The sequence below is a fragment of the Streptomyces sp. NPDC050842 genome, from assembly GCF_044456565.1.
In the GTDB taxonomy this organism is placed as follows: Bacteria; Actinomycetota; Actinomycetes; order Streptomycetales; family Streptomycetaceae; genus Streptomyces.
The window spans coordinates 688509-802410 of the sequence record NZ_JBITGA010000002.1 but is presented as its reverse complement, the minus strand read 5'-3'; the positions used below and the strand labels follow the sequence as shown (position 1 = coordinate 802410).

The following is a 113902-nucleotide window of genomic DNA, read 5'->3' as shown; positions in this document are numbered from 1 at the left end:
TCCGTTCGGCGCCCGCCACCCCTACGGGGCCGCGGGGCCCGTCGAGGCGCGGATGACGAGCTCCGGGTCGAAGAGGAGCTCGCCCGTGGGGACCTCGCGGTTGCTGACCAGGGCCAGGACGCTGCGCCCCACCTCCAGGGCGAGACGGTCGGCGGGCTGGCGGACCGTGGTCAGGGCCGGATCGGTGAACTCGGTGACCGTCGACCCGTCGTAACCCACCACCGACACGTCACCCGGCACGGACAGACCCTGGCGGCGGATCCCGCGCACGGCGCCCAGGGCCATGAAGTCGCTGGCCGCGACGATCCCGGTGGCGCCGAGGCCGACGAGGGCCGAGGCCGCGGCCTGCCCGCCCTCCACGCTGTAGGACTGGCGGACGACCCAGTCCTCCGCGCCGTCGATGCCGCGCCGGCCCATGGCCTCGACGAAGCCCCGCACCCGCCGGTCGGCGGGCCGGTTCCCCGCCGGGCCCGATGCCATGCCGATGCGCCGGTGGCCCAGGCGGTGGAGGTGGTCCACGGCCAGTTCGGCGGCGAGCGCGTCGTCGGTGGAGAAGACCGGGGCCGGCACGCCGTCCGCGAACTCGCCGTTGATCCCGACGTACGGGACGCGGCGCTGCCGCAGCAGTTCGTAGCCGTCCGTGTCCGCGCCTTCCACCGTGTTGGACGCGGAGAGGAAGACGACGGCCGCGACGCCCTTGTCGACGAGCGAGGTGAGGAAGTCCAACTCCTGCACTCCGCCGGGGAAGACGGGGCAGAGCACCGTCTTGAGGCCGTGCGGGGCGAGCGCCGATTCGATCCGCTCGGCGACGTCGGCGAAGAACGGGTTGGAGACGAACTCCGTCACCACCGCGACCAGTTGCCCCTGCGTGACCCGCTCGTAGCCGAGCTCGGCCATCGCCTGCTCGACCGCCTCCCGGGTCTTCTTCGACACGCCCTGCCGCCGGTTGATCACCCGGCTGACGGTGGCCTCGCTGACCTGTGCGTGGGCTGCGACGTCGGTGATGCCGACCTTCATCGCGGTCCTTCCGTGAGTACGAGCGAAACCAGACCGCCACGCGGGACGGCCAGGGAGCGGGGCCCCTCCGGCAGGTGCGACAGCGGATCATTCATCATACGGCCGTCCGGCCCGTGGACCCGGGCGGCCACCCGGCCGCCGCCGCCGGTGACCTCCACCATCAGCCGGTCCCGGTCCGAGCCGTTGACGAGGTGGAAGCCGCGGTACGCGGCGAAGTCGAGCTCCACCACCCGGTCGCCGTGCACGCTCACCAGGCACTCCTCGCCGCGCGCCGCCACCACCAGCGGGTACAGCTCGTCCGGCCGGCCGGGCTCCACGTCCCCGTCGAGCAGCAGCTCCCGGTGCAGGAGCCAGCGCCCGAGCCAGAACCGTACGGTCGCCAGGTGCTCCGGCGGCACCTCGTCCAGGCGTACGGAGAGCTGCGGGACCGCGTGCAGCGCTCCGATCAGCTGGCGGGCCACCGTCTCGACCGGCGCGGAGCGGGACCACATCACCATGTCGGAGTGGACGGCTCCGCCCACCGCGAGCAGCGACGTGTCGAGGGTCCGCACCCGGTTGGCGGTCGCGTCCGCCGGGCAGTCGTAGGAGCGCAGCATGTTCCCGAACGGCGTCATGCCCGGCCCGACGTACGGCTGGCGCAGTTCGAGCAGCAGCTCGGGCCGTACGGCCTCCAGGGCCCGGCGCACCTCGGTGAGCAGCACGGTCATCGCCCGGCCGACGTCCCCGGCGCCGTCGCCCGCGTAGACCGCCGCCTCGTCGAGGAAGTCCAGCTTGAGGCCGTCGACGCCGTACTCGCGCACGAGGGAGACGCACAGATCGACGACGTGCCGGCGCACGTCGGGGCGGCGCGGGTCGAGCACGGAGGCGCCCGGCACGGTGGCCGGGACGGGCGCCGCGGACGCCCAGTGGTCGTGGCAGTCGGCCTCCGGACCGAGCAGCAGCGGCGCCACCCAGAGCAGATAGCGCAGCCCTCGGTCGCGCACCCGGGCCACATGGCCGGCGAGGTCGGGGAACTTGGCGGGGTCCGGTTCCCAGTCCCCGCAGCCGGCGTAGCCCCGGCCGTTGCCGAACCGCTGCCAGCCGTCGTCCAGGATGAGGACCCCGCAGCCCAGCGCGGCGGCCGGTCCCGCCTGCGCCTCGACGGCCTCGGCGGTGACGTCCTGGTTGAAGGCGTACCAGGTGGAGTACACCGGGAGGCGGGCCGTGTCCGGCAACGGCATCGGCGGGTGGGCGGCGGCGAACCAGGTACGCAGCGGTCGCAGGGCGGCGGCGACGGACGGCGCGCGCGGGGCGAGCAGCAGTCGGTGCGGCTCCGCGGCGGCCGGGAGGCTCAGATGGACGACGTGGGTGTCGTTCTCCTCCGAGACGCCGAAGCGGACCGTGGCCTCGGGGACCGGGTCGGCCGCGGCGAAGGCGAGCAGGGTGGCGCCGGAGTGCTCGTACAGACAGCCGACGGCGGGGCCGGAGATCAGGCTGACCCGGCTGAGCCCCTCCCAGTCGGCCACGAGCGTGCGCCGCCAGCCGCCCTCCGGCTGCCAGTACCCGGCCGCGTCGCCGAGCGGCACCGAGAGACGGATCTCCACGGGCACCCCGTCGGCCCGGACGGACAGCATCCGCAGCCCGTCCGGGAGGGATGCCAGTTCCCATGCGGGACGCACGCCGGGGTGGCCGGGGGAGAGGACGGCGATCGACACGTCGTCGAGCAACGGCTCGACGGGGGCGGGGGCCGCGTGCGCGGTGGTCACCACGGCGGGGGCGCGTTCAGGCTGCCGTGTCTGTGCGGTCTGCTGCTGTTGCGTCATCGGGGTGCTCATTCCTTCACCGCGCCCGCGAGGAGCCCGGACACGAAGTGGCGCTGGAGTGCGAGGAAGACGATCGCCATCGGTACGGCGGCGATGGCGGTGCCGGCGAGGATGGCGCCGTAGTCGGTCTCGTCCAGTCCCTGGAGGGAGGCGAGCGCGACCGGGATGGTGAACGTGCTGTCGTCGCGCAGCACGATCAGCGGCCAGATGAAGTCGTTCCACTGGTACAGGAAGAGGAACAGGGCGAGGGCCGCGAGGGCCGGGCGCATCGGGGGCAGGGCGACCCGCCAGAACAGCCGGAACTCCCCGCAGCCGTCCATCCGGCCCGAGTCGAGCAGCTCCTTCGGCAGCGCGGCCATCGACTGGCGCATCAGGAAGATGCCGAAGGGCAGGGCCAGGTTGGGGGCGATGACGGCCTGGTAGGTGTTGAGCCAGTGCAGTTCGGCCATCATCTTGAACAGCGGGACGAGCGTGATCTGCGCGGGCACGACGAGGCCGAGCATGAGGAGGCCGAACAGCGCCTCGCGGCCGCGGAACCGGTAGGTGGCGAAGCCGTATCCGGCGAAGGTGCACACCACCCCCGCGAGGAGCGTGTAGACGACCGATATGCCGAGGGAGTTGAGCACGACCCGGCCGAAGTCGGCGGTCTCCTGGAGGGTGGCGAGGTTCTCCCGGAGGTGCCCGCCGGGCAGCAGGGGCGGCGGACTGTCGAAGATCTCCTGTGAGCTGTGGGTGGCGCCGACGGCCAGCCAGTAGAAGGGGACCGCGACGGCGGCCAGGGCGATGGCGAGCCCGGAGGTGAGCAGGATGCTCCGGCCGGGATGGCGGCTGCGGGCGGTCACGACTTCTCCCCGAGGAGGCGGAACTGGATCAGGCCGAGGACTCCGACGAGGACCGTGAGGGCGTACGCGACGGCGGAGGCGTAGCCGAAGTCGAAGTACTTGAAGGCGTTCTGGTAGAGGTACACGCCGATCGTCAGGGTCGCGTTGTCGGGCCCGCCGCCGGTGAGGACGTACGGTTCGTCGAAGAGCTGGAGCGTGCCGATCGTGGACAGGACCGTCGTGAGGAGCAGCGCGGGCCGCAGCCCGGGCAGCGTGACGTGACGGAAGGCGCTCAGCGCCCCGGCCCCGTCGACGGCGGCCGCGTCGTAGAGCTCGGCCGGGATCGTCTGGAGCCTGGCGAGCAGGATCACGGCGTTGTAGCCGGTGTAGTGCCAGGTCAGCGCGAGGCCCAGGGAGATGCGGGCCCACAGCCCCTCGGTCAGCCAGGGCACCGGGTCCATGCCGACGAGGCCGAACAGCCAGTTGACGAGCCCGTACTCCTCGTTGAGGAGGACGGAGAAGACGATGCCGTACGCGACGAGCCCCGTGACCATCGGCAGGAAGAAGCCGAGCCGGAAGACGGGCCGGCCGCGCAGCAGGGTGGAGTCGAGGGCGACCGCGAGCCCGGTGGCGAGCGCCAGCATCAGCGGCACCTGGACGACGAGGATCACCCCGGTGTTGCGCAGCGCGGTCCAGAACAGCGGGTCGTCGGCGAGACGTGCGTAGTTATCGGCACCCACGAACGTCTCGGTACCGCCCACCGTGCGGTGCAGGCTGAGGAGGAACGACCAGCCGATGGGGTAGAGCTTGAACGCGGCGAAGAGCAGCACCGCGGGCAGCACGAAGAGGTACGGGGCGGCCGTGCCCCACCGCCCGCGCCGACGCGCGGCGGGGCGGGGCGCGACGGCGGCGGGCGCGCTCGGAGTCATCGCACGTTCTTCCTGCCGGTCTGGCGGGCCAGCTCGCTCGCCGCCTCGCCGAGGACCTTCGCCGGGTCGGCGCCCTTGAGCAGTACCTTCGACTGCGCGTCGGTGACGAGCTTCAGGGCGCGGGCGTAGTCGGCCGTGTAGTTCACGGCGGAGCCGGGCGCCTTGAGGGCGTCGAGGAAGATCTCGCCCTTGCGCTGCCCGCTGAAGAAGGCGGACGGCTCGTGGAAGACGGAGTCGTCGTACGCCTTGAGGAGCGCGGGCGCGATGCCCTTGCCCCGGTAGATCCGCACCTGGGACGCGGGGCGGGTCAGCGCGAACTCGACGAAGGACCAGGCCGCCGCCTGCTGCTTGCTGCTGCCGGCGATCGCGAGGTGGGTGGAGTTCACGGTGGCCGCGGTGGGGCCGCCACGGCGGACGGCCGGGGGCAGCCGGACCTTCCACTTGCCCGCCTCGCCGGGCACCTGCTCCTCGATGATCCCGCCGAACCAGGTGGGCCAGGGGAGTACGGCGGCGGTGCCCCGCTTGAGGGAGCTCATCAGGGCGTTCCAGCCGCCGGCCAGATTGCTCACGAGCCCGGCGTCGTTCATGGTCTTGATGAGGGTCATCGCCCGGACGGCCTCCGGGGAGTCCAGCGTGATGCGGCCTTCCAGGTCGAAGTAGAAGGCGCCCTGGAGCTGGAGCAGCATCTGGAAGAAGTTGGCGGCGTCGGGCTGCGAGGCCGGCTTGTCGATGCCGAGGAGATGGACGCCCGTACGCGCCTTGAGCCGCTTGCCGGCCTCGATCGTCTCGTCCCAGGTCTGGAGCGCGCCGACGTCGACCCCGGCCTTCTCGAAGAGGTCGGCCCGGTAGTAGAACCCCGCCGAATTGGCCTCCCAGGGGAGGGCGTTGACGCGCTTGCCGTCGGGGGAGACGGTCTGCCAGAGGCCGGAGGCGAAGGCGCCCTTGTGGGCGGGTGCGCCCAGCGGGGCGAGGTCGGCGAGGCCTCCGGGGAAGCGCTCGACGTACCCGGGCAGATAGTCGACGCCGATGTGCAGGACGTCGGCGAGGCCCTGGCCGCCGGCGGCGAGACCGGCCGTGATCTTGTCCCAGATCGCGGGGTTGCCGATGTCCTCGACGGTCACCTGGATGTCCGGGTACGTCTTGTTGAACTCCGGTATCAGCGACTTGAGTTGTGCCGCCGGGCCCTGCCAGGACCAGACCGTGATCTTTCCCTTGCGTGGATCCCCGGCGGCGCCCGAACCGCCCGCTCCGGTGTCTCCGCTGCCCGAGCAGCCGGTGAGCGTCGTCAGGCCGGTGAGGCCGAGCCCGCCCAGTCCGGCCGCCGCCAGGGCGCTGCCGCCGCGCAGTACCTGCCGGCGCCCCGGCTGTCTTCCACTTTGCTGGTCCGTCATGCCGGATCCCCTCGCTCGCACCGTTGCGGAACTTGACGGGGCCGGACATTACAAGGGTGATCACTCGACTTGCAATGCTTCGGTGAAAACTTTCAGTTCAGTCAACGTTCGATCTGTGTCAGGACCATTGCAATGCGTCAGCTGCTGTTGCTAGCGTGCCGCGCGCCCAGCCCCCGACCCACCTTGATCCGATCCGGGAGAGACCCCTCATGACGCGTTCCCGCTTGTCGTTGCTGTCCGCCGTCGCCCTGCTCGCCTCACTGGCCGCCGGTGGAACCCCGGCGCTGGCATCCCCGTCCGCCCCCGCCCCTGCCTCCGGCTCCACCCCTGCCTCCGGCTCCGCTCCCGCCGTGCTGGCCGTGGCCGATCCCGGTTTCGAACAGGGCGGTGGGGGCTGGGAGTTCACCACCGGAACCGGCGTCGCGAGCAACAATCCGCACGCCGGTAGCCGGCTGGCCTACCTCGACGCGGGCAGCGGCATGAAGGTCTCCCAGACCGTCACGGCCACCGGCCACGGCGGCTACCTCGTCTCCGCGTGGATCGCCACCGGCGGCCCCGGCGGCCGGTACGTCCTGCGGATCAACGGCGCCACCGTCGCCGAGCGGGCCCTGCCCGCCGCCGCCGACTACCGCCGCCACACCCTCGGCAGGATCGCCCTCGCCCCCGGGGACCGGCTGGAGATCGCCTTCGAGTCGGGGGAGGGCTGGGTCAACGTCGACGACGTGATGGTCTCCCCGGCCGCCCCCGCCGACCCCCGCGTCTCCTCCAGTGACCCCGAGATCGTCGAGATGTTCGACTGGGCCAAGGGCAAGGCCAACAGCTGGGTGCACCTGCCCGGCACCCAGGGTCCGCTCGACGCGGACGAGCGCCAGACCGGCGGTACCGGCACCGGCGTCTACGCCCCGTCCTACTGGGCGGGTTACGCCAACCGCAGCGGCTACTACTCCCGCGACATGGCCCACCAGCTCTCCGGCGCCGGAGTGCTCGGCCTGCACACCGAGAACAAGGAGATGCTGCGCGCCTTCGCCTCCTCCGCGACCGCCGAGCACGCCTACTACCCGGTGTGGGCCCTCAACTTCGACAACCGCTCCTACCTCTCCATCGACTACCGCAGCCCGAGCCTCTTCGTCCGGGAGGTGCCCGCCCCCTTCGAACTGGTCCAGAAGGCCGAGGAGGCGTACCGCTGGAGCGGCGACCCCGCCTACCTCGACGACCCCGCCCTGTGGGAGTTCTACCGCCACGCCACCGAGGAGTTCGTCACCCTTCACGACGGGAAGAAGGACAACGGCCGGGTGAGCGTGGCCGAGGGCACCGGCAAGGGCATCTTCCAGGGCGTCGCGAGCTACAACGAGCAGAGCGACGAACCGCTCGCCGAGGCCGGCGACGCCATCGGCTCGCAGTACCAGGCCTACCGCGCGATGGCCTCCCTCGCCCGCGCCAAGGGCGACCACCAGCTCGCGGCCCGCTTCGACCGCCGGGCCCGCGAGCTCAAGACCTACTTCAACTCCACCTGGAGCGGCACCGGTTCGGGTGCCGACATGGTGCGCGGCTACACCACCGACGGGCGCGCCCTGACCGGCTGGGGCAAGGAGAACAGCTGGTTCATGCCGATGAAGCAGATCGTCGCCCCCGGGGACCGGCGCGAGGCGTACCTCGACTACATCGACGAGCAGGCCGAAGGCGAGGGACGCCCCGACAACATCGAGGCCCTGACCTACCTCCCCGACACCTTCCTCACCAACAACCGTGCCGACACCGCCTGGAAGTGGATGCGCCACATCTACGCCCAGAAGGACGTCCAGCACGTCAACTCCCGCCAGGGCACCAACGGCGACTACCCCGAGGTCTCCTTCACCCTCGTCGGCCAGACCGTCCAGGGCCTGATGGGCGTCACCCCGGACGCCCCCGCCCGCACTCTCGCCACCCAGTCGCGACTGCCCGCCGGCATGGAGTGGCTGTCCATCGAGGACCTGCGCGTCGGCGACTCCGCCTTCACCCTGCGCCACGACACGGACCGCCGCTCGACCCTCACCCACACCTCGGGCAGCACCCCGTACACCTGGGTGGCCCGCTTCCCGGGCGCCCACGCCGCCGTCGCCGTCGACGGGGTGGTCAGGGAGGCCCGTACCGAGGTGATCGACGGGGCGACCTACACCGTCGTCCGTACGCGCGTGGCCCCCGGCCGGACCGTCACCGTCGAGGTCCGATGACCGCGTCCGCCGTGCCGCCGGCCGGGGCGGGACAAAGCGTCACGGGCGGCGGGGGTGTCCGAGGCATCCGAGGCATCCGGGGTGTCCGGGGCGTCCGGGGCGTCCCGGGAGGGGAGTTCCCGGGCGGGGCGCGGCTGTTTCGGCTCGACCCGGCGGTCGCCCACCTCAACCACGGCTCCTTCGGCGCGGTCCCCGTCCCGGTCGCCGAGGCCCAACGGCGCCTGACCGAGGAGGTCATGGCCGACCCCGACGCCTTCTTCCTCGGCGTCGCCGACCGCCTCGCCGCGGCCCGGGGACGCGTCGCGGCCCACCTGGGCGCCGACCCCGAGGGGATCGCCTTCGTCACCAACGCCACCGAGGCCGCCAACCTCGCGCTCGACGCCCTGCGCCTGGACGCCGACGACGAGGTCCTGGTCACCGACCACGGCTACGGCACGGTCGTCGCGGCGGCCGCCCGCCGCGCCCGGACGGTCACCGTCGCCCTCGACCCCGGCCTGCCGGACGAGGACGCGGTGCGCGAGGCGGTGCTCGCCGCGCTCACTCCGCGCACGCGGGCGGTCCTGATCGACCAGATCAGCTCGCCCACCGCCCGGCCGCTCGCCACCCCGCGGCTGCTCGCCGCGCTCCGCGAGCGCGGGATCACCACCGTGGTCGACGGGGCCCACGCCCCGGGCATGCTCGCCGATCCACTCGCGGGCGCACCCGACTTCTGGTTCGGGAACCTGCACAAGTGGGCGTACGCGCCGGCGGGCAGCGCCGTCCTCGCGGTGGCCCCCGCCCACCGGGCCCGGGTCGACGCGCCCGTCCCCTCGTGGGAGGACGACCGCGGCTTCCCCCGCGCGGTGGAGTACCGCGCCACCGTCGACTACACCGGCTGGCTCGCCGCACCTGAGGGCCTCGACCTCGTCGCCGACCTCGGCGGCGACCGGGTCCGCGCCCACAACGCGGAACTGGTGGGCTACGGAGCGGAGTTGCTCGACGAGATCCCGGGCGTGACACCGCTTCCGTACGGCGAAGGCCTGGCGATGCGGTCGCTGCGCCTGCCCGCCGGCCTCGCCCGCACACAGCCGGAGGCGGTCGCGCTGCGCGAGGAGATCGCCGCCCGGCTCGGCTGCCGCGTGCTCGTCTGGAACTGGCCCGGGGGCGGCGGAATCCGCGTCTCGGCGCAGATCTACAACCGGCCCGAGGAGTACGAACGCCTCACCGCCGGCCTGCGCGACCTGCTGGCCCGCGGCTGAAGGAGCGGCTCAAGGAACGGGGGCGGTACGGCGAGCCGGGCGGGTGGTCAGCGCCCGGCTCGCCGTCGGACGGCTCGTCGTCGGGCGATGTATATACCGAGGACGATGCCCACGAGCAGGGTGACCGTGAGCACGACCCAGAGGGGCAGGGTGACGGTGGGGATCCACAGCCGGATGCTGACCGACCCGGTGTTGACCGCGATGAACCAGATCGCGAGACCCGCGAGCACGATGAATCCGATGGTGCGGAGCCGCATGTCCCGGCCCTTGACGGTCAGCTTCGAGGGACCGCGTTGCGGAGGTGCATTCTGTGCCATGCGTCCCATTGTCTGCCGATATGATCCGATGCTCGACCGGAGACCCGTCACTCGCGGTACACGCGCAACTCCGCCACCTCGTACGACATCTCCGATGCCCCGGCATCCGGCGCCGGGTGGTACCGCCCGGCGCAGACGGAGAGGTTCACGATGAGGTGGGCCTGCCAGGAGGGTCCCACCCCGCGCCCGTCGTCGAAGACCCGCGCGCCGTTGACCCACCACACCACGGAACGGGCGCCGAACTCGACCCTGAGGTCGACCCACGCCCCCGGCCGGACGGCGGGGTCCCGAAAATAGTGGTGGCGCCCCCGGACGCGGTTCGACAGTTCCAGCAGGTCCGGGTTGTCGGGGTGGTACTCGAAGACGTCGACCTCCTGCCCGCCGTCGAGCCAGGTCCAGATCGCCGGCCAGGCGCCCGTCTCCTCGGGCAGTCGCACCCGGGCCTCCAGCACGTCCCCCGCCCGCACCAGGAAGCCCTCCGGGCTGCCCTCGGTCGTGAGCAGTCCGGCGTCCCAGTAGCCGTCCGCGCGCCGGGTCGCCCGGAACACCCCCGTTCGACTGTAGGCGGGATCCTCCGTCAGGTGGTCGAGCTTGTTGTCCCCCGGATTGGTCGGACCGCCGTCGGGATAGGCCCAGGAGCGGCCTGCGGTCCATTGCTCGGCGGAGGAGAAGTCCGCGTCGAGCACAAGGGTCCCGAGGGCGCGCGGCGGCGCGTGCGTACCCCCTCCGGAGCCGGAACGGGCTCCACGGCGCAGCAGGCGGTCGAAGAAGTCGGACAGCACGGCACCCTCCCTTCGTGCGGGCGCCCACTCGGCGCTCGGGCGATCCGTCCACCATGCACCGCCTGACACCGGAACGTGTCCGTTTGGCGACAATGCGTCACGACCTGCCCCCCGGCCCACCCTCCTCGCTTTTCCGGATACGGTGTATCCGTTAAACGTGTCGACGTGGACGAGAGGCAGCGGCAATGAACGAAACGGGAAGCGAAGGGGTCCGGACGGACGCCTCGGTCATCGTCGTCGGCGCGGGGCCCGTAGGGCTCGCCCTCACCCTCGACCTGGCCCGCCGCGGACTCCCGGTCCGGCTCGTCGAACGCGCCGGGAAGGGCTTCGCGGGCTCGCGGGCCAAGGGCATCCAGCCGCGCACGCTCGAAGTCCTCGACGACTTCGGCCTTGCCCGGGCCGCGCTCGCGGCGGGCGGCGCCTACCCGCCGATGGGCCTGCACGTGGGCCCGTTCACGAAGAGCTGGCGGATGCACGCCACCGCCCCGGACAGCGCGGGCACCCCGTACCCCGACGTACTGCTGCTCCCGCAGTACGCCACCACCGACCTCCTCCGCGACGCCGTCGAACGCCTCGGCGTACGCGTCGACTTCGACGCCCGGGCCGTGGAGATCACCCAGGACGCCACGTCCTGCGCGGTACGCCTCGACGACGGCCGCCTCCTGACCGCGCGGTACGTCGTCGGCGCGGACGGAGGCTCCAGCACCGTGCGGAAGGCCGCGGGCATCGCCTTCGAGGGCACCACCGACGAGGCCGACCGGATGATCCTCGTCGACGGCACGGTCGACGGCCTCTCGCGTGACCGCTGGCACATCTGGCCCAGCGTCCGGGGCCGCAGCGTCGCGGCGTGCCCGCTGCCCGGCGAGGGGAACCGCTTCCAGATCATGTTCAGGACGCGACCGGGCGACACCGTCGACGGACTCGACGGACTCGATGGACCCACCGGTCCCGAGTTCCTCGCAGGCCTCCTGCGCCGCCGCGCCGACCGCTCCCTCACCCTGCGCGACATCACCTGGACCTCGGTCTTCCGCCCCAACGTCCGCCTCGCCGAGCGCTACCGGAACGGCCGGCTGCTGCTGTGCGGCGACGCCGCCCACGTCCACACACCGGCCGGCGCGCAAGGCCTGAACACCGGCGTCCAGGACGCCCACAACCTCGGCTGGAAACTCCATCAGGTCCTCGCGGGCGCCGACGACTCCCTCCTCGACAGCTACGAGGCCGAGCGGCGCCCCGTCGCCGCGCAGGTACTCGGCCGCTCCACCGAACTGTACGAAGGCCTGCGCGGCACGCGCCCCGGCAAGCTCACCCGCGGCCAGGACGAACACCAGCTGGGCATCTCCTACTTCGGCGGCCCGCTCGCTCCCGCCGACGCGCCCCGCACCGCGACCCTGCGCCGCGGCGACCGCGCCCCCGACGCGCTCCTGCCGCGCCCCACCGGAGAGGCGACGAGGCTCTTCGACCTCTACCGCGGCCCGCACTTCACCGCCCTCGCGTTCGGCGCCCGCGCCGCGGCGGCCGTGGAGAGCCACGCCCCGCGGGCCGGCGGAGTCCCCGTACACCGCCACGTCGTGCTGCCGCACACCGCGCCACGCACGCCACGCGAGGCGGCCCTGCTCACCGCGTACGGCATCACCGAGGACACCGTCGTGCTCGTCCGTCCCGACGGATACGTCGGCGACATCGACCACGTGACGGACACCGCCGACATCCCGGCCGCCTGACGCCACCGGGCCAGGGGGAGGGCGCGGGGCCGCCGGGTACGGTGTCCACCGCGCCACCCGGAACCGCCGGGTGAGCCCCGCGCAGCGAGAGAGGCCCCGGACCATGGCCGCCACCCCGCCACTCCCCGGCAGCCCCGCCTGGTGGGCGGCGCGTCCCGCCCCCGCCCCCGCGGTGGAGCCCCGGCGCGGCCGCCCCTCCCTCGACACCGCGCGCATCGTCGGCACCGCCCTGCGCCTCGTCGACGAACACGGCACCCAGGCCTTCTCCCTGCGCATGCTCGCCGACGCCCTGAACTCCGGTACGGCCACCCTCTACCGTCACTTCGACGGCAAGGACGAGATCCTGGCGTACGTCGTCGACCGCGTCCTCGGCGAGGCCGCCCTCGACGACCTCGCCGCCCGCGCCGACTGGCGGGACGCCGTCACCGTCACCGCCCACCGCGTCCACGACACCCTGCGCCGGCACCCCCACACCCTGCCGCTGCTCACGGCCCAGGTCCCCGTCGGCCCCCACGGACTCGCCCAGCGCGAACGCGTCCTGAGCGCCCTCCTGGCACACGGGCTGCCGTCGGACCTCGCCGCCCGCGCCTTCACCGCCGTCACGCACTACGTCATCGGCTTCGCGGCCCAGCAGTACGGCCCCGCCGCCGCGCCCGACGACGGCCCGCAGCTCGCCGCCTTCTACCGGGGGCTCGACCCGGCCGCGTACCCCGCGATCCTCCAGGCCGCCGAGACCCTCACGTCCGTCTCCGTCGACGAGGAGTTCGCCTTCGGCCTCGGCCTCCTCGTCGAGGGCCTGGCACACCTCCACCCGGCACCCTGAGACCGGGGCGGGGCCGACCGGGCGAAGGCGACGCGACGCCCGCGTCCCCGCCTCGTTGATCACGCCATGAACCACACCACCGCCCAGCGGAAGTCCCGCGTCCTGACCACCGTCGTCGCCACCCTGATGCTGGGGATCGCGGGCACGCAGAGCACACCTACGCGAGCCCCGGCGAGCAGGGCTGCCGCACCACCGCGGAGCTCTTCGCCACCGACAACACCGCGATCATCACGGATCCCGAGGACCCCCGGCTCGACACCCGGCTGACGCGGTTCGGCCACGAGGTGCGCGCCATCATCCGGGCCCACGGAGCCCGGCCCGGCGCCTCGGAGCTCCTGGACGGCGTCTTCTGGTCCACCGACCTGAAGCAGGCCACGTACGAGCGGTCGCGCGAGTTCGACGTGAACAGGGTCGGCCGCGACGGGCTCCACCACATCGCGGGCGTCATCGCCAAGGAGTACGACCAGGAGTCCGTGCTCACCTTCCGCTGCCTGCCGTGGACGTCGCCGGAGACCGACGCCGTCGAGATCGACGTCCCCGGAGTCACCCCGGGCGATCTGCGGGCGGCGCTGCTCGCGGACGCCGAGGCCCGCGAGAAGCTCGGGGGCGGCTCGGTCACCCTCGACGGCCGGCTGATCCTCATCGCCCCGGTCGCCGACCTGCCGCTGGCCCGCACGTTCACGGCCGCGCTCGGCGCCGACTGGAACGAGGCCCAGGTGCGCTACGGCGACCGGGAGTTCGTGAGCTGAGCCGGGACGGCGCGCGACCCGCCGGGTCCGGTGAATCCGGGCCCGGCGGGCGGGTGAGGCGGTGAGGCGGCGCCGCTATCCGGCGTACGTCTCGAACTCGGCGACCTGCGGTGTCGCCGACGAGCCGGTGATCTCGAAGGTCACCTTGCTCAAGGTCGTCCGGGCGAAGGTGATGACCCCCGCGCCGCTGCCGGAGGTCAGGACGGCCCCGGTGTCGGCGTTGAGCACCCGCCAGGATCCGATCCGGCCCGTGGCGCCTGCCGTCTCCTTGACGACGACCTTGGACACGGCGGTGGGGGAGCCCCACTTGATCGACACGGAACCGGTCGCGCCGGCCGGCGACCAGTAGGTGCCCGGGTCGCCGTCCCGCACGTTCCCGTAGCTCGTCCCGTCGGCCTTGCTCGAGCCGTCGGAACCTGCCCCGATGCTGAGGTTCGTCCCGCTCGGCTGGGACGAGGTCGGAGTCGGCGTCGGAGCCGGAGTGGTGGGGGCGGGGGTCGTCGGCGCCGGGGTGGTCGGCGCCGGAGTGGTCGGGGTCGGGGTCTGGGGCGAGCAGGCGCCGTCCGACACCTGGAGGCCCTTGCCGGCACCCGCCGTCCGGCTCACGACGCTCGGCACGCAGCTCGCCGCGTCGAGGGTGTAGGCGTACGGGATGGTCACCGTGGTGTTGGACTGCGGGTTCGGTCCCGCCGGGTTGTTGTCGGTTCCGGGGCTCGACCAGGTCACGTTGTCGAAGATGTTGCCGCTGACCTGCCAGTACCCGGCCGCGTCGGTGTAGAAGGTGCCGAGGACGTCCTTCGAGTCCTCGAAGTAGTTGTTGTCGACCTTGGCGCGGGCCCCGGCCCGGGAGTTGATGCCGGACTCGTTGAGGCTCACGTAGTGGTTGTTGTAGATGTGGGCCGTACCGCCGCGCAGGAGGGGCGCGCGGGAGTCGATGTTCTCGTACAGGTTGTGGTGGTACGTGATGAAGCCGTTCGAGAGGTCGCTCTCGCTGGACCCGACGAGGCCGCCCCGGCCGGAGTTGCGCAGGGTGCTGTAGGACAGCGTCACGTACTGGGTGTTGTCCTTCATGTCGAAGAGACCGTCGAAGCCCTCCGACTCGCCGCCCGAGGCCTCCAGGGTGACGTGGTCCACCCAGACGTTCCGGACGTCGCTCTCCATGCCGATGGCGTCACCGCCGTTGGACGTGGGCGAGCCGGACTTCTTGACGTTCCGTACGGTCACGTTCTGGATGACGATGTTGCTCGCCTGACGGATGTGGATGCCCAGCTGGTCGAAGACGGCTCCGGAGCCGACGCCGACGAGGGTGACGTTGCTGATCTGCTTGAGCTCGATCACCCCGGCGGCGGTGCTGCAACTGCCGCCCGACACCTGGCTGGTGTTGGCGTGGTTGATGGCCCCCTCGACTTCGATGGTGATCGGGGTGCTGCTGCTGGCCCGGCCGCACAGGGCCGCGTGGATCGCGGTCCCCGTGGTGGCCCGTACGGTCTGCCCGCCGGCGCCGCCGGTGGTCCCGCCGTTCTGCGTCGCGTAGCCGGTGGCGCCACCGGTCGCCGCCGAGGCCGCGGGTGCCGAGAGGACGGCCCCTGTCACGGCCGCGATGGCCGACGCGGCCAGCGCCGCCTGGAGTCGTCGTGCGACTGCTCGTCTCATGATCGTCGCCTTCCTGATTCGTCGTCGGGGTACGGGAGTCCGGCCCCGCATGCCGGGCTCCCGCGGAAACATGGAAAGCGCTTTCTGTCGGCGAGGATAGGGTCGGGCCACGGGGCTGACAAGGCTCCGCGCACGGCGGAAATCGCGGGGCCCGTGCGGCACGCTGTCCCCATGCCGACTCCGCGCTCGCTGCGCTCCCAGGACCCCGTGGCCGTCGCCGTCACCGAGGCGATCCGCTCAGGCGACCTCGACGCGCTGCGCCGCCTGCTCGCCGGCGACCCCGGCCTCGCCGTCGCCCGGGTCGTCGAGGACCGGGAAGGACGCGGCCCCGGTGGGCGGAGCCTGCTGCATCTGGCCACCGACTGGCCCGGTCACGTGCCGCGCGGACCCGAGACCGTCGCCGTCCTGGTCGCGGCGGGCGCCGACCCGGACGCCCGCTTCACCGGGGCACACCGCGAGACCCCCCTCCACTGGGCGGCGAGCAACGACGACGTCCCGATGATCGACGCTCTCGTCGCCGCCGGTGCCGACATCGAGGCCGACGGAGCCGTCATCGCGGGCGGGACGCCACTGGCCGACGCCCGCGCCTTCGGGCAGTGGCGCGCGGCACGCCGCCTGCTCGAACTGGGTGCCCGGCCCACCTTCCAGGACGCCGCGAGGCTCGGGCTCGACGAGGTGGTCGAGGCCCGGCTCCGGGCCACACCGCCGCCCTCCCCGGAAGAGATCACCGAGGCGTTCTGGGGCGCCTGCCAGGGCGGACGGCTCTCCACCGCCGTCCGGCTCCGCGCCGCCGGAGCGGACCCCGACCGGATCGGCTGGGGCGGCCTCACCCCGCTCGACATCGCCCGCGCCGGAGAGACCGAACAGGCAGCGGAGGTCGTCGCCTGGCTCACGGCCAACGGCGCGCGCACCCGCGCGGAAGTGGACGAGGCCGGCCGGCCCTGACGGCCCTCCGCGTCGCCGCGGTCCGTACGCGCCCCGGACCGTCAGCACCCGTCCGCGGACGCGGCGCTCGGCACCCATCCCTGTGCGCGGCGCTCAGTACCCTCCGCGGCGCTCAGTACACGTCCCGGACGTAGCGCTTGTCGGCGGCGAGCTGCTTCACGTACACGGCCGCCGACTCCTCGTCGTGGCCGCCGTGCGTGACGGCGATGTCCCGCAGGGCCCGGTCGACGTCCTTCGCCATCCTGGCCGCGTCGCCGCAGACGTAGAAGTGCGCGCCGGACTGGAGCCAGGACCACAGCTGCGGGCCGCGCTCCCGCATCCGGTCCTGGACGTAGACCTTGGCGCGCTGGTCGCGGGAGAAGGCGGTGTCCAGCCGGTCCAGGGTGCCGTCGGCGAGGAGGGCGGCGAGCTCGTCCTCGTAGTAGAAGTCGGTGGCGCGGTGCTGCTCGCCGAAGAAGAGCCAGTTCGGCGCGCGGTGCCCGAGCGCGCGGCGCTCGTCGAGGAAGCCGACGAAGGGGGCCACGCCCGTGCCGGGGCCGACCATCACCATCGGGGTCGTGGGGTCGGCGGGGGGCCGGAAGTGCGGCGCGCGCTGGACGAAGACCGGGACGGGGGAGCCGGGTTCGGCGTCGGCGAGGAACGGCGAGCAGACGCCCTTGCGGGGCCGGCCGCGCAGGTTCTCGTAGCGGACGACGGAGACCGTCAGGGAGACCTGGTGGGGGTCGGTGAGCGGGCTGGAGGAGATCGAGTACAGCCGGGGCCTGAGGCGGCCCAGGACGTCGGTCCACTCCTGCGCGGTGGCGCGGACGGGGTGCTCAGCGATGACGTCGACGGCCTGGCGGCCCCAGGACCACCGGGCGAGCCCGTCCTTGTTGTCGGGGCGGAGGAGCCGCTTCAGTTCCCGGTCGCCGGTCCGTTCCGTGACGAAGCCGAGGAACGCGGACGGGGTGCGGGTGATGTCGAGGTGGTGGTGCAGGGCCTCGCCGAAGGGGACGTGACCGGACCCGGGGAGTTCCACGGGCGCGTCCCCGTCGAGGCCGGTGGCGGCCAGCCATTCGGCGACGAGCCCGGGGCAGTTGACGGGCTGGACGCCCAGCGCGTCGCCGGTCTCGTAGCCGAGCGGAGCCCCGCCGTCGCGTGTGTCGAAGGTGAAGCGCCGCACCTCCTTCCCCGCCCCGGGCAGGGAGAGGAGCCGGTTGCCGACGAGCCGCGCGGGCGTGGTGGCGGGCCCGGGCCGGCGCGCGGGCGCCGAAGCCGGCGCGGCCGAGGCGGGCGGTACGGCAGAGGCCGCCGGGGGTGCCTGCCGGCTGTCGGACAGGCCCGCGAGGACCTGGTCGAGCCAGGCGTGGGCGGAGGTCTCGAAATCGGGCTCGCAGTCGGTACGGGGCGCCAGCCGTACGGCCCCGAGCTCGTCCAGCCGGTGGTCCAGGCGCCGCCCGTGCCCGCAGAAGTCGCCGTACGAGGAATCCCCGAGCGCCAGGACGGCGTAGCGCCGCCCGTCGAGCCGCGGGGTGTCGGGCGCGGTGAGCTCGTCCCAGAAGCCGGAGCCGTTGTCGGGCGCGTCCCCGTCCCCGAACGTGCTGGTGATCAGCAGCAGATCGGCCGTGGGCGGGAGGGCCTTGAGGCCGGTCGTGTCCATGCCGGTGAGGGCGGGCCGGTGCCCCGCCGCGAGGAGCCGTTCGGCGGTGGCCGCCGCGAACTCCTCGGCGTTGCCGGTCTGCGAGGCCCACAGCACGACGACCTCGCGGCCCGCCGCGCGCTCGTCCTCCCGGGAGTCCCGCGGAGGCCCCGAGCCCTCCGGCGTACGGGAGTACAGGCCGGCGAGCACGCCGTTCACCCAGTGGGCGTGCTCGTCGCGGAAGGGTGCTCCGGGCGGCAGCACGGGCACGCCGGGTGCGCCCGATTCCAGGCCCGCGAGGAAGCCGACGAGGTACTGCCGCTCCTCGGCGCTGAGGACGGGCGGCGGGGCCGGTGCGAGGCCGAAGGCGGCGGCCGGCCCGGACGGCACGACCCCGCTCGGGATCACCACGCGCGGGGCGACGGCGGCCGAGGACCGGGTGGGCATCGTGGCCGGAGCGGGGGCCTTCGTCAGCGCCACCGCGCACACCTTCAGCTCGGGCTGGAAGGAGAGGGGATCGACGGCGTCGCTGGTGACGGCGTTGACGCACAGCCCCTCGCCGAACAGGTCGTTCCAGTGGAACGGCGCGAAGCAGCAGCCCGGCATGACCCGGTCGGTGAGCACCGCGGGGAGCACGACCTCCCCGCGTCGCGAGGCGATCCGCACGGCGTCGCCGTCAGCGATGCCGAGCCGCTCGGCGTCCTCGGGGTGCACCTCGACGAAGGGCGCCGGGTTGAGCTTGTTGAGCTTGGCGACCTTCCCGGTCTTGGTGAGGGTGTGCCACTGGTGCTGGAGGCGGCCGGTGTTGAGGACGAACGGATGCTCGTCGTCGGGCATCTCGGCGGCGTCGATGTGGGGGCGGGCGTGGAAGACCGCCCGGCCGCTCGCCGTCGGGAAGACGGGGCCCGTGCCGTCGCCGTCCACGTAGCGGATCGGGTTGCGGTCCGGACCCCCGGGCGCGGCCGGCCACTGGACGGGGGTCGCGCGCAGCCGCTCGTACGTCACCCCGCTCACGTCGTAGCCGGTCTTCGGGTTCGCGGCGCGCCTGATCTCCTCGAAGACCTCCTCGGCGCTCTCGTACGCGAACGCCTTCTCGTACCCCATGGCCTGGGCGACGCGGGCGATGATCCGCCAGTCGGCGAGGGCCTCGCCGGGCGGGTCGGCCGCCGGCCGGGCGAGCGTGAGCGTCCGCTCGCTGTTGATCAGCACGCCCTCGGCCTCGGTCCACAGCGCGGCGGGCAGGACCACGTCGGCGTAGGCGTTGGTCTCGGTCTCGGCGAACGCGTCCTGGGTGACGACCAGTTCGGCGGCCCGCAGCCCCGCGACGATCGTGGCGCGGTTGGCGACGGAGGCGACCGGGTTGGTGCAGATGATCCAGCACGCCTTGATCTCGCCCTCCGCCATGCGCCGGAAGAGGTCGATCGTGCCGGTGCCGGAGCCGTCCTCGCGGAGCGTGCCCGGCGGGAGCTCCCAGAGCTCCTCGGTGAAGGCCCGGTCCTCGGCGACGAGCACCGAGCGCTGCCCGGGGAGGCCGGGGCCCATGTAGCCCATCTCGCGGCCGCCCATGGCGTTGGGCTGGCCGGTGAGGGAGAAGGGGCCGGAGCCGGGGCGGCAGATCGCGCCGGTGGCCAGGTGGAGGTTGATCAGGGCGTTGGTGTTCCAGGTGCCGTGGGTGGACTGGTTGAGGCCCATGGTCCAGCAGCTGGTCCACTCCCGCGCCAGGCCGAGCCACTCGGCGGCGGTGCGGATGTCCTGCTCGGGTATGCCGGTGAGCGCGGCGACGGTCGCGGGCGGGTAGTCGGCGAGGAACGGCGGCATCGCCTCCCAGCCTTCGGTGTGCGCGGCGACGAAGTCGGGGTCGGTGTGGCCGTTCTCGTGCACCAGGTGCAGCAGGCCGTTGAGGAGCGCGAGGTCCGTGCCCGGCTTGATCTGCAGGAAGAGGTCGGCCTTGTCGGCGGTGGCCGTCCGCCGGGGGTCGACGACGATCAGCTTCGCCCCGGCCTTGACCCGGTCCATCATGCGGAGGAAGAGGATGGGGTGGCAGTCGGCCATGTTGGAGCCGATGACGAGGAAGACGTCGGCCTTCTCGAAGTCGTCGTAGGAGCCGGGCGGGCCGTCGGCGCCGAGGGAGAGCTTGTAGCCGGTGCCGGCGCTCGCCATGCAGAGGCGGGAGTTCGACTCGATCTGGTTCGTGCCGATGAAGCCCTTGGCGAGCTTGTTGGCGAGGTACTGGGCCTCCAGGCTCATCTGGCCCGAGACGTACAGCGCGAAGGCGTCGGGGCCGTGCTCGTCGACGACGGCCCGCAGCCGGCGGGCGGTCTCGGCGATGGCGCGGCCGGTGTCCGTGGGGACGGGCGCGGCGGCACGGTCGTCCCGGACGAGGGCGGTGGTCAGGCGTCCGGGCGCGGCGAGCATGTCGGCGGTGGTGGCGCCCTTGGTGCAGAGGCGCCCGCGGTTGGCGGGATGGTCCTTGTCGCCGGTCGCCTTGAGGACCGTACGGCGGCCGTCGGGCCCCAGGCCGATGTCGAGGAGCATGCCGCAGCCCACACCGCAGTACGAGCAGACGGTCCGCACCTGAGCGGCGGCGGCGTCCCGTGGGTCCTGCGTGTCGTGTGGGGTCACCGGGGCGCCTCTCTGTGGAACCGTTCGAGCCCCGACCGTACGGAATGCCCGTTACGCCTGTGTCAACCGCGCCGATCATGGTCCGTAACGCCGGTCACACAGCGGCACGGGGCACGCTGTGAGGAGGCCCCGGCTCGCCCCCGCGTCCGTCACTGGCGGGGCGCCGTCGCCCGTGGGACCATTTTCGTAGGAAGTGACAACGAGCCCGCGCCGAGGCTCGGGTCCCGGCGCGGTCTCCCGCCGGACGAAGAGGGCACCATGTCTGCCATCACGGAAACCATCGACATATCCCGCAGTCCCGCGGACGTCTTCTCCTACGTGACCGACCCGACCCATCTGCCCGAATGGCAGGAGAGCGCGGTCTCGGTCCGGAGGCTGGGCGACGCCCCGCTCGCGGTCGGCTCGAAGGTCGCCGTCACGCGGCGGCTCGGGCGTCGGGAGTTCACTTCGACCATGCAGGTCATCGAGCTGGAACCGCCGAGGCACTGGCACGTGCACGGCATCGACGGCCCCGTACGCGGTGACGTCCAGGGCACCATCGAGCCGCTGGACGGCGGCGAGCGGTCGCGCCTGACGCTCTCCCTCGACTTCGAGGGCCACGGCATCGGCAAGGCGATCGTCCCGCTCGTCGTCCGCCCGCACGTGCGGAAGGAGATGCCGAGGGACGAACTCACCCTCAAGGGCATCCTGGAGAGCGCCGCCGTCACCTGACGAGGCGGCCTCCACGCGGTCCGGCCACCGCGTCACCTGCCATCACGTGGGCCGGGAACGCCTGTTGGTCCGCCGAGTCCGGCCTCGCCTGTGGTACTGCCTTACGGATACATCGTCACGTTTTTCCGTAATGCAGTGAAAGGTGACCTCTGTGCCGCAGGAAGACGAGAGGCCGGACGGCCGCCGGTCAGGCGCCGAACGGGGAGGCCGGGAAGGGCTGCCGGTGACGGCGGACCTCCCCGGCCGTCCCGACCACCACCACAAAGCCCGTACCGACCGGATCGTTTTCGGTGTCACCGCCGTGCTCACCCTGGCGTTCGTCGTCTGGGGCGCGACGGCCACGGACAGTCTGGAGAGCGTCTCCAGCAAGCTCCTCGACGGACTGATCCGCGACGGCGGCTGGGCGTTCATGCTGGCCGCGTCGGGCTTCGTCATCTTCGCGCTGTGGCTCGCCATCAGCCGCTACGGCCGGATCACCCTCGGCCAGGAGAGCGAGGGACCCGAGTTCCGGACCGTGTCGTGGATCGCCATGATGTTCAGCGCGGGCATGGGCATCGGCCTGATGTTCTACGGCGTGAGCGAACCCCTCGCCCACTACGGCACCCCGCCGCCCGGCACCCACCCCGTCGACTCGGCCGAGCGGATGCAGACGGCCATGGCCACCACGCTCTTCCACTGGACGCTCCACCCGTGGGCGATCTACGCCGTCGTCGGACTCGCCATCGCCTACTCCACCTTCCGCCGCAGGCGCCGCCAGACCATCAGCGCCGTCTTCGTCCCGCTCATCGGCGAACGGCGGGCGAACGGCGGTCCCGGCCGCGTCATCGACATCCTGGCCATCTTCGCCACCCTCTTCGGCTCCGCCGCCTCGCTCGGCCTCGGCGCGCTCCAGATCGGCAGCGGCATCGAGGAACTCGGCTGGATGGAGAAGACCGGCACCGGGCTGCTCGTCGGCATCATCGCCGTCCTCACCGTGGCCTTCGTCTTCTCCGCCGTCTCCGGCGTGGAGAAGGGCATCCAGTGGCTGTCCAACACCAACATGGTGCTCGCGGTGGTGCTCGCCCTCTTCGTCTTCGTGGCGGGCCCCACGATCATCGTGCTCGACCTGCTGCCCACCTCCCTCGCCGCGTACATCGACCAGCTGCCGCAGCTCGCCGGCCGCACCGAGGCGACCAGCGGCGAGAACATCCACGACTGGCTCGGCAGCTGGACCGTCTTCTACTGGGCCTGGTGGATCTCCTGGACGCCCTTCGTCGGCATGTTCATCGCCCGCATCAGCCGGGGCCGGACCATCCGCCAGTTCGTCGGCGGCGTCATCCTGGTGCCCAGCACCGTCAGCCTCGTCTGGTTCGCCATCTTCGGCGGTACGGCGATGAAGCTCAGCGAACAGGGCGACCTGGCGGGGGAGTCCACCCCCGAGGGGCAGCTCTTCGGTGTGCTCCAGGAGTTCCCCCTCACCGGCGTCATGAGCCTGCTCGTGATGGTCCTGGTCGGCATCTTCTTCGTGTCGGGCGCGGACGCCGCCTCCCTCGTCATGGGCACGCTCTCCCAGCGCGGAACCTTCGAACCCACCCGTCCCGTGGTGGTCTTCTGGGGCGTGCTGACCGGAGCGGTCGCGGCCATCATGCTCCTCATCGGCGACGGCCAGGGCGACGCGCTCGCGGGGCTCCAGAACCTCACCATCCTGGTGGCGGCGCCGTTCGTGCTCGTCATGATCGGCATGTGCGTGGCGCTCATGCGCGACCTGCGCAAGGACCCGCTCATCGTCCGCGGCGAGGCGGGGGTCGAGGCCGTCGAACTCGCCGTGATCGCGGGCCACGAGCAGTACGACGGCGACTTCGAACTGAGGATCGGCCCCGGCCCGTCGGACCCGGACGGGCCCTGACGGCGACGGGCTACCTCCCACTGGTGTAGCGGAAGCGCACCCACAGGGGCAGGGCGAACCAGCAGAGCAGGTACCAGGCGAGGACACCGGCGACGATCCACGGCACGTACGAGTCGTCCCCGGTGGCCACGCGCAGGACCAGGAGGAGGGCCGACGTCAGGGTCGCGAGCAGGAGCACGATGCCCGTGAAGGTGAGACGGGCGGCCCAGACGACGGCCCGGGGTTTGATCTGCCTCCCGGCCACGATCCGGTGCAGGGCCACGGGCCCGATGAGCGCGCCGGTCGCCAGGGACCCGAGGACGACCGTGACGATGTAGATCGTCTTGTCGGTCTGTTCGAGACCCTGGAAGTGAGAGGTGAAGACCACGGTGAGGAGGAAGCCGAGGAGGATCTGGACACCGGTCTGGACGACACGGATCTCCTGGATGACCTCCTGCCAGCGCCGGTCGGCGCGCTCCATCTCGGTCTCGCTCCGGCCGTCGTTCCGGCCGCGGTCCCGGCTGTCGTCGCGGTCCTTGCCCGTATCGGTGCCCATGGGGTGGTCCTCCGGCGGATCAGGCCCGGCCCGCGGCCTTCTGGCTCCTGCGGGACAGGGAGTCGACGACCACGGCGGCCAGCAGCACCGAACCCGTGATCATGAACTGGACTGCGTTGCTGACACCCATGATGTTCATCCCCGACTGGATGGACCCGATCACCAGCGCGCCGAGCAGCGCGGACCAGACCGTGCCGCGCCCGCCGAACAGGCTCGTGCCGCCGATGACCGCGGCGGCGATGACGTTCATCAGCAGGTTGCCGCCGCCGGAGGTCTGGCTCGCGGACTGGATCTGCCCCGCGAGGAAGATGCCGCCGACCGCCGCCATGGTCCCGGCGATCGAGAAGACGCTCATCCGGACGAACGGCACGCTGATGCCCGCCCGGCGCGCGCCCTCGATGTTGCCGCCCACCGCGAAGATCCGCCGGCCGTACGTGGTGCGCCGCAGTACGAAGTCCAGGACCACGAGCAGGATCAGGAAGATGAGGAGCGCCAGCGGGAGCCCCTGGTACTGGTTGAGGATGTACGCCGTGACGAAGGCGATCGCGGCGAGCACCGCCGTACGCAGGACGATCTCGGCGATCGGCCGGGACGGCACCCGTGCCGTCCGCCGGCGCCGCGCGTCCAGGAGCTGGGCGGCAAGGAACAACCCGACGCCCACCGCCGCGGTCACGTAGGCGGCGGCCGGGCTGTGGTAGATCGTCGAGTAGAGCTTGGAGACGATGCTCTCGCTGGGGATGTTGACCGTGCCGCTGGTGCCGAGCACCTGGAGCATCAGTCCGTTCCAGGCGAGGTTGCCGGCCAGCGTGACGACGAAGGCCGGGACGCCGACCTCGGCGAAGAAGAACCCCTGGATGAGACCGACGGCCGCGCCGCCCACGATGGCGATCAGCAGCGCGAGCCACTCGTTCATCCCGTTCAGGACGTTGAGCACGGCGAAGATCGCGGCGCACAGGCCGCTGACCGAGCCGACGGAGAGGTCGATCTCTCCGAGCAGCAGCACGAAGACGATGCCGACGGCGATCATGCCGGTGCCGACGATCTGCTGGCTGAGGTCGGAGAGGTTCTGGGCCGAGAGGAACGTGCTGTCGAGGGTGCCGAAGACCGTCCAGATGATGATCACGGCCAGAATGACGGGCAGGGACCCCAGCTCACCGCTGCGGAGCTTGCGGCGGAACTCCCCGAGGTACCCCTTGATGCCCTCGTCACGGACCAGGAGACGCGTGTCCACGGCCGGTACGGCGCCCTTCGCCGGTTCCTGGGTGGCGCCGTCGTCGGCGCCGTCTCTGTCGCGGCTCATTGCTCCTCCTCCCGCTTGCGCGCCTGGCGGCGGGTGACGGCGCTGTCGCTGGCCCCCGTGATCGCGGAGATGATCTCCTCGGTGGTCGTGGAGCGCTTGTCGAAGAAGCCGTTGTTCCGGCCGAGCCGCATCACGGCGATCCGATCGGCGACCGCCATCACGTCGACCATGTTGTGGCTGATCAGGATGGTCCCGAGGCCGCGCTCGCGGAGCCGCTCGACCAGGTCGAGCACCTCGGCGGTCTGCTCCACGCCCAGGGCGGCCGTGGGCTCGTCCAGGATGACGACCTTCGGCTCGCCGATCAGCGAGCGGGCGATCGCCACCGTCTGGCGCTGACCGCCGGAGAGGGAGGCCACGGGGATCCGGACGCTCGGGATGCGGATCGACAGGGTGTCGAGCAGCTCCCGCGCGCGCTGGTCCATGCGGACCTCGTCGAGCACACCGAAGCGGCGCAACTCGCGGCCGAGGAAGAGGTTGGCGACCACGTCGAGGTTGTCGCACAGGGCCAGGTCCTGGTAGACGGTGGCGATGCCGAGGTTCTGGGCGTCATGGGGCCGGTTGATGGAGACCGGGTGGCCCTCCCACTCGATGACGCCCTCGTCGGGCGGGTTCACCCCGGCGATCGCCTTGACGGCGGTGGACTTGCCGGCGCCGTTGTCGCCGACGAGGGCGACGACCTCGCCGGGGTGGACCTCCAGATCGAACCCCTTCAGGGCCTGGACCGCACCGAACCGTTTGGAGACGCCCCGCAGTGTGAGCACGGCTGACTCCGGCAATGGAACCGCCTCCTCCGCTCGCCCGCTCGCACGGGCCGCTCCGCCCCACCGGGATGAATCACCTCGCGGCTGCCGGAGGCGCTACTGGAGACCGGCTTCCTCGCAGGCCGCTGCATAGGCCGGGGTGCAGATCTCCGCGACCGTGTACAGCCCGTCCTTGACGACGGTGTCCTTGATGTTGGTCTTGTCGACGACGACCGGCGTCAGCAGGTTCGCCGGGACCTTCTCGCCACTGCCGCTGGTCACGGTGGTGGGCGTCAGGTCGGCCGGGAGCTCCTTGCCCTCGGCGAGGTCGACGGCCATCGTGGCGGCGATGTCGGCCTCCGGCTTGTACGGCTTCTCGACCGTGATCGTCTGGGTGCCGAGGAGGATCCGCTGGATCGCGTCGAGCTGGGCGTCCTGGCCGGTCAGCGGCACGTTCATGCCCGCCGCCTTGAGGGCGGTGGCGATGCCCGCGGCCAGTCCGTCGTTGGCCGAGTACACGCCGACGATGTTGTCCTTGCCGAGGGAGCTGATGGCACCGGACATCTGCTGGTTGGCGTTGTTCGGGTCCCAGTTCGGTGTGTCGTACTCCTTGCCGATCTTCACCTTGCCGTCCAGGACGGAGTGCGCACCGGCCTTGAACTCGGCCGCGTTCGGGTCGGTCGGCGACCCGTTGTGCATCACGATCTGGCCGCCGTCGGCCTTGTCGCCGAGCGCGTCGAGGAGCGCCTGGCCCTGGAGCTCGCCCACCTTGCGGTTGTCGTACGAGACGTAGGCGTCGACGGGCCCCTGCGCCAGGCGGTCGTACGCGACGACCTTGACGCCCGCGTCCCGGGCCTTCTGCACGGAGGACTGGATCGACTTCGCGTCCACGGCGTCCAGGATGAGGACCTTGTCGCCCTTGGCGAGTGCCGTGTTGACCTGCTGTTGCTGGGTCGTGGCGCTCTCGGCGGCGTTGTAATAGTCGATCTGGGCGTCGGGCGCCAGCTCCTTGATCTTGGCCTCGATGTAGGGCCGGTCGAATTTCTCGTACCGCGTGGTCTTGCTCTCCGGAAGCAGGAGGCCGATCCGCACGTCGCCCTGAGCGGCGGACGCACCCGGCTGGGCCGCTCCGCTCACGGACGCCGCGCCCAGGGCGAGCGCCGCGGCGCTCGCCAGGGCTATCGCGCTCCGCAATGTTCGGGTCATCGAAGGCTCCTCTCGTACCCCCCCTTCCCCTCACCTCGTGAGTGTGGGAACAGGGGATGCACTTATGGCCTATATATCGACATTAGCGGCAAGCTGAGGACCGGCAAGCGGGTGAAAAAACCGGCCGGTAACCTGGCCGCTGAGCGTCCGGCTCCCGTGTGACGTACGAAACGAAGCACGAACTAAGCGCGAATGATCAGAAAGAGGTCGACGATGACCAATCTGGCTCTCAACCTGGCCCGTACCGCAGCGGCACAGCCGGACGGCATCGCGATCCAGCTGGACGACCTGACGCTCGACTACCGTTCGCTGGACGACCGCAGCGCCCGGGTCGCCGGCTGGCTGGAGGCCAAGGGAGTCGGACCGGGCGACCGCGTCGCGATCCTGCTGCCCAACATCCCGCACTTCGCCGTCGCCTACTACGGCGTGCTGCGCGCCGGCGCGGTCGCCGTGCCGATGAACCCGCTGCTCAAGTCCGGCGAGATCGCGTACGCGGCCGGTGACTGCGGAGCCCGGCTGATCCTCGCCTGGGGCGCGGCCATGGGCGAGGCCGGAGCCGCGGCGGCGGAGCTGGGCATCGAGTGTACCGACGTGACGGACCCGGGCTTCGGCCCCGCGCTGGCCGCCGTCGAGCCGCGCGACGGAGTCGTGGACCGGGACGTCGACGACCTCGCCGTACTGCTCTACACCTCGGGCACCACCGGCCGCCCCAAGGGGGCCCGGCTCACCCACGGGAACCTCGGGTCCAACACCTCGGCCGTGGCCCGCGTCCTGGGCATCTCGGCATCGGACACGGTCTTCGGCGGCCTGCCGTTCTTCCACGTGTTCGGCCAGACCTGCGGGCTGAACGCGGCGGTCCTCACCGGCGCGCGCATCACCCTGCTGCCGCGCTTCGACGCCGCGAAGGCGCTGGACATCCTCTCCAGGGACAGGGTCACGGTGATGGAGGGCGTGCCCACCATGTTCCTGGGCCTGCTCGCCGCCGCCGACGCGGCCGGCTCGACCGGTCTCACGGACGGCGGCGGCGATCTGCGGCTGTGCGTGACCGGCGGTTCGGCGATGCCCGTGGAGGTGCTGCACCGCTTCGAGGCCGTCTTCGGCTGTCCGGTCGTCGAGGGCTACGGCCTGTCCGAGACCTCCCCGGTGGTCACCTTCGGGGCCCTCGACGGCCCGCGCAAGCCCGGATCGATCGGCACCCCCATCGACGGCGTGCACGTCCGGCTCGTCGACGACGAGGGCAAGGACGTCCCGGACGGCGACGTCGGCGAGATCGCCGTGCAGGGCCCGAACGTCATGGCCGGGTACTGGAACCGGCCCGAGGCCGACGCGGCCGCCTTCACCGACGGCTGGTTCCGCACCGGCGACCTCGCGCGCCGTGACCAGGACGGCTTCTACTTCATCGTGGACCGCAAGAAGGACCTGGTGATCCGCGGCGGGTACAACGTCTACCCGCGCGAGATCGAGGAGGTCCTCTACGAGCACCCGGCCGTGGCCGAGGCCGCCGTGGTGGGCGTCCCGCACGCCGTGCACGGTGAGGAGATCGCGGCCGTCGTCACCCTGCGGCCGGGTGCCGACGCCTCGGCTGACGAACTGCGCGAGTTCGTGAAGGACCGCGTGGCCCCGTACAAGTACCCGCGGATCGTCCAGCTGGTGCCGGGTCTGCCCAAGGGCCCCACCGGCAAGATCCTCAAGCGGGAGATCACGATCGAGGGCTGAGCCAGCCCCGGAGCAGCCGGCTGACCGTGGGCATCGCCACATAGGTCATCAGGACGTTGAAGACGCAGGCGATGACCGCGCTGCTGAGCACGATGGGCAGCGCGGTCAGACGGGGCGTCAGGAAGTAGCCGCCCAGGAGGGAGATGGGGTAGATCGCCAGGGTCGCGCTGATCGCCATCTTCCACCGGGGAGGCGCCGGCCGCGTCGAGCCCGGCTTGGCGAACCACGTCTCCATGCCGGTCAGCCGGCGTCGCGCGACCTCGGTGTGGTGGTGGCCCTGGCAGTCGGCGAACCACGCGGCCCGCTCCGGTGACTCCTGCCAGGCCTGACACGCGGCCGCGTCACGGAAGCGGTGGACCAGGAACCAGGGGGCGTCCCCGCCCGAGGAGCGGAAGAACCCGTAGCCGAGGTGGCCGGGGAAGCGCGCGGCGCTCTCCAGGATGCCCTTCGCCCACCGCTCGAAAGCGGCCTCGTGACCGGGCTCGACCCTGCGGGCTATCAGCAGGGTCACCTCGCCGGAGTCGGCGGGGACGTGCGTGTGCTCAAGGCTCACCGCGGTCATCGTTCTCCTCATGATCACAGCGCGCCCGAGCACACTCTACGCGGCGGCGACCCGCGTTCCACCGGTCCGGGACGTCACCAGCCGAAACGGCGGTCGACCACGGCGGCGAACTCCTCGAAGGACAGGACCTTGTCGCCGTTCTGGTCGGCGGCGTCGAACAGGGCCGCCGACTCCTCGTCGCCCCCCACACCCCAGACGGGAATGACCCCCTGCGCGACGAGCGTCGGCCCCTTGGACCGGAGGGCGCCGACGACCTCGGCGAGGGTGAGAGCGCCGTCGTGGTCGAGGTCGAGCGCGTCGAAGAGTATGCGGGCCTTGTCGCTCATCGCGTGTCCTGTTCCCTGATCCCTGTGGCAGTGGGGTCTCCGTACGGAGAGACGCGGGGACCGCGCGCCAGGTTGCCCCGAGCCCTACGATACGGTGGCCGTCCATGGCAATGAGTACCGCGCTGTGGTCCTTCGCCCTCGTCGTAGGGCTCCTCACTCTCACCCCCGGCCTCGACACGGCCCTCATCCTGCGCACCGCCGCCCTCGGCCGGCGGACCCGTGCGTGGGGAGTCGTCCTCGGCATCCAGACCGGCACCCTCATCTGGGGCTCCCTCACCTCGCTCGGCGTGACCGCCCTCCTCACGGCCTCGCAGCTCGCGTACGAGATCCTGCGCTGGGCCGGCGCCGCCTACCTGCTGTGGATGGCGGGCCGCATGGTCCACGACACCTTCCGCGGACGGGGCGCGGCTCCCGAGGACACGGCGGGTGGCGGCAACGCCGACACGCTGTCCGGCGGCTGGCGCCAGGGCACCCTGACCAATCTCCTCAACCCCAAGGTGGGCGTCTTCTACGTCGCCGTCCTGCCGCAGTTCATCCCCGTCGACGCACCCCACTTCACCACCGGCCTGCTCCTGACCGGCGTCCACGTCACCCTGGGCATGATCTGGTCGACCGTCCTGATCGCCTCCGCCACCGCTCTCGGGACCTGGCTGCGCAAGCCCCGCTCCCGCCGGATCCTCGACCGGGTCACGGGGACGGTCATCGGCCTCTTCGCCGTCCGCCTGGCGGTCGGCGACTGACCCCGGTTCAGGACACGCGCACGGGGGACCACCGGCTCACCGCGGCGAGGTCGGCGCTGATCGCGGCGGCCGTGCCGAGGAGGTGGGGGAGCAGCGCGGCGAGGCTCTCCTCCGCGGAGCTGCGGCCCGCGTGCAGCGCCACGTTGACGGCGGCGACCACCCGGCCCCTGCCGTCCGTCACCGGCGCCGCGAGCGAGCGCAGCCCCTCCTCCAGCTCCTGCTCCACCCACCCGTAGCCGCGCCGCGCGGTCTCGGCCACCGCCTCGGCGAGCGCCTCGGGCGTCGTCACCGTGTGGGGCGTGAGCGCCTCGGGCGTGACACCCGCGAGGAGCGCCGCGCGTTCCCCCTCGGGCAGCGCGCCGAGCAGGACCCGGCCCATCGAGGTGGCGTAGGCGGGCAGGCGGGTGCCCACCCTGATGTCGATGTGCATGATCCGGGAGCTCGCGACGCGGGCGACGTAGCGGATGTCCTCCCCGTCGAGCACCGCGACGGACGCCGACTCGTGGACCCGGACCACCAGTTCGGCGAGGTGCGGGGTGGCGATCTCGACGAGCGTGAGGCCCGAGACACGGGCGTGGCCGAGCTCCAGGACGCGGGGGAGCACGCGGAAGCCGTCGTCGTCCTCCCGTACGTATCCCAAGTGGCGCAGGGTGATCAGCGACCGCCGGGCGGTGGCGCGGGGGAGTCCCGTCAGGCGGGCCAGCTCGGACAGCCTGGCCGGGCCGCGGGCCGCCCCGAACGCGCACAGCACGTCCAGGCCGCGCGCGAGCGACTGCAGGAACCCCGCGCCCAACTCCTCCTTGAGCGCCGCCGCACCCGGACCGGTGGGCAGCGCCTCGCGCTCCGCCGCGGGGGCCGCCGCGAGGCCCGCCTCCATCGCCGCGACGGCCGCGCGCAGCGGCGGCAGGGCGATGGCGGCGAGGGAGTCGATGTCGTGACGGCTCGTGTGGCTGACGACGCTGACCGCGCAGGCGACGGCGCCGGTCGCGTCGCGTACGGGCAGGGCGACGGCGATCAGCCCGGCCTCGATGAGCTGGTCGTCGGCCGCCCAGCCGTCCGTACGGCTCCGGTCGGCGCGGGCGCGGAAGTCGCTCTCGACGGAGTCCGCGTCCGATGCCGATGCCGATGCCGATGCCGAGGGCGTGCGGGGCGGTACCGCCGGGAAGGCGGCGTCCAGCGGGTCCTTCAGGTGCCGCGCCCGCCACGTCTCCCACTCCGCGTCCGCCCAGTCGGCGGCGAACAGCGCCCCGGGCGCGCAGCGTTCGGCCGGCAGGACGTCCCCCGCGCGGAACGAGATCGCCATGGCGCGCCGTCGCGCGGCCTGCGCCACGAAGCGCACCCCGTCCCCGTCGGGGACCGCCACGGACACGGACTCGTCGAGCGCGTCGGCGAGGGCGACGGCGTGCGGACCGACGACCTCGGGCAGCCCGGTCGAGCACAGATAGGCGTTGCCCAGGTCCGCCGCGCGCGGCGCGAGCAGCAGGTCGCGCTCCTCGGCGCGTACGTAGCCGAGGCGCAGGAGCGTCGTGGCGACCCGGTCGACGGTCGACCGGGCGAGCCCGGTGGTGCGGGCGAGGTCGCCGGGGCGGTGGCGGGTCCCGGGTCCGGCGGCCACCGCGCGCAGCACGGCGAGTCCACGCTCCAGCGGCCCGACGAGCTCCTCCGGGAGCTCGTCCGGCTCCGTGCGCTGCGCCATCGTCTGGTCTCCTCCTGCTGGTCGCGGACCGTGTCGCGCCTATGTCGCGCCTGTGTCGCGGGTCGTGTCGCGGGCCGGTCACGATGCGAAAACCGTACCCGTCGCCGTTGACACGGCCCGAAGCGTGGGCGGACACTCACCCCCGCGTTCATTGATGAACATAAGTTCACCAGGCGAACGCATGCGCCGTCAATCCTCAGTGAAACGGGTCGTTACATGGACAAAGTGGTGACATCCGCCGCCGATGCGGTGGCGGACATCGGAGACGGCGCCTCGCTCGCCGTCGGAGGCTTCGGGCTGAGCGGGGTGCCGGACGTACTGATCCGGGCCCTGCACGCCCAGGGCTCCGGCCGGCTCAGCGTCGTGTCGAACAACTGCGGTGTGGACGGCGGCGGCCTCGGCATCCTGCTCGCCGACGGCCGCATCGTCCGCGTGACGGGCTCCTACATCGGCGACAACAAGGAGTTCGCCCGCCGCTACCTCGGCGGCGAACTGGAGCTGGAGCTCACCCCGCAGGGCACCCTCGCCGAGCGCCTCCGGGCCGGCGGCTGCGGCATCCCCGCCTTCTTCACGCCCGCCGGTGTCGGCACCCAGGCCGCCGACGGCGGACTGCCCTGGCGGTACGCGCCCGACGGCAGCGTCGCCGTCGCCTCCCCGCCCAAGGAGGTCCGCGACTACGACGGCCGCCCCCACGTCCTCGAACACGGCATCACCACCGACTTCGCCCTGGTCCGCGCCGCCCGCGGCGACCGCCACGGCAACCTCGTCTTCCGCCGCTCCGCCCGCAACTTCAACCCGCTCGCCGCCATGGCCGGCCGGATCACCATCGCCGAGGTCGAGGAGCTCGTGGAGCCGGGCGAGCTGGACCCCGACGCGATCCACCTGCCCGGCGTGTTCGTGCAGCGGGTCGTCGCACTGACCCCCGAAGAGGCCGCGGCCAAGGGCATCGAGCGAAGGACGGTACGCACGCGATGAGCTGGACCAGGGACGAGATGGCGGCCCGCGCCGCCCGCGAACTGACCGACGGCTCGTACGTCAATCTCGGGATCGGACTGCCGACCCGGGTCCCGGGCTTCCTCCCCGAGGGCGTCGACGTCGTCCTCCAGTCGGAGAACGGGCTCCTCGGCGTCGGACCGTATCCCTACGACGACGAGGTCGACCCCGACCTGATCAACGCGGGCAAGGAGACGGTCACCGTCCTTCCGGGCTCCTCCTTCTTCGACTCCTCGCTCTCCTTCGGCATGATCCGCGGCGGCCACATCGACACCGCGATCCTCGGCGCCATGCAGGTCTCGGCCGGCGGCGACCTCGCGAACTGGGCCGTCCCCGGCCGGATGGTCAAGGGCATGGGCGGCGCGATGGACCTCGTCCACGGCGTCCGGCGGGTCGTCGTCCTCACCGAGCACACCGCCAAGGACGGCTCGCCGAAGATCGTCGACACCTGCACGCTGCCGCTCACCGGCCGCGCCTGCGTCCACCGGATCATCACCGACCTCGGCGTCCTCGACGTCACCGCGGACGGCCTCGTCCTCGTGGAGACCGCGCCCGGCGTGAGCGTGGACGAGGTCACCCGCCGCACTGCGGCGCCCGTGCACGTACCCCTGTCCGTCGCCGCACACACGGAGGAGACCCCGTGACCAAGGACGTCTACATCGTCGACGCCGTACGGACCCCGGTCGGCCGCTACGGCGGCGCGCTCGCGGGCGTCCGCCCCGACGACCTCGCCGCCCACGTCCTGCGCGCCCTGCTCGACCGTGCGCCCGCGCTCGACCCCGCCCGGATCGACGACGTGTTCCTCGGCAACGCCAACGGCGCCGGCGAGGAGAACCGTGACGTCGCCCGGATGGCGGCGCTGCTCGCCGGCGTGCCCGTCACCGTCCCCGGCGTCACCGTGAACCGCCTCTGCGGCTCGGGCATGGAGGCCGTGATCCAGGCGTACCGCGCGGTCGCCGTCGGCGACGCCTCGGTCGTCCTCGCCGGTGGGGTCGAGTCGATGAGCCGCGCCCCCTGGGTGCTTCCCAAGCCCGACCGCGCCTACCCCGCCGGCCACCAGGAGCTCCACTCCACCACCCTCGGCTGGCGCATGGTCAACCCGCGCATGCCCGCCGAGTGGACCGTGTCCCTCGGCGAGGGCGCCGAACTCGTCGCCGAGAAGCACGGCATCGGCCGCGAGGAGCAGGACGCCTACGCCCTCGCCAGCCACGCCAAGGCCGCCGAGGCCTGGGCGACCGGCGCCTTCGACGCCGAGGTCGTCCCCGTCGAAGGCAACGGCCGAGCCGGCACCGGACTCGACCGCGACGAGTCCGTCCGCCAGGACACCTCCCTCGCCGCCCTCGCCCGCCTCAAGCCCGTCTTCCGCGAGGACGGCACCGTCACCGCCGGCAATGCCTCCCCGCTCAACGACGGCGCCTCCGCGCTCCTGATCACCGACGAGGCGGGGCTGCGCGCCACCGGCCGCGAACCCCTCGCCCGGATCACCGCCTCGGCCGTCAGCGGCATCGAACCGCAGTACTTCGGCCTCGGCCCCGTCGAAGCCGCGCAGCGCGCGCTCGCCCGAGCCGGCCGCACCTTCGCCGACCTCGCCACCCTGGAACTCAACGAGGCCTTCGCCGCCCAGGCCCTCGGCTGCCTCGCCGAGTGGCCGGAGCTCGACCCCGCCGTCGTCAACCCCCACGGCGGAGCCATCGCGCTCGGACACCCCCTCGGCTCCTCCGGGTCCCGGCTCGCCGGAACCGTGGCCCACCAGCTCGCCGCCCGCGGCTCCGGCACCGGCCTCGCCACGCTCTGCATCGGCGTCGGTCAGGGACTCGCCCTCGTACTGGAAAGGTGACAGGACGTCATGACACTGACGCAGCAGGACATCTCGCGCGAGATCGAGGGCGAGCGGAAGGACTACCTCACGCACCGCCTCGCCGCCGGCGAGGTGCGCCACCACCCCGCCCGGGACTACGCCCCCTACCGCAGCAGCGCGCTGCGCCACCCCCTCCACCCGCCCGTCACCATTCACGACCCCGAGGCGGTCGAACTCTCCGGACCGGTCTTCGGCGTCACCGACGTCACCGAGACCGACGCCGACCTGACCCGGGCCCACGCGGGGGAGCCGCTCGGCGAGCGGATCACCGTCACCGGCCGCGTCCTCGACCGCGCCGGACGGCCCGTCCGCGGCCAGCTCGTCGAGCTGTGGCAGGCCAACGCCGCCGGCCGCTACGCCCACCTCCGCGACCAGCACCCCGCGCCGCTCGACCCGAACTTCACCGGCTTCGGGCGCTGCCTGACCGACGACCGGGGCGCGTACGCGTTCACGACCGTCAAGCCCGGGGCCTACCCCTGGCGCAACCACGACAACGCCTGGCGCCCCGCGCACATCCACTTCTCGCTCTTCGGCACCGCGTTCACCCAACGGCTCGTCACCCAGATGTACTTCCCCGGCGACCCGCTCTTCGCGTACGACCCGATCCTCCAGTCCGTCACCGACGACGCGGCCCGCGAGCGGCTCGTCGCCGCCTACGACCACGACCTGTCCACCCCCGAGCGGTCGCTCGGCTACCGCTGGGACATCGTCCTCGACGGCCCCGCCGCGACCTGGATCGAGGAAGGCCGATGAGCCGCGACCCCCTGACCCTCCCCCTGCTCCCCACGCCCTCGCAGACCGTCGGGCCCTTCTACGGCTACGCCCTGCCCTTCCCCGGCGGCCCCGACATCGCGCCCGCCGGACACCCCGACACCCTCGCCGTCCACGGGTACGTGTACGACGGCGCCGGCGCCCCGATCCCCGACGCGATCGTGGAGATCTGGCAGCCCGGCCCCGACGGCGACCGCTCCGGCGCCCCCGGCTCCCTGCGGCGCGACCCCGTCACCGGCGGGTACGCGGGCCGGGACGGCGTCACGTTCACCGGCTTCGGCCGGATCGCCACCGACGCCGACGGCCACTGGGCCGTCAGGACCCTCCCGCCGGGCGGCGTCCCGTACCTCTCCGTCTGCGTCTTCGCCCGCGGACTGCTCCACCACCTGTACACCCGGATCTACCTGCCGGGCCCGGCCACCGACGCCGACCCGCTGCTCGCGGGCCTCGCGCCCGAGCGGCGCGCGACCCTCCTCGCCACGGAGGACAGGCCGGGCGTCCACCGCTTCGACATCCGCCTCCAGGGGGACGGAGAGACGGTGTTCCTTGACTTCCGCTGACCCCTACGACACCCCGGAGAGCGCGGCGTACGACGTCGGGCTCCTCGCCCCCGTCAGCGCGGGCACCGCGGCCGAGCGCGCCACCGGCGACCGCGCCTTCCTCCAGGCGATGCTCGACGCCGAGGCCGCCCTGACCCGGGCCCAGGCCGCCCTCGGCCACGCCCCCTGCCCGGCGGCCGAGGCCGTGACGGAGGCGGCCCGCGCCGACCGCTTCGACCCGCGCGACCTCGCCCTGCGCGCCCGCGCCGGCGGCAACCCGGTCATCCCGCTCGTCGCCGCGCTCACGGCCGCCGTGCCCGAGGACGCCGCGCCGTACGTCCACCGGGGCGCGACCAGCCAGGACGTCCTGGACACCGCCGCGATGCTCGTCGCGGCCCGAACCGTCCCCCTGATCACCGCCGAACTGCACCGGGCCGCCGAGGCGTTCGGGCGGCTCGCCGCCGCCCACCGGGACACCCCGATGGCCGGCCGCACCCTCGGCCAGCACGCCGTACCCACCACCTTCGGACTCAAGGCGGCCGGCTGGCGCCACCTCGCCCTCGACGCGGCGGACCGGCTCGCCGCCCTGCGGCTCCCCGCCCAACTGGGCGGCGCGGCAGGCACCCTGGCCGCCTTCGAGTACCTGGCGGGCGCGCCCGGCAGCGGCCCGGAGCTCACCGAGCGGTACGCGGCCGAACTCGGGCTCGCCGCACCCGTCCTGCCCTGGCACACCCTGCGCACCCCGATCGCCGACCTCGCGACGGCGCTCGCGTTCACCGCCGCCGCCCTCGGCAAGCCCGCCGCGGACGTCCTTCGGCTCTCCCGCACCGAGACCGCCGAACTCGCCGAGGGCAGCGGCGGCGGATCCTCCGCCATGCCGCACAAGAGCAACCCCGTCCGTGCCACCCTCGTCGCCTCGGCCGCCCGGCAGGCCCCCGCGCTCGCCGCCGTACTCCTCGGTTCGCTCGCCGCGGAGGACGAGCGGCCCGCCGGCGCCTGGCACGCCGAGTGGCAGCCGCTGCGGGAACTGCTCCGGCTGGCGGGCTCCGCCGCCCACCACACCGCCGAACTCGCCGAAGGGCTCCGCGTCCGGCCCGACCGGATGCTCGCGAACCTCCACCACACCCGCGGGCTCGTGACGAGCGAACGCCTCGCCGCCACCCTGGCGGACGTCCTCGGCCGGGCCGAGGCCCGGGCCCTCCTCGACCGGCTCTCCCGGCGGGCGGCGGAGGAGGGCCGGGAGCTCGCGGAGCTGCTCGTCGCCGCACCCGAGCTGATCGGCCGGATCACCTCCGAGCGGCTCCGCGCCCTCGCGGACCCGGCCGGCGCCACCGGCGCCGCGCCCCTGCTCGTCGACCACGCCCTGCGGAGGCAGCCCTCCGCCGACCCGGAAGGCCGCCCATGACCAGCGTTCTCCACCACCGGATCGACGGCCCCGCCACCGCGCCCGTCCTGATCCTCGGCCCGTCCCTCGGCACCTCGCTCGCCGTCTGGGACGCCCAGGTCCCCGCCCTGGCCCGCCGCCACCGGGTGATCCGCTTCGACCTGCCCGGCCACGGCGACACCCCCACCGGGACACTGGGCGACCCCGCCCCCGCCGCCACCGGCATGGCCGACCTGGCAGCCCTCGTCCTGGCCCTCGCCGACCACCTCGGCGTGGACCAGTTCGCCTACGCCGGCATCTCCCTCGGCGGCGCCATCGGCGCCCACCTCGCCGTCCACCACCCGGAGCGGATCACCCGCCTCGCGCTCGTCTGCTCCTCGGCCCGCTTCGGCGAGCCCGCCGGCTGGCACGAACGGGCCGCCCTCGTACGCGAGAAGGGCACCGACGCCGTGGCGCCGGGCGCCCTCGCCCGCTGGTTCACCCCCGACTTCGCGGGCACGCACACCGCCGACCGCCTCGTGGACGACCTGTGCGCCGCCGACGCCGAGGGGTACGCGGCCTGCTGCGACGCCCTCGCCACGTACGACCTGCGCGACGAGCTGCACCGCGTCACCGCGCCCACCCTCGTCCTCGCCGGGCGCGCCGACCCGGCCACACCCCCCGCGCACGCCCGCGAACTCGCCGACGGCATCCCCGACGCGAGCCTGCTCGAACTGGCCGGCGCCGCCCACCTCGCGCCCGCCGAACGGCCCGAACCGGTCCTCTCCGCGCTCCTCGGCCACTTCGGCACCCCCGACTCCGAGGACAGCCGGTACGCCGAGGGCATGGCGGTCCGCCGGGCCGTACTGGGCGACGCCCATGTGGACCGGGCGGTCGCCCGCACCACCGACTTCACCGCCGACTTCCAGGACTACATCACCCGCTGTGCCTGGGGCGAGATCTGGACCCGGCCCGGCCTCGACCGGCGCACCCGCAGCTGCCTGACCCTCACCGCCCTGATCGCCCACGGGCACCAGGAGGAGCTGGCGATGCACGTCCGCGCCGCGATCCGCAACGGGCTCACACCCGAGGACATCAAGGAGGTCCTGCTGCACTCCGCCGTCTACTGCGGGGTACCCGCGGCCAACTCCGCCTTCGCCACCGCGCAGCGCGTCCTCACCGAGGACGGCACCCCGCTCTCCCTCTGACCGCCCGGCTTCCTCCCCTCCCTCATCACGCTCACGGAGACCACCCATGCCCCGCACCACCGTCGGCGTCATCGGAGCCGGACCGGCCGGCCTCCTCCTCTCGCACCTGCTGCACCGGCAGGGCGTCGACAACGTCGTCCTCGAACTCCGCGACCAGGCGTACGTCGAGCGGCGCCAGCGCGCCGGCATCCTCGAACAGGACACCGTCGACGTGCTGCGCCTCTCCGGCGCCGGCGCCCGCATGGACCGGCAAGGCCTGGAGCACCACGGCATCGAGCTCCGCTTCGACCGGCGCTCCCACCGCGTCGACTTCCCGTCCCTCACCGGCGGACGGTCGGTCATGGTCTACGCCCAGACCGAGGTGGTCAAGGACCTCATCGCCCTGCGCCAGGAGGCCGGCGGCACGATCCTCTTCGAGGCCGAGGCCCTGTCCGTCGACGGCATCGAGACCGACCACCCCACCGTCCGCTACCGCCACCAGGGCGCCGAGCACACCCTCGACTGCGAGTTCGTCGTCGCCTGCGACGGCTTCCACGGCATCGGCCGGCGCTCCCTGCCCGAGGACGTCCTCACCGTCACCGAGCGCACCTACCCCTTCTCCTGGCTCGGCATCCTCGCCGACGTCGCGCCCTCCTGCGACGAGCTGATCTACGCCCACCACGAGCGCGGCTTCGCCCTGCACAGCATGCGCTCGCCCGAGGTCAGCCGCCTCTACCTCCAGGTCGACCCGGACGACTCCACGGACAACTGGCCGGACGAGCGGATCTGGGACGAGCTGGAGGCCCGCTTCGCCGTCGACGGCGACTGGGAGCTGAAGCGCGGGCCCATCACCGAGAAGAGCATCACCCCGATGCGCAGCTTCGTCGCCGAGCCCCTGCGCCACGGACGCCTCTTCCTCGCCGGGGACGCGGCCCACATCGTGCCGCCCACCGGCGCCAAGGGCCTCAATCTCGCCGTCGCCGACGTCACCCTGCTCGCCCAGGCCCTCACCCGCCACCACGCCGAGCGGGACGAGTCGCTGCTCGACGCCTACTCGGAGACCGCGCTGCGCCGCGTCTGGCGCGCCGAGCACTTCTCGTACACGATGACGACCCTCCTCCACAGCAGCCCGGACGACACCGCCTTCGACCGCGGGCTGCGCCTCTCCCACCTGCGCTACCTCGCGAACTCGGGGGCCGCGTCGGCCTCGCTCGCGGAGAACTACGTGGGCTTCAGCGACAACTGACGGCCTGTCGCCGACCCGCCGGACGCGGCCGCCCTCCCCGTGCTGCCCGCCCCGACCAGCGGAAAGGTGAACGGCGGGGCCTTATGTCAACACCATTGACCTTGATGTGTCCGGAGAGATGTCATGGCGGCACTTCGGAGGCCCGCACCTCACCTCCGCGATCTCAAGGAGCCCCGCCGTCATGGACCCTCTCGCCTCGCTCCGGGACGTCGACCCGACCCCGTTCTGGCTCGACAGTCCCGAGAAGCCGCAGCCCGCGCCCGCCCTCGTCGGCGCGACCACCTGTGACCTCCTCGTCGTCGGCGGTGGCTACACCGGCCTGTGGACCGCCCTCGTCGCCAAGGAGCGGGACCCCTCGCTCGACGTGGTCCTCGTCGAGGCCGACGAGGCGGGCGGCGCCGCCTCCGGGCGCAACGGCGGATTCGTCGAGGCCAGCCTCACCCACGGCCTGCACAACGGCCTCTCCCGCTGGCCCGACGAGATCGGGCTCCTGGAGCGCCTCGGCCGCGAGAACCTCCAGGCCATGGAGGACACCCTCGTGCGCCACGGCATCGACTGCGACTGGGAGCGCACCGGCTCCATGGCCGTCGCCACCGAGCCCTACCAGGTCGCGGACCTCCAGGACGAGGTCGAGACCGTGGCCCGCCACGGCGGCAGGGCCGACTTCCTCGACGCCGAAGCCGTACGCGCCGAGATCGACTCGCCGACCTTCCTCGCCGGCCTGTGGAACAAGGACGACGTGGCCATGGTCAACCCGGCCCGCCTCGCCTGGGGCCTCCGGCAGGCCTGCCTCAAGCTCGGCGTCCGCGTCCACGAGCACACCCCCGCCCTCTCGCTCGACGAGCAGGGGCACACGATGGCCGTCCGCACCCCCTACGGGCGGATCACCGCCCACAAGGTGGCCCTCGCCACGAACGCGTACCCGTCCCTGCTGCGCCGCCACCGCCCGTACACCGTCCCCGTCTACGACTACGCGCTCATGACGGAGCCGCTCAGCGAGGCGCAGCTCGCCTCCGTGGGCTGGCGGAACCGGCAGGGCTTCGCGGACATGAACAACCAGTTCCACTACGTCCGGCTCTCCGCCGACAACCGGATCCTGTGGGGCGGCTACGACGCCGTCTACCACTACAACGGACGCGTACGCCCCGAGTACGACCAGCGGCCCGAGACCTTCGCGACCCTCGCCCGCCACTTCTTCACGGCCTTCCCCCAGCTGGACGGCATGCGCTTCAGCCACGCCTGGGGCGGAGCCATCGACATGAGCACCCGCTTCTGCGTCTTCTTCGACTCCAGCCACCGCGGCAAGGTCGCCTACGCCGCCGGCTTCACCGGACTCGGCGTCGGCGCGACCCGCTTCGGCGCGGAGGTCATGCTCGACCTCCTCGACGGCGCCCGCACCGAACGCACCTCGCTGGAACTGGTCCGCCGCAAGCCGCTGCCGCTCCCGCCCGAGCCGATCCGCTCGGTGGGCATCGGCATCACCAAGTGGTCCATGGCCCGCGCGGACCTCGACGGAGGGCGCCGCAACCTCTGGCTGCGCACCCTGGACCGCTTCGGCCTCGGTTTCGACAGCTGAGCACCTGATCCAGCGCGGGCCCCGGGCGTACGACCGAGGCCCGCGCTTTCACATGGGCAGCCGAGTGCGCCCGCGCCGCCGCTCAGGTTCCGGCGTGCGCCTGCTCCCGTACCGCACGCGGCGACAGGCCGAACTCCGCCCGGAAGACCCGGCTGAAGTGGCTCGCCTCGCCCAGACCCCTGCGGGCCGCGAGGGCGTACGCGGGCAGATGGGCCAGCGCCGGATCGAGAAGGTCCTGCCGGATCCGCTCCAGACGACGCCGCCGCACATGGTCGCTCACCGTCACCCCCGACTCCCGGAACAGCGCGTGCAGATGGCGTACGGAGATGTGATGCGCCGCCGCGATCGTGCCCGGTGACAGGTCCTCCGCGAGCCGGTCGTCGATGTACGCGAGGACCCGGTCCAGGACCCCCGCCGTCCCGCCGCCGGCCGCGGCCCCCGCGCCGCCCGCCTCGCGCAGCAGCGTCCGCAGGATCGCCGACACGTGTTCGCCCATCTCTCGGCGCGCCAATGGGCCGAATCCGTGCGCCCGTTCGGCCAGCTCGCCGACCACCGCCGCGAGCACCCGCCCGCTCGGGGAGCGCGGCAGCTCGGCGTTCGCGGTCACCGACCCGGCCGACGTCGCCACCTGACCCGCCGTCCCCGGGTCAAGCGAGAGCACGAAGTACCGGTGCCCGGAGCCGAGTTCCAGCCGGAAGGGACGCGCGCCCGTGTAGAGGACGAAGTCCCCGGGGGCGAGCGCCGCCCGCCGCCCGTCCTGCTCCAGCTCACCGCGCCCCGACACCAGCAGGCCGAGGAGATGACCCGGCCGGGGCGCCGCGGGGGACGGCCGGGGCATCACCCGGATCGCCTGGTCCCCGCTGATGTCGCAGCCGCTCAGCGCACCGAAGCGGCTCGGCCGCATCTCGGCGGAGTACCCCTCGTCGCCCGCGCGCGCCCGGACGAGAACCGTGTCGGAAGCCCCCGACAGATCCGCCGTCGCGGTGTCGAGATAGCCGAAGACCAGATTGCCGTCGTCCCGTCGCTCCACCGGCATGTCGTACTCCTCCCACCCGCCCGCACCGGACGCACCCTTCGCGCCGTCCGGTCCGCGCACTGCGGGCACAGAACTCTGCGCTGCCGGACCAGTGCCCACCACGGGATTGCCAGATGCTCGCAGAGTCCCCGTTGCACCCGGAAGCACACAGGCGGTAACAGATGGATGTACTTCTGGCCATCATTGGCCAGTTCGGCCTCTACGGCCTGCTCACGGTCGGCATCGCGGTGATCTTCGCGGCCACCCGGGTCGTCAACCTCGCCCAGGGAGACCTGGCCATGGTCGGCGCGTACGTCGCCGCGACCGCGACCACCGCCCCCTTCGGACTCCGCACCCTGCTGGCCCTCGCCGTCGGCGCACCCCTGCTCCTGATCGTCGAGCGGCTGCTGCTGCGCCGCCCCGGCTCCGACGGACTCGCCGCCATGCTCGTCACCTGGGGCCTCGGGATGGCCCTGCGGCAGGGCGCGGAACTCCTCTTCACCGGCACCTCCCGCACCGTCGCCGTACCCGTGGACGGCACGCTCGACATCCTCGGCAGCCCGTACCCGGCCTACCGGCTGGTCTGCGCCCTGACCGCGATCGCCGTCATCGGCCTCGTCCTCCTCGCCGCCCACCGCACCGACTGGGGCCTGCGGCTGCGCGCCGTCGCCGACAACCCGGCCATGGCGGCCCTGCTCGGCACCGACCCGCGCCGCATGCGCGCCACCGCCTTCGCGATCGGCGGTCTCCTCGCCGTCCTCGCCGGAGCCCTCTACAGCCCCGTCCTCGCCGTGAACCCGAGCATGGGTTTCGGCCTGCTGGTCCCCGTCTTCTTCGGCCTGCTGCTCAGCCGCCCCGGCGCCCTGGCCACCGCCGCCGGCGCCGCCCTGCTGATCTCCGCGCTGTCGGTCCTGCTGCGTACGTGGCTCTCCGACACCCTCGCCGAAGCCCTCTTCTACGCCGTCGTCGTCGCGATCGCCGCACTGCGCTCGCGCCCCTGGATCGGAAGGTTCTCCGCATGGTTCCGTCGCACCCCCGCGCCCGCGACCGCCGCATGACGCCCGCGCCCCGCCCCGCCGCGCTCGTGGCGGCCGGCACCCTCGTCCTCGCACTCACCGGCTGTCAGGGCGCGGCGATCTCCGACGACGAGGCCCCGGCCGCCGGCGGACCGGTGAGGATCGGCGTGGTCGTCCCGCTCACCGGGCCGGTCTCCCAGGTAGGAACCGCCCTGCGCAACGGACTCGAACTGGCCGTCAAGAAGGTCAACGCCGACGGAGGCGTGCACGGCCGCCCCGTGGAGTACGTCGTCGTCGACGACGCCGGAGACCCCGCCAACTCCACCCAGCTCGCCCGCCGCCTGGTCCGCCAGGACAAGGTCACGATGCTCTTCGGCACCATCACCGGCGACACCGCCGAAGCCGTCGGGAGGGTCGCCGACGAGGCGCACGTCCCCTTCGGCACCGCCATCCTCGGCGACACCGAGCACTGCTTCGCCTACCAGTGGGGCTTCGGCGAGTCCACCCGGCAGATGCTGACCCCCACCGTGCCCGGGCTGATCGAGAAGTACGGCACCAAGGTCGCCCTCGTCGGCTCCGACTACAACTACCCACGCTTCTACGGCGGCGTCGCCAAGGAGCTGGTGAAGGAAGCGGGCGGCCGCGTCGTCGCCGAGGAGTACAGCCCCCTCGGCCAGACCGACTGGCAGCCCGTCATCGGCCGGCTCAAGGCGGCCGAACCGGACACCGTGCTCTCCATGGTCGTCGGCGCGGACGCGGTCACCTTCAGCAAGCAGGCGCAGCAGTTCGGCCTCCTCACCCCGGAGCTCGGCTTCGAGGGCGCGCCCCTGGACGCCGACTTCCAGCCCGCGCTCGGCGGCCTCGTCGCGGGCCGCACCCACACCGTCCGCTGGAGCGACCGGCTCGACGACGCCGAGAGCCGCGGCTTCGCGAAGGACTACCGGACCGCCCACCAGTGGAAGGCGCCGATCCCCGAGGTCGCCGGAAACGCCTACTTCGGGGTCAGGTTCCTCCTGGCCGCCGCCGCCAAGGCCGGCTCCAGTGACCCCGAGGCCGTGAACAAGGCGATCGGCGGACTGTCCTTCGACAGCCCCCTGGGCAAGGGCACGCGCTTCGAGCCCGCCAACCACGTCCTCCAGGCGGACATGCGGGAGGTCACCATCGGCCGCGACGGCGCGTACACCGTCGCCCGGACCCACCCGATGGTCGCCGACACGACCCCGAAGAAGGGCTGCTCGTGACCGTCCCCGCCACGCAGGGCGCCCCCACCGCGTCCGCCGTCGCGACCGCTCCGTCCGCCGCCAGGCCCTCCGGACGCCTCCGCCGGACCCTGCGCCGCGCGCTCCCCGCGGTCGCGGCCGCCGGCCTCCTCGCCGCCCCCTTCGGTCTCGACGCCTTCGCCGTCGCCACCCTGACCCTGGGTCTCTGCTACGGCCTCTTCGCCTACGGCCTCGACCTGAGCTGGGGGAGGGCCGGGCTGCTCAGCGTCGGACACGCCGCGTTCTTCGGCCTCGGCGCGTACGCCGTCGCCCTCGGGCAGGAGCACCGGATCCCCTGGACGCTGACGGTCGCAGCGGCCGTCGTCGCCGCCGTGGCGATCGCCCTGCCCGTCGTCCGTATCGGCCTCGCCGCCCCGGTCCCTGACGCGCCGCTGATCCTCCTGACCATCGGCGTCGGACTGCTTCTCCAGCGCGCCGCCACCACGCTCACGACCGTCACCGGCGGCACGAACGGTCTGTCCGTCACCGGGCCCGACGTGGTGACCTCCTACTACGTCACCCTCGGAGCCGTCGCGGGCGTGGTCGCGGTCTGCGGAGCGCTGGTCGTACGGGGCCGCTTCGGCGCCCGGCTCGTCGTCGCCGCCCGCAACCCCGACCGGGCCGCCCAGAGCGGTATCGACGGCACCCGGGTGCGCGCCACCGCCTTCGCCGTCAGTGCGGCCGTCGCCGCCCTGGCCGGGGCGCTGTACGCACCCGTGGCGGGCCTGGTGTCGCCGCAGGTCTTCGGCCTCGGCCTGTCGACGTCGGTCCTGATCTGGCTGGCCCTCGGCGGACGCGAGTCCACCGTGGGGCCGTTCGTCGGCGCGATCGCCGTCACCGTCGGCCAGCAGTTCCTCGGCTCCACCTGGCAGGGCTGGTACGTCCTCGCTCTCGCCGCCCTGTTCCTCCTGGTCGTCCAGGTGGCGCCGGCCGGGCTCACCGCCGCCCCGCGCCGATGGCTCGCCGGCCCCGGCCCCGCCGTACGGCTACCGGCCGTGGCCCGCCGCGCCCCACGCCGTACGGCCGAGGAGACCCGCCGGGGCGAGGACGGCTCCGTCCCGCTCGCCGTCACCGGCGTCCGGAAGTCCTTCGGCCCCGTCGAGGTGCTCGCCGGCGTCGACCTCACCGTCGAAGCGGGCCGCTGCGTCTGTCTGATCGGCCCGAACGGCGCCGGGAAGAGCACCTTCCTCAACGTCGTCGCCGGACAGCTCGACCCGGACGCCGGCACCCTGCGCCTCTTCGGCACCGACGCGGCCGGCCTGCCGGTCCACCGCCGGGTCGGCCTCGGCGTCGGCCGGATGTTCCAGATCCCCAGCGTCGTCGCCGAACTCTCCCCGGCCGACAACCTCCGCCTCACCCGGATCGAGGCACCCGAACCCGCCGAACCGCCCGCCGAGTTCCGCGACCTCGCCGACGACGAACTCCGGCCGGCCGGCACCCTCCCGCTCGCCGACCGCCGGCGCCTGGAGCTCGCCATGGTGCTCGCCGCCGCCCCCCGGCTGCTGCTCCTCGACGAACCCGCCGCCGGACTCGGCCCCGACGACGCCCGCCGCCTCACCCGTGAACTCCGCGAGGTCAACCGGCGCACCGGCTGCGCCCTGCTGGTGGTCGAGCACGACATGGACATCGTGCGGGAACTGGCCGACGAGGTCGTGGTCCTCGCCGAGGGACGGGTGCTCGCCCGCGGCCCGCTCGACGCGGTGGCCGCCGACCCGGCCGTCCGCGCCGCCTACCTGGGAGTGCGCTGATGCTCGAACTGACCCGCCTCGCCGGCGGATACGGTCAGGCCGCCGTCGTCCGGCCCACCGACCTGACCGTACGCGGCGGTGAGATCACCGCCCTGATCGGCCGCAACGGCGCGGGCAAGACCACCCTGCTGCGGACCGTCTTCGGGCTCGCAGACCGCCATGCCGGCAGCGTGACCCTGGACGGCCGTGCCCTGCCCCCGGGCCGTCCCGAACTCCTCGCCCGGGCCGGCGCCACGCTGATGCCCGAGGACCGGGGCGTGTTCCCCGCGCTCACCGTCGCCGAGAACCTCCGCCTCGCCCGCCGCCGCGACGTCGCCCCGGCCGTCGACCCGTACACCGTCTTCCCGCTGCTCACCGACCGCGCGAAGCAGCAAGCCGGGACGCTCTCCGGCGGGCAGAAGCAGCAACTGGGCATCGCCCGCGCCCTGCTGGCGGGCCGGACCCTGATCGCGGTCGACGAACTCACCCAGGGACTCCAGCCCTCCGTGGTCGCCGACGTCCTGGAGGCCCTCGGTGCCGTCGCCGCCGCCGGGGCGGCCGTCCTCCTCGTCGACCAGCACGCCGGTGCGCTCCTCGACCACAGCCGGCACGTCGTGGCGATGGAAGCCGGACGCGTCGTCCTCGACGCGCCGAACGGGCCCGGTCTCCGCGACCGGCTCGACGACATCCTCGCGGTCCGCTGACCCCCTCCGCCGTCGCCCGCGCCACCCCGCCTGCCCTGCGGTCCGCCGACCGCCCCCACCCCACTCGGAGCCGCTCACCATGGACCCGTTCGCCTCAGCCACCGACCTCGCGACGGCGATCCGCCGCCGCGACCTCAGCCCCGTCGAGATCGCCGAGACCTACCTCCGGCGGATCGCGGAACACGACGGCGAACTCGCCGCGTTCACCTGGCTCGACGAGGAGGCCGTCCGCGCCGCCGCCCGCCGCGCCGAACAGGCCGTCGTCGACGGTGGACCCCTCGCGCCGTTCCACGGAGTTCCCGTCCCCGTCAAGGAGTTGACCCAGGTCGAGGGCCAGCCCGCCACGTACGGCTCGTACGGGGTCGACGACCGCCCCCGTACTCTCACCGAGCCCGTGATCAGTCGGCTGCTCGACGCCGGATTCCTCCTCATGGGCCGCACCAACTCGCCCGAGATGGGCCTTCTTTCGACCACCGACAACCGCCGCTTCGGCAGCACCCGCAACCCCTGGAGCCACGCCCACTCCTCCGGCGGCTCCAGCGGCGGCGCCGCCGCGGCCGTCGCCGCCGGCCTCGCGCCCGTCGCCCACGCCAACGACGGAGGAGGCTCGATCCGCATGCCGTCCTCCTCCTGCGGCCTGCTCGGCCTGAAGCCGAGCAGGGGCCGCGTCCCCCAGCAGGTGCCGGGCTGGGAGCACGCCACCGTCGAGGGCGCCATCACCCGTACCACCCGCGACGCCGCCGCACTGCTCGACGCGATGTCCGTACCCGACCGACTCGCCATGTACCAGGCACCCGCCCCCGACCGGCCCTACCTCGACGAGGTCGGCCGTGACGCCGGTCGCCTCAGGATCGGCCTGCTCACCGAGGCACCCACCGGGCTTCCCGTCGACCCGCAGTGCGTCGAGGCCGCCGAGCACACCGCCCGGCTGCTCGCCTCCCTCGGCCACTACGTCGCCCCCGCCTCCCCTCGCTTCTTCAGCGAGGAGGCGATCACCGGATACGCGCAGACCGTCCTGGACGCCGCCCTCTGGGCCGCGCCCTACCAGAAGCCCGAACTCGCCGAGCCGCACCTGCGGTTCCGGATGGACCGGGCCGCGGGCCGGCACTCCGGGGAGTACACCAGGGCCGCGAACCTGCTCGCCGAGGAGGCAAGGGCGGTCCGCGCCCAATGGGGCAAGGAGTTCGACCTGCTGCTCACGCCCACCATGGCCTGCCTGCCACCGGAAGTGGACGCGCTGCTCAAGGAGGCCAACGCGGACCCCGGCGGCCCGCGCACCACCGAGACGCGGATGATCTCCTTCACCTCGATCTGCAACATCACCGGACAGCCCGCGATCAGCCTGCCCACCTTCACCTCGGCCGAGGGCCTCCCCGTCGGCAGCCAGCTGATCGCCGGTCCCTGGGACGAGGCCGCCCTCATCAGGGTCGCCGCCGAACTGGAGGACCTGAACCGCTGGCCGCACCGCCGCCCCGCGCGCTACCAGGGCTGACCCCTGAGGGGTCCGCCACCCGAGCCCCCGCGCGAGGCACCTCTCCTCGTCGGCGGTGACACCGCGCCACCGCCGCTCCCGGTTCCCCTCCCCAGGGAACCGGCCCCCCTTGGAAGGAGCCGTACATGGCACGCACCGCACCGGCCCGCATGCTGCGCCGGATCGTCGCCGAGCACTCCACCGACCCCCGGACCACCGGGGGACCCTCCCGCCGCACCGTCCTCGGCGGGCTCGCCGCCGGCGCGGGCCTGGCCGCCACGACCGCCGTCGGCGCGGCCGGCACCGCCCGCGCCGACACGGCCACCCCGCCCGTCATCGCGATCGTCGGCGCGGGCATCGCCGGCCTGACCGCGGCCCTCCAGCTGGCCGACCACGGCATCGCCTGCACCGTCCACGAGGCCGACACCCGGGTCGGCGGCCGGATCTATTCGAACCCCGCCGGCTCCTACTGGGGCGACGGGCAGAGCTCCGAGTGGGGCGGCGAGATGATCGACACCGGACACGTCCTCATGCAGTCCCTCGCCTCCCGCTTCGGCCTGCCCCTCGACGACCTGCGCGCCGCCGAGCCGACCGGCGCCACGGAGGTGTACCGCTTCGACGGCGCGTACTACACCTACGCCCAGGCGAGCGCCGACTTCAAGAAGCTCAAGCCGGTCCTCCAGCAGGACGAGGCCACCTTCAACTGGCCCGTGGCCTGGAACGCCGCCAACAGCCCCGGCGCCGTGGCCCTCTCGAACATGACCATCCACGAGTGGATCGCCACCCGCGTCCCGGGCGGGCACGGCTCGCCGTTCGGGCAGCTCCTCGACGTCGCCTACACCACCGAGTTCGGCGTGGACACCAACGCCTCGTCGGCGCTCGGCATCATCGGGCCTCCTCGCCTACCAGCCCACCCCCAACGGCTTCGCCCTCTTCGGGGAGAGCGACACCCGCTACCGCGTCCGCGGCGGCAACCAGCGGATCCCGCAGGCCATCGCCGCCGCCCTGCCCCCGGGGACCGTACGCCACGGCCGGCGGCTCACGAAGGTGGCGGCCGCGGCGGGCGGCCGCCAGGCGCTCACTTTCCTCGTCGACGGCTGTCCGCAGACGGTGCTCGCCGACCACACGGTGCTCGCCCTGCCGGTCGGCGTCCTCCAGCAGCTGGACCTGTCCACCGCCGGATTCGACAGCCGCAAGCGGGGCGGCATCGCGGCGATGTCGATGGGACAGAACTGCAAGCTGTCGATGCAGTTCGACACCCGGCACTGGAACGCCTCCGGCCCCTGGGGCACCGCCACCGGCAGCACGATGACCGACACCGGCTACCAGACCTCCTGGGACTCCAGCAGAGCCCAGCCCGGCGGCAAGGGCATCCTCACGGTCTACACGGGCGGCAGCCGCGCGGCGGACTACACCCCGTCCACGCCCTTCCGCACGGCCGCCGACCCACAGATCGCCGCCTACGCCCAGGAGGCGCTGACCCAGCTCGAACCGGTCTTCCCGGGCCTCACCGCCCACTGGACCGGCAAGGCCACACTCGCCGCCTGGCCCCTCAACCCGAACGCGGGCGGCTCGTACTCCGCCTGGCCCACCGGGTACGCGCACCGGTACGCGGGCTACGAGGGTGTCCGCCAGGGCAACACCCACTTCGCCGGCGAGCACACCTCCGAAGTGGCCCAGGGCTACATGGAGGGGGGCGCCGAGTCGGGCCGGCGCGCGGCCGACGAGATCCTCGGCGACCTCGGCGTCCTGTAGGCGAGGGGCCCGCCGGGAGCAGCGGCGGGCCCACGTCGCCCGCACGGCAGGCCCGCCCCGGGACCGGGGCCGGCTTGCCGTGCGGGCGTGAGGCGGCGGACGTATGGTCCGAACATGGGTGACGTGGGAGAGCCCACGGGAGCGGACGCCGAGGACGTCTTCGCCGGGGGGCTGATGGACGCCGTCCTCGCCGACGTCATGCGCGACACCGAGGCGTCGATCGGGCTTGTGTACGTGCGGGTGCCGGGTGACCGGAACCTGCGGCTCACCCTGGTGTCGGGGGTGTCCCGGGAGATCGCCGCCCCGTGGGTCCGCATCCCGGCCGACGCCCCGATCCCGGTGGCCGACGCCATGCGCGACCGGACGCTCGTGTGGCTGGGAGGCCGGGAGGAGATCGCCCGCCGCTATCCGCGCCTGGGGATCGTGCTGCCGTACGACTTCCTGCTGGCGGCCGCCCCCATCGCCGACGCCACGACCGTGTGGGGCGGCGTCGTCCTCCTGTGGCCGGTCTGGCATCCGCCCCAGCTCGACGAGCACGAGCGCGAGACGCTCGACCTCTCCTCCCGCCGTGCGGCACGGCTCCTGCGGCGGGCGGCCGAACAGGACCCGCCGTCCTACCCCGAGGAGCCGCGCGTCGTGCACCCGGCGCGCCCCTCCGAGGCCGACCCCGCCCTGGCCGCGGCAACCGTCGACTTCGCCGAGCGCCTGCCCGTGGGCTGCTGCGCCCTGGACCTCGACGGACGCATCACCTTCATGAACACGGCCGCCGTCGAGCTGGTCGACGCCGGAGCGGCCGCACTGCTCGGCAGACGGCCGTGGGAGGTACTCCTCTGGCTGAACGACCCCGTCTTCGAGGACCGCTACCGCGCGGCGGTGGTCACCCGCCGGCCGGTGTCGTTCACCGTCCGGCGACGGCCGGGGGCCTGGCTCCTCTTCGACCTCTACCCCGACGCCACCGGGATCAGCGTCCACATCACCCCGACACCCGGGCCCGCCGCCACGGGCGGGGGCGGGGACGGGGACGAGGCCACCGGCGCCGTCGCGCCGGCCCCCGCACCCGCGCCCGGCGCGCCGTACGTCGAGCCCGTGGGCGCGTCCGCCGTCTACCACCTCATGCATTTCGCGGCGACCCTCGCCGAAGCGGCCGGCGTCCACGAGGTCGTCGAACTCGTCGCCGACCAGATCGTGCCCGCCTTCGGCCCCCACGGCCTCGTCCTGATGAGTGCGGACGAGGGGCGACTGCGCATCATCGGCCACCGCGGCTACGACCAGGAGTTCATCGACCGCTTCGACGGCACGCCCCTGACGGCGGACGTCGCCGACGCCCAGGTGCTCGCCACCGGCGTGCCCGTCTTCTTCCCCACCTTCGAGGACCTCCACCGCGCCCACCCGCACGCCCCGCGCTACGAGGGCCGCAACGCGTGGGCGTTCCTGCCCCTGATCGCCTCCGGCCGGCCCGTGGGCTCCCTGATCCTCTCGTACGCCCGGCCGCGCCCCTTCCCCGCGGCCGAGCGCGCGCTGCTCACCTCCCTGGCGGGACTGATCGCCCAGGCCCTCGCCAGGGCCCGCCTCTACGACGCCCAGCACTCCCTCGCGCGCAGCCTCCAGACGAGCCTGCTCCCGCACGGCCTCACGCCGCTCCCGGGGGTGGCCGTCGCCACCCGCTACCTGCCCGCGGGCCACGGCATGGACGTCGGCGGGGACTTCTACGACCTCATCCACGCGCCTCCCGACAGGGTCATCGCCGTCATCGGCGACGTGCAGGGGCACGACACGAACGCCGCGGCCCTCATGGGGCAGGTGCGCATCGCCGTCCACGCCCACGCGACCGACGGCGTGTCCCCGGGCGAGATCCTCGCCCGCACCAACCGGCTCCTGAACGACCTCGACCCGGACCGCTTCACCAGCTGCCTGATCGTCGAGCTCGACCTCGTCCGCCACCGGCTGCGGCTGGCGACCGCGGGCCACCCACCGCCCCTCCTGCGCCGCCCCGACGGTCGTACCGACCCCGTCGGGGTGCCGCCGGGCCTCCTCCTCGGGATCGCGGAAGACGTGGGGTACACCACGGCGGACGCGCCCTGGGAGCCCGGCTCCGTCCTCGTCCTCTTCACCGACGGGCTGGTCGAGACACCCGGCGCCGACATCGGCACCGCCACGAGGGAGCTCGCCGATCGCCTCTCCAGGTCCCCGAACCAGGACCTGGAGGCGCTGGCCGACGAGCTGATCCGCCATGTCACGGACGCCGCGCACCGCACCGACGACGTCGCCCTGCTGCTCGTCCGACGGCAGTCCTGAGCCCGGCCTGAGCCGCCCGGCTAGCGGGGCGGCTCGCGGTCCGGGAGGAGGCCCTGGTCCAGGGCCACGACCACCGCGCGCGTACGGTCGCTGACGTCCAGCTTCGCGAAGACGCGGAGGAGATGGGTCTTGACCGTCGCCTCGGCGATGACCAGGCGCCTGCCGATCTCGGCATTGGACAGGCCGTCGGCCACCGCCCCCAGCACGTCCTGTTCCCGCGCGGTCAGGACGACCGGGGCCGGGCGGCGCATCCGGGCGACCAGGCGTTCGGCGACGCGCGGGGCGAGGACGGTCTCCCCGCGGGCGGCGCCGCGTACGGCCTCGGCCAGCTGCTCACCGGTGGTGTCCTTCAGCAGATAGCCGATGGCACCGGCCTCCACCGCACGCTCGATCTCGACGTCGGTGTCGTACGTGGTCAGGATGAGCACCCGGGTCGGGGCGGGGCCGGCGGTGACGGCGGCGGTCGCGGCGACCCCGTCCATGACCGGCATGCGCAGGTCGACCAGGGCCACGTCGGGGGTCAGCCGCTCGACGAGTTCGACGCCCGCTCGGCCGTCGCCCGCCTCGCCGACGACGGCGATGTCCGCGGCGGGCGCCAGGAGCGAGACCACTCCCGCGCGCATCACGGTGTGGTCGTCGACGACCACGACCCGGATCGGGGCCGGGGCCGGAGTCGCGGGCGTCAGCGGTTCGGGTACTGCCTGCATGTCAGTTCTGTCCGTTCGTGTGGAAGGTCGCGAGGACGCGGGTGCCGTCCCCGACCGAGCTCGTCACCGTCAGTTCGCCGTCGAGCTCGGCGAGCCGCTTGCGCATCCCGTCCAGACCGAAGCCGCGCGACTCCTCGACCACGAAGCCCCGCCCGTCGTCCGTGATCTCCAGCTCGATGGCGTGCGGGTACTGGGCGAGGACCACGCCGACGGTGCTCGCGTCGGCGTGCTTCCGGACGTTCGCCAGGGACTCCTGGGTGCAGCGCAGCAGCGCGATCCGCGTCTGCTGGTCGCAGTCGACGTCCTCGGGGAGCTCCGCCTCCACCACGACCCCGGTGTCCTGGGCGAAGCGCTCCAGGGTGCGGCGCAGCGTCGGTACCACCGAGCCGGGGGTCAGCCCGCTGTGCGGGGCCGAGCCGACCAGGACCCGGGCCTCGGCGAAGTTCTCGCGGGCCGTCTCCTCGATCGAGCGGAGCTGCTGCGCGGTGCGCTCCGGATCACCGCCGAGGCCGGCCCGGGCCGCCTCGGCGAGGACGATGACCGAGGCGAACCCCTGGGCGAGGGTGTCGTGGATCTCGCGGGCCATGCGCTCCCTCTCGTCGGCCGCGCCCTGGCGGCGATGGGCGTCCGCCAACTGTTCCTGGGTCAGGGACAGTTCGGCGGCCAATGCGGTGGCGCGGGCTTCGCTGTCCGCGATCAGGCGGTGGAGCAGGATGCCCGCCAGGACCGAGATCCCGTAGCCGGTCAGGGCCGCGACCGCGTTCCCCGGCGAGTCGCGCAGCAGGCTCCCCGCGGCCGTGGCCGAGGCGGCGGCGCCGCTGAACAGCACGGCGGCCCGCCGCCCCAGCGTCTGGAACCAGAACTGGGGGAGGGCGACGATCAGCAGGGCCGCGCCGCCGCCGGGGAGGGCCGCCATCACGCCCAGACCGGCGGCCAGGACTCCGAGGTAGACCGGCTGGTGGTCCCGGGCGCGATGGACGGCCGTGTAGGCGAGGGCCAGTCCGACCAGGGCCAGGGAGGCCCACTTGCCGGGCCTCGAGTCGTTGCCGACGGCGATGACCGAGGGGATCAGACCCAGGAGCAGCCAGGCGGCGGTGTACCAGCGCCGGAGCGCGGTGAGCGCGGGCCGCTCGGCCGTCCGTGGAGTCGTACGGTCGGTCATCCGCTCGGTGATCCGCTCGCTCATCCGGTCAGCCTACGGACACCGGCTGACGCTCCGTCCGCCCGGGCCTCCCCGTGGGCCGCATTCCGCGAGCGGGCCACCAGTTGGCCTCGCCGAGCAGCAGCATCAGGGAGGGCAGGACCAGGATGCGGATCACGAAGGCGTCGAGGAGGACGGCGACCGCCAGACTGAACCCGATCTGCTTCATCTCGATGAGGTGCAGCGCGGCGAAGCTGGCGAAGACCGTCACCATCACCACGGCCGCGCTGGTGACCACCCCGGCGGAGGAGGACAGGCCGTCGAGGACCGCCTGCCGGGTGGGGGTGCCCTGGAGGCGGGCCTCGCGGATCCGGCTGATCACGAACACCTGGTAGTCCATGGAGAGCCCGAAGAGGATCACGAAGAGGAAGAGCGGGACCCGGGATCCGATCGAGCCCGTGGACGTGAAGTCGAGGATCCCCTCGGCCCATTCGTTCTGGAAGACCAGCACGAGCACACCCAGCGAGGCGAACGCGGAGAGCAGGTTGAGGACGACGCCGACGAGGCCGAGGACCACCGACCGGAACGCCCACACGGTCATCGCGAAGGTGACGAGCAGCAGCGCCCCCACGATGAGCGGCAGCTTGCGCTTCTGATGGGCGGGGTAGTCGGCGTAACGAGCGACCTCGCCGGTGACGGCCACCTCGGCGCCGGGCAGCGCGCCGACGGTCGCCGGTACGAGGGTGCCGCGGAGCCGGTCGAGCGATACGCGGGCCTCCGGACTGTTCACGGAGCGGTGGACCGGCATCTCCAGGAGGGTGATGCGGCGGTCGGCGGAGGTACGCACCACGGGCGTGCCGCCGATCGCGGGGTCCTCGGCCGCGGCGCGGCCGGCGAGCTCCCGCAGGGCGCCGGCGACGTCCCCGGCCCGTTCGGCGTCCGCCCGCACGACGACCTGGTGCATCGACCTGAGCTCGGGATACGCGGTCAGCAGCCGGTCGTAGGTCCGCATGGCCGGGATGGCGCGGGAGTGCGTCTCGCGGCTCATCTCCGTGATGGTGATGTTCAGGACGGGCAGGGCGAGCGCGACGAGGGCGAGGGAGGAGACGGCGAGCGTCACGGCGGGGTGCCGGGCGACGGGGCGGAGGACCGCGGCGGTGATCCGGCCGCCGCCGGTCCGGGCGGAACCCGGGGTGCGGAGGGCGCGGCGCCGTACGGGCCTGCCGGCGGCGGCGCGGGCTGCGGCCTTCGCCTCCGTGCGAGCCTTCTTGCGGGCCCCGCGGCGCTCGGCGCGCTCGCCGAGCAGGGCGAGGAGCGCGGGCAGCACGGTCAGCGAGCTCAGGACGGCGACCAGGGTGACGACGACGGCTCCGGTGGCGATGGACGAGAAGATGACGTCGTCCGCGAGGTAGAGCGTGGCGCTGGAGACCGCGACGGCCAGTCCGGAGACGACCACGGCCCGGCCCGAGGTCGCCGCGGCGAGCTCCACGACGGCCTGGGTGGAGCGACGCCCGCCGGCGGTCCGGGCCCGCTCCTCGCGCTCCCGCTTGAGGTAGAAGAGGGTGTAGTCGACGCCGACGGCCAGGCCGATCAGCAGGATGACGTTGGTGCCGACCCCGGCGTCGGGGAAGACGTGCGAGGCGACCATCGACAGGCCGACGGCGGCCACGATCGAGGACAGCGCGAGCAGCAGCGGTACGACGGCCATGACGACCGAGCCGAAGACGATCAGCAGGGTGATCAGGGTGACGGGGAGCGCGATGACCTCGGTACGGGCGAGGTCGTCGCCGCGGAGCTTGTCGACCCCCTTGCCGATCGAGGGGCTGCCGACCTCCTCGACGCGCAGCCGCGGATGCGCGGCCTGGACTTCGGCGGTCTGCGCGAGCAACGCGTCGACGTGTTGCTTCCCCTCGAACTCGGCGCCCTTCATGGTGACGTCGACGCGCAGCGTGGTGCGCCGGGCGTCCGCGACCGGGTCGGCGACGGACAGCACCTCGGGCAGTTGTCGCATCCGGGCGACGACCTCGCGCGCGGCGGCGTCGGCCTCGGCCCGGTCGAAGGCGCCGGTGCCCGGGGCGGCCTGGATGATGACCCGCTCCAGCGGCTTCTGCTGGAGACCGCCCTCGGCGGCGAGGGCCTCGGCGCGGCCGGCCTCGCCGATGCGGAAGTCCTCGGTGGTGGCGGGGACGGCCCCGAGGGCCAGGCCCGTGCCGAGGCAGAGGGCCACGAAGAGGATCCAGCCGATGAGCGCGCGCCAGGGGTGCCGGGCGCTGTACCGAGCCATGCGTACGGTGGGGTTCGTCATGCGTCACAGCCTCGCCGTCGGCGCCGTCCCGCCGACAGGCTCGGCCGGTTGAACCTCGTGTCCACCGGTCGGTGGACAAGGATCGCCGTCCTCGCCTCGCGGTAGAGTTGCCCGTTCCGCCCTCCCGCCCCCGCCCCGCCCTCCCGCGTCGCCCGTTGCCGGCGGGTGTGCCCGAGCACGACAGGTTCCTCTTCCCTTGTCCTCCTCCGTTTCCGTCGTGTCCCTGGTCGCTCGTCTGCGCGGCCTGAAGCCGGACTGGCTGCGCGACCCGAGGGTCTGGCGCACCGAGGTGCTCGGCGGCCTGGTCGTCGCCCTCGCGCTGATACCCGAGGCGATCTCGTTCTCGATCATCGCGGGAGTGGACCCGGCGATCGGACTGTTCGCCTCCTTCACGATGGCCGTGGTGATCTCGGTCGTCGGCGGCCGGCGGGCCATGATCTCGGCCGCGACCGGGGCCGTCGCCCTCGTCATCGCGCCCCTGAACCGCGAGCACGGGCTCGGCTACCTGATCGCCGCCGTCATCCTCGCCGGTGTCTTCCAGATCGCCCTCGGGGCGCTCGGGGTGGCGAAGCTCCTGCGGTTCGTCCCTCGCTCGGTGATGGTCGGTTTCGTCAACTCGCTCGCGATCCTGGTCTTCATGGCCCAGATCAAGGAGCTGAGGGACGTGCCCTGGGCCGTCTACCCGCTGGTCGCCGCCGGGCTCGCGCTCATGGTGTTCTTCCCCCGGGTCACCACGGTCGTCCCGGCCCCGCTCGTCTCGATCGTCATCCTGACCGTCATCACCGTCGCCGCCGGAATCGCGGTCCCGACGGTCGGCGACAAGGGCGCCCTGCCGTCCGCCCTGCCCGCCCCCGGCCTGCCCGACGTGCCGTACACGCTCGACACGCTCACGCTGATCGCCCCGTACGCACTCGCGATGGCGCTGGTCGGCCTGATGGAGTCGCTGATGACGGCCAAGCTGGTCGACGAGATCACCGACACCCGCTCCAGCAAGACCCGCGAATCGATCGGCCAGGGCATCGCCAACATCGTGACCGGCTTCTTCGGCGGCATGGGCGGCTGCGCGATGATCGGCCAGACGATGATCAACGTCAAGGTCTCCGGCGCCCGCACCCGCCTCTCGACGTTCCTGTCCGGAGCGTTCCTGATGGTGCTGTGCATCGTCTTCGGCCCGGTCGTCTCCGACATCCCCATGGCCGCCCTCGTCGCCGTCATGGTCATGGTCTGCTTCGCCACCTTCGACTGGCACTCCGTCGCGCCGAAGACGCTGCGGCGGATGCCCGCCGGGGAGATCGCCGTCATGGTGATCACCGTCGTCTGCGTGGTGGCCACGCACAACCTCGCCGTGGGCGTCGTCGGCGGCACGATCACCGCCATGGTGATCTTCGCCCGGCGCGTCGCCCACCTCGCCGACGTCACGGCCGTCACCGACCCCGACGACACCACCGTCGTCTACCGCGTCACCGGCGAACTGTTCTTCGCCTCCTCCAACGACCTCGTCAGCCGCTTCGCGTACGCCACCGACCCCGACAAGGTCGTCATCGACCTGTCGGCCACCCACATCTGGGACGCCTCCTCCGTCGCCGCCCTCGACGCCATCGAGACCCGGTACGCCCAGCGCGGCAAGACCGTGGAGATCATCGGCCTCAACGCGCCCAGCGCCGCCCTCCACGGAAAGCTCAGCGGCGAACTCACCCCCGGGTGAGGGCCACCGGTCCGGTGACCCTCACCCGGGGACCACCTCGTCAGCCCGTGTGGACCTTCAAGGCCGTACGGACGGCGGACTCCAGGGCGCCCTCGATCCACGCGGGCTTGATCGACGTGTGACACCCCGCGAAGTGGAGCGGTCCCTCGGACGTGGGGACGTCCGGGAACAGCTCGGTGTGCTGCCCCGGGAAGAGCACCGAGGCCTCCCCGTACGCGTAGTGGTCACGCATCCACGACTGGGTCCTGCACTTGTTGGTGAAGAAGACCTCGCAGCGGCGGCCGAAGACGGCCTGTACGCCGGCGAGCGCCCGCAGGTACCGCTCCTCGTCGGCGAACGCGTCCCACTTCAGGGCGTCGTCGGCCCAGCTGTAGGAGGCGAGCATGATGCCTCCGTCGCTGCCCTCCATGGGCGCCGCGTGCTCGAAGTACATGAAGCGGTTGGCGTTGTCGCTGACCGAGCCGCCGCCCCGCACATGGGACGCCTCCGGTTCGCGCCCCGCGACCGGACGGAAGACGGAGAAGTACTCCTTGACGGCGTCGGGGACCGTCACCCCCAGGTCCTTCACGGACCGGTGCGCGCCGAGGAAGTCGCCGTGCGCGACCCCGCCCGCCCGGTACCGCTCGTACAGCCCGTCCTCGATGGAGTCGAGCGCCTCCTTCCACTGCGCCTCGGTGAACTCCCACCAGCGCCGGGAGAACTCGAGCAGCACCTTGGTCGCCGCGTCGTAGTGCAGCTCCGTGATCGCCCGGCGCTTGCCGTAGGCCAGCGGAGGGTCGAAGGTCACGTGCCGCAGGCCGGAGAAGGGGACGGTGACGATCGCCTCGTCGCCCTCGAAGACCTCCGTGACGCCTTCCCCGCCGGTCTGCTGGTCCTCGGAGACGGTGTGCACCCGGACCTTGCCGCCGCTCCGCTCGATCCGTACGGCGCGCCGGTCGAGCCGCACCTTCCCCTTCACCGGCGCGTACAGCGCGTCGGCGAACAGCGCGGTGCCGCCCTTGATCTCCCAGAACTTCGTCTTCGGGTCGATCAGCGCGGCGGACAGGAAGCTGTGCATGAAGGAGAGGTGCAGCCGCGAGGTCAGGTTCTGGATGGTGCCGACGAGGTCGATGGTGCGGGTGTCGAGTCCGGCGACCTCGGTGAGGTAGCGGTACATGGACCAGTGGCCGTACGTCCGGAGGATCTCGACCCAGCCGTCGACGAGGGCCGTCCCCTCCTTGTCCCGGACGAGCCGGCGCGCGGGTTCGAGGGCGTCCGCGAGGATGGCGGCGGCGGTCTTCGTCCGGTGGTCGCCGGTGACGCCGAAGGTGTCGTTGATCCTCGCCGGGTCCTTCTCGTAGTCGGCCCGGCGCATGTGGACGCCGTTGACGTGGATCCAGGTGCGGTCGGCCTGCTTCGCCGGATTCCCGACCTCCACGTCCACCAGGTAGAACTCCTGGCGGGGGAGGTCGAACTTCTCGATCAGCGCCATGAGGAGCGGGTGGCTCTCGGGCAGCCGCATCGCCCCGGCCTCGGCGTACTGCAGGGGGTCGGCGAAGGGCTGCTCCCCGTTCTCGTGGCCGCCCTTGCGGAACGTCTTGATGCGGCCGCCGACGCGGTTGCCGTTGGCCTCGATCACGACGACGTCGTGGCCGGCCCGGTTGAGCAGGTCGGCGGCGAGGAGTCCGGCCGGCCCGGCGCCGACGACCAGGACCCGCTTCGTGGCCTTCGCCCGGCGGGCGGGCAGGCCGTTCTCGACGATCCTCAGGTAGGTCGGGACGAGCGACTCGTCGTGCTCGTCGTAGACGGCGATGGCGCGGGCGACCGTGGCGAACGCCCGGGGGTCGGTGCCGGGCGGCGCGACGGCCGGGACGGCGGCGGGCACCGTCGAGGGAGCGGTGGCCGGGCTTAACGCGGTCGCGGGCCCGGCCGAGGCGGCGGCGAGCCCGGCGGCGAGCGCCGAGGCACCCGTGGCCGTGACGACGGAGCGTCGTGAGGGAGCGCCGAGGGGAGTGTCGAGGGGAGGGTCGATGTCAGGAGTGTGCGTGTCGTGAGTATTCATCGCGCACACACTCGACGTACGGGCGTCCCACGGGCCAGCGCGTTCACACGGACGGGGAGCTAAACCACTCGTCTTGCTATATGACGGAGTCCCCTGGTCAACGCCATGATCCGCCGTCCGCCGTGCGGGTGAGCGGCCGGTCGACGAGCCCACCGACACGGGCGGTCGCCACGCCCCGGCGCAGCGATCAGTCGTCGTCGCCGTCGTCGCTGTCGTCGCGGTCCGCGACCAGCGCGCCGGTCTTCACGTCGACGTTCCAGTCGTCTTCCGCCCCATCCGTCGGGCGGACGCTCACGTCCCAACTCGTGGCGGGGGCGTCGTCCTCGTCGGTGAGCTCGACCGAGGTCACGAACCCCTTCGCGGCGGCGGTCTGCGCCGCCTGGCGCGCGCTGACCTTCGCGTCCCTCACCGCGGCGTCTTCGCCGGCGTCGTCGGTGTCATCGGAGTCGGTGTCCGTGCCGAGGACACGGCCCGACACCGGGTCGATGTGCACGGTGTGCGTGGTGGAGCCCTTGGCGCCGAGAACCACGACCTCCCAGTCGTCGTTCTCGTCCGCGTCGTCGTCCAGTTCGGCGGAGACCACGGCGCCGGGGCGCGCCTTCACGGCGGCGTCGATCGCCTGGACGGCAGTGATCCGAGCCTCCTGCTCGGCCACACGGCCTCGGTCGTCGTCCCGGTCCAGCGCCGCACGGGCCTGTTGGACCGGCGCGGACTCGGTGCCGCCGGCCGCGAGGGCGACCGCGGTGCCGCCGGTGACCAGGGCGACCGCGGTGGCGGTGGCGATCACGAGTTTGCGCTTCATGGGGTTCCTTCCGTCGTCCGATGCGATGGCCCCACTCTGCGGAACGCATGCTGAAGCGGTGCTGAAGCCACCTGAAGGCGGCTTCAGGTTCCGTTTGCGAAGCTGGTGGGCATGCGGCTGCTGATCGTGGAAGACGAAAGACGCCTCGCCCTGTCCCTGGCGAAGGGCCTGCGGGCCGAGGGCTTCGCCGTGGACGTCGTCCACGACGGGCTCGAAGGACTGCACCAGGCGTCCGCCGAACCGTACGACCTGGTGGTGCTCGACATCATGCTGCCCGGCATGAACGGCTACCGCGTCTGCGCCACCCTCCGCGCCGCGGGCAACGACGTGCCGATCCTGATGCTCACCGCCAAGGACGGCGAGTACGACGAGGCCGAGGGCCTCGACACGGGCGCCGACGACTACCTCACCAAACCGTTCTCGTACGTCGTCCTCGTCGCCCGGATCCGGGCGCTCCTGCGCCGCAGGACCGGAGCCGGCGGCTCGCCGGTGCTGGACCTCGGCACCCTGAGGGTCGAGACCACCGCACGCAGGGTCTTCCGCGAGGGGACGGAGGTCCCGCTCGCGGCGAAGGAGTTCGCCGTCCTGGAACAGCTCGCCGTACGTGCCGGGGAGGTCGTCTCCAAGAGCGAGATCCTCGCCCACGTCTGGGACTTCGCCTACGAGGGCGACCCGAACATCGTCGAGGTGTACGTCAGGACGCTGCGCCGCAAACTCGGCGCCGACCTGATCCGTACCGTCCGCGGCGCCGGCTACCGCCTGGAGGCGCAGTGAGCCGCCGGCGCCCCTTCGGCTCCGTCCGGGCGAAGGCGACCCTCGGCGCCACCCTGGTCGTCGCCGTCGCCCTGGTCGCTGCGGGCATCGCCGTCCTCCTCGCGCTCCGCAGCAACCTCGGCGGGCAGGCCGACGCCGAGGCCGACGCCGCCGCGCGCCGGGTCGCGTCCCAGATCGCGGCGGGCACCCCGTACGCGGAGCTCGAACTGCCCGACGCCGAGGACCACCCCGTCCAGGTCGTCGACCGGGACGGCCGGCTGCTCGCGGTGAGCGAGGACCTGGAAGCCATCAGCGGCACCGGCGTCCCCGGTGTCGCCCCGGCGCCGAGCCCCGGCACGGACCGCGATGACGCCGACGACACGGACGACCCCGAAGCCGGCAGCGTCGGCGAGACGACCTGGCACGGCGAGGGCCGCGCCACCGTCGACGGCCAGGACGCCACGTACCGGTTCAGCCAGGTCGAGGCCACGGACCCGCGCGACGAGACCGTGCTCGTCTACGCCGGGGCGTCCCTCGCAGGACGCCAGTCCACCGTCGGCACGGCGGCCGTCGCGATGATGACCGGACTGCCCCTCCTCCTGGGCGTGGTCGCGGTCGTGACCTGGCTGGTGACCCGGCGCGCCCTGCGGCCCGTCGAGGACATCCGTCGTGAGATGGCCGCGATCAACGCCTCCGCCGACCTGAGCAGGCGGGTCCCGGAGCCCGTCAGCGGTGACGAGGTCGCCCGGCTGGCCCGTACGACCAACGAGACGCTCACCGCCCTCGAAGCCTCCGTGGAACGCCAGCGCAGATTCGTCGCCGACGCCTCCCACGAACTGCGCAGCCCGATCGCCAGCCTGCGCACCCAGCTGGAGGTCGCGGCGGCCCACCCCGACCTCCTCGACCTGCCCGGCGCCGTGGAGGACACCGTCCGGCTCCAGCACCTCGCCGCCGACCTGCTCCTCCTCGCCCGCCTGGACGCCGGGGAGCGGCCGGGCGACGGGCGGGTGGACCTGGCGGAGCTGGTGGCCGGGGAGGTCGCCCAGCGGACCGGCGACCGGATCCGCGTACGGGTCGAGGCAGGCGCCGGAGCAGGAGGAGATGCCGACGCCGGGGCGGTCGTCTCCGGCTCCCGGCAGCAGCTCGCCCGGGTGATCGGCAACCTCCTCGACAACGCCCAGCGGCACGCGGACACCCGGATCACGGCCACCGTGAGCGTGACGGACGGCGGCGTCCTGGTGCGCGTGGACGACGACGGCCCCGGCGTCCCCGAGGCCGAACGCGACCGCGTCTTCGAGCGCTTCGTCCGCCTCGACGACGCCAGGACCCGGGACGACGGCGGCGCGGGCCTCGGCCTCGCCATCGCCCGCGACGTGGCCCGCCGCCACGGCGGGGACCTGACCGTCGGTCAGGCCCCCGGCGGCGGCGCGCGCTTCACGCTCCGCCTGCCGCCCGCCGACCTCAGGAGCTCGAGAGGATGACGAGCCGCTGGGTCGCCCGGGTCATGGCGACATAGCGGTCGACCGCTCCCTCGATGCCCTCGCCGTACGTCTCCGGGTCGACGAGGACGACCAGGTCGAACTCCAGCCCCTTCGACAGCTGCGGGGTCAGCGACCGCACGCGGCCCGTCGCCGGGAACGTGGGATCACCGATGACGCAGGCGATCCCGTCGGCGTTCTCGGCGAGCCAGGTGTCGAGCACCGAGTCGAGCTCCGCGACGGACCCGTGGACGACCGGGATGCCGCTGCTGCGGATCGAGCTCGGCACGTTCGCGTCGGGAAGCGCGGCCCGGATCACCGGCTCGGCCTCCGCCATGACCTCCTCCGGCGTCCGGTAGTTGACGCTGAGCGAGGCCACGTCGATACGGTCGATCCCGACCCGCTCCAGCCGTTCCCGCCACGACTCGGTGAACCCGTGCCTGGCCTGCGCGCGGTCACCGACGATGGTGAAGCTCCGCGACGGGCAGCGGATCAGCAGCATCTGCCACTCCGCGTCGGTCAGCTCCTGCGCCTCGTCCACGACGACGTGCGCGAACGGCCCGGCCAGCGGGTCCACGTCGGCGCCGGGCAGCGCGGTCTCGTCGATCAGGCTGTCCTGGAGGTCACGGCCGCGCAGCATGGTCACCGCACCCTCGCCGTCGGCATCGGACTCGACGATGTCGCTGATGACGCCGGCCATGCGCTCGCGCTCGGCGGCGACGGTGGCGTCGTGCCGGCGCTTGCGCAGCGAGGCCTTCGGGTCGCCGAGCCGCTGCCGTGCCGCGTCGAGCAGCGGCAGGTCCGACACCGTCCAGGCGTGCGGGTCCTCGCGCCGCAGCGTCCGGACCTCGTCGCGGTCGAGCCAGGGAGCGCACATCCGCAGGTAGGCGGGGACCGTCCACAGGTCGCCGACGACGTCGGCGGGTTCGAGGAGCGGCCACGCGCGATGGAGCGTGCCGACCAGCTCCTTGTCGTGCAGCAGCGCCCTGCGGAACTGCTCGGGCGACACGGCGTCACCGCCGTCCCCGTCCCCGTCGCCGCCCGCGTGCCCGTCCGCGTCGAACTTGTCCCAGAGGATCGTGGCCAGTTCCTCCCAGATCAGGTCCCGTGCCTCGTTGTGCGGAGTGCTGGGCCCCGGCGCCTGGAAGGCCTCGACCCATTCGTCCGCGCTCAGCCACATCTCCGTCCACGGTGTGGTGACCGGCATCCCCTCGGTCGGCGGATCCTCGTAGAACCGGACGGCCTTCTCGATCGCCTTCACCATGTCCGCGGACGACTTCAGGCGGGCGACCTCCCCGTCGGCCTCGCCCGGCGCCGAAGCCCCCTCGGGGACGAGGTCCCGCAGGGTGCACGTCCGCACGCCCTCCTCGCCGAGGCTGGGGAGGACGTCGGCGACGTACGCCAGGTACGGGTCGTGGGGGCCGACGAAGAGCACGCCGCCCCGACGGTGACCGAGACGGGGGTCGGAGTAGAGGAGGTAGGCGGAGCGGTGGAGCGCGACGACGGTCTTGCCCGTACCGGGACCGCCGTCGACGACGAGCGCGCCGCGGGATCCCGCACGGATGATGGCGTCCTGGTCGGACTGGATGGTGCCGAGGACGTCACGCATCCGGGCCGAGCGGTTGTTGCCGAGGCTCGCGATGAAGGCCGACTGGTCGTCGAGGGCGGCGTGCCCGACGAACGCGTCCTGGGTGAACACCTCGTCCCAGTAGTCGCTGATCCGGCCGCCGGTCCAGCGGTACCTGCGGCGGCTCGCGAGCCCCATCGGGTTGCCGTGGGTCGCGCCGAAGAACGGCTCGGCCGCGGGGGAGCGCCAGTCGATGAGCAGCCGGCGCCCCGAACTGTCGGTGAGACCCAGGCGCCCGACGTACAGGGGCTCGGAACCGTCCGCGGCGACCATGTGCCCGAGACACAGGTCCAGGCCGAAGCGGCGCAGCGCGCGCAGGCGGGCGGTCAGCCGGTGGACCTCCATGTCCCGCTCCATCGCCTCACGGCCGACGCCGCCGGGGGCCTTCAGCTCGGCGTCGAGCCGGTCGGACAGTTCGGCGATCACCTGGTCGAGACTTTCCGCGATGTCCGCGAAGTGCTTCTCGTCACCGGCGATCAGCGCCGGGTCGGCCTTGGGGGAGAGTCGGTCGGGAAGGTCGAACGCGCTGGTGATCAGGGGGGTCATGTCGAGGATTCTGCGGTATCACCGGGGCCTTGCCGCAAGCCCCCCTGTGCGCTATAAGTTGTAAGTGGCAAGGAGTGCGTACATCCTCCTGCCGACCCTCCCACCCCCTCTTCCGCACCGCCCGCCGCGGATCTCCGCGAGAAAAATAGTAGCCATGGATATAGTAGCTATGTACTGTATCTCGATGTGAGCAGAGCAACTGAGGGCGCCACGGCGGGATTTCTGGTCTGGCGCCTGTCGATGAAGTGGCGGGTCGCCGTCGACCGGGCGGTCGCACCGCTGGGCCTGACCCATGCGCAGTACGCGCTGATGGCCTCGCTGTACGGCATGGCGCGCTCCGGGCTCCGGCCCAGCCAGCGCCGCCTCGCCGACCACACGGGGCTCGAAGCGCTGTACGTGTCCAAGCTGGCTCGCGCCCTGGAGGCCGCGGGGCTCGTCGCCCGCACCCGGGACCCGGACGACCCGCGCGCCGTGCAGCTGTCGCTCACCGAGGAGGGGCGCGACGTCACCCGCCGCGCCATCACGGTGGTCCAGGGCCTCCTCGACCAGTTGCTGGAGCCGCTCGGGGGACAGGACGGCCCGCGCACGAGGCAGTTCACCCGCGAGCTGGCGACCCTGCTCGACGTACCTCTTGATCCGCACACCGTTGATCCGCACACCGAGAACGACGAGGAGCAGTCATGACCACCACAGCCACCACACCCACCACACCCGCACCCACGGCCAACGGCCGGACCGTCGCCCTGGCCTTCTTCGCCGCGCGCGCCGTCCTGGAGGGCGTGCTGACCCGCCACGGCCTCACGTACCACCAGAGCGTGACGATCCGGGCCGTCGTGGCCGCGGGCGGGTCCATCGCCCGTGACGCGCTCGTCGCCGACGTCAACGGCTCACTGAAGACCGACGAGTCGGTCGTACGCGGTGTCGTCGACGAGCTGACCGCCGGCACGCTGCTGGAAGAGGACCCGGCGGACCCGTCCCGGCTGAGGCTCACGGAGGCCGGACGGGAACTGGACGAGACCACCTCCGCCGAGTCCGCCGAGGTCTCCGCCCGGCTGTACGCCGGCATTCCGGCCGAGGACCTCGCGGTCGCGGGCCGCGTGCTGGCCCTGGTCACGGAGCGTGCCAACGCCGAGCTGGCCGGCGCCTGACCGTCCGGCAGCGGCGACGACAACCTGATCGTGAACATCTACGAACTCGCCGCTCACGACGACCACACCGCCCTGCCCGAGGACGAGAACGTCGTCAACGAGATCGGCGAGCGCCGGGAGACCGTTCCGTTGCCGGAGGGGCCGCTCGTGGTGCAGTTCGAAGCGGCGGACGGCCCGTGGCGGGCGAGGCTGAAGGGGATATAGCGGAGGGTGGCCCCCGTTCGGGCGGTGGGAGCGGGGCGGGGCCGTGTCCGTCGGCACGTCGCTCCGTTGTGAGGGGTATGACCTCAACACGACGCATTTCCTCGGTCCTGGCCGTCGCCGCCGCCTTCTCGTGCCTCGGCGCGTCGGCGGCACAGGCCGTCGCCCCCACCAGCCCGCTCGGCCCGCCCATCAACCCGATCAGCGAGCTCGACGCCGTCGCGACGACCGGCATCCCCGAGGAGTCCCGCGGCCGGATGCCCGGCATCGCGGGCCAGCTGGGCGGCCTCAACGGCGTGAACGAGCTGGGCCAGATCCGCCAGCTCACCGACCTGGCGGCCCCGGTCACCGGCGTGCTCCCCGAGATCTCCTGACCGACCGCCCCCGCCTCCGGACCGGCACCGTGCAGTACTCGCCTCCTGCACGGTGCCGGCGGATCGTGCGTCGACCCGTCACAGGACGACGCACCAGGACTGGTGCTCCAGGTACTTCGCGTATCGGGCGTTCACCGTGTCGCTGTCGACGAAGGTGCTGGCGTCGAGCTCCATCTCGTCGGGCGGAATGCGAGAGCCGATGGCGCATCTCAGGGCTGCGACCTTGCCGGCGAGTACGCCGACGATCATGTGGTCCTCGGTCGACACCAGCGCCGAGCCCGAGTCTCCGCCTTCCGGCAGGACGCCGTCCGGTCTGATTTTCAGGAGCTTCTCAACACCGACGTAACCCTTGCCCCGCTCGAGAAGCCCCCAGTACTCCAGGTCGAAGATCTCCCCCGACAGGACTCTGCCTGTCGTCGTGCCCATCCACTGCACTTTGTCGCCACGCCTCGGGGGACGGACCTGGAGGGGTGGAGGCTCGCCGAGATCCCCTGGCGGGCCCGGGTAGACGCCTCCGGCGATGACCGTGGTCGTCTCCCCTTGGAAGGCCTCGAAGAACGCGAAGTCGTACGAAGCGTCCGTACGATTGGACCTGTCCGTGAAATAGTCGGCCCGTCTGTCGTAGACCGTTCCCCCGCACACCCCTTGGACGATGCCGATCTCCTCACTGTCCGCGGGGTTCGTGATCCTGCTGGGCTGATAGACCGACGCCCCCTTGTCAGGCAGGACATGCGCGGCGGAGATCGCTATCCTCCGCCCCTGGTCACCCCACACGATCGTGGCACCCAGCGTTCCGGCTCCCGTCAGCGTGGCGCACTGGATCTCGGCGCCGCCCGGGGTGGGCTTTTGGCGAGGCATCTGAGGTCTCCCGTCCCAAGCGTGATCAGATCGCGGGCGCCGGTCGTGTCACGGACGCGATCCGCGGCGTACGGGCGCGCGTGAGCGCGGCGACATCCGGCGTCTCCGAGGGCTTGCGCAGGTCGTCGACGTCGAACGGGCCCGAAACGACGGGTGGTTGTTTCCCGCTGATGACCGAGGACAGCGGCTTGCCGTTGGCGTCGAAGACGGTGAGTACATCCGTCAGCTGCCAGAACAGGAGCATGACGGGTGTGACCCCCGTCATGTTGTCGTAGGTGGTGGAGACGGAGGAACTCGTCTGCGTCGAGACGGTCACCTGCTGCGTGGTGCTGGAGGTCTGACTGAGCGACGCCGAGACGGACGCGCTGAACGGGCCCCAGCCGATACTGGCGCTGGCCCCCACGGAATCGTTCACGGTCTCCGAGTCGGAGGAGGTGTCCTCCATTCCCGAGGTGACCGTGTAGCTGACGGTCCTGCTCTCGCCCGGGGCGAGACTGTACGAGTCCGGCATACGCTTCCAGAACTGCTCGCGGGTCACGCGGTGGCCGTACAGCGGGATTCGCCCGGCGCCCACCAGGATTCTCGCCCCGTCGGGTGGAATGACCACGTCGCGGGTGGGGAACGGAATCTCGCCGATGCCGTTCGGATCCAGCAGGTCCTGGCCGGTGACGGTGTGCCAGCCGGACAGCGAGTACCTTTCCTGGACGACAGCGACGAACGCCCCGGAATACGATGACTTGACGAGCCAGTACGTTTCGATCGGTGCGCGCATCTCCATTTTCCCGCCCGGGTGGAGTCGCGTTCCCGGATGACCCGCGTCGTACGTGCCGGTCCTCTTGTTGATGCCGTACAGGTCGCCGTCGTAGCCCACCCAGTAGACGTCCACGGGGATCGGTGTGCCGTTCGTGAGCTGCAGCGTGCCTTCCGGCTGGTCCCACCAAGGGGAGCGCAGGGTCCCTTTGACGGCCTCCTGGTAGGCGTCGGTCATTTCCATGGATCCTCCTCGCTGAGGTAGTAGACGCGTGGACCGCCGGCGGGAACGGCGGCCAGCGGGGTGGCGCGCGCGACCGCAGGAAGATCCGCGTCGGTGCTCAGGTCCGTGGAAAGCCACTCTCCCCCGACGCGGCGCAGGTGGATGAGGTGCCGCTTCGGGTCCAGGTAGAACAGACGGCACGATTCGCCATGGTCCGACGGCGTGACCGCCAGGGCGCCCGTTTCCGCGACGAGGGGCGCGCCGGTGCCGTGGTCGGCGCTCTCGGTCGGACTGCCGGGCTGCCACCCGGTACCGCGCCAGGCCATCTCGATCAGCCGGCCTCCGTCGTCCCGGTAGTAGACGTGCGGCCGGCTGCCGTCGACGAGTGCGGCGGTCAAGGGGCCGGCGGCGGCCGCCGCGGGCGCTCCGGCCCGGGTGGACAGGTCGACGACCTCCCAGCCGGCACGGACCTCGGGATCTCGCCTGCTGGGCGGCCGGATGACGTACGTCAGCTCGATGAGCCTGCGTTCCTCGTCCAGGTAGTAGACGCGCCGCATGTCAGAGCCGGACCCCAGGGCGGCCAACGGACCGACCGCGCCGGGCGGGGGCGCGTCGAGCGTCGACGTCAGATCGGTGACCGACCACAGCTCACCGCCGGTGTTCACCCAGGACGCCTCGATGAGGTGGCCTTCGCCGTCCAGGTAGTAAAGATGCCTGGTACGTCCGGCCCGCGTCGCGGCAAGCCGCCCGACAGCGGTCGCCGGGGGGCCTTGGGCGCACGGCAGGCACTCCCACCTGCCGTCATCCGACTCCGCCAGTGCGACCGGCCGGCGCCCGCGGTCCAGGTAGTAGATGTGGGGCCCACGACCGGACGTCATCGCCAGAGTGCTGCCACCGGCGGCGACGGGCGCGTCGACCTCGGCGGTGAAGACACGCGTGTCCGGGCGGTCCACGGCCCCCGCCGAGTCGCTCAGCGCCGTGACGCTGCCGGTCACGTCCGCGTAGCAGAGCTGCCGTCCGGCGCCGCCCCCTGCCGTCACGGCCAGGCCACTGGCCGCGGAGGGCAGCGGAGCGACCTGTCGCCAGGGAGTACCGTCGAGTCCCGAACGAGGCTCCGGGGGAGCGAAGTTGAGGTCGGTGTACACCCATCCGCCGCCCTCCTCGGCGACTTCGACGATGCTGATGACCGGCTCGCGGATTCTCTTCACAGCCCTGTCCTCCACCTTCACCGACCTGCCCCTACGGCCGGCCGGATCTCCAGAAGCCTGGAAAGGTCCGTCGGTCCGTCCGCGGCGATCAGCTGGGTCTCCGGCTCGCGCCGGTGTACCGAGCCTTCGTCCACTTCGAAGGGGCCCGACACGACGGTCGGTGTCGTGTCGGAGATGACCGATGCCAGCGATTGCCCCTTCTTGTCGAAGACCGTGATGACGTCCGCCAGCTGCCAGTTGAGGAGCATGACGGGGGACTTGCCGTCATTGCTGTACGAGGTCGACACCAGGGACGTCTGCTGGGTCGAGACGGTGACTTGATGGGTGGAGGTCGACGACTTGCTCAGGGAAGCCGACACCGACGCGCTGAACGGTCCCCATCCGGCACTCGCGCTGGCGCTCACCGAATCGGTCGCGGTCTTCGTGTCGGATGAACTCTGCTGCATGCCGGTGGTGATCGTGAAGTTGACCAGCCGTGTCTCGCCGGGCGCGAGGCTGTACGAGTCCGGCAGCCGCTGCCAGAACTGTTCGCGCGTCACGACGTTGCCGTTCGGCAGCTCCCCCATGCCCACGAGTACCGCCGGGCCGTCCGGGGGAATGATCACGGAGTCGCTCGGCTCGGGTATTCCCCCGATGTCGTTCGGGTCCAGCAGGTCGGAACCCGAGAGGGAGACGAAGCGATTCGCGGTGGTGGCCTCGATGACGGACACGAACGCACCGGAATGCCTCGTCTTGATCAGCCAGTAGTTCTCCGGGTTGCAACCCAGCGTCGTGCGACCTCCGTTCGCCTCCAGGAGCGCGCCCTGATATCCGACCCTCCACCCCGAATCGCTGTTGCCGGCGTGGTCACCCACGTAGTCGATCCAGAAGAGGTCCAGGGCCAGCGGTGTGTCGTTCACGATCTCCAGCAGAGTTCCGTCGTTGCCTCTGACCGAACGCAGGGTCCCCTTGATGGCGGCTTGATAGGGGTCGGTCATTCTCATCGGTCGCTCCGACCGCCGGGGACGGTTTCACGGGTCAGGTAGGAGAGGTGCGCCCCGCTCTCGGTGACGACGGCACTCAGCGGGCTCCGTGCGACCGGTTCGGGAAGGTCCAGCTCACCGCTGAGATCCACCCAGTCCCAGCCGTTCCCGGCCCGCAGAAGAGTGATCATGTGCCCGAACTCGTCGATGAACGGTGCGTACTCCAAGTCGCCGTAGGGGTCGCCCGCGCACGCCAGTGCGCTGAGGGGGGAGGCGGGCGGTGCGCCCGTCACCACCTTCGGCAGCCACCCGTTCCCCTCACGGCTCATCGTGCTGAGGTCGTGCGACTCGGACTTCGATGATGTGCAGTCTTCCCGTAGCCATGAACTCCATCCAATGCTCACGCGTCCGGGCGGCTCGGCGTCAGGAGATGACAGGCGTCCGGACACGCGCGGGCACACCGAGCGGGTATCGCACGGCGGCGGTGGTCCTACGGACAAGGTCGGGATCGGGTGCTCCGAGGCACCACAACGGTCTCGTTCCAGGGTGCGACGGTCGAGGCGGGTTCGCATCCGCTGGCTGCCGGATCGTCGGGCCGGCCGGACGGGCCCTGGCCGCCCGCCCGCCTCCGCTCACGGCGTGGGGATGCCGCCGGGACGTCGGGCCTGGCGGCCGAACTCCACGGGGACGCCGGGCGAGTACAGCACGCTCACGGGCGCACCGGCCGGCCGGGGGAGCCCCGCCGATGCCACCAAGTCCTCCTCGCACGCGAGGAGTTCCGCGCGGTGGAGCGGCCAGCGCGGGTGCGTGTTCGGGAGGTAGAGCGACCGTCCGAAGAAGGCGGTGTGCATGCCCCAGCGGGCCGTCAGGAAATGTTCGAGCTCCGTGGGGGCCTCGACGCGCTCCCCGACCCGCAGCACGATCCGGCTGTGCGCGCCGCGCGGCCCCGGCAGGCGCCGGCCGCTGGTGTACGTGACGGTGGCGCCGTCATGGCGGACGGCCATCCTCGACCAGACGTACGGCAGCCGGAACAGCGCCCGCCCGAAGGCGACGGGAACGAGTCGCGAGGCGTCGAGCGAACGGAACACCACCCCGCGGCGACCCCGCGCGTCCACCGAGTAGAGACGGACGTTCGTCTCGGGAAAGCTGCCCAGGTAGGGGACGCCGGGCAGGCGGAACCATCCGACCCGGTGCATCCGGAAGGCGACGAGCCCGACGTACGTCACACCGTTCAGGGTGTCCGGAACGGTCCCGGCCGGCAGCAGCGGGGCGACCACGTCGGGGTCGACGGGCCAGTGGAGGAAGGCCAGGTCGAGCCAGGACTGGGTCAGGAGGGGATTCGGCGGGGCATGGGGTGAGTCCGGGGTGATGGGTTCCGGGGCGGGCGGCGCGAGCGTCACGCCGACAGGATGGCAGAGCCCCGGCCCGGCCCCGAAGGCGGCCCTGCCGGGCCGGGCTCATGCCCCGGGTGCGCCCTGGGGGAGTGGTTCCACGCCGACGACGCGCCGGATCCTCGTCGGCTCGATCAGCGCGACCACCCGCCGCTCACCCGGGATGAGCCATGCGTACCGCTCGGTGCCGAGGTACTTGGCCGCCAGCCGGTCCATGTTCCGGTCTGCCTCCGCACCCTCGACGAACCGCACGACCCGGCCGCGGATCTGGACGCGGTCGAAGGGGTCGGCCCGGTCGGCCTGCGACAGGCACACGCGTGGATCACGGCGGAGATTGCGCTCCTTGACGCGTCCCACGGCGGTGTTGAAGAAGACGAGGTCCCCGTCGAGGCCGACCCACATCGGGCTGACATGGGGCGCTCCGTCGGCGTCGACGGTCGCGACGTACCAGAGGTGCGGGGCCTCGATCCGGTCGCGGATGTCCTGGGTGAGCACAGTCATGGCAGCGTCCTGCCCAGCGGTGCGGGGCGCCATGCCCCGGGTCGACGCCCCGGAGCCCCGGGCGCCGACCCGGTGGCGGTCAGGGTGTGACGGGCACGTTCGTCAGGCCCGGCACGGCGTCGGTGACGGTGTCGCCGGAGTGGACGACGTTCGGGGCGGAGGTGCCCTTCGACGTCGAGGCGATCTTGATGGCGTACGCGCCTGGCATGGTCGATCGGGGGTGTTCCCGGCGGGGCGGGGGCGCTGAGCCGCCCCCGCCCGGGGCGGTCGTTCAGGCGGCGTCGGACGGAGGCTGCATGGACTGCATGGCCTTCTTCGCCCGCTGCTCCATCTCCTCCGCGGGAACGTCCTCCACGTGCGTGGCGAGGTTCCAGCGGTGGCCGAAGGGGTCTTCGAGCTGCCCGGTGCGGTCGCCGTAGAACTCGTCCTTGACCGGCGAGAGTTCCTTGGCGCCCTGGGCGAGGGCCTTGGCGAAGACGGCGTCGACGTCCTCCACGTAGACGTGCAGGGTGACGGGTGTGCCGCCGACCGCCTTGGGCGAGCGGAACCCCATGTCGGGGAACTCGTCCGCGAGCATGACGACCGAGTTGCCGAGGGACAGCTCGGCGTGGCCGATCGAGCCTCCGGGTGCCGGCATGCGCATGCGCTCGACGGCTCCGAGCACGGACACGTAGAAGTCGATCGCGGCCGCGGCTCCGTCGACGCAGAGGTACGGCGTGACGCGCGGGTATCCCTCGGGGATGGGCTGGACAGCCACTGGTTCTCCCACCTTTCCGGTTTCCCGGACAGTGACGGTCACGGCGACCGTCGGCTGTGGCCATGGATAGCCCGAACCCCGGGGCAACCCTCGGCGCCGCGCGCCGCCCCGCGGCGGGTTCCCCCGAAGGGCGGCGGTCGGCCTTGTCCAACCTCTTGCCGAGGCGCCCTCGGCTCTCTAATGTGAACCTTCAAATTCAAGGAAGATCATGCAGACGGCGTCTTGAGGAACAGATTTTGAACGATCAAATCCATCCGCGGGCACCCGAGGCCGCCACCCACGCGGTTCCCGGTCCGCCCCCCGCCCGTGGCCCGATGGCGGGCTACCTCGATCACGCCAGGGTCGGCCCGCTCTCCCGCCGGGCCGCCGAGGCACTCGCCGCCGCGACCGACCTGGCCACCCGCGCGGACCCCGCCGACCTCGACCGGCTGTTCGCCCTCAGCGACGCCGCACGGACCTCGGCGGCCCGGCTCCTCGACGCCCACCCCCACGAGATCGCCCTCTCCCCGTCCACCAGCAACGGCCTGTTCACCGTGGCCGCCGGCCTCCAGGGCCCCGGCACCGTCCTGGTGCCCCGCGGCGAGTTCCCCGCCAACGTCTACCCGTGGCTGCGGTTCGCCGGCCGAGGCGGCCCGGACGTCCGCCTCGTCGACCCGGACGGGCAGCGCCACATCACCCCCGACCTGCTGCGCCGGAACCTCACCCCCGACGTCACCGCACTCACGGTCAGCGCCGTCGACTCCCTCACCGGGCACGTCGCACCGCTCGCCGCCCTCAAGGAAATCCTCGGCCCGGACCGCCTCCTGATCGTCGACGCCATCCAGGGACTCGGCGCCGTACCGCTCGAAGCGGATGCCGCCGACGTCCTCGTCAGCGGCGGCCAGAAGTGGCTACGGGCAGGCTGGGGTGCCGCGCTGCTGCTGATCCGCGACCGGTGCGCCGAGCGCGTCGCCCCCGGGCTCGGCGGCTGGGCCGGTGTCGCGGAGCCCTTCGCGGCGCGGCACCCCGCGCCCCCACTGCCCGGGGCCGCGGCCCACCTCGCCACCAACCCGGACTTCCCGGCCGCCGCCGCCATCGGCGCGGCCGTCGACGAACTGCTCGCCGAGGGCGGTCCGGCCGCCACGGGCGCCCGGATCAGGGCCACCCTCGCCGAGCTCCTCGACCGGGCCCGGCAGGCAGGCGCCGAGATCCTGCTCGACGGGCTCGGCCACCGGGAACGCGCCGGAATCGGCACCTTCCGTCTCCCGGGTCACGACCCCGTGACCGTCCACCGCACTCTCGAAGCGGCCGGTGTGATCACCACGCGCCGCGACGAGTGGATCCGCCTCTCTCCCCATGTCTCCACCCCGGCCGTCGCGGTGGATCTGTTCGCGGACGCGCTGCACGCGCTGACCGGCCGGACCCGGACGGTCACCGACACCACCCCCCGTACCGACACCACCCCCGGCACGCACACCACCCCCCGGCCGCACACCCTCACCCAGGAGCCGACATGTCCCACCAGCTGAGCCGCCGCCAGATGCTTCACCTCGCCACCGCCTCCGCCGCCGGATTCGGCCTGGCCGCCTGCGGCGGCGGCGGATCGGGCACCGACACCGCCGGCGCCGACGGCGACAGCGGGAAGATCACCGTCTGGAGCTGGACCTCCGCGGCGGAGGCCCTGCGCGGAGTCGTCCCCTCCTTCGAGCGGGACAACCCGGACATCAAGGTGGAGATCCAGGACGTCGGCGAACCGGCCATCTGGGACAAGATCACCGTCGGCCTCGCCTCGGGCGGCAAGGGGCTCGCCGACGTCCTCCACATCGGCGTCGACTACCTGCCCGGCTACCTGGCGAAGTTCCCGGAGGGCATCGCCGACCTGTCGCGGCTCGGCGCCGACAAGCACAAGGACGCCTTCGTCGAAGGCCTGTGGCCGACCGTCATAGGCAAGGACAGAGCCGTCCACGCCCTGCCCTGGGAGGTCAACCCCCTCGGGCTGTTCTACCGCCACGACTTCTTCGAGAAGGCCGACGTCGACCCCGCCTCCCTCACCAGCTGGGACGACCTGATCGCCGCCGGACCGAAGATCCGCGCCGCCACCGGCGCCCAGCTGATCGGGCTCGACAAGCCCGGCACCACCCAGGACATGGACTTCTTCCAGAACCTGATGCAGCTCCAGGGCGCCTTCTACTTCGACCAGGAAGGCAAGGTCACCCTCGCCTCCCCGGAGGCCGTCAAGGCCCTCACCGTCATCAAGCGGCTCAACGACGGCGGCCTGCTCGCCGACACCGCGGGCCAGGGCACCTGGAAGCGGCTGATCAGCCAGGGGAAGCTCGCCACCGCGCCCGAGGCCGCCTGGGCCGTGGGGTACATGGCCGAGAAGTTCCCCGCCCAGAGCGGCAAGTGGCGCGTCATGCAGCCGCCGGCCGCCGTCCCCGGCGGAGGCCGCAGCGTCATCGTCAACTCCACCTACCTCGCGGTCTCGAACACCAGCAAGCGCCGCAAGGCCGCCTGGCGCTTCATCGAGCACGCGCTGACGAAGCCCGCCGAGATCAACCGCATGTACTCCTCCGGCAGCGTCTTCCCCGCCCTCAAGGCGGCCTACGCGGACCCGATGTTCAACGCGCCGCACCCCTTCTACGGCGGCCAGCGCGTGCTGAAGTCCCTCGTCGACTCGCTCTCCTCCGGATCCGAGGCGACCAACTTCACCAGCGACTACAGCCGGGCCCTCAAGCTCGCCAGCGACGCCCAGAGCCAGGTGCTGCTCAAGGGCGCCGACCCGGCCGGCGCCCTCAAGGCGGCCGCCGCGCAGCTCGCCCAGCAGACCGGCCGGCAGCAGGCAGCCTGACCATGTCCCTCGCACCTCCCGAACCCGCTCGCGCCACCGGGACCGTCGCCGCCACCACCACGGGCGGCGCCGGCACCCCTCCCGGCCGCCGCGCCACCCCGCGCCCCGGCCGGGCCCGCCCCGGCCGCCGCCGGCTGCTGACACGCGACTCCGTCCCGTACCTGCTGATCATGCCCGCCGTGCTGGGCTTCGCGATCTTCAAGGCGTACCCGATCGCCGCCTCGTTCTGGATCAGCCTCACCACCGGAAACGGCGACGCCCGGCAGTTCACCGGACTCGCCAACTACCGGCGCCTCATCGACGATCCGCTGTTCTGGACCGCGCTCAAGAACACCGCCCTGATCCTGGTCGTCCAGGTCCCGCTGATGCTCGGCCTCGCCCTGCTCGTCGCCCTGGGACTCAACTCCACCAAGGTCTGGCTGCGCCCGCTCTGGCGGCTCGGCGTCTTCGTCCCGTCGCTGACGGGCCTGGTCGCCGCCGGCGTGATGTTCTCCGTGATCCTCAACCGCGACGCCGGACTCCTGAACTGGGTCCTCTCCTTCTTCGGCATCGACCAGGTGAACTGGCTCGGCAGCCCCTTCTGGGCCCGCGTCGGCGTCGTCCTCGTCATCACCTGGCACTACACCGGCTACAACGCGGTGATGTACCTCGCCGGTCTCCAGGGCATCCCCAAGGAGCTGTACGAGGCCGCGATGGTCGACGGCGCCGGACCGATCCGCCGCTTCTTCTCCATCACCCTGCCCCAGCTGCGGCCGATCCTCCTCCTCACGGTGGTGCTCTCCACCATCGGCACGCTGCAACTCTTCGACGAGCCGTACGTCCTCACCGGCGGCGGCCCCGACAACGCCACCCTGACGGTCACCATGTACCTCTACAACAACGGCTTCAAGTACTTCGACTTCGGCTACGCCTCGGCCCTCGCCTACGCGCTCGCGCTGATCGTGTCCGTCCTCGGCATCCTCCAGGTCCGCCTGATGGGAGAGCGCCGATGAAGTCCCGCGGCCCCCTGCTCACCCTGCTGCTCGCCGGTGCCTTCGGGCTCTGCGTCGGCCCCTTCTACTGGCTCGCCATGGCAGCCACCCAGGACGACAAGGACGTCTTCTCCTGGCCGCCGAAACTGCTGCCGGGCGGCCACCTCCTGGAGAACCTCCAGGGCCTCCAGGAGTCCATCGGCCTGACCCGCGTCCTCTTCAACACCGTCCTGGTGGCAGGCCTCCAGACCATCGGCGCGGTCGTCGTCTCCGTCCTCGCCGGCTACGCCTTCGCCAAGTTCGACTTCCGCGGACGCAACCTCTTCTTCGTCCTGCTGCTCAGCACCCTCGTCATCCCCGACACGGTGATGTTGATCCCGATCTTCCAGATGATGATGGACCTGGGCTTGATCGACTCCTACGAGTCCGTCATCCTGCCCGGCCTCGTCACGCCGTTCGGCATCTTCCTGATGCGGCAGGCGCTGCGGTCCATGCCCGACGAACTCCTCGACGCCGCCCGCGTCGACGGCGCCGGCGAACTGCGGGTGCTGTGGCGGATCGTCATCCCGGTCAACCGGCCGATCATCGCGGCGCTCGCGCTGTTCGTCTTCCTCGGCGGCTGGAACCAGTTCGTCTGGCCGCTGATCGCGCTCCGCAGCCCCGAGATGTACACGCTGCCCGTGGCCACCGCCACCCTCCAGGGCCTGTCCACGACCAACTACGCGCAGGTGCTGCTCGCCAGCGCCATCGCCGCCATCCCCGTGATGGCCCTCTTCCTCATCCTGCAACGCCAGTTCATCTCCGGCCTGCTGGCCGGTGCCACCAAGGAGTGACCCCCGTGACCACCGCACCACCGAACGCCGCTCCCGAGGACGCCGAGGGCGACGCCGCTCCGCAGCAGCCCGTCCCGGCCTGGCGCCCCAACGCGGCGGCCGACGACGTCCCCGGCACCGTCGTCCACCGGCAGCTCGCCACCGGGCTGCTCCACTCCACCGGGGCCCCGCTCACCGTCCACCTCACCGGCCTCGGCGGCGACGCGTGGGAGTCCGCCGTCACCCGGGTCGACCACGGCGTGGCCCTGATCGAGGTCACGGCGACGGAGGCCGTCACCCTCCGCGCCGAATGGCGCGTCCCCTGCGTCGGGGCCACCGCCTACTGGACCCCGGACACCAACGCCTCCCGCTGGCTGCCGCAGTCCTGGATCGTCCCCCGGACCGTCTCGCTCGCCCTCGGCGCCCCCGTCGCGAGCCTGGTCGGCACCGGCGACCGCGCCCTGTGCACCGCCGCGGCCGGAGAGACCGCCGCACCCGTGCGCGTCGGCGCCGGTGTGGTCGAGGAGAGCGGCGAGTTCGCCTTCACCGTCGAGCAGGAACTCACCCCGGACGGCCCGCCGTTGCGGCTGCGCATCGACGTCAGTGGCCGGCACTTCGCGGCCACCCTGCAGGCGGTCACCGACTGGTGGGCCGAGGGCCTGGACCACCCCGGCGTCGCCCCCGCCGCGCGGATGCCCGCGTACTCCACCTGGTACAGCCTCCACCAGAACCTCGACGCCGCCGTCGTCGAACGCCAGGCCGCCCTCTCCGCCGAGCTCGGCATCGAGAGCATCATCGTCGACGACGGCTGGCAGACCGCCGACCGCACCCGCGGCTACGGCCACTGCGGCGACTGGGAGCCCAACACGACGGCCTTCCCCGACCTCGCCGGCCACGTCGCCGAGGTCCACCGGCTCGGCCTCGCCTACCTCCTCTGGTACGCGGTGCCGTTCATCGGCCGGCACAACGACGCCTGGGACCGCTTCAAGGGAGTCGTCCTGCGCGAGGTGCCGCAGCTCGACGCGGCCGTGCTCGACCCCCGCCACCCCGAGGTCCGCGCCTACCTCATCGAGAAGATCTCCCGCTCCGTCGAGGAGTGGGACATGGACGGCGTGAAGCTCGACTTCATCGACCTCTTCGCCTACGCCGACCCGCCGCCCCCGCCCGCCGGCGCGGACCACGACACCGTCCACGAAGGAGTACGCCGACTCCTCGCCGACCTCGACACCCGGCTGCGCCGCACCCGGCCCGACGTCATCGTCGAGCACCGCCAGCCGTACGTCAGCCCCGGCCTCTGGCCGTACGCCACCATGGTCCGCACCGTCGACTGCCCGCTCAGCCCCGCCGAGAACCGCCAGCGCATCATCGACTGCCGGCTCACCGCGGGACCGCTCGCCGTCCACGCCGACATGATCATGTGGAACTCCGCCGAGACCCCCGAGGCCGTGGCCGTCCACCTCCTCAACGCCCTGTTCTCGGTGCCGCAGATCTCCGTCGACCTCACCGCGCAGACCCCCGACCAGCTCGCCACCCTGCGCTTCTGGCTCGACGTCTTCCGCCGCCACGCCGGCGTCCTCCAGCTCGGCTCCCTGGAACCCTCCCGCCCGGACCTCGGCTACCCCCAGGTCCGCGCCGGCGACGACCGCACCACGGTGGTCGCCCGCTACGCGCCGCTCCCCGTCGCCCTCCCGGACCGGGACGGCACGGACGGCCCGGGGACCCTGCTCGTCGCCAACGCGGACGAGGACCCGCTGGTGCTCCTGAGGGCCACCCGGCCGGAACGGGCCCTCGCCCTCGTACAGGACTGCCGTGGTGAGATCCTGTCCGAGACCGTGCTCGACCTCGTCGCCGGGGTGAACCCGGTGACCGTGCCGACCGGCGGCCTGCTCACCCTGACCCGCGAGCACTGACCATCGGCGGGCCGGGGGCGGCCGCCCCCAGCCCGCCGACCACCGGACACAGAGGAACGATGACCGCTCGACAGGTGACCATCGAGGACGTCGCACGCACGGCGGGCGTCTCCCGGCAGACCGTCTCGAACGCCCTCAACGCCCCCCACCGGCTCCGCGCCACCACCCTCGCCCGGGTCACCGCCGCCATCGACGAACTCGGCTACCAGCCGGACCAGTCCGCCCGCAGTCTGCGCACCGGCACCCGCAAGGTCATCGGGTACCCCGCACCCGCCGACAACCCCGTCGACCCCAACCCCCTGATGGGCGGCTTCCTCCAGGCGCTCGTGAGCGCCGCCGACGCCGTCGGCCATCGCGTCCTGCTGTTCCGATGCGACCCCGAGCAGGGCGCCGGCGCGGTCGCCAAGTCCTTCCACGGGCTGATCGCGGCCCGCCAGGTCGACGGGTTCGTCCTCTCCGACGTCATCCACGACGACCCCCGCGTCGACGTGCTCGCCGAGGCCGGCTTCCCGTTCGCCGCCTTCGGCCGCACCGCCCCCGGCCGCCCGCAGAACTGGGTGGACATCGACTCGGCCGCCGCCACCGCCGCCCTCGTCGGCCTCCTCCTCGAACAGGGCCACCGCAGGATCTGCTACGTCAACTCCGCCGCCTCCCTGCCCTGGCTCGCCGATCGCCGGGCGGGCCTGCTCCAGGCCGCGGCCGCCGCACCCGACGGCGCCTTCGAAGTCGGCGTCCCCGGCGACGACCCCGCCGCCCTCTCCCACGCACTCCAGCGCCTGCTCGTCGGCCCCGACCGCCCGACGGCCCTGGTCTGCGCGAACGACTGGCTCGCCCTGACCGCCTACCAGGCCGTCCGGGCCGCCGGCCTCACGGTGGGCGCCGACGTCGCCGTCACCGGCTTCAACGACATGCCGCTCTGTACGGTGCTCCAGCCCGCCCTCACCAGCATGCGACTGCCCCTGTCCCGCATCGCCCACGCCCTGGTCGACCGGCTGATCACCGCCGTCGAGGACCCCGCCACCACCCCGGGAAGCGGACTGCTGCTCCCGGCGGAGCCGGTCGTACGCGGCAGCACGCCGGAGCGGTAGGCCCTACGGGCGCGCCGCCGTGCCGCCGCCCGGCCCGGCGGCGGCGGGGACGCGGTAGAACGCGGCGGCGTTGCCCCACAGCACGGCGTCGAGATGGTCCTCGCCGACGGTCCGGGCGACCAGGTCGAGGTCCTCGTCGGTGAACGGGTGGCGGGCGCGGGTGGACGGTAGATCGGTGCCGACCATGAGGGCGGTGGGGTCGGTCTTCACGATGGCGTTCATGGTCTCGGCGGGATCGAGGTCGACGCGCCCGAACCCCGTGGCCTTGACCTTGACGCCCCGCTCGACCAGGGCCAGCAGATGGGGGAGTCCGTCGCGGTGCAGGCCGAGGTGGTCGACGCTGACAGCGGGCAGAGCGGCGAGGGTCGTGGCCAGGTCCGGCAGGTCCCGGGCGTCGATGTAGAGCTCGGTGTGCCAGCCGGCGACGTCGTGGACGCGGCGGGCCAGGCGGTCCAGCTGGTCGAGGGTGGCCGATCCGCCGCGGCGGACGTTGAAACGCACCGCGCGCACGCCCGCGGCGTCGAGGCCGGTGATCTCCTCGTCCGTGACGGTGGCCGGGACCTGGGTGACGCCGACGAAGGCGGGGCCGAGCGCGGCCAGGGCGGCGCGGAGGTACTCCTGGTCGAAGCCCTGGAAGGAACCCGAGACGACCGCGCCGCCGCGGACGGGGAGCCCGGAGACACGTTCGCGGTACTGCTCGACGGTGAAGGCGGGCGGCAGATAGCCGTCGTTCTCGATCAGGGCGAAACGGGGGTCGACGATGTGGAGATGGGCGTCGAAGACGGGGCGCCGCGGGGGAGTGCACGCCGTCGCGCTCGCCGGGGTGGCGGGCGGCTCGGGGATCGGTCGCATGCCGTCTTCCGTCCTCGTCGTCGTACGTGCCTCGGGCATGTCTATCAGCCCCGGGGCGGGCGCCGGGCGGTCAGGCGCTCAGGCGCCGGAGACCTCCGGGCGGACGATGACGACCGGGCAGGACGCGTGGGTCGCGCACTGCTGGCTGACCGAGCCGAGCAGGAGGCTGGCGAAGCCGCCGCGGCCCCTGCTGCCCACGACCAGCACCTCGGCGCCGTCCGACGCCTTGATCAACGCGGTGGCGGGGTTGCCCCGGACCAGGTGCTCCTTCAGCGGCACGTCGTCGACCCCGGCGAGCACCTTCCCGATCTCGTCCGTCAGGGCCTGCCGGGCCTCCGACGCGTCGAATTCGGCGTCCACGGCCGGCGCGGACCAGCCTGCCGCACCGGGCAGGTCGTAAGCCCCCACGGCGTCCACGGTCGCTCCGATGAGGCGGGCGTGCCGCACGGCCCAGCGCAGAGCCTCGTGGGACGCCGGGGACCCGTCGACCCCGACCACCACGCGGCGCGTGCGAACAGGGGTATTCATGAACCCTTCCCTTCTCCCAGAGCCCGCTTGAGTTCCGCCTTGTTCATCGAGGAACGGCCGTGCACGTTCCGGCGCTGGGCCTCGGCGTACAGCTGGTCGTACGTCGGCCCCTCGGCGCCGCTGTGGGAGCGCAGACCGCCGCGGCGGGAGGAGGACATGTCGTCGGTCGAGCTCCGGCTCGCGGTCTTCGACTCGCCCGCCCGGGCCCGTTCCTTGTTGACCGTGCGCGCCGCGATCTCCTCGGCGCGCTTCCTGCCCTCGCCCCGCTCAAGGGCGCTCTCCTTGATGTGCTCGTACTGCCGCTCGCGCTTGGCGTTCGATCCGCGGGGCATGGTCCACACCTCTCCGGTCGTGTGCGTCCGGCTTCTGCTTGGCCCGTGCCCGATTTCGGATCGTTCATTCGCGGGATGTTCGTCGTCACGGAGTCCGGGCAGTCGCCCAGGGAAGGAGATGTCGGGAGAGGCACTCTCCGAGCGAGGTCACGAAGGTGGCGGGATCCATGGCCGAGAGCGCTGACGGCCATCAGGAGCAGGTGCGACGGCTCGGGCTGTACGGGACCCGGGGCGTGGTGGCGCGGTGCAGGGACTTCACGGTCGAGGCGTTGGCCGACTGGGGCTGGATTCCGGCGGAGAGCGAGGAGGCCGGGGAGCGGGTGGAGGATGTCCTGCTCCTGGTGTCGGAGGTGGTCACCAACGCGTGTCTGCACGCGGGCGGCCCGCAGGAGTTGGTGCTGAGGCACGGGGACGGCCGGCTGCGGGTGGAGGTGGCCGATGCGAGCGCTGAGCGTCCGCGTGTCCTGGTGGGCCGTTCGCCGGGGCTGCCCGGTGGGCACGGTCTGATGGTGCTGGACCGGCTGGCCGGTGCGTGGGGCAGCGAGGCGAAGGGGCCGGAGGCCGTGGGCAAGGTGGTGTGGGTGGAGGTCGGTCATCCGTCCCGTCCGCCGTGGCGCCGTCCTGGAGCAGGCCTGTCCTGAGCTCGCCGGCGTCCAGGTGGTTCGACACGAATCCTCCGGGAAGCCGCACAGGTGGGGCCAGGCGGAGAGAGGAACGCATCGTGTCGCTCGACGGCAAGCACGTTCTCGTTCTCACGACGAACTACGGCACGGAGCAGGCGGAGCTGGAGAAGCCCATGGCCGTGCTGCGGGAGGCGGGCGCCCGGGTCACGGTCGCCGCGCGGAAGGAGACGGCCGTCCACACCGTGGTCTCGGACCGCCGGCCGGGCGCTGACGTACGGCCGGACACCACCATGGCCGGTGTCACGGCGGACGGCTTCGACGCCGTGATCGTGCCCGGCGGCACCGTGAACGCCGACCGGTTGCGCACCGACGGCGAGGCGATCCGTCTCGTCTCCGCCTTCGCCGCGGCCGGCAAACCGGTGGCCGCCATCTGCCACGGACCCTGGCTCCTGGTGGACAGTGGCCTGGCCAGGGACCGCGAGCTGACCTCGTACCCGTCGCTCCGGACCGACGTCGAGAACGCGGGCGGCCGCTGGCTCGACCGGGAGGTCGTCGTCGACACCAGCGGAGGCCATGCCCTGATCACCTCCCGCAGACCGGGCGACCTCGACGCCTTCGCGGCGGCGATCGTCCAGGCGCTGAGCACCGAGGCACTCAACGCCGGGGCGGAGCGCGCCGCGGCCGGGCCCGTCGCCTTCCGCCGCGAGGAGTGACGATGCGCCGCACCGGAAGCTCGTACTGGACGGAGTCGGCGCCGCCCCGGTCCGCCCGCCCACCGCTGGAGGGCGACCTCGCCGCCGACGTGGTCGTCGTCGGCGCCGGGATCGCCGGACTGAGCACCGCCCACGAGCTGTCCCGCGCCGGGCGCGACGTGCTGGTGCTGGAAGCCGACCGGATCGCGACCGGGGTGACCGGGCACAGCACCGGCAAGCTGACCTCCCTGCACGGGCTGCGCTACGCCCACCTGTGCCGCCGTCATGGTGCTTCGGCGGCCATGGCGTACGCCGACGCCCAGGAGGACGCCCTGCGCCAGGTGGAGCGGCTCTGCGCGGAGCTGGAGATCGACGCGGAGCTCGAACGCCGTCCGGCGTACACCTACACCCTCGACGAGGCGGGTGCCGGGGAGATCCAGGCGGAGGCGTCGGCCGCCTATGAGGCCGGTCTGCGGGCCGACGCGGTGACCGACACCGGCCTTCCGTACCCGGTCGCCGCGGCCGTCCGGGTCGAGGACCAGCTGCAGTTCCACCCGGGCCGCTTCCTGCTAGGCCTGGCGGACGACCTGATCGCTCGGGGCGTCCGGGTCCACGAGGGAACCCGCGTCACGGGGCTGCGGGAAGTCGCCGAATGCCGACTCGCGCTGGAGGGCGGAGGCACGGTCCACGCCCGTGACGTCGTGCTCGCCACCCACTTCCCGCTCCGCTGCCACAGCAGCCTGCTGATACGGCTCTCGGTGCGCCGCGAACTCGTCGTCGCCGCCCCCGTCGAGGAACGCCACTCCCCGTACGGCATGTACGTGACCACCGACGACGGCATCCGGTCGGTGCGGACCGCCCCGCTCGGCGAGGGGCGGCGGCTCCTGATCGTCGCGGGCGAGGCGTTCGAGCCGGGGAGCGATGGGGTACGCGAGCGGTTCGTACGCCTGGAGACCTGGGCGCGCGACCACCTGCCGGGCTTCGCCGATGCGCCGTCGGTCCACCGGTGGGCGGCCCAGGACGTCCATACGTCCGACGGCATGCCCTGCGTCGGCCATGAGCACCCCGACACCCAACACGTCTACGTCGCCACCGGGTTCGGCGGATGGGGGCTCAGCAACGGCGTCGCCGCGGGCCGCCTGCTCACCGCCCATCTGACGGGCGCGCCCCGCCCGGCGTGGACGGAGCTCGTCGATCCACGCCGCAGGCTGCCCGTCCACGAGGTGCCCGAGGTCGCACGACGCCAGTCCACGGTGGCCCACCACTACGCGGCCGGCTTCCGGACCGGTCGGCGCTGCACGCACATGGGCTGCGAACTGGGCTTCAACGAGGCGGAGGAGACCTGGGAGTGCCCCTGCCACGGATCACGCTTCGCGCGGGACGGCGCGGTGCTCCAGGGCCCGGCCACCCGTGCGCTGGAGGGCTGACACCCGCCTGGGCGCCGGGAACCGTGGAGAGGCGCGACGGGGCTCGGTCGCCTCAACTATGTTACTGGCGTGGACCAGTTGATCACCGAAGACCCGGCACAGATAGGCCCCTACCGACTCATCGGCCGCCTCGGGGCAGGCGGGATGGGGTTGGTGTACCTCGGACGGTCGGAAGCCGGGCGGACGGTCGCCGTGAAGGTGGTGCAGGCCGAGCACGCCCAACACCCCGAGTTCCGCAGGCGCTTCACGCGCGAGGTGGAGGCGGCGCGGCGGGTGGGAGGGGAGTGGACCGCGGCCGTCCTCGACGCCGACACCCAGGCGCCGGTGCCGTGGGTGGCCACCCAGTACATCCCGGGACCCGACCTGACCACCGTGGTCGCCCGGGACTTCGGGCCGCTTCCCGAGCACTCGGTCCGGGTCCTCGCCCACCGTCTCGCGGTCGCCCTGCGGTCCGTGCACGCGGCGGGCCTGATCCACCGGGACCTCAAGCCCTCCAACGTGCTCGTGACGGTCGACGGACCGCGCGTGATCGACTTCGGCATCGCGCGGGCCATGGACAGCCTCGCCGGGGACAGCCTGCACACCCGCACCGGCATGCTGATCGGCTCTCCCGGCTTCATGTCGCCCGAGCAGGTGCGCGGGCTCGAACTCACCCCGGCCAGCGACGTGTTCTGCCTGGGAGCCGTTCTCGTGTACGCCGCCACGGGCCGTCTCCTCTTCGGCGCCGCGGAGACCGGGCTGAACGCGCACCTCTTCCGCGTCGCGGAGGAGGAGCCGGACCTGACCGGCGTACCGGAGTCGCTCGCCGGCCTCGTGCGGGAGTGCCTGGACAAGGATCCGGCGCGGCGGCCGACACCCGCCGAGGTGGCCGCCCGTACGGAGCAGGACGGGGCCGAGGAGTGGCTGCCCGGCTCCGTGCTCGCCCAACTCGGGCGGCATGCGGCGCTGTTGCTCGACTTCGCCCCCGCTCAGCGGGATGCTCCGGTGGATCCCCGGATCCCGGCGCAGTACCAGCGTGCCGCGCCATCGACCCCGCCATCGACCCCGTCACCGCTCCAGCCGCCCGCCTACACGCCGACGACCCCGGTGGCCGGCCACCCGGCTCCGCCGGGGTTCGGGCCCGCACCCGGTTCCGTACCGGGGGCATGGTCGCCGCCCGCCTTCCCTCCCGACGCGCCGGGACCGTCCCCGAGGCGGTGGTGGGGACTGGCGGCCGCGGTGCCGGCCCAGCTCCTGGTCGTGATCGGCGCGGCGTTCACGAGCGCGGCCGCCCCGTCGATCCAGCACGACCTGGACATCCCCGTCACGAGCCTGAACTCGCTGTTCCTCGCCTACGGACTGGCCTTCGGTGGACTGCTGCTGCTCGGCGGGCACCTCACCGATCTCCTCGGCCGCAAAAGGGCGTTGCTGGTCGGACTGGCCGGATTCGCCGCGGCCACCGCGCTCGGCGGCTCGGCAGCGACCGCCGGCATGCTCGTCGGGGTCCAGGCCGTGCAGGGCGCGTTCGCCGCGCTGCTCTCGGCATCCGCCCTGGCCCTGGTGATCGGGGGGTTCGCCGATCCGAGGGAACGCGGCAGGGCCTTCGGGCTGTACGCCGTGACCGTCGGCGGCGGGCTGACGATCGGGATGTTCACGAGCGGTTGGCTGATCGACATCACCGGCTGGCGCGGGTGTCTGTACGCCGTCTCCGCTCTCGCCGGGCTGGTGGCTCTCGTCGCGAGCCGCCTGGAGCGGGACCCGGCCCGTACTCCCGCCCGGTTCGACGCACCGGGCGTACTGCTCGGCACGGGCGCACTGGCCGCTCTCGTCTACGGCCTCGACCGGGCCGCGGGTGCGATGGGGAGCGCCGATGGCGGCGGCTGGACCGACCCCCTGGCCGTGGTCCTCCTCGCGGGCGGCGTCGTGCTGTTCGTCTCCTTCGCGTGGTGGCAGACCCGGACGAGCACCCCTCTCGTCCCGGCGTACGTCATCAAGGACCGGCAGGCCATCGGCTCGCTCCTGGCGCTCGTCCTCGCGGGCACGAGCGCCCTGATCCTGGTCCTGATCGTCCACCGGTACATGCTGGGCGCCCTCGGCTCCACCCAAGGCGAGATCGCCAAGGCCCTGCTGCCCCTGGCGGGGGCGGTCCTGCTCGGTTCCACCCAGATCGCCGCCCGTCTCCAGCACCGCCTGGCACCCCGTCACCTGATCGTCCCCGGCCTGCTGCTCGCGTCGGCCGGCAGCGCGCTCCTGACCCGCATCGACGGCGACAGCTCGTACAGCGGCGACATCCTGCCCGGCCTGCTCCTCGTAGGTCTCGGTCTCGGACTGGCCTGCGGGCCGCTCCTGTCGACCGGGGCGGGCGCGACGGCCCGCGAGCGCTCGGGCGGGACCTCGGCGATGGTCCTCAGCGCCCACCAGCTCGGCGGCTGGATCGCCTCGCCGGTGATGGGCGGTGTCCTCGCCTGGGCGATCTCGGACCGGCTGGACGACGTGACGGGCCTTCCGGAGCCCCTGCGGGAGGCGGTGAAGGGCGGCATCCTGCTCGGCGGGCAGGGCCTGCCGGGGTCCATGGCCGAGGTCGTCCGGCAGACGGACGAGGCGGTGCTCGGCGGCTACTCCGTCGCCCTGTGGTGGGCGGCCGGCCTCTTGCTGCTCGCGAGCGTCCTCGCGGGACTGCTGATCACGGCGCCGGCTGCGGAACGGGTCCGCTAGCGGACCCGTCGCGCCGGCCGGGGGTCACCCGAAGGGGTGGCCTCCGCTGTCCGTCTGTCCCGCCTGGCTGGAGAACTTGTTCAGGAAGACGTCGTACCGCCCGTCGTCACGCCGCGCGAGCGTCGCGCCGTCCTGCCAGATCCCGTTCTCCTCCCACCACTGGGAGCCCGCCGGATCGCCCTGGTTCTGGTGGATGTTGTGCATGCCGAGGTCGCCTTCGAGGTCGTCGGTGAACGGCTCGCCGAACACGAGGACCCGCTGCCCGGGCACCAGCACCGTCTCCAGCGCGTCGGCGGCGTCGACGTTCGACCCGGCGTGCCACGGCCGCGAGCCCAGCAGGTCCAGGAGTTCCTGGAGCCAGGACGGCGGGCGGCGCTGGAACAGGACTCCGGTACGGTCCACCAGCTCCGGATGGCGCAGATGGTCCAGGGCTCCGGAGCCCGGTGCCGCGGCGAGGTCGTGGTAGCCGGGGGCGAGCGCCGCGGCCGGGCCGAGCGCGGCGGCGTCCACGGTGAAGGACTTCCACTGCACCCCCACGTTGGACTTGTGGCTGTCGACGTCGACGGCGCAGTGGTAGCGCCCGTCCGGGGCGTCCACCTCCAGATTGATGTGGAACCAGCGGCCCTGGTTGTCGGGCTCGTCGCGGTAGTGCCGGTAGAGGGTTCCCGCGAGCACGCCGTAGTGAGCGAAAGGCATACGGCCAGTGAAGCACCCTCCGTCACCTCCCGCACTGTTTCCGTGACGTGGAGTAATCGGATGGGTGGCCGGCCGCACGTCGCTGACCACGGGAAACGCAGGTGAAGAGCACCCCGAGGTGCTGGTAGATTGATCTCTGTCGCCGCGGAGGTCACTCCGCGTCACGACACAGCCGGTCCAAGTGGCGGAATGGCAGACGCGCTAGCTTGAGGTGCTAGTGCCCTTTATCGGGCGTGGGGGTTCAAGTCCCCCCTTGGACACCAGATCATCCCCTCCTGTCGAGCCGGCCGCGGCCGGCCCGACAGGAGGAACCCCCCAGGCCGGGTCAGGCCAGGAACACCGGCAGGTCGAACAGGTCGTTCTGCGTCACGACCGGCTTGTTCCGCAGCTCTCCGCGCGGCACCGCGAGTCGCAGCTCCGGGAAGCGCGCGTACAGCGCGGGCAGCGCCACCAGGGCCTCCAGCCGGGACAGCGCCGCTCCCGGGCACACGTGCGGACCGTGGCCGAAGGAGATGTGCCGGTTGGGCGTGCGGGTCACGTCGAACGCGCCCGCCGTCGTACCGTGCTGCTCCTCGTCCCGGCCGATCGCGCCGAACGACACGATCAGCGCGTCCCCCTTGGGCAGGACCCGGTCGCCGACCTCGATGTCCTCGCTCGCGAACCGGATCAGTACATGCGAGGTGGGCGTCGACCAGCGCAGCGTCTCCTCGATGACGTTCTCCCACGGCACCTCGCCCTTCAGCACCAGGGCACGCTGCTCGGGGTGGGTCTCCAGGGCGACGACCGCGTTCACGATCAGGCTGATCGTCGTCTCGTGACCGGCCGCCACCATCAGCTGGAGGGTGTTGGTGATCTCCTCCGTGCTGAGCCGGTCGCCGCCCTCCGACACCTCGATCAGGGCGCTGGTGAGGTCGTCGCCGGGCTCCTCGGTCCGCGCCGCCACGATCCCCGAGAAGAGGGCACCGAGGTCCGCCATCATCTGCGGCACCTCCTCGGGCGGGGTCTGCGTCGAGAAGAACTTGTCGAAGAGCGCCTTCATCCGGGGGTGGTCGGCCTGGTCGACGCCCATCAGCCCGCTGACCACCTTCATCGGCAGCGGGTACGCGAACTCCGCCTTCAGGTCCACGACCTCGCCGGCCGGCCGCTCCGCGAGCCGGTCGAGGCTCTCGTTCGTGAGGTCCTCGATGCGTGAGCGCAGCCGCTCCACCCGGCGCGCCGTCAGCGCCTGCGCGACGAGCGTGCGCAGCCGCCGGTGCTCCTCGCCGTCCACGGTGAGCATGGACCTGCCGGGGTTGGCCAGGCCGATCAGGGGCCAGTCCATGGGTATCTCGCCCCGCTGCCAGGCGCCCCACACCTCGATGTCCTTGACCAGGCGGGCATCGGTGAGCAGCTTCCGCGCCTCGGCGTGGCGGGTGACGGACCAGCAGGGCACGCCGCCGGGCAGGACGACACGGGCCAGCGGGCCCGCCTCGCGCAGGCGGGCGCTCTCGGCGTCGAGGTCGGCGACGAAGGGGTCGAGGACGATCACGTCGGCGTCGGGCGCGGCGGTGTGGTCGTACGGGCAGCTCATGCGAAGGCTCCAAGGGCGGGGGTCGGGGTGTACGTCACGGGGAGCGCGGTGAGGCCCCGCAGCCAGGGGGACGGGCGGCGGGTGAGGCCGTCCTCCGCCACCGCGAGGTCCACGTCCGGCAGTCGGTCGAGGAGGACCTCGATGCCCGTGCGGGCGATGGTCTCGGCGACTTCCTGCGCGGGGAAGGGGCAGCGGTGTTCGCCGTGCCCGAAGGAGAGGTGGGCGTTGTTGCCGCCGGTGAGGGCGCCGGAGTCGGCCCGCACGTGCGGGTCGGAGTTGGCGGCGGCCAGGCCGAGGAGGACCAGGTCGCCGCGGCCGATGCGGCGCCCGCCGAGGTGGGTGTCGCGGGAGGCCCACCGGCCGGCGACGTTCTGGGTGGGCGTGTCCTCCCAGAGGACCTCGTTCATCGCCTCGCCGACGCTGTGGCGGCCGCCGGAGAGGGAGGCCGCGAACCGGTCGTCGGTGAGCATGAGGCGCAGCGAGTTCCCGATCCAGTCGGCGGTGGGCTGGTGACCGGCCGCCATCATCACCATGAGGTCCTGGGCGACCTCCTCGACGGTGAAGCCGGCGGTGTTGGCGATCATGCGCGAGGCGACGTCGTCGCCGGGCGTCTCGGCCTTGGCCGCGAGCAGCGCGAACATGGACTCGGCGAGGTGGCGCTGGCCCTCCAGGGCGCCTTCCTGGCCGTTGATCATGTCGTTCATGGCGGTCACCAGGGCCGGGCCCTGCTCGTCGGCGAAGCCGTAGATGCTGGCGAGGACGCGGACCGGCAGCAGCATCGCGTACTCGGCGATGATGTCGCAGGCGCCCTTGCCGCAGAGCCCGTCGATGAGTTCGTCGGCGAAGCGCTCGGCCCGTTCCTTCAGGGCGAACGGGTCGACGGACTCCAGCGCGTCGGAGATGACGCCGGCGCGCTCGCGGTGCCGCTCGCCCACGGTGTAGAGGATGGACGGCTGCTTGCGGCCGATCATGGGCAGCAGCGGCCAGTCCGCCGGGATGGCGTCCCACTGGTTCCACAGCTCGGAGTCGCGCGAGAAGAGGACGGGGTCGCTGGTGACCTGGTGCAGCTCGCGGTAGCCGAGGACCAGCCAGGCGGGTACGTCGCCGTCGAGCACGACCGGGGCGACGGCGCCGTGCTCACGCCGGATCCGCCGGTACAGCTCGACGGGGTCGGTCTGGAACGCGGGGCCGCTCAGGGGGACGGCTGGGCACGCGGGGTGGGTCACGGGGTGGGCTCCGGGATCGGCTGCGGGTCCGAGGGGACGAGGGTCTTCAGGTGCTCGACGAGCGCGATCAGGACCTGCTTGCCGGACTCGCGTGACCGGGCGTCGCAGAAGACCAGCGGGACCTCGTCGGCGAGGTCGAGGGCCTCGCGGACCTCGGCGGGCGTGTGGGCGGGCCCGCCGAAGTCGTTGCAGGCCACGACGAACGGCGTGCCGTGGTGTTCGAGCCGGTCGACGGCGTACCAGGAGTCGGAGAGCCGTCGGGTGTCGACGAGGACGACGGCCCCGAGCGTGCCGGTGAAGAGCCGGTCCCACAGGAACCAGAACCTCTCCTGGCCGGGGGCGCCGAACAAGTACAGGACGTTGCGCGCGTCGAGGGAGATCCGGCCGAAGTCGAACGCCACGGTGGTGGCCTTCTTCGCGGCGACGCCGACGGTGTCGTCGATGTGCTCGCCGGCCTGCGTCATCGTCTCCTCGGTGTTCAGCGGACGGATCTCGCTGACCGAGCGGACCAGGGTGGTCTTGCCGACTCCGAAGCCGCCGACGATGACGATCTTCAGTCCGTTGTCGGCGGTGCTGTGCAGGGTCTGACGTTGTCGCGGTTCAGAGGCTACGGAGTCCAACGAGCACCTGCTCCAGGATGTCGTGATCGGGAAGGCGGTACGAGGGCCGGGGGTGTCGGGCGCTGATCCGGCCGGTGTCGTGCAGGTCGGCCAGGAGGATCCGTGTGATCGACACGGGCAGACCGAGCCCGGCCGCCACCTCGACCACCGCCGTGGGGAACCGGCACATGCGCAGGATCGCGGCGTGCTCGGACTGCATCCCGGGGACCGGGTCGCTCTCGGCGACCACCAGCGTCACCACGTCGAAGGCGTCGGACCCGGCGCGGGTACGACCGCCGGTGACGGTGTAGAGGCGGTCGGGCGAGTCGTCCCGGCCCGGCCTGACCCGCCTCATCCCCGGGGCCTGGCGACGAGGTGCTCGCCCAGCTGCTCGACCAGTTCCGTCATGTTGTGGCCCACGAGTCCGGCGTCGGCGTCCTCGTCGGCGACGAGCGCGAGGTGGGCGCCGTCGCCCGCCTCCACGATGAAGAGGATGCCGCCGTAGAACTCGGCCATCGCGGAGCGGACCCCGCCCGTGCCGTCGCCGAACTCGACGGAGGCACCGTGCGACAGGCTCTGGATGCCCGCGGAGATCGCGGCGAGCTGGTCGGCCTGGTCGACGGAGAGCCCGGAGGTACGGCAGAGCTTGAGGCCGTCGCGGGAGAGCACCAGGGCGTGACGGGTGCCCGGGGTGCGTTCCAGCAGGCCCTCCAGGAGCCAGCTGAGCTTCTCGTCGGTGGTGGTGCCGGTCATCGCGGATTGCCTTCCGAATACGGGGAGTTCGTGGACGCCGACGTGTGCGGTGCGGCCGCCGGGTCCTGGGGGTCGGACGGTACGGGTGTGCCGGTCGGCTGCTCGTCGGCGGCCCGGCCTCCCGCGCCGCGCACGGCCCGGTGGAAGCTGCCGAAGCGCGGCGGGGCCCCGGTGGCGGCCGCGCCGGTGCGCGGAGCCTCCTGGCGGGTCTCCGCGGGGGTGTCCTCGCTCTTGAGCTGGGCGGCCAGGGTCTGTCCGCGACGGCGGCGCGGCAGGACGACTCCGTCCGGCTCTCCCGCGCCGCTCGTGTCCGCGTCGCCCTCGGGCTCGTGGACGGGGTGGGGGGTGGCCGGGGTGGCGGAGGGCGTCCGGTCGGGGGCCGGGGCGGGGGGCGGGGCGGTCACCCCGCGGCCGGCCACCGGGAGCTGCGGCTCGCCGGACGAGACGGCCGGCTCCTCGGGCGCGCGGCTGATGAGTTCCTGCGGCACCATCAGAAGGACGCCGGTGCCCCCGCGTGCCGAGGGGCGGAAGGACACGGTCAGGCCGTGCTTGCGCGCCAGCCGGCCGACCACGTGCAGGCCGAGACGGGTTCCGGAGAGGCCGGCCAGGTCCTGGGCGGCCGTTCCGACGGCGGCCTCCGCGCGCCTCAGCTGCACGTCGCTCATCGCCAGGCCGCTGTCCTCGACGGTGATGACGAGGCCGGCCGGCACCTCCTCCACGTACACGTGCACTTCCGCGTTGGGCGGGGAGAAGTTCGCGGCGTTGTCGAGGAGTTCGGCCAGGGCGTGCATGATGCCCTCGGCGGCGTGACCGGTCACCGCCGCCTCGCTGCCGGAGTGCAGCCGCACCCGCTGGTAGCCGCCGATCCGGCCCATGGCGCCGCGCAGGATCGATTCCATGACGATCGGGCGCGTCCACCGCCGGCCCGAACGGGCTCCGGTCAGCACGGCGATGGAGTCGGCGAGCCGGCCGGCCTGGGCGGTGCGGTGGTCGAGGTGGAGGAGGTCGGTGAGGACGTCCTCGTCGGCGTGCCGGTGCTCCATGTCCCGCAGGTCGGCCATCATGCTCGTGGCCAGTGCCTGCATCCGTCCGGCCGCGTTGGCCGCCGCGGCCATGGCCGCGGACCGGGCGGACTCCGCGCGGCGCAGCCGGCCCTCGAGGCGGTCGACGTCGGCCGCCCGCGCCGCGACGAGGCGATCCGTCTCGGCCTGGTGCGACCGTACGAGCTCCTCGGTACGTGCCGCGTCACGGGCGGCGGAGGCGGCGGCCTCCGCCTCGTACCGCTCCTTGAGCGCCGCCGCGTCGCGCTCGGCGGTGTCCTTGTACCGGCCGACGTAGGCCTCCCGGGAGGCGAGCTCGGCGGCGAGGACCTCCGCCCGCCGACCGAGCGCCCGCGAGGTGCGGGCGTACCAGGTGACGGAGAAGGCCGCGGCGGACAGCAACAGGACGCCGCACACGGCGAACCAGCCCAACGCGGGGCGGACCCCGGCCGGCGCCGCGGTGGTCGCCGCCACGGCGAGCGCACCCCCCGCGGCGAGGGTCAGCAGCGAGGCGATCAGGGCAGGGCGGAACGGGGTGGATGACGCCGACATCAACCAGACTCTCGAGAGCAGGCACACGGGGAAGGAGGTTGAACGACGGAACTATAGAACCGTTCTTGATCAGTTCGGAACTCTTGCGATCGGATTGGCCGTCACGTTTCCCCCGAGTCGGAGCACTTCGGTCACCGCCGCGATACCGAGCTCGCCGTGGCGCCCCTCCGTCAGACGCGGCAGGGTCATCGGGTCACGTGGTGAAGGCGGTACCGTCCAACGTCCAGTGGAGGTCGGGCGTGATGCCCAGGGCCGTGTAGACGTGGGCGGCGACATCGGCGTGGTGGAGGCCGGACGGCACCGCGCCGGCGGTCAGTCCGGGACCGCACGCGGCGATCCAGGCCGTGCGCTCCAGGCGGCTGCGCCCGCCGTGGCCGCCTTCGTCGCGGTGGCCGTGGTCCGTCACCACGATGATCGTCCACTGCTCCGTCGCATGGCCGGGACGATCGCGTACGGCGGAGAGGATCCGACCGAGGCGGCGGTCCGCGGCCTCGATCGCCCGGCGGTACTCCTTGTCGCAGCCGAGGAAGTGGGCGGTCTCGTCGACGGCGCCGAGATAGACGAAACCCGCGTGGAGCTCCTCGTCCAGGCCCAGGAGGTGCTCCGCCTCGACGGTCACCCGCTCGTCCACCTCCTCCCACGCCTCGGGGGTGTCCTCGCGGGGGGCCACGTAGCCGAGCCGGGTGGGCGCGACGAACAGCGGGCCGCCCTGCTGGGCGAGGAAGAGCGGTGCCCAGCCTCCGACGGCGAAGGTCCGCCGCCCGCACTCGGCGGCGAGACGGGTCGTGAAGTCGGGGAAGACGTCGAGCCGGTTGCCGTCGAAGCGGTTGGCCCACACGCCGTGCTTGGCGACGCCGACGCCGGTGACGATGGTGGTCCAGCACGGGCCGGACATCGTGGGTGTCGCGGCGTCCACCTCGACGGGCGCCAGGAAGCCGGCACGGGCGATGCCGTCGAGGTGCGGGGTGTCGAGTTCGGGAAGCAGGTCGAGGCGTACGCCGTCGATGCCGATCACCAGGACGCGGGCGGTGTCCGTGGCAGCGTTCATGAGGGGTCCTGAGAGTCGTGGGTGGGAGGTGAGGGAGCGGCGGCCTCGGAGAAGCGTGACGCTCAGGGGCCGACGCGGCGGAGCCGGATCAGGCTGCTCGCGTAGTCGCCGTCCGGAAGGCGCGGGTCGATGCCCTGGCGCACCAGAACGGCCCCGCTGTGCACGCGGTTCAGGTCCGGGTCGAGGTAGCGCGCCCCGGGATCGAGGGCCGGCAGCCGCACCGGGGCGGGGCGGTGACCGAAGCGGGTCGTGGGGCGCCAGACGAGGAGCGCGTGCTCGCTGTCGTCCGGAGCCGCGTAGTGGACGGCGGTCACCGGTCCGCCCGCGGCCACCCGGTGCTGATGGCCCCGCTGGACGAGCGGGCGGATGTCCTTGTACCGGGCGACGAGCTCGGCCGTCTCCGCGAGCTCCTCCTCGGACCAGGACGTCAGGTCCCCGCCGAGCCCCAGCGCCCCGGCCATGGAGACATGGAAGCGGAAACGCAGCGGAGTGCGCCGGCCGGTGGCCGGGTTGGGGCTGTCGGTGACCCACGCGGCCATGGCAGCCGCGGGGAACAGCTGACCGAAACCGTGCTGGATGCCGATCCGGTCGACCGGGTCGGTGTTGTCCGACGTCCAGGCCTGGTCGGTGCGGGCGAGCATGCCGAGGTCGACGCGCCCGCCGCCGCCCGCGCACGCCTCGATCCGCAGACCGGGGTGGCCGGCACGCAGCCGGTCCATGATCCGGTGGACGGCCCGCGTGTGGTCGATCCACAGACGGTCGGGGTCGGGGTGGCCGCCCCAGCCGGCCTCGGTGAAGGCCCGGTTGGCGTCCCACTTGAGCCAGTCGACGTCGTAGGCGCGCACGAGATGGTCCAAGGTCCGCTGCGCCCACTCCTCGACCTCGGGCCGCGCGAAGTTCAGGACCAGTTGGTTGCGCAGTTCCGTCGCGTCGAGCCGGGGCGAGTGGAGGACCCAGTCCGGATGGGCCCGGTACAACTCGCTGTCGCGATTGACCATTTCCGGCTCCACCCACAGCCCGAAGTCCATGCCCAGCCGGTGCACCTCGTCGGCGAGCGGGCGCAGCCCGCCCGGGAAGGCCTCCCGGCGGGGCGTCCAGTCGCCGAGCCCGGAACGATCGTCACGGCGTGTGCCGAACCAGCCGTCGTCCAGGACGAAGAGTTCGGCGCCGGCACGGGCCGCCAGGTGCGCGAGCCGGATCTGCCCGGCCTCGTCGACGTCGAATCCGGTGGCCTCCCAGGAGTTGTAGAGCACCGGCCGGTCCCGCTCGGGCGCCGGCAGCACGTGCCCGCGTACGTACGCGTGCCAGGCGCGACTGGCCGCGCCGAAGCCGCGCGACGAGTAGAGGCCCGCGTACGTCGGTGTATGAAGGCTCTGCCCCGCCCGCAGGGTCCAGCTGATCCCCTCGTGACCGAATCCGCCGGTCCAGGTGGTGCGGCCGACCGGGTCGCGGTGGACCGTGACGCGCCAACTCCCGCTCCAGGCCAGTGCGGTGCTCCACACCTCGCCCAGCTCCTCGGTCGTGGTGCCGTCGTCGACGGCCAGCCACGGGCTCGCGTGGTGACCCGTGAGCCCTCGACGGCTCGTCAACACGGTCTCGGCCACGGCCAGTCGGTCGCGCTGGAGCTGGAACTCGCTGTTCCAGCCGCCGACCAGATGGCTCAGCCGGTAGTCGGCCAGCGGGGGAGCGGTCCAGGAGGCCGAGTCCAGCCGGTCGACGGCGACCGGATCCGGCGGACCGTCCGGCGCCCCGGTGTGGGTCAACTCCGTCCAGCGTTCCACGACATCGGTGTCCGGTCGGACGCGGTAGCAGAGTTCGGCCCGCAGGGGGCGGTGCCGGTCGTCGAGCCGCAGCCGGAGCTCGCCGCCGTCGACGGAGTGACCGGCGAAGCGCCACTGGGTGCCCCGGGTCCCGTCGGCGAAGCGGACTTGAAGGCCCGCGGGTCCGAAGCGCGCCCCGGTCTGCGGAGCGAGCTCGTCGGGCGCCGCGTCCGCCTCGAAGCTGCTGGCGGCGGGAGAGACCGAGTCGGGGAGTTCGACGAGGGCGACGGAGTCGAGTGGTGCGCCCCAGTACAGGTGCCGGGGGCTGCCGTCGGCACCGACGCGCAGCGCGTACAGGCTGTTCGGCGTGCGCAGGAGCGCGACGCCGCGATCGGCATCGAAGGTGATGGGCGGGAGCGTGGCGAGCACGAATGGTCCCCTGACGTGCGGAGGAGTAACAGGCAGGAATCCAGGGCGAGATGGCGGGACAGCGACACCGACGTCGAGCGTCCTGGGCAGAGTGAGGAGGCGGGCTGAGCGTAGGGCGGGCCCGACTTCCAAATCAATACTGGAAGAAGTTATTTATTTGCTCTACGTTGCTCCCGTGTTTCGACATCACTCACAGCCCTTGGTCACCGCACCCGCCGAGACGGCGGTGCTCGCCCTGCTGCTCGCCGAGGGTCCACTCAGCAGAGTGGAGCTGGCCCGGCGGACGGGGCTCTCCTCGACCGCCGTCACCAAGGCGGCCAGGCCCCTCATCGACGACGGCTACCTGTACGAACTGCCGCCGGAGCGCACCGCACCCGGTGCGGGGAGGCCGGTCAACCCGCTGGCGGTCGCTCCTGACCGGGAGTACTTCATCGGTGTGAAGATCACCCTCGGCACGCTCTTCGGCGCCGTGTGCGATCTGCGGGCCGGCATCCGGGCCACGGCCGTCCGGCCCCTCGGGGAGTGCACCCCCGAGGTCGTCGCCCGTCTCGTCGCCGAGCTCGTCGACGAACTGCTTGACACCGAACCGGCGTTCCGGGACCGTACGCGTCACCTCGGCGTCGCGGTCAACGGCGACGTGGACCGCGACAGCGGTCTGCTCCGCCACTCCGGACTCCTCGGCTGGCGGGACGTACCGCTCGCGGACCTGCTCGCCGCTTCCACCGGTCTGTCGGTCACCGTCGAGAACGACGTCAGGGCGCTGACCGTCGCGGAACACTGGTTCGGCGAAGGCATCGGCACCGGATATTTCGCGCTGGTCACCATCGGCGCGGGCATCGGTTCCGCCCTCGTCGTCAACGGGCGCCTGCTCAGGGGCGCCCACGGCGTCGCGGGAGAGGTCGGACACGTCTGCGTGGACCCGACCGGTCCGCGCTGCTGGTGCGGGGCGAACGGCTGCGTCGAGGCGGTCGCCTCGACCGACGCGATCCTCGCAGCGGTCCGCCGCGACACCGGAATCGAAAACCTCACGTTCGGCGAGGTCGTCGACATGGCCCGTGAAGGACACCCCGCCGCCCGCGGGGCCTTCGCCCGGGCCGGACACGCGATCGGCGTCGGCATCGCCGCACTCGTCAACCTCGTCGGCCCGGAGCGGGTCGTCGTCAGCGGCGAAGGTGTCGACGCCTACGACCTGCTCGGCCGTCACATCCAGGACGCGTACGCGGCACAGGCCTTCGGGGCGGCCTCCCGGTGCCCGCTGTCGCTGCGCCCGCTCCCCTGGGAGGAGTGGGCCCGCGGTGGCGCCGCCGTGGCCATTCAGGCGCTCTTCCCGCAGTACATGGCCATGGCCACACCCACGGCCGGCGCCGGCTGATCGCTCCCGCAGCCGTCACGTACGACTCCCTGGCCGTCGCCCTCCTCTGCCGGCAAGCACTGACGAAGGCGTCGACCAGGTAGCACATCCGCCCTGCACACACCCTCACAGAAGGACGGGACATGAGCGCACGCAGAACCGAGCTTAGCCGACGCGGATTCCTCACGGGATCGCTGCTCGTCGCCGCCGGAAGCGTCCTGACGACCGCCTGCAGCACCGACCCCACCGGCGGCTCCTCCGGAGCGAAGACCACCCTCAACGTCTGGTACCACGCCTACGGCGAGGCCGGCGCCCAACAGGCGGTCCTCCGCTACGCCACCGCCTTCACCAAGGCCCATCCGGACATCGCCGTCAAGGTGACGTGGGTGCCCGGCGACTACGCGGGCAAGCTCAACGCGACCCTGCTGACCGAAGCCGCCCCCGACGTGTTCGAGATCGGCGACTTCAGCGAGAGCCTCGCCCGCCGGGGCCAGATCGCCGCCCTCGACGACGTGTACGGCAGCGCCAGAGGCGACTTCAACAAGAACGCCGTCGACGCGGTCGGCGTCGACGGCAAGCTCTACGGCGTCAAGATGATCGACGACGTCATGATGCTCTACTACCGCAAGAGCGTCCTCTCGAAGGCCGGGATCACCCCGCCCGCCACCTTCGACGGCCTCGTCGCCGCGGCGAAGGCCCTCACCACCAAGAAGAACAAGGGCCTGTTCGTCGGCAACGACGGCCTCGGCGACTCCGCCACCCTCGCCGTCTTCTCCAACGGCGGCGACCTCGTGGCCCCCGACGGCAAGGTGACGTTCGGGTCGCCGCAGGCCCTCGAAGCGCTGACCGGGCTGAAGCGCCTGCACGACGACAAGTCGCTGCTGCTCGGCTTCACCACCGACTGGTGGGACCCCGCCGCCCTCATCCAGGGCGTCGTGCCCATGCAGTGGGGCGGACTGTGGTCGATGCCGGCCGTCACGGCAGCGCTCGGCGACGACTTCGGCGTGGTGCCCTGGCCCGCCTTCAAGGCCGGCGGCGCTCCTGTCGTGCGGGTCGGCGGATGGACCAGCTGCGTCAACGCGAAGGGGAAGAACGTGGCCGCGGCCAAGAAGTTCGTCCAGTGGCTGTGGATCGAACAGGCCGATCTGCAGAAGGACTTCGCCGAGAGCTACGGATTCCACGTCCCGCCGCGCACGTCCGTGGCGGCCACCGCGAAGAAGCTCGCAGCCGGCCCCGCCAAGGAGACCGTGGCGCTCTCCCAGAAGTACGGGAAGCACTACCCGGGCACCTGGGACACCGCCGTGAGCAGCGCCTTCAACGGAGCCGCGGCGAAGATCGTCGGCGGGAAGGGCGACCCGGCCGCCCTCCTGGCCGACGCGGTGAAGAAGGCCCAGAGCGAGATAGACAAGCAGCGCGGCCGATGAACCCGGCGACCGACCTCACGCTGAAGCCCGAACGTGCCGGGCGCCGCGCGGACTCCCCGCGCGGTGCCGGCCGGGCCGGCCGTCCCCGTACGGGCCGCTCCCGTACCGGCCGTCCCGGCAGCGGCCGTCCCCGCGTCGGCCGGTCCGCCTGGATCGCGTTCGTGGTGCTGACCGCGCCGACGCTGATCGGGCTCGGCGTCTTCAAGTACGTCGCGATCGGCTGGAGCTTCCTGCTCAGCCTCAGCGACGCGCGCGGCACCATCGCCCTCGGCCAGTGGGTCGGACTCGAGAACTACCAAAGGCTCCTGTCCGACCAGGCGTTCCGCGACTCCCTGCTCCAGATCCTCGTCTTCACCGCGTTCATCGTGCCGGTCACCTTCGCCGCCTCCCTCGGTCTCGCCCTGCTCGTGCACCGGGTCCGCCGGGGCCGGGCGCTGCTGCGGACCACCTTCCTCATCCCGGCGGCCGTCTCGTACGTCGCCGCGTCACTGCTGTGGAAGATGTCCCTGTTCAACGGCCTGCCGGCGGGCATCGCCAACACGATCGGCGGCTGGTTCGGAGCGGAACCCGTGGCCTGGCTGCAGTCCTCCTCGCCGCCGCTCTACTGGGTCGTGCTCGTCACCCTGCGCCTCTGGCTCCAGGTCGGCTTCTACATGGTGCTCTTCCTCGCCGGGCTCCAGGCCATCCCCCAGGAGGTCAACGAGGCCGCCGCACTCGACGGCGCCACCGGCCGGCGGCTCCTGACCAGGATCACCCTGCCGATGCTACGGAACACCTCCGTCGCCGTCCTGATGCTCCTCTTCATCGCCGCCTTCCAGGCCTTCGACGAGTTCTACAACCTCTTCAACAGCGGGCTCTCCGGAACCGGCACCGCCCCCGTACAGACCCCGCTGGTCCACCTCTACAACACCGCCATGGGCAGCCAGAACTACGGCCTCGGCTCCGCCGGCGCCTTCGTGCTCACCGCCGTCATCGTCGGAGTGACCCTGATCCAGGGTCGGTTCACCGGCTTCGGCAGGAGCGGAGAGTGAGTCACCCGTGACGACACCCGTGATCACCCTGCCCGGAGTGTCCCGAGGCGCGCGCCTGCTCGTCCGCGGTCTGCTCATCGGCCTGCTGACCGCGGCCTTCCTCGCGCCCTTCTACCTGATGCTCCGCAACTCGCTGATGGACTCGCGGAGTTTGACCGCTCCGGAGTGGACGTGGTGGCCCTCGTCCCTGCACTTCGAGAACTTCACCGCCCTGTTCGCCGACCCCACCGTCAACATGGGCCGGGCCCTCGGCAACTCGCTGCTGATCGCCGGCATCACCGCGCCCGTCTCCACCCTCCTCGCGTCCGCCGCCGGCTACGCCCTGGCCCGGATCCCCGTCCCGGGACGCGGTGTGCTGCTCGCCCTGGTGGTGGCGACGCTGATGATCCCCGGCTCGGTCACCTTCGTCCCGACGTTCGTCGTCGTCGGCTCGATGGGCGGCGTCAACACGCTCTGGGGCCTCATCGTGCCCGGTCTCTTCAACCCGTTCGCGGTGCTGCTGTTCCGCAACTTCTACCTCCAGTGCCCGACCGAGATCGAGGAGGCCGGCCGGCTCGACGGCCTCGGCTGGCTCGGTCTGTACCGCCGGATCGCGCTGCCGAGCTCCGGAGCCATGCTGGCCTCGCTCGGGGCGCTGTCCTTCATCGACAGCTGGAACTCCTTCCTGTGGCCCCTGGTCATCGGCCAGGACCCGTCCGCCTGGACCGCGCAGATCGCGCTGTCCACCTTCCTCACCTCGCAGACGATCAACCTGCCGGGGCTCTTCGCCGGCGCCGTCGTCACCATCACGCCCCTGGTCGTCATGTTCCTCGTCGCCCAGCGCTACATCGTCGAAGGCATCGCCACCAGCGGCCTCAAGGGCTGACCCGCGGCTCCACGGCTCCGCCCCTCATGAACCGCACCACGAGAACAGGCTCACGACCCCTTCCGTAAGGAGATCCCGTGCCATCTCGCCCACTGCTCCGACGCGCGACAGCGGCCCTCGCCGTGCTGTCGGCGCTGCTCCTCGGCACACCCGCCTCCGCCACCTCGCTCCAGCCCGCCGCGGCGGAGGCGGTGGCACCGCCCGTGCCCCTGACCGGCCCGCAGCTCGCCGCGTCCTGGACCGCACCGCTCAGCACCCGGGGCCGTTGGATCGTCGACGCCGACGGCAACCGCTTCAAGCTGAAGTCGGGCAACTGGGAGGGCGCCCAGGGCACCTGGACCGGCAGCGGGGACATCGACGACCCCGCCAACCACATGCACGGCATCAAGGCCGACGACATGCCCCTGGGCCTCGACCGGGTCCCCATGTCCACGATCCTGGCCGACTTCCACCGCCTCGGCCTCAACAGCATCCGGCTGCCGTTCTCCAACGCCCTCGTCCACAACACCACCCCCGTCCCGGACGCGGCCGTCGCCGCCAACCCGCAGCTGAAGGGCAAGACCCCCCTCCAGGTGCTCGACGCGGCCATCGCCGCGCTCACCGCCGACGGCTTCGCGGTGATCCTCAACAACCACACCACCACGTCCCGCTTCTGCTGCGGCCTCGACGGCAACGAGCGCTGGAACAGCGGTCAGACCACCCAGCAGTGGGTGAACGACTGGGTGTTCCTGACGAACCGCTACAAGACCAACAAGCGCGTGGTCGGCGCCGACCTGCGCAACGAGGTCCGCCGCGACACCTGGGACAACCCCAACTGGGGCTGGTACGACGACCACGACCTGTACGCCGCGTACGAAGAGGCCGGGAACAAGATCCTCCAGGCCAACCCCGACATGCTCATCGTCATGGAGGGCATCAACTGGTACGGCATCCCGCTCGACGGTCTTGAGCACGGCCGCCCGCAGCTGAAGCCGGTCGCCACCCTCTCCCACACCCTGATCCAGTCGGACAAGCTCGTGTACGCCGCCCACTTCTACGGCTACACCGGCCCCGCCAACACCGGAGCCGGCAGCGGCCCCGGCTCCACCAGCGACCCCCGCTACCAGGACTTCACCGCCGAGCAGCTCGCCCAGGTCGTCGACGACGAGGCCCTCTTCGTCACCCGGTCGGGACAGCACTTCACCGCACCGGTCTGGATCAGCGAGTTCGGCGCGGGCGGCCGCGGTTCGACCAACACCAAGGAACAGGCCTGGTTCCACCGCTTCACCGACATCCTCGTCAAGAACGACACCGACTTCGCGATCTGGCCCCTCGTCGGCTGGACCGACGCCTCCGGCGCCCAGATGGACAACTGGGCCCTCCTCGGATACGGAGCGAACGGCAGCCGCCAGGGCATCCAGGACGGCGGCGACTGGCGCGCCGACGACTGGAACAAGCTCGTCGCCGGCGGCAGGACCGGACCCATCGCACCGGCCACCCGCTGGAACATGCTCGACCTCGACCACACCGACTACAACGTCTCCGCCACCATGCTGGCGAAGCCGGACTGGTCCCCGGGCAACCGCAAGGGCAACTGCCCCGACAGCCAGCGACTCGTCGGACTCGGCCGCAGCGACAACCGCGGCCTGTGCACCGACGCCGGGCAGCCGGCCAAGGCGAGCGGCCCCTGGACCGTCGTCACCGACGAGCGGTACGTCACCGGGGGCGACTGGGCGAGCGGCTACGACAAGCGCCAGTGCCCCGACCGCACCTTCGCGGTCGGCTACAGCGTGAAGGGCAACGCCATGTCGGCCCTGCTGTGCGCGCCCGCGACCGCCTCCCTGCCCACCACCGACCGCGTGCTCTGGTTCGACAAGGGCGACAACCGGCCCGCCACCGGCGGCTCGAACGCCAGCGACTGGGCGCCGGGCTACTACAAGGGCCAGTGCGACGACGACGAGTACGTCGCCGGCGTCGCCTTCACATGGAAGTGGAACCACGGCGGCGTCCCCGACGCGCTGCTGTGCCGCCCGCTCGCCTAGAACCGACCTTCGCACCCGGTCACCCCCTCTGAGGAGCAGCACCGCATGTCCCGACTGGAGATCGCCGACGACGGCTTCCGTCTCGACGCCCACCCGTTCCGGATCGTCTCCGGAGCCCTGCACTACTTCCGCGTCCACCCGGAGCAGTGGGCCGACCGACTCCACAAGGCACGGCTGCTGGGCCTCAACACGGTCGAGACCTACGTCCCGTGGAACGCGCACGCCCCCCGCCGCGGGGAGTTCCGCCTCGACGGAGGTCTCGACCTGCCCCGCTTCCTCGACACCGCGGCCGCCGAAGGACTCCACGTCCTCCTCCGGCCGGGCCCGTACATCTGCGCGGAGTGGGAGGGTGGCGGCCTTCCCTCCTGGCTGCTCGCCGAGGACGACCTCGTACCGCGCAGCCGAGACCCCCGCTACCTGAGCGCCGTCGACGACTACCTCGGCGCCCTCCTCACACCGCTCCGCCCCCACCTCGGCAGCAACGGCGGACCGATCATCGCCGTCCAGGTCGAGAACGAGTACGGCGCGCACGGCGACGACACCGCCTACCTGGCCGAGCTCACCGCCATGCTGCGCCGCCACGGCGTCGACGTGCCCCTCTTCACCTGCGACCAGCCCTCCGACCTCGCCCGCGGAAGCCTCGACGGCGTCCTGGCCACCGCCAACTTCGGCGGCCGCGCCGCCGAAGGCCTGGCCGCGCTGCGCGAGCTCCGGCCGCGGGGTCCGCTGATGTGCTCGGAGTTCTGGATCGGCTGGTTCGACCGCTGGGGCGGCATCCACGCCCGCCGCGACCCGGCCGACGCCGCCGCGGAGCTCGACACCCTGCTCGCCGCCGGCGCCTCCGTCAACATCTACATGTTCCACGGCGGCACCAACTTCGGCTTCACCAACGGAGCCAACGACAAGGGGACCTACCGTCCCACCGTCACCTCCTACGACTACGACGCCCTCCTCGACGAGGCCGGGGACCCCACCCCCAAGTACGCCGCCTTCCGCGAGGTCATCGCCCGTCACGCGCCCGTCCCCGAGGACCCTCTGCCGCCCGTCGCCCCCAAGGCGGCGTACGGGCCGGTGGAGCTCACCCACACGGCCGGCCTCCTGGCACACGCCGACGCCCTCGGCGTCCCGGCGACCGCCGATCGGCCGCTGACCATGGAAGAACTCGGCCACCCCTTCGGATTCGTCCTCTACGAGACCGGCCTGCCCACCCCGGGACCGGCGGTCCTGCACGCCGAGCAGGTCCACGACCGTGCCCAGGTCTTCGTCGACGGACAGCCGGTCGGCGTCCTGGAACGCGAGAACCACGAACACGCCCTCGCCTTCACCGCCCCCCGCCCGGGCGCCCGGCTCGCCGTCCTCGTCGAGAACCAGGGGCGCGTCAACTACGGGCCGCGGATCCGCGACCACAAGGGCCTGCTCGGCCGCACTACGATCAACGGCACCCCGCCCGCCGTCTGGCACAGCCGCGCCCTGCCCCTGGACCGGCCGGACACCCTCGCGTACGAGCCCTTCGACCCCGCACGGCCGCCGGTCGGGCCCGCCTTCCACCGGGGAACCCTCACCGCGGACGAGCCCGCCGACACCTTCCTCCACCTCGACGGCTGGACGAAGGGCCTGGCCTGGATCAACGGTTTCCCGCTGGGCCGCTACTGGTCCCGAGGCCCGCAGACCAGCCTGTACGTCCCGGCGCCCGTCCTCAGGGCCGGCGCCAACGACGTCACCGTCCTCGAACTCCACGCCACCGCCACGCGCCACGTCCACCTGCGTGACACCCCCGCCCTCGGAGCCACCGAGGAGTGACCCGCCCCGATCAGCTCACCCCCAGGGAGCATCCCCGTGCCCGTGCCCACCGAACTCCAAGCGGTCCTCTTCGACATGGACGGCACACTCGTCGACACCGAGCGCCTCTGGCGGCGGACGGTCGAGGAGGAGGCCCGCGGCCTGGGCATCGCCCTCACGGACGCGGACCTCGCCTTCGTCCTCGGCCGCTCCGTCGAGGACTGCGCCGAGCACCTCGCCTCCCGCGCGGCGGCAGGCCGCGCGCACCCGGCCCGGCTCGGCGACTCCCTCGAACAGCGCTTCACGGAACTCGTACGCGGCCAGGTGGCCCCCCTCCCGGGGGCCGTGGAACTCCTCGCGGCGCTCCACGCCGCGGGCATCCCCACGGCGCTGGTCTCGGCCTCACCGCGGCCGGTCGTGGACACCGTCCTCGACGCCCTCGGCCGGCACTGGTTCACACTCTCCGTGGCGGCGGGCGAGACCCCGCGCACCAAGCCGTACCCCGACCCCTACCGGGCGGCCCTGACCGCCCTCGACGCCGCTCCGGCCGCCTGCGTCGCCGTCGAGGACACCCCGACCGGCGTCGCCTCGGCCGAGGCGGCCCACTGCGCGGTCGTGGCCGTGCCCTCGCTCGGCACCATCCCCCCGGCGCCGCGCCGCACCGTCGTGCGAAGTCTGCTGGACGTGGACCTTCCGCTGCTCCGACGACTGGCCGTCACGCCGTGAGGGAGGCCGGTCCGGGCGGCTCGGGCAGCCAGTCGCGTGCGGGGTCGTACTCGAGCCATCGGCTGCGCCGTGCCTCCGCGGCGCAGGCGGCAGTGAGCCCCTGCAGCCCGGGGTGCCCGCTGCCGGTGCGCCACAGCAGCGACCAGGCGTACAGCGGTGTGGGATCGACCAGCGGGACCGAGCGCAGCCCGGGGACCTCCGGCAGGGGAACGTCGGCGGGCAGCAGCGAGAAGCGCCGCGGGTCCGCCGCCACCTCACCGAGGAAGTGGGCGAGGCCCAGATTGACGCTCGCGGCCCTGTCGTGGATGCCGAACCGGTCGGCGAACCGGTGGAGGAAGTCGAGCCGGTCCAGCGGACCGGGTGCCCACAGCACGCTGTCGCGCAGCCGGTCCGGGCGCAGTGACGGTTCGGCGGCGAGCGGATGGTCCGTACTGAGGACGGCGTCGACCGGTTCGAGGCGGACGAGCCGGTGCGTCAGCCCGGCGCGCAGCGGGGGGTGGACCCGGCCGATCGCCGCGTCGATGTCACCCCGCAGCAGTCCCTCCGTCACCGACGGCAGGTCGCGTCCGTGCCCCGACACCAACTCCCCGGCCTCTCCGGCGACCTGGGCCAGGGTCCGCATCGGCGCGTAGAGGTGCCCCCAGACGTCCACGCGCAGCGGACGGTCGTTCCCCACGGCCGCCGCGACCGCGGTGTCGGCGGCGGCCAGCGCCTGCCGGGCGGGCGCGAGGAAACGCCGTCCGGCCGCGGTGAGGCGGACGCCGTTGCCGCCGCGCTCGAACAGCCGGGTGCCGAGCAGGGATTCCAGCCGCGCGATCCGCTTGGACAAGGCCTGCTGGGAGACGTCGAGCGTCCCGGCGGCCCTCCCGAAATGCAGTTCCTCGGCGGTGCGCACGAAGGCGCGTACCTGTGCCATGTCGAGATCCACGGCTCTCACCATAGGTGACAACCATGTGTTGTCGGCGTCGTCCGTCTGTTGTTGGATCGCGGGGCGGTCGCGGAGGTTGCATCGTGGTCATGCGAAGACTGATTCCCACGGGGGAGGCGGCGCGTCCGGTCGCCTTCGCCGAAGCACCCCAGCCCGTCCCGGAGCCCGGCGAGGCACTGATCAAGGTCGAGGCGTTCTCACCGAACCGCGGCGAGACGTTCCTCCTCGAACGCCCCCGGCCGGGGCTGCTGCCGGGCAAGGACGTCGCCGGGCTCGTCGTGCAGGAGGCCGCGGACGGCTCGGGCCCCGGCATCGGCACCCGCGTGGTCGGGCATCCGGCGCAGGGCGGCTGGGCCGAGTACGCCGCGGTGCCCACGCACTCCCTCGCGGTCCTCCCGGACGGCCTCGACAGCGTACGGGCGGCGGCCCTGCCCCTGGCCGGGATCACCGCCCTGCGCCTGCTGCGCACGGCCGGTTCGGCGGCCGGGCGGCGCGTCCTGCTGACGGGTGCCTCCGGCGGCGTCGGCCACTACCTCACCGAACTGGCCGTGGGAGCGGGAGCCGAGGTCACCGCCGTCACGGCCACGCCGGAGCGCGGCGCGCGGCTCGCGGAGCTGGGCGCGCGGGTCGTCCACGACGTCGCGGCGGCCCAAGGGCCGTTCGACGTCGTGCTGGAGTCCACGGGAGGGCCGGACCTGCCGGTCGCGCTCGCGAAGGTACGCCCCGGCGGCACGCTCGTCTGGTTCGGCCAGGCCAGCCGCACCCCCGTGACGCTCGACTTCTTCGACCTCCTCGGCGGGCCCGAAGGTGTCACGATCCGTCACTTCCACTACGCCGGCGCCCCGTACGCCTCCGATCTCGCGACCCTGGTCCGCCTCGTGGAGGAAGGCCGGCTGCACCCGGAGATCGGCCGGACCGCCGACTGGTCCCACACCGCCGACACCCTGGTCGACCTGCGGGAACGCCGGATCCGGGGCAAGGCCGTCCTGACGACGGGAGCAACACGATGAACGCCGCCGACTTCGCAGCCGACTTCGCCGCCGCCCAGTGGACCCGGGCCACCGGCACGGGTGTCGACCCGCACGAGTACCACCGTGTCACCGACGCCCTCACCTCCGTCGCCGACTGGGGACCCTCCTTCGTACGCACCGGAGAGGCGTACCTGGAGCGCGCGGAAGGCGCGGGATCGTCCGTCACGGCGGGGGAGTACCTGCTGACGGCGGCCAGGTGGTTCCACCTCGCCACGCTCGCGCCGTACGCGGACGCCGCCCGCGCCGCGGCGGCGGCGGACCGGGCCGTGAGCCAGGCGCTCACGGTGCTGGAGCCCGGCGCGCGGCGGGTGACCGGTGAGGGCTTCACCGGCCGACTGCGCGGCCCCTCCGACGCCCCCGGCACCGTGGTCGTCGTCCCCGGCCTCGACTCGGCCAAGGAGGAGTTCCTCGATCTGGTGGACGCGCTGCTGGCCAGGGGGCTCGCGGTGTTCGCCATGGACGGCCCCGGGCAGGGCGTCCTCGCGGCCACGTCGACCCTGACGCCCGACTACGAGCAGGTCGTGGGCCGGGTCGTCGACGCGCTCGGCGTGCCGCGCATCGGGCTCGTCGGCCTCAGCCTGGGCGGCTACTTCGCGGCCCGTACCGCGGCACTGGAGCCGCGCGTCGCGGCGGTCGCCACCGTCAGCGGGCCCTTCCGCCTCGACTGGGCGGAACTGCCCGAGCCCGTACGGGACATCATGGCGCGACGTACCGGAGGGGCCGACGCGGCCCGGGAGTTCGTCCGCGGCGTGGACCTCACGGACCTGGCACCCCGCATCGCCGCCCCGCTGCTTGTCGTGGACGGAGGCCAGGACGTCATCCCCGGCGTGACGAACGGCGAGCCCCTGGCCCGTCTCGCACCGCACGGCACCTACCTGTCCGTCCCGCACGGCGACCACCTCCTCGGCAACGCGCGCCCCGACTGGCTGCCCCGCCTCGCCGACCACCTCACGAACACCCTGATCGGAGCACGGGCATGAACCGCAGCACCGGGAAGACCGTCCTCGTCACCGGCGGAACCAGCGGCATGGGCCTGGCCACCGCACACCGCCTCGTCGCCGACGCCGCCGACCTCGGCGCGGTGGACGCGCTGATGGAGACGGTCCGTGAGCGTCGAGCGGCGCACGCGCCTGCGCGTACGGAACCGACCGAGGGCCGAGGACTGCCGCATACCGGCAATGACCTGGTGATCGGTGGGGTGCGATCATGACGGTGCGTTCGATTCCGGATGCCGGAAGCCACCAGGGGGAGACAGCATGGCGAAGATCGTGCACGGGGAGATCGGCGACAAGAAGATCCACTGCCTCATGTGTGGCGGCGACGTCTTCCGCGAGCGGGAGGTGAAGCTGAACAGCTCGGGGATGGAGTTCTTCAACCTGGCGTGGGCGAACGAGTCGGCGAACGGCCTCATCTGCTGCTCGTGCGGCTACGTCCACCTGTTCGTCCCTGGCCGGCTGAAGATCTACCGGGCGCAGGGATAGCACCCGCGGTCGGGGCCCGCCTCGCCCTTCGCCGGAGCAGGGCCGCGGCCGTGCCGGTCAGGGCGATCCCGATCGCCGCCCACGTGACCGGGAGAGTCCAGACGGCGGTGTCGAGCTGCCGCGCGAGGACGAACGCGCCCATGACGACCACGAACCAGCCGAACGCCGTGCGCAGCGCGTCCTGCGGGACGCGGCCCGCGAGCCGGCCGCCCACGAGGCTGCCGGCCACCGCGGCGGCGGTCACGGTCAGGGCGAGCCGCCAGTCGACCGTCACGCCCGACAGGTGCCCGGCGAGGCCGGCGAACGAGTTCATCGCGATGACGAGGAGCGAGGTGCCGACCGCGATCCCCATCGGCAGCCCGGCGATGACGGCGAGGGCGGGGACGACGAGGAACCCGCCGCCGGAGCCCACCAGGCCCGTCACCGCGCCGACGGCGAGGCCCTGTGCCGCGACGTGCCGGAGCGGCAGGTCGCCCCGCGCGGGCCGTCTCCTCTCCGGGCCGCGCCGGGACGTGCGGAGCATCGCGACCGCCGTGGCCAGCATCATCAGGGCGAAGCCGACGAGCAGGACCGTGCCCGGGACGTACGCGGCGAGCCGGCCGCCGCTGTAGGCGCCGGCCATGCTGAACGCGCCGAAGAGCAGTCCGGTCCGCCAGCGCACCCGGTGGGCGCGTGCGTGCGGAACCAGCGCGGCGAGGCTGGTGACGCCGACCACGAACAGCGAGGTGGCGATCGCCTCCTTGGCGTCCTGCCCGGCGAGGTGGACCAGGAGCGGCACGGTCAGGATCGAGCCGCCGCCGCCGAGCGTGCCGAGGCTGACGCCGACGAGCAGGGACGCGCCGACGACCAGGGCGGTCACGGCGTGCCCCGGAGCTCCGTGATCACCGTGCGGACGTCGGGGCGCGGACCGCGGTTGTACGGCAGCTTGGACAGCAGCACGCCCATGGCGCAGGAGTTGCTGAGGGCCGCGTACGTCAGGCCGGCGCCGATCGCGGTGCCGATCAGGTGCGCGCCGGGCACGAACACGCCGACGAGGCCGGTGGTCAGGACGAGGGAGCCGGCCACGAGGCGCACCTGGCGCTCCATGTCCCATCGTTCGGGGCCCCGGTCGACGGGTGCGCCGGTCGTCTCCCAGGCGACGATGCCGCCCTCCAGGACGCGGAGGTTCGGCAGACCGGCGTCGGCGAGTGCCTTCTCGGCCTGGGTGGCGCGTGCCCCGGACCGGCAGACGAGTACGACGTCGTCGTCGAGATGGGCCAGGAGCTCGGTCCGGTGTTCGCGCAGGGTGTCCAGGGGCACGTTGTACGAGCCGGGGATGTGCGCCGTACGGAACTCGCCGGGTGTGCGTACGTCGAGCAGGCGCGGCGCCCGCCCCTCCTGGACGAGCCGGTGCAGCACGGCGGGGGTGAGGGAAGGGGCGGGCGCGGGGGTGGCGCTCATGGGGTCCTTACGGATCGAGGTTGTATACCCAGGGGGGTATTGAGGGAGGTGTGAGGTACCCCCGGCGGGCGACGGCCGATCGGGGTGAGGGCGTGGGGGATTGAGCGGCTCGCGGGAGCGCGCGGGGGGCAGTCAGGTGCTCTCGGAGAGCCCGGTGGCTGCGGCCGGTTCCGCCGAAAGGGCCCAGGCGGCGTATCCGCCGAGGATGTCGGAGACGTCCTCGAAGCCGCGCCGGCGCAGCACGCTCGCCGCGACGGACGACCGGTGGCCGCCCGCGCAGTGCACGACCAGGGGCCGGTCCGCGGGGAGTTCGTCCGTACGCCCCGGGAGCTCGCCGAGAGGGATGTGCAGGGCGGACTCGATGAAGCCGTTCGCCTCGCGCTCGCCGTGGGTCCGCACGTCGACGACGACGGGCGGATGGTCGTCGGAGGTCAGGGCGGAGCGCAGCCACGTGGCGGCGACCCGCCTCGCCGGGGCGACCTCGCCGAGCTCCCCCAGGGCCTGCTCGGGGGCGCGCAGGTAGCCCGCGGAGCGGTCGAGACCGATCCGGGCGAGCCGCGTGACGACCTCCTGCTCCCGGCCCTGCGGCGCGATGACGAGGAGGTCGTCCGCGGGGTCGAGCACGGTGCCCGCCTGCTCGGCGAAGCGCCCGTCGGCGGGCACGTTCACCGCGCCGCGCAGGTGCCCGGTCGCGAACTCCTGCGGGTCGCGCGCGTCCACCACGACCGCGCCGGTGGCCCGCAGTGCGGTGAACTCGGCGAGAGACAGCGGCCGAGGGGCCGCCGAGGCGTCGTACCGGGCGCGGTCCTTGCGGTTGAGCTCGGCGTCGTAGGCGAAGTAGCCGGGCGCGGCCGGCTGCCCGGCGGTGACGAGCGCGACGAACTCCGCGCGGCCCATCGGCGCGCACGCGTAGTTGGTCGCCCGCTGCTCGCCGATGGTCGACTGCTTCTCGGCCGAGAGGTTCTTGCCGCAGGCGGAACCGGCGCCGTGGGCGGGGAAGACCCGTACGTCGTCGGGCAACCCCATCAGCTTGTTCTGGACGCTGTCGTGGAGCATCGCGCCCAGCTCCTCGGCCGTCACGCCGGCGG

General features: G+C 72.6%; 102 protein-coding genes, 1 tRNA gene and 2 pseudogenes (2 of these 105 only partly in view). 56 read left to right on the top strand and 49 right to left on the bottom strand.

What is annotated here, in order from left to right; all coding sequences use genetic code 11:
• The 6 genes in view from ACIBG6_RS08800 to ACIBG6_RS08775 are tightly spaced (at most 8 nt apart) and all read right to left on the bottom strand, a layout consistent with a single transcriptional unit that may run on beyond the window.
• Window positions 1–19, bottom strand: partial view of a GntR family transcriptional regulator gene (locus ACIBG6_RS08800; protein ID WP_399221862.1) — the beginning only. 725 nt of this gene lie to the left of the window's left edge; only the first 19 of its 744 coding nucleotides appear in the window; it begins with the start codon at window positions 17–19; its stop codon lies off the left edge, out of view.
• 2 nt (window positions 20–21) lie between these two features.
• Complete coding sequence (locus ACIBG6_RS08795; RefSeq protein WP_399221861.1) at window positions 22–1017, bottom strand: LacI family DNA-binding transcriptional regulator; 996 nt, start codon at window positions 1015–1017, stop codon at window positions 22–24.
• A complete protein-coding gene (locus ACIBG6_RS08790) occupies window positions 1014–2819 on the bottom strand; it encodes a glycoside hydrolase family 36 protein (protein WP_399221860.1) in 1806 nt (601 codons plus the stop codon). Before ACIBG6_RS08790 ends, ACIBG6_RS08795 begins: the two co-directional genes overlap by 4 nt.
• A gap of 8 nt (window positions 2820–2827) precedes the next feature.
• A complete protein-coding gene (locus ACIBG6_RS08785) occupies window positions 2828–3661 on the bottom strand; it encodes a carbohydrate ABC transporter permease (protein ID WP_399221859.1) in 834 nt (277 codons plus the stop codon).
• Window positions 3658–4569, bottom strand: a complete 912-nt coding sequence (locus ACIBG6_RS08780; protein WP_399221858.1) for a carbohydrate ABC transporter permease — start codon at window positions 4567–4569, stop codon at window positions 3658–3660. Before ACIBG6_RS08780 ends, ACIBG6_RS08785 begins: the two co-directional genes overlap by 4 nt.
• Window positions 4566–5960 carry an ABC transporter substrate-binding protein gene (locus ACIBG6_RS08775; protein ID WP_399221857.1) on the bottom strand — a complete coding sequence of 465 codons (1395 nt, stop codon included), beginning with the start codon at window positions 5958–5960 and terminating at the stop codon, window positions 4566–4568. The genes ACIBG6_RS08780 and ACIBG6_RS08775 overlap by 4 nt, the downstream gene beginning before the upstream one ends.
• A gap of 209 nt (window positions 5961–6169) precedes the next feature.
• Between ACIBG6_RS08775 and ACIBG6_RS08770 the strand changes: the two genes are divergently transcribed.
• Window positions 6170–8170 (top strand): hypothetical protein, encoded by a 2001-nt coding sequence (locus tag ACIBG6_RS08770; protein ID WP_399221856.1) that lies wholly within the window; start codon window positions 6170–6172, stop codon window positions 8168–8170.
• Window positions 8167–9408 carry an aminotransferase class V-fold PLP-dependent enzyme gene (locus tag ACIBG6_RS08765; RefSeq protein WP_399221855.1) on the top strand — a complete coding sequence of 414 codons (1242 nt, stop codon included), beginning with the start codon at window positions 8167–8169 and terminating at the stop codon, window positions 9406–9408. The genes ACIBG6_RS08770 and ACIBG6_RS08765 overlap by 4 nt, the downstream gene beginning before the upstream one ends.
• 47 nt (window positions 9409–9455) lie before the next feature.
• Here ACIBG6_RS08765 and ACIBG6_RS08760 read toward each other — a convergent pair whose 3' ends face one another.
• Window positions 9456–9725: a LapA family protein gene (locus ACIBG6_RS08760; RefSeq protein WP_399221854.1), complete on the bottom strand. Its 270-nt coding sequence runs from the start codon at window positions 9723–9725 to the stop codon at window positions 9456–9458.
• 47 nt (window positions 9726–9772) lie between these two features.
• Entirely contained in the window at window positions 9773–10411 is a 639-nt protein-coding gene (locus ACIBG6_RS08755; RefSeq protein WP_399221965.1) for a beta-glucanase, read from the bottom strand.
• Between the two features lie 281 nt (window positions 10412–10692).
• Here ACIBG6_RS08755 and ACIBG6_RS08750 point away from each other — a divergent pair, with 281 nt between their 5' ends.
• The 3 genes from ACIBG6_RS08750 (at window position 10693) to ACIBG6_RS08740 (ending at window position 13800) form a co-directional block, all read left to right on the top strand.
• Window positions 10693–12228: an FAD-dependent monooxygenase gene (locus tag ACIBG6_RS08750; RefSeq protein WP_399221853.1), complete on the top strand. Its 1536-nt coding sequence runs from the start codon at window positions 10693–10695 to the stop codon at window positions 12226–12228.
• A gap of 103 nt (window positions 12229–12331) precedes the next feature.
• Complete coding sequence (locus tag ACIBG6_RS08745; protein ID WP_399221852.1) at window positions 12332–13051, top strand: TetR/AcrR family transcriptional regulator; 720 nt, start codon at window positions 12332–12334, stop codon at window positions 13049–13051.
• A 284-nt stretch (window positions 13052–13335) separates the two neighbouring features.
• The gene (locus ACIBG6_RS08740; protein WP_399221851.1) at window positions 13336–13800 is read left to right on the top strand and encodes a hypothetical protein; all 465 of its coding nucleotides are present in this window, start codon (window positions 13336–13338) and stop codon (window positions 13798–13800) included.
• 75 nt (window positions 13801–13875) lie between these two features.
• Here the strand turns inward: ACIBG6_RS08740 and ACIBG6_RS08735 are convergent, their stop codons facing one another.
• Window positions 13876–15453, bottom strand: coding sequence for a polysaccharide lyase family 1 protein (locus ACIBG6_RS08735; protein WP_399221850.1), 1578 nt, complete (start codon window positions 15451–15453; stop codon window positions 13876–13878).
• A gap of 171 nt (window positions 15454–15624) precedes the next feature.
• On the opposite strand from ACIBG6_RS08735, the gene ACIBG6_RS08730 reads away from it, so the two are divergent.
• A complete protein-coding gene (locus tag ACIBG6_RS08730) occupies window positions 15625–16398 on the top strand; it encodes an ankyrin repeat domain-containing protein (protein WP_399221849.1) in 774 nt (257 codons plus the stop codon).
• A 112-nt stretch (window positions 16399–16510) separates the two neighbouring features.
• Here the strand turns inward: ACIBG6_RS08730 and ACIBG6_RS08725 are convergent, their stop codons facing one another.
• Entirely contained in the window at window positions 16511–20551 is a 4041-nt protein-coding gene (locus ACIBG6_RS08725; RefSeq protein WP_399221964.1) for a molybdopterin-dependent oxidoreductase, read from the bottom strand.
• Between the two features lie 345 nt (window positions 20552–20896).
• Here ACIBG6_RS08725 and ACIBG6_RS08720 point away from each other — a divergent pair, with 345 nt between their 5' ends.
• Window positions 20897–21349 (top strand): SRPBCC family protein, encoded by a 453-nt coding sequence (locus ACIBG6_RS08720; RefSeq protein WP_399221848.1) that lies wholly within the window; start codon window positions 20897–20899, stop codon window positions 21347–21349.
• Window positions 21350–21566: 217 nt separating this feature from the next.
• On the top strand, window positions 21567–23234 hold the full coding sequence (locus ACIBG6_RS08715) for a BCCT family transporter (protein ID WP_399221963.1): 1668 nt from the start codon (window positions 21567–21569) through the stop codon (window positions 23232–23234).
• A 10-nt stretch (window positions 23235–23244) separates the two neighbouring features.
• Here the strand turns inward: ACIBG6_RS08715 and ACIBG6_RS08710 are convergent, their stop codons facing one another.
• The 4 genes from ACIBG6_RS08710 to ACIBG6_RS08695 all read right to left on the bottom strand — a co-directional run bounded on the left by ACIBG6_RS08710 (window position 23245) and on the right by ACIBG6_RS08695 (window position 27015).
• Entirely contained in the window at window positions 23245–23769 is a 525-nt protein-coding gene (locus ACIBG6_RS08710; protein WP_399221847.1) for a DUF6328 family protein, read from the bottom strand.
• A gap of 19 nt (window positions 23770–23788) precedes the next feature.
• A complete protein-coding gene (locus ACIBG6_RS08705; RefSeq protein ID WP_399221846.1) occupies window positions 23789–25069 on the bottom strand; it encodes a sugar ABC transporter permease in 1281 nt (426 codons plus the stop codon).
• Window positions 25066–25830: an ATP-binding cassette domain-containing protein gene (locus ACIBG6_RS08700; RefSeq protein ID WP_399221845.1), complete on the bottom strand. Its 765-nt coding sequence runs from the start codon at window positions 25828–25830 to the stop codon at window positions 25066–25068. Before ACIBG6_RS08700 ends, ACIBG6_RS08705 begins: the two co-directional genes overlap by 4 nt.
• A gap of 96 nt (window positions 25831–25926) precedes the next feature.
• On the bottom strand, window positions 25927–27015 hold the full coding sequence (locus tag ACIBG6_RS08695; protein WP_329619600.1) for a substrate-binding domain-containing protein: 1089 nt from the start codon (window positions 27013–27015) through the stop codon (window positions 25927–25929).
• A gap of 213 nt (window positions 27016–27228) precedes the next feature.
• On the opposite strand from ACIBG6_RS08695, the gene ACIBG6_RS08690 reads away from it, so the two are divergent.
• Complete coding sequence (locus ACIBG6_RS08690) at window positions 27229–28731, top strand: long-chain fatty acid--CoA ligase (protein WP_399221844.1); 1503 nt, start codon at window positions 27229–27231, stop codon at window positions 28729–28731.
• Here ACIBG6_RS08690 and ACIBG6_RS08685 read toward each other — a convergent pair.
• Together ACIBG6_RS08685 and ACIBG6_RS08680 are read right to left on the bottom strand one after the other, a co-directional pair.
• Complete coding sequence (locus ACIBG6_RS08685; protein ID WP_399221843.1) at window positions 28715–29293, bottom strand: antibiotic biosynthesis monooxygenase; 579 nt, start codon at window positions 29291–29293, stop codon at window positions 28715–28717. The genes ACIBG6_RS08690 and ACIBG6_RS08685 overlap by 17 nt on opposite strands.
• 74 nt (window positions 29294–29367) lie before the next feature.
• Window positions 29368–29619 (bottom strand): EF-hand domain-containing protein, encoded by a 252-nt coding sequence (locus ACIBG6_RS08680; protein WP_399221842.1) that lies wholly within the window; start codon window positions 29617–29619, stop codon window positions 29368–29370.
• 104 nt (window positions 29620–29723) lie between these two features.
• Here ACIBG6_RS08680 and ACIBG6_RS08675 point away from each other — a divergent pair, with 104 nt between their 5' ends.
• Window positions 29724–30359, top strand: coding sequence for a LysE family translocator (locus ACIBG6_RS08675; protein WP_399221841.1), 636 nt, complete (start codon window positions 29724–29726; stop codon window positions 30357–30359).
• A 7-nt stretch (window positions 30360–30366) separates the two neighbouring features.
• Here the strand turns inward: ACIBG6_RS08675 and ACIBG6_RS08670 are convergent, their stop codons facing one another.
• Window positions 30367–32055, bottom strand: coding sequence for an IclR family transcriptional regulator C-terminal domain-containing protein (locus ACIBG6_RS08670; protein ID WP_399221840.1), 1689 nt, complete (start codon window positions 32053–32055; stop codon window positions 30367–30369).
• A gap of 216 nt (window positions 32056–32271) precedes the next feature.
• Here ACIBG6_RS08670 and ACIBG6_RS08665 point away from each other — a divergent pair, with 216 nt between their 5' ends.
• From ACIBG6_RS08665 to ACIBG6_RS08625, 9 genes are all read left to right on the top strand, one after another.
• Window positions 32272–33030 carry a CoA transferase subunit A gene (locus ACIBG6_RS08665; RefSeq protein ID WP_329619595.1) on the top strand — a complete coding sequence of 253 codons (759 nt, stop codon included), beginning with the start codon at window positions 32272–32274 and terminating at the stop codon, window positions 33028–33030.
• On the top strand, window positions 33027–33692 hold the full coding sequence (locus ACIBG6_RS08660) for a 3-oxoacid CoA-transferase subunit B (RefSeq protein WP_399221839.1): 666 nt from the start codon (window positions 33027–33029) through the stop codon (window positions 33690–33692). The genes ACIBG6_RS08665 and ACIBG6_RS08660 overlap by 4 nt, the downstream gene beginning before the upstream one ends.
• Entirely contained in the window at window positions 33689–34885 is a 1197-nt protein-coding gene (locus ACIBG6_RS08655) for a thiolase family protein (RefSeq protein WP_399221838.1), read from the top strand. The genes ACIBG6_RS08660 and ACIBG6_RS08655 overlap by 4 nt, the downstream gene beginning before the upstream one ends.
• 9 nt (window positions 34886–34894) lie before the next feature.
• Window positions 34895–35659, top strand: coding sequence for a protocatechuate 3,4-dioxygenase subunit beta (pcaH, locus tag ACIBG6_RS08650; RefSeq protein ID WP_399221837.1), 765 nt, complete (start codon window positions 34895–34897; stop codon window positions 35657–35659).
• Window positions 35656–36237: a protocatechuate 3,4-dioxygenase subunit alpha gene (gene pcaG / locus ACIBG6_RS08645; protein WP_399221836.1), complete on the top strand. Its 582-nt coding sequence runs from the start codon at window positions 35656–35658 to the stop codon at window positions 36235–36237. Before pcaH ends, pcaG begins: the two co-directional genes overlap by 4 nt.
• The gene (pcaB, locus tag ACIBG6_RS08640) at window positions 36224–37621 is read left to right on the top strand and encodes a 3-carboxy-cis,cis-muconate cycloisomerase (RefSeq protein WP_399221835.1); all 1398 of its coding nucleotides are present in this window, start codon (window positions 36224–36226) and stop codon (window positions 37619–37621) included. The genes pcaG and pcaB overlap by 14 nt, the downstream gene beginning before the upstream one ends.
• On the top strand, window positions 37618–38787 hold the full coding sequence (pcaD, locus tag ACIBG6_RS08635; RefSeq protein WP_399221834.1) for a 3-oxoadipate enol-lactonase: 1170 nt from the start codon (window positions 37618–37620) through the stop codon (window positions 38785–38787). The genes pcaB and pcaD overlap by 4 nt, the downstream gene beginning before the upstream one ends.
• Window positions 38788–38833: 46 nt before the next feature.
• On the top strand, window positions 38834–40012 hold the full coding sequence (locus ACIBG6_RS08630) for a 4-hydroxybenzoate 3-monooxygenase (RefSeq protein WP_399221833.1): 1179 nt from the start codon (window positions 38834–38836) through the stop codon (window positions 40010–40012).
• A gap of 181 nt (window positions 40013–40193) precedes the next feature.
• Entirely contained in the window at window positions 40194–41588 is a 1395-nt protein-coding gene (locus tag ACIBG6_RS08625) for an NAD(P)/FAD-dependent oxidoreductase (protein ID WP_399221832.1), read from the top strand.
• Between the two features lie 82 nt (window positions 41589–41670).
• Here the strand turns inward: ACIBG6_RS08625 and ACIBG6_RS08620 are convergent, their stop codons facing one another.
• Entirely contained in the window at window positions 41671–42624 is a 954-nt protein-coding gene (locus tag ACIBG6_RS08620; protein ID WP_399221831.1) for a helix-turn-helix domain-containing protein, read from the bottom strand.
• A gap of 161 nt (window positions 42625–42785) precedes the next feature.
• On the opposite strand from ACIBG6_RS08620, the gene ACIBG6_RS08615 reads away from it, so the two are divergent.
• From ACIBG6_RS08615 to ACIBG6_RS08580, 8 genes and pseudogenes are all read left to right on the top strand, one after another.
• Window positions 42786–43661 carry a branched-chain amino acid ABC transporter permease gene (locus tag ACIBG6_RS08615; RefSeq protein ID WP_399221830.1) on the top strand — a complete coding sequence of 292 codons (876 nt, stop codon included), beginning with the start codon at window positions 42786–42788 and terminating at the stop codon, window positions 43659–43661.
• On the top strand, window positions 43622–44860 hold the full coding sequence (locus ACIBG6_RS08610; RefSeq protein ID WP_399221829.1) for an ABC transporter substrate-binding protein: 1239 nt from the start codon (window positions 43622–43624) through the stop codon (window positions 44858–44860). Before ACIBG6_RS08615 ends, ACIBG6_RS08610 begins: the two co-directional genes overlap by 40 nt.
• Window positions 44857–46626 carry an ATP-binding cassette domain-containing protein gene (locus ACIBG6_RS08605; RefSeq protein WP_399221828.1) on the top strand — a complete coding sequence of 590 codons (1770 nt, stop codon included), beginning with the start codon at window positions 44857–44859 and terminating at the stop codon, window positions 46624–46626. Before ACIBG6_RS08610 ends, ACIBG6_RS08605 begins: the two co-directional genes overlap by 4 nt.
• On the top strand, window positions 46626–47309 hold the full coding sequence (locus tag ACIBG6_RS08600; RefSeq protein ID WP_399221826.1) for an ABC transporter ATP-binding protein: 684 nt from the start codon (window positions 46626–46628) through the stop codon (window positions 47307–47309). Before ACIBG6_RS08605 ends, ACIBG6_RS08600 begins: the two co-directional genes overlap by 1 nt.
• A 79-nt stretch (window positions 47310–47388) precedes the next feature.
• Entirely contained in the window at window positions 47389–48801 is a 1413-nt protein-coding gene (locus tag ACIBG6_RS08595; RefSeq protein ID WP_399221825.1) for an amidase, read from the top strand.
• A 125-nt stretch (window positions 48802–48926) separates the two neighbouring features.
• Window positions 48927–49427, top strand: a pseudogene (locus ACIBG6_RS08590) (FAD-dependent oxidoreductase); the annotation flags it as partial.
• Window positions 49428–49719: 292 nt separating this feature from the next.
• Window positions 49720–50535 (top strand): annotated as a pseudogene (locus tag ACIBG6_RS08585) (flavin monoamine oxidase family protein); the annotation flags it as partial.
• Between the two features lie 114 nt (window positions 50536–50649).
• A complete protein-coding gene (locus ACIBG6_RS08580; protein WP_399221824.1) occupies window positions 50650–52830 on the top strand; it encodes a SpoIIE family protein phosphatase in 2181 nt (726 codons plus the stop codon).
• Window positions 52831–52850: 20 nt separating this feature from the next.
• On the opposite strand, the gene ACIBG6_RS08575 is transcribed toward ACIBG6_RS08580, so the two are convergent.
• The 3 genes from ACIBG6_RS08575 to ACIBG6_RS08565 are packed head-to-tail and all read right to left on the bottom strand — an operon-like array spanning window position 52851 to window position 56983.
• A complete protein-coding gene (locus ACIBG6_RS08575) occupies window positions 52851–53537 on the bottom strand; it encodes a response regulator (protein ID WP_399221823.1) in 687 nt (228 codons plus the stop codon).
• A gap of 1 nt (window position 53538) precedes the next feature.
• Window positions 53539–54699 carry a sensor histidine kinase gene (locus ACIBG6_RS08570; protein ID WP_399221962.1) on the bottom strand — a complete coding sequence of 387 codons (1161 nt, stop codon included), beginning with the start codon at window positions 54697–54699 and terminating at the stop codon, window positions 53539–53541.
• Between the two features lie 28 nt (window positions 54700–54727).
• Window positions 54728–56983 carry an MMPL family transporter gene (locus ACIBG6_RS08565; protein ID WP_399221822.1) on the bottom strand — a complete coding sequence of 752 codons (2256 nt, stop codon included), beginning with the start codon at window positions 56981–56983 and terminating at the stop codon, window positions 54728–54730.
• A gap of 217 nt (window positions 56984–57200) precedes the next feature.
• On the opposite strand from ACIBG6_RS08565, the gene ACIBG6_RS08560 reads away from it, so the two are divergent.
• On the top strand, window positions 57201–58688 hold the full coding sequence (locus tag ACIBG6_RS08560) for a SulP family inorganic anion transporter (protein ID WP_399221821.1): 1488 nt from the start codon (window positions 57201–57203) through the stop codon (window positions 58686–58688).
• 40 nt (window positions 58689–58728) lie between these two features.
• On the opposite strand, the gene ACIBG6_RS08555 is transcribed toward ACIBG6_RS08560, so the two are convergent.
• Window positions 58729–60729: a flavin monoamine oxidase family protein gene (locus ACIBG6_RS08555; protein WP_399221820.1), complete on the bottom strand. Its 2001-nt coding sequence runs from the start codon at window positions 60727–60729 to the stop codon at window positions 58729–58731.
• Between the two features lie 187 nt (window positions 60730–60916).
• Complete coding sequence (locus ACIBG6_RS08550) at window positions 60917–61531, bottom strand: PepSY domain-containing protein (RefSeq protein WP_399221819.1); 615 nt, start codon at window positions 61529–61531, stop codon at window positions 60917–60919.
• A gap of 111 nt (window positions 61532–61642) precedes the next feature.
• Between ACIBG6_RS08550 and ACIBG6_RS08545 the strand changes: the two genes are divergently transcribed.
• Window positions 61643–62305: a response regulator transcription factor gene (locus tag ACIBG6_RS08545; RefSeq protein ID WP_329619579.1), complete on the top strand. Its 663-nt coding sequence runs from the start codon at window positions 61643–61645 to the stop codon at window positions 62303–62305.
• On the top strand, window positions 62302–63765 hold the full coding sequence (locus tag ACIBG6_RS08540) for a sensor histidine kinase (protein WP_399221818.1): 1464 nt from the start codon (window positions 62302–62304) through the stop codon (window positions 63763–63765). Before ACIBG6_RS08545 ends, ACIBG6_RS08540 begins: the two co-directional genes overlap by 4 nt.
• On the opposite strand, the gene helR is transcribed toward ACIBG6_RS08540, so the two are convergent.
• Window positions 63746–65935 (bottom strand): RNA polymerase recycling motor ATPase HelR, encoded by a 2190-nt coding sequence (gene helR / locus ACIBG6_RS08535; protein WP_399221817.1) that lies wholly within the window; start codon window positions 65933–65935, stop codon window positions 63746–63748. The genes ACIBG6_RS08540 and helR overlap by 20 nt on opposite strands.
• Window positions 65936–66121: 186 nt before the next feature.
• Between helR and ACIBG6_RS08530 the strand changes: the two genes are divergently transcribed.
• The 4 genes from ACIBG6_RS08530 to ACIBG6_RS08515 all read left to right on the top strand — a co-directional run bounded on the left by ACIBG6_RS08530 (window position 66122) and on the right by ACIBG6_RS08515 (window position 67658).
• The gene (locus tag ACIBG6_RS08530) at window positions 66122–66619 is read left to right on the top strand and encodes a MarR family winged helix-turn-helix transcriptional regulator (RefSeq protein ID WP_399221816.1); all 498 of its coding nucleotides are present in this window, start codon (window positions 66122–66124) and stop codon (window positions 66617–66619) included.
• On the top strand, window positions 66616–67083 hold the full coding sequence (locus ACIBG6_RS08525) for a MarR family transcriptional regulator (RefSeq protein WP_399221815.1): 468 nt from the start codon (window positions 66616–66618) through the stop codon (window positions 67081–67083). The genes ACIBG6_RS08530 and ACIBG6_RS08525 overlap by 4 nt, the downstream gene beginning before the upstream one ends.
• Before the next feature lie 30 nt (window positions 67084–67113).
• A complete protein-coding gene (locus tag ACIBG6_RS08520) occupies window positions 67114–67287 on the top strand; it encodes a hypothetical protein (RefSeq protein WP_399221814.1) in 174 nt (57 codons plus the stop codon).
• Between the two features lie 77 nt (window positions 67288–67364).
• Complete coding sequence (locus tag ACIBG6_RS08515) at window positions 67365–67658, top strand: hypothetical protein (RefSeq protein WP_399221813.1); 294 nt, start codon at window positions 67365–67367, stop codon at window positions 67656–67658.
• Window positions 67659–67736: 78 nt separating this feature from the next.
• Here the strand turns inward: ACIBG6_RS08515 and ACIBG6_RS08510 are convergent, their stop codons facing one another.
• The 9 genes from ACIBG6_RS08510 to ACIBG6_RS08470 form a co-directional block, all read right to left on the bottom strand.
• Complete coding sequence (locus tag ACIBG6_RS08510; RefSeq protein WP_399221812.1) at window positions 67737–68432, bottom strand: hypothetical protein; 696 nt, start codon at window positions 68430–68432, stop codon at window positions 67737–67739.
• A gap of 109 nt (window positions 68433–68541) precedes the next feature.
• Window positions 68542–69510 carry a hypothetical protein gene (locus ACIBG6_RS08505; protein ID WP_399221811.1) on the bottom strand — a complete coding sequence of 323 codons (969 nt, stop codon included), beginning with the start codon at window positions 69508–69510 and terminating at the stop codon, window positions 68542–68544.
• Entirely contained in the window at window positions 69501–70697 is a 1197-nt protein-coding gene (locus ACIBG6_RS08500) for a hypothetical protein (RefSeq protein WP_399221810.1), read from the bottom strand. Before ACIBG6_RS08500 ends, ACIBG6_RS08505 begins: the two co-directional genes overlap by 10 nt.
• Window positions 70698–70714: 17 nt before the next feature.
• Window positions 70715–71680 (bottom strand): hypothetical protein, encoded by a 966-nt coding sequence (locus tag ACIBG6_RS08495; RefSeq protein ID WP_399221809.1) that lies wholly within the window; start codon window positions 71678–71680, stop codon window positions 70715–70717.
• Window positions 71677–71988, bottom strand: coding sequence for a hypothetical protein (locus ACIBG6_RS08490; RefSeq protein WP_399221808.1), 312 nt, complete (start codon window positions 71986–71988; stop codon window positions 71677–71679). The genes ACIBG6_RS08495 and ACIBG6_RS08490 overlap by 4 nt, the downstream gene beginning before the upstream one ends.
• 303 nt (window positions 71989–72291) lie before the next feature.
• Window positions 72292–73059, bottom strand: a complete 768-nt coding sequence (locus tag ACIBG6_RS08485; RefSeq protein WP_399221807.1) for a YqjF family protein — start codon at window positions 73057–73059, stop codon at window positions 72292–72294.
• Between the two features lie 57 nt (window positions 73060–73116).
• Window positions 73117–73551 (bottom strand): PPOX class F420-dependent oxidoreductase, encoded by a 435-nt coding sequence (locus ACIBG6_RS08480; protein WP_399221806.1) that lies wholly within the window; start codon window positions 73549–73551, stop codon window positions 73117–73119.
• A gap of 79 nt (window positions 73552–73630) precedes the next feature.
• Window positions 73631–73759 carry a hypothetical protein gene (locus tag ACIBG6_RS08475; protein ID WP_399221805.1) on the bottom strand — a complete coding sequence of 43 codons (129 nt, stop codon included), beginning with the start codon at window positions 73757–73759 and terminating at the stop codon, window positions 73631–73633.
• Window positions 73760–73822: 63 nt separating this feature from the next.
• Window positions 73823–74308: a VOC family protein gene (locus ACIBG6_RS08470; protein WP_399221804.1), complete on the bottom strand. Its 486-nt coding sequence runs from the start codon at window positions 74306–74308 to the stop codon at window positions 73823–73825.
• A gap of 236 nt (window positions 74309–74544) precedes the next feature.
• Between ACIBG6_RS08470 and ACIBG6_RS08465 the strand changes: the two genes are divergently transcribed.
• Genes ACIBG6_RS08465 through ACIBG6_RS08440 form a run of 6 tightly spaced genes read left to right on the top strand, consistent with a single transcriptional unit; the run spans window position 74545 to window position 81916 of the window.
• Window positions 74545–75816, top strand: coding sequence for an aminotransferase class V-fold PLP-dependent enzyme (locus ACIBG6_RS08465; RefSeq protein WP_399221803.1), 1272 nt, complete (start codon window positions 74545–74547; stop codon window positions 75814–75816).
• Window positions 75801–77135: an ABC transporter substrate-binding protein gene (locus ACIBG6_RS08460; protein WP_399221802.1), complete on the top strand. Its 1335-nt coding sequence runs from the start codon at window positions 75801–75803 to the stop codon at window positions 77133–77135. The genes ACIBG6_RS08465 and ACIBG6_RS08460 overlap by 16 nt, the downstream gene beginning before the upstream one ends.
• 2 nt (window positions 77136–77137) lie before the next feature.
• Window positions 77138–78127, top strand: a complete 990-nt coding sequence (locus tag ACIBG6_RS08455) for a carbohydrate ABC transporter permease (RefSeq protein WP_399221801.1) — start codon at window positions 77138–77140, stop codon at window positions 78125–78127.
• Window positions 78124–78939 (top strand): carbohydrate ABC transporter permease, encoded by an 816-nt coding sequence (locus ACIBG6_RS08450; RefSeq protein ID WP_399221800.1) that lies wholly within the window; start codon window positions 78124–78126, stop codon window positions 78937–78939. The genes ACIBG6_RS08455 and ACIBG6_RS08450 overlap by 4 nt, the downstream gene beginning before the upstream one ends.
• A 5-nt stretch (window positions 78940–78944) precedes the next feature.
• Complete coding sequence (locus ACIBG6_RS08445) at window positions 78945–80828, top strand: glycoside hydrolase family 36 protein (RefSeq protein ID WP_399221799.1); 1884 nt, start codon at window positions 78945–78947, stop codon at window positions 80826–80828.
• 59 nt (window positions 80829–80887) lie between these two features.
• On the top strand, window positions 80888–81916 hold the full coding sequence (locus ACIBG6_RS08440) for a LacI family DNA-binding transcriptional regulator (RefSeq protein WP_399221798.1): 1029 nt from the start codon (window positions 80888–80890) through the stop codon (window positions 81914–81916).
• 3 nt (window positions 81917–81919) lie between these two features.
• Here the strand turns inward: ACIBG6_RS08440 and ACIBG6_RS08435 are convergent, their stop codons facing one another.
• The 3 genes from ACIBG6_RS08435 to ACIBG6_RS08425 all read right to left on the bottom strand — a co-directional run bounded on the left by ACIBG6_RS08435 (window position 81920) and on the right by ACIBG6_RS08425 (window position 83628).
• Window positions 81920–82768, bottom strand: coding sequence for an amidohydrolase family protein (locus tag ACIBG6_RS08435; protein WP_399221797.1), 849 nt, complete (start codon window positions 82766–82768; stop codon window positions 81920–81922).
• A 78-nt stretch (window positions 82769–82846) separates the two neighbouring features.
• Window positions 82847–83296 (bottom strand): universal stress protein, encoded by a 450-nt coding sequence (locus ACIBG6_RS08430; RefSeq protein ID WP_399221796.1) that lies wholly within the window; start codon window positions 83294–83296, stop codon window positions 82847–82849.
• Window positions 83293–83628 (bottom strand): plasmid stabilization protein, encoded by a 336-nt coding sequence (locus ACIBG6_RS08425; protein ID WP_399221795.1) that lies wholly within the window; start codon window positions 83626–83628, stop codon window positions 83293–83295. Before ACIBG6_RS08425 ends, ACIBG6_RS08430 begins: the two co-directional genes overlap by 4 nt.
• A 167-nt stretch (window positions 83629–83795) precedes the next feature.
• On the opposite strand from ACIBG6_RS08425, the gene ACIBG6_RS08420 reads away from it, so the two are divergent.
• The 4 genes from ACIBG6_RS08420 (at window position 83796) to ACIBG6_RS08405 (ending at window position 89064) form a co-directional block, all read left to right on the top strand.
• Entirely contained in the window at window positions 83796–84269 is a 474-nt protein-coding gene (locus ACIBG6_RS08420; protein ID WP_399221794.1) for an ATP-binding protein, read from the top strand.
• Between the two features lie 80 nt (window positions 84270–84349).
• A complete protein-coding gene (locus ACIBG6_RS08415; protein WP_399221793.1) occupies window positions 84350–84964 on the top strand; it encodes a type 1 glutamine amidotransferase domain-containing protein in 615 nt (204 codons plus the stop codon).
• Window positions 84965–84966: 2 nt separating this feature from the next.
• A complete protein-coding gene (locus ACIBG6_RS08410; RefSeq protein WP_399221792.1) occupies window positions 84967–86370 on the top strand; it encodes an FAD-dependent oxidoreductase in 1404 nt (467 codons plus the stop codon).
• Window positions 86371–86439: 69 nt separating this feature from the next.
• The gene (locus ACIBG6_RS08405; RefSeq protein ID WP_399221791.1) at window positions 86440–89064 is read left to right on the top strand and encodes a bifunctional serine/threonine protein kinase/MFS transporter; all 2625 of its coding nucleotides are present in this window, start codon (window positions 86440–86442) and stop codon (window positions 89062–89064) included.
• Between the two features lie 24 nt (window positions 89065–89088).
• On the opposite strand, the gene ACIBG6_RS08400 is transcribed toward ACIBG6_RS08405, so the two are convergent.
• A complete protein-coding gene (locus ACIBG6_RS08400) occupies window positions 89089–89760 on the bottom strand; it encodes a DUF2278 family protein (RefSeq protein WP_399221790.1) in 672 nt (223 codons plus the stop codon).
• 175 nt (window positions 89761–89935) lie between these two features.
• Between ACIBG6_RS08400 and ACIBG6_RS08395 the strand changes: the two genes are divergently transcribed.
• Window positions 89936–90023 (top strand) — tRNA-Leu (locus ACIBG6_RS08395).
• Between the two features lie 62 nt (window positions 90024–90085).
• Here ACIBG6_RS08395 and ACIBG6_RS08390 read toward each other — a convergent pair.
• The 8 genes from ACIBG6_RS08390 to ACIBG6_RS08355 all read right to left on the bottom strand — a co-directional run bounded on the left by ACIBG6_RS08390 (window position 90086) and on the right by ACIBG6_RS08355 (window position 98737).
• Window positions 90086–91330 (bottom strand): cytochrome P450, encoded by a 1245-nt coding sequence (locus tag ACIBG6_RS08390; protein WP_399221789.1) that lies wholly within the window; start codon window positions 91328–91330, stop codon window positions 90086–90088.
• Window positions 91327–92556 (bottom strand): cytochrome P450, encoded by a 1230-nt coding sequence (locus tag ACIBG6_RS08385; RefSeq protein ID WP_399221788.1) that lies wholly within the window; start codon window positions 92554–92556, stop codon window positions 91327–91329. Before ACIBG6_RS08385 ends, ACIBG6_RS08390 begins: the two co-directional genes overlap by 4 nt.
• Window positions 92553–93176 carry a GTP-binding protein gene (locus ACIBG6_RS08380; RefSeq protein WP_399221787.1) on the bottom strand — a complete coding sequence of 208 codons (624 nt, stop codon included), beginning with the start codon at window positions 93174–93176 and terminating at the stop codon, window positions 92553–92555. Before ACIBG6_RS08380 ends, ACIBG6_RS08385 begins: the two co-directional genes overlap by 4 nt.
• Window positions 93157–93510 carry a DUF742 domain-containing protein gene (locus tag ACIBG6_RS08375; protein ID WP_317601688.1) on the bottom strand — a complete coding sequence of 118 codons (354 nt, stop codon included), beginning with the start codon at window positions 93508–93510 and terminating at the stop codon, window positions 93157–93159. Before ACIBG6_RS08375 ends, ACIBG6_RS08380 begins: the two co-directional genes overlap by 20 nt.
• Window positions 93507–93908 (bottom strand): roadblock/LC7 domain-containing protein, encoded by a 402-nt coding sequence (locus ACIBG6_RS08370; protein WP_376398539.1) that lies wholly within the window; start codon window positions 93906–93908, stop codon window positions 93507–93509. The genes ACIBG6_RS08375 and ACIBG6_RS08370 overlap by 4 nt, the downstream gene beginning before the upstream one ends.
• Window positions 93905–95500 (bottom strand): sensor histidine kinase, encoded by a 1596-nt coding sequence (locus tag ACIBG6_RS08365; RefSeq protein WP_399221786.1) that lies wholly within the window; start codon window positions 95498–95500, stop codon window positions 93905–93907. Before ACIBG6_RS08365 ends, ACIBG6_RS08370 begins: the two co-directional genes overlap by 4 nt.
• 193 nt (window positions 95501–95693) lie before the next feature.
• Entirely contained in the window at window positions 95694–96548 is an 855-nt protein-coding gene (locus ACIBG6_RS08360; RefSeq protein WP_399221785.1) for an alkaline phosphatase family protein, read from the bottom strand.
• A gap of 62 nt (window positions 96549–96610) precedes the next feature.
• Window positions 96611–98737, bottom strand: coding sequence for an alpha-galactosidase (locus tag ACIBG6_RS08355; RefSeq protein WP_399221783.1), 2127 nt, complete (start codon window positions 98735–98737; stop codon window positions 96611–96613).
• A 199-nt stretch (window positions 98738–98936) separates the two neighbouring features.
• Here ACIBG6_RS08355 and ACIBG6_RS08350 point away from each other — a divergent pair, with 199 nt between their 5' ends.
• From ACIBG6_RS08350 to ACIBG6_RS08320, 7 genes are all read left to right on the top strand, one after another.
• Window positions 98937–100109, top strand: coding sequence for an ROK family protein (locus ACIBG6_RS08350; protein ID WP_399221782.1), 1173 nt, complete (start codon window positions 98937–98939; stop codon window positions 100107–100109).
• A 122-nt stretch (window positions 100110–100231) separates the two neighbouring features.
• Window positions 100232–101512 carry an ABC transporter substrate-binding protein gene (locus ACIBG6_RS08345; RefSeq protein ID WP_399221781.1) on the top strand — a complete coding sequence of 427 codons (1281 nt, stop codon included), beginning with the start codon at window positions 100232–100234 and terminating at the stop codon, window positions 101510–101512.
• On the top strand, window positions 101509–102543 hold the full coding sequence (locus ACIBG6_RS08340) for a carbohydrate ABC transporter permease (RefSeq protein ID WP_399221780.1): 1035 nt from the start codon (window positions 101509–101511) through the stop codon (window positions 102541–102543). The genes ACIBG6_RS08345 and ACIBG6_RS08340 overlap by 4 nt, the downstream gene beginning before the upstream one ends.
• Window positions 102544–102550: 7 nt before the next feature.
• The gene (locus ACIBG6_RS08335) at window positions 102551–103408 is read left to right on the top strand and encodes a carbohydrate ABC transporter permease (RefSeq protein WP_399221779.1); all 858 of its coding nucleotides are present in this window, start codon (window positions 102551–102553) and stop codon (window positions 103406–103408) included.
• A 77-nt stretch (window positions 103409–103485) separates the two neighbouring features.
• Window positions 103486–105429: a glycoside hydrolase family 5 protein gene (locus ACIBG6_RS08330; protein ID WP_399221778.1), complete on the top strand. Its 1944-nt coding sequence runs from the start codon at window positions 103486–103488 to the stop codon at window positions 105427–105429.
• A gap of 45 nt (window positions 105430–105474) precedes the next feature.
• Window positions 105475–107229 carry a beta-galactosidase family protein gene (locus ACIBG6_RS08325; protein WP_399221777.1) on the top strand — a complete coding sequence of 585 codons (1755 nt, stop codon included), beginning with the start codon at window positions 105475–105477 and terminating at the stop codon, window positions 107227–107229.
• 36 nt (window positions 107230–107265) lie between these two features.
• Entirely contained in the window at window positions 107266–107934 is a 669-nt protein-coding gene (locus tag ACIBG6_RS08320; protein ID WP_399221776.1) for an HAD family hydrolase, read from the top strand.
• Here the strand turns inward: ACIBG6_RS08320 and ACIBG6_RS08315 are convergent.
• Window positions 107924–108862: a LysR family transcriptional regulator gene (locus tag ACIBG6_RS08315; protein WP_399221775.1), complete on the bottom strand. Its 939-nt coding sequence runs from the start codon at window positions 108860–108862 to the stop codon at window positions 107924–107926. The genes ACIBG6_RS08320 and ACIBG6_RS08315 overlap by 11 nt on opposite strands.
• A gap of 89 nt (window positions 108863–108951) precedes the next feature.
• Here ACIBG6_RS08315 and ACIBG6_RS08310 point away from each other — a divergent pair, with 89 nt between their 5' ends.
• From ACIBG6_RS08310 to ACIBG6_RS08295, 4 genes are read left to right on the top strand one after another with little or no spacing between them, the layout of a single operon-like run.
• Complete coding sequence (locus tag ACIBG6_RS08310) at window positions 108952–109872, top strand: zinc-binding dehydrogenase (RefSeq protein ID WP_399221774.1); 921 nt, start codon at window positions 108952–108954, stop codon at window positions 109870–109872.
• Window positions 109869–110873 (top strand): alpha/beta hydrolase family protein, encoded by a 1005-nt coding sequence (locus ACIBG6_RS08305; protein ID WP_399221773.1) that lies wholly within the window; start codon window positions 109869–109871, stop codon window positions 110871–110873. Before ACIBG6_RS08310 ends, ACIBG6_RS08305 begins: the two co-directional genes overlap by 4 nt.
• A complete protein-coding gene (locus ACIBG6_RS08300) occupies window positions 110870–111103 on the top strand; it encodes a hypothetical protein (protein ID WP_399221772.1) in 234 nt (77 codons plus the stop codon). The genes ACIBG6_RS08305 and ACIBG6_RS08300 overlap by 4 nt, the downstream gene beginning before the upstream one ends.
• 46 nt (window positions 111104–111149) lie before the next feature.
• Entirely contained in the window at window positions 111150–111374 is a 225-nt protein-coding gene (locus ACIBG6_RS08295; protein ID WP_399221771.1) for a hypothetical protein, read from the top strand.
• Here the strand turns inward: ACIBG6_RS08295 and ACIBG6_RS08290 are convergent.
• The 3 genes from ACIBG6_RS08290 to ACIBG6_RS08280 all read right to left on the bottom strand — a co-directional run.
• On the bottom strand, window positions 111301–112233 hold the full coding sequence (locus ACIBG6_RS08290; protein ID WP_399221770.1) for a sulfite exporter TauE/SafE family protein: 933 nt from the start codon (window positions 112231–112233) through the stop codon (window positions 111301–111303). The two genes, ACIBG6_RS08295 and ACIBG6_RS08290, sit on opposite strands and share 74 nt — an antisense overlap.
• Window positions 112230–112814, bottom strand: coding sequence for a rhodanese-like domain-containing protein (locus tag ACIBG6_RS08285; RefSeq protein ID WP_399221768.1), 585 nt, complete (start codon window positions 112812–112814; stop codon window positions 112230–112232). Before ACIBG6_RS08285 ends, ACIBG6_RS08290 begins: the two co-directional genes overlap by 4 nt.
• Before the next feature lie 132 nt (window positions 112815–112946).
• On the bottom strand, window positions 112947–113902 hold the 3' portion of the coding sequence (locus ACIBG6_RS08280) for a rhodanese-like domain-containing protein (protein WP_399221767.1). Its footprint extends 454 nt past the window's final position; the window shows 956 of its 1410 coding nt (coding positions 455–1410); the start codon falls outside the window, past its right edge — the gene reads right to left on this strand; it ends in the stop codon at window positions 112947–112949.

Bases quoted from the DNA above. Each gene is read 5' to 3' on its own strand.
- ACIBG6_RS08795 (WP_399221861.1), bottom strand. From the start codon at position 1,017: ATGAAGGTCGGCATCACCGACGTCGCAGCCCACGCACAGGTCAGCGAG.
- ACIBG6_RS08790 (WP_399221860.1), bottom strand. From the start codon at position 2,819: ATGACGCAACAGCAGCAGACCGCACAGACACGGCAGCCTGAACGCGCC.
- ACIBG6_RS08780 (WP_399221858.1), bottom strand. From the start codon at position 4,569: ATGACTCCGAGCGCGCCCGCCGCCGTCGCGCCCCGCCCCGCCGCGCGT.
- ACIBG6_RS08775 (WP_399221857.1), bottom strand. From the start codon at position 5,960: ATGACGGACCAGCAAAGTGGAAGACAGCCGGGGCGCCGGCAGGTACTG.
- ACIBG6_RS08770 (WP_399221856.1), top strand. From the start codon at position 6,170: ATGACGCGTTCCCGCTTGTCGTTGCTGTCCGCCGTCGCCCTGCTCGCC.
- ACIBG6_RS08765 (WP_399221855.1), top strand. From the start codon at position 8,167: ATGACCGCGTCCGCCGTGCCGCCGGCCGGGGCGGGACAAAGCGTCACG.
- ACIBG6_RS08760 (WP_399221854.1), bottom strand. From the start codon at position 9,725: ATGGCACAGAATGCACCTCCGCAACGCGGTCCCTCGAAGCTGACCGTC.
- ACIBG6_RS08750 (WP_399221853.1), top strand. From the start codon at position 10,693: ATGAACGAAACGGGAAGCGAAGGGGTCCGGACGGACGCCTCGGTCATC.
- ACIBG6_RS08745 (WP_399221852.1), top strand. From the start codon at position 12,332: ATGGCCGCCACCCCGCCACTCCCCGGCAGCCCCGCCTGGTGGGCGGCG.
- ACIBG6_RS08735 (WP_399221850.1), bottom strand. From the start codon at position 15,453: ATGAGACGAGCAGTCGCACGACGACTCCAGGCGGCGCTGGCCGCGTCG.
- ACIBG6_RS08730 (WP_399221849.1), top strand. From the start codon at position 15,625: ATGCCGACTCCGCGCTCGCTGCGCTCCCAGGACCCCGTGGCCGTCGCC.
- ACIBG6_RS08725 (WP_399221964.1), bottom strand. From the start codon at position 20,551: ATGCTCCTCGACATCGGCCTGGGGCCCGACGGCCGCCGTACGGTCCTC.
- ACIBG6_RS08720 (WP_399221848.1), top strand. From the start codon at position 20,897: ATGTCTGCCATCACGGAAACCATCGACATATCCCGCAGTCCCGCGGAC.
- ACIBG6_RS08710 (WP_399221847.1), bottom strand. From the start codon at position 23,769: ATGGGCACCGATACGGGCAAGGACCGCGACGACAGCCGGGACCGCGGC.
- ACIBG6_RS08705 (WP_399221846.1), bottom strand. From the start codon at position 25,069: ATGAGCCGCGACAGAGACGGCGCCGACGACGGCGCCACCCAGGAACCG.
- ACIBG6_RS08695 (WP_329619600.1), bottom strand. From the start codon at position 27,015: ATGACCCGAACATTGCGGAGCGCGATAGCCCTGGCGAGCGCCGCGGCG.
- ACIBG6_RS08690 (WP_399221844.1), top strand. From the start codon at position 27,229: ATGACCAATCTGGCTCTCAACCTGGCCCGTACCGCAGCGGCACAGCCG.
- ACIBG6_RS08685 (WP_399221843.1), bottom strand. From the start codon at position 29,293: ATGACCGCGGTGAGCCTTGAGCACACGCACGTCCCCGCCGACTCCGGC.
- ACIBG6_RS08680 (WP_399221842.1), bottom strand. From the start codon at position 29,619: ATGAGCGACAAGGCCCGCATACTCTTCGACGCGCTCGACCTCGACCAC.
- ACIBG6_RS08675 (WP_399221841.1), top strand. From the start codon at position 29,724: ATGGCAATGAGTACCGCGCTGTGGTCCTTCGCCCTCGTCGTAGGGCTC.
- ACIBG6_RS08670 (WP_399221840.1), bottom strand. From the start codon at position 32,055: ATGGCGCAGCGCACGGAGCCGGACGAGCTCCCGGAGGAGCTCGTCGGG.
- ACIBG6_RS08665 (WP_329619595.1), top strand. From the start codon at position 32,272: ATGGACAAAGTGGTGACATCCGCCGCCGATGCGGTGGCGGACATCGGA.
- ACIBG6_RS08660 (WP_399221839.1), top strand. From the start codon at position 33,027: ATGAGCTGGACCAGGGACGAGATGGCGGCCCGCGCCGCCCGCGAACTG.
- pcaH (WP_399221837.1), top strand. From the start codon at position 34,895: ATGACACTGACGCAGCAGGACATCTCGCGCGAGATCGAGGGCGAGCGG.
- pcaG (WP_399221836.1), top strand. From the start codon at position 35,656: ATGAGCCGCGACCCCCTGACCCTCCCCCTGCTCCCCACGCCCTCGCAG.
- pcaD (WP_399221834.1), top strand. From the start codon at position 37,618: ATGACCAGCGTTCTCCACCACCGGATCGACGGCCCCGCCACCGCGCCC.
- ACIBG6_RS08630 (WP_399221833.1), top strand. From the start codon at position 38,834: ATGCCCCGCACCACCGTCGGCGTCATCGGAGCCGGACCGGCCGGCCTC.
- ACIBG6_RS08625 (WP_399221832.1), top strand. From the start codon at position 40,194: ATGGACCCTCTCGCCTCGCTCCGGGACGTCGACCCGACCCCGTTCTGG.
- ACIBG6_RS08620 (WP_399221831.1), bottom strand. From the start codon at position 42,624: ATGCCGGTGGAGCGACGGGACGACGGCAATCTGGTCTTCGGCTATCTC.
- ACIBG6_RS08615 (WP_399221830.1), top strand. From the start codon at position 42,786: ATGGATGTACTTCTGGCCATCATTGGCCAGTTCGGCCTCTACGGCCTG.
- ACIBG6_RS08610 (WP_399221829.1), top strand. From the start codon at position 43,622: ATGGTTCCGTCGCACCCCCGCGCCCGCGACCGCCGCATGACGCCCGCG.
- ACIBG6_RS08600 (WP_399221826.1), top strand. From the start codon at position 46,626: ATGCTCGAACTGACCCGCCTCGCCGGCGGATACGGTCAGGCCGCCGTC.
- ACIBG6_RS08595 (WP_399221825.1), top strand. From the start codon at position 47,389: ATGGACCCGTTCGCCTCAGCCACCGACCTCGCGACGGCGATCCGCCGC.
- ACIBG6_RS08580 (WP_399221824.1), top strand. From the start codon at position 50,650: ATGGGTGACGTGGGAGAGCCCACGGGAGCGGACGCCGAGGACGTCTTC.
- ACIBG6_RS08575 (WP_399221823.1), bottom strand. From the start codon at position 53,537: ATGCAGGCAGTACCCGAACCGCTGACGCCCGCGACTCCGGCCCCGGCC.
- ACIBG6_RS08570 (WP_399221962.1), bottom strand. From the start codon at position 54,699: ATGACCGACCGTACGACTCCACGGACGGCCGAGCGGCCCGCGCTCACC.
- ACIBG6_RS08565 (WP_399221822.1), bottom strand. From the start codon at position 56,983: ATGACGAACCCCACCGTACGCATGGCTCGGTACAGCGCCCGGCACCCC.
- ACIBG6_RS08555 (WP_399221820.1), bottom strand. From the start codon at position 60,729: ATGAATACTCACGACACGCACACTCCTGACATCGACCCTCCCCTCGAC.
- ACIBG6_RS08550 (WP_399221819.1), bottom strand. From the start codon at position 61,531: ATGAAGCGCAAACTCGTGATCGCCACCGCCACCGCGGTCGCCCTGGTC.
- ACIBG6_RS08545 (WP_329619579.1), top strand. From the start codon at position 61,643: ATGCGGCTGCTGATCGTGGAAGACGAAAGACGCCTCGCCCTGTCCCTG.
- helR (WP_399221817.1), bottom strand. From the start codon at position 65,935: ATGACCCCCCTGATCACCAGCGCGTTCGACCTTCCCGACCGACTCTCC.
- ACIBG6_RS08525 (WP_399221815.1), top strand. From the start codon at position 66,616: ATGACCACCACAGCCACCACACCCACCACACCCGCACCCACGGCCAAC.
- ACIBG6_RS08515 (WP_399221813.1), top strand. From the start codon at position 67,365: ATGACCTCAACACGACGCATTTCCTCGGTCCTGGCCGTCGCCGCCGCC.
- ACIBG6_RS08505 (WP_399221811.1), bottom strand. From the start codon at position 69,510: ATGGAAATGACCGACGCCTACCAGGAGGCCGTCAAAGGGACCCTGCGC.
- ACIBG6_RS08495 (WP_399221809.1), bottom strand. From the start codon at position 71,680: ATGAGAATGACCGACCCCTATCAAGCCGCCATCAAGGGGACCCTGCGT.
- ACIBG6_RS08490 (WP_399221808.1), bottom strand. From the start codon at position 71,988: ATGAGCCGTGAGGGGAACGGGTGGCTGCCGAAGGTGGTGACGGGCGCA.
- ACIBG6_RS08480 (WP_399221806.1), bottom strand. From the start codon at position 73,551: ATGACTGTGCTCACCCAGGACATCCGCGACCGGATCGAGGCCCCGCAC.
- ACIBG6_RS08475 (WP_399221805.1), bottom strand. From the start codon at position 73,759: ATGCCAGGCGCGTACGCCATCAAGATCGCCTCGACGTCGAAGGGCACC.
- ACIBG6_RS08460 (WP_399221802.1), top strand. From the start codon at position 75,801: ATGTCCCACCAGCTGAGCCGCCGCCAGATGCTTCACCTCGCCACCGCC.
- ACIBG6_RS08455 (WP_399221801.1), top strand. From the start codon at position 77,138: ATGTCCCTCGCACCTCCCGAACCCGCTCGCGCCACCGGGACCGTCGCC.
- ACIBG6_RS08450 (WP_399221800.1), top strand. From the start codon at position 78,124: ATGAAGTCCCGCGGCCCCCTGCTCACCCTGCTGCTCGCCGGTGCCTTC.
- ACIBG6_RS08440 (WP_399221798.1), top strand. From the start codon at position 80,888: ATGACCGCTCGACAGGTGACCATCGAGGACGTCGCACGCACGGCGGGC.
- ACIBG6_RS08435 (WP_399221797.1), bottom strand. From the start codon at position 82,768: ATGCGACCGATCCCCGAGCCGCCCGCCACCCCGGCGAGCGCGACGGCG.
- ACIBG6_RS08430 (WP_399221796.1), bottom strand. From the start codon at position 83,296: ATGAATACCCCTGTTCGCACGCGCCGCGTGGTGGTCGGGGTCGACGGG.
- ACIBG6_RS08425 (WP_399221795.1), bottom strand. From the start codon at position 83,628: ATGCCCCGCGGATCGAACGCCAAGCGCGAGCGGCAGTACGAGCACATC.
- ACIBG6_RS08420 (WP_399221794.1), top strand. From the start codon at position 83,796: ATGGCCGAGAGCGCTGACGGCCATCAGGAGCAGGTGCGACGGCTCGGG.
- ACIBG6_RS08410 (WP_399221792.1), top strand. From the start codon at position 84,967: ATGCGCCGCACCGGAAGCTCGTACTGGACGGAGTCGGCGCCGCCCCGG.
- ACIBG6_RS08400 (WP_399221790.1), bottom strand. From the start codon at position 89,760: ATGCCTTTCGCTCACTACGGCGTGCTCGCGGGAACCCTCTACCGGCAC.
- ACIBG6_RS08390 (WP_399221789.1), bottom strand. From the start codon at position 91,330: ATGAGCTGCCCGTACGACCACACCGCCGCGCCCGACGCCGACGTGATC.
- ACIBG6_RS08375 (WP_317601688.1), bottom strand. From the start codon at position 93,510: ATGAGGCGGGTCAGGCCGGGCCGGGACGACTCGCCCGACCGCCTCTAC.
- ACIBG6_RS08370 (WP_376398539.1), bottom strand. From the start codon at position 93,908: ATGACCGGCACCACCACCGACGAGAAGCTCAGCTGGCTCCTGGAGGGC.
- ACIBG6_RS08365 (WP_399221786.1), bottom strand. From the start codon at position 95,500: ATGTCGGCGTCATCCACCCCGTTCCGCCCTGCCCTGATCGCCTCGCTG.
- ACIBG6_RS08360 (WP_399221785.1), bottom strand. From the start codon at position 96,548: ATGAACGCTGCCACGGACACCGCCCGCGTCCTGGTGATCGGCATCGAC.
- ACIBG6_RS08345 (WP_399221781.1), top strand. From the start codon at position 100,232: ATGAGCGCACGCAGAACCGAGCTTAGCCGACGCGGATTCCTCACGGGA.
- ACIBG6_RS08340 (WP_399221780.1), top strand. From the start codon at position 101,509: ATGAACCCGGCGACCGACCTCACGCTGAAGCCCGAACGTGCCGGGCGC.
- ACIBG6_RS08325 (WP_399221777.1), top strand. From the start codon at position 105,475: ATGTCCCGACTGGAGATCGCCGACGACGGCTTCCGTCTCGACGCCCAC.
- ACIBG6_RS08310 (WP_399221774.1), top strand. From the start codon at position 108,952: ATGCGAAGACTGATTCCCACGGGGGAGGCGGCGCGTCCGGTCGCCTTC.
- ACIBG6_RS08305 (WP_399221773.1), top strand. From the start codon at position 109,869: ATGAACGCCGCCGACTTCGCAGCCGACTTCGCCGCCGCCCAGTGGACC.
- ACIBG6_RS08300 (WP_399221772.1), top strand. From the start codon at position 110,870: ATGAACCGCAGCACCGGGAAGACCGTCCTCGTCACCGGCGGAACCAGC.
- ACIBG6_RS08295 (WP_399221771.1), top strand. From the start codon at position 111,150: ATGGCGAAGATCGTGCACGGGGAGATCGGCGACAAGAAGATCCACTGC.
- ACIBG6_RS08285 (WP_399221768.1), bottom strand. From the start codon at position 112,814: ATGAGCGCCACCCCCGCGCCCGCCCCTTCCCTCACCCCCGCCGTGCTG.